General features: G+C 64.7%; 85 protein-coding genes, 1 tRNA gene and 3 pseudogenes. 36 read left to right on the forward strand and 53 right to left on the reverse strand.

Annotation, left to right across the window (positions count from 1 at the left end):
* Nucleotides 1-170: 170 nt before the first annotated feature.
* From ABS45_RS12260 to ABS45_RS12320, 13 genes are all read right to left on the reverse strand, one after another.
* The gene (locus ABS45_RS12260) at nucleotides 171-440 is read right to left on the reverse strand and encodes a hypothetical protein (RefSeq protein WP_291555816.1); all 270 of its coding nucleotides are present in this window, start codon (nucleotides 438-440) and stop codon (nucleotides 171-173) included.
* An 80-nt stretch (nucleotides 441-520) separates the two neighbouring features.
* Nucleotides 521-979, reverse strand: a complete 459-nt coding sequence (locus ABS45_RS12265; RefSeq protein WP_291555817.1) for a hypothetical protein — start codon at nucleotides 977-979, stop codon at nucleotides 521-523.
* Between the two features lie 85 nt (nucleotides 980-1,064).
* Nucleotides 1,065-1,655 carry a hypothetical protein gene (locus ABS45_RS12270; RefSeq protein ID WP_291555818.1) on the reverse strand — a complete coding sequence of 197 codons (591 nt, stop codon included), beginning with the start codon at nucleotides 1,653-1,655 and terminating at the stop codon, nucleotides 1,065-1,067.
* Nucleotides 1,656-2,120: 465 nt separating this feature from the next.
* Nucleotides 2,121-3,854 (reverse strand): thiosulfohydrolase SoxB, encoded by a 1,734-nt coding sequence (gene soxB / locus ABS45_RS12275; protein WP_291555819.1) that lies wholly within the window; start codon nucleotides 3,852-3,854, stop codon nucleotides 2,121-2,123.
* A gap of 108 nt (nucleotides 3,855-3,962) precedes the next feature.
* On the reverse strand, nucleotides 3,963-4,637 hold the full coding sequence (soxX, locus tag ABS45_RS12280) for a sulfur oxidation c-type cytochrome SoxX (RefSeq protein WP_291555820.1): 675 nt from the start codon (nucleotides 4,635-4,637) through the stop codon (nucleotides 3,963-3,965).
* 16 nt (nucleotides 4,638-4,653) lie between these two features.
* A complete protein-coding gene (soxA, locus tag ABS45_RS12285; RefSeq protein WP_291555908.1) occupies nucleotides 4,654-5,457 on the reverse strand; it encodes a sulfur oxidation c-type cytochrome SoxA in 804 nt (267 codons plus the stop codon).
* 89 nt (nucleotides 5,458-5,546) lie between these two features.
* Entirely contained in the window at nucleotides 5,547-5,858 is a 312-nt protein-coding gene (soxZ, locus tag ABS45_RS12290) for a thiosulfate oxidation carrier complex protein SoxZ (RefSeq protein WP_291555821.1), read from the reverse strand.
* Nucleotides 5,859-5,910: 52 nt separating this feature from the next.
* Nucleotides 5,911-6,372 carry a thiosulfate oxidation carrier protein SoxY gene (soxY, locus tag ABS45_RS12295; protein WP_291555822.1) on the reverse strand — a complete coding sequence of 154 codons (462 nt, stop codon included), beginning with the start codon at nucleotides 6,370-6,372 and terminating at the stop codon, nucleotides 5,911-5,913.
* Between the two features lie 83 nt (nucleotides 6,373-6,455).
* Nucleotides 6,456-7,529 (reverse strand): c-type cytochrome, encoded by a 1,074-nt coding sequence (locus ABS45_RS12300; protein ID WP_291555823.1) that lies wholly within the window; start codon nucleotides 7,527-7,529, stop codon nucleotides 6,456-6,458.
* Nucleotides 7,513-8,892 (reverse strand): sulfite dehydrogenase, encoded by a 1,380-nt coding sequence (gene soxC, locus ABS45_RS12305; RefSeq protein ID WP_291555824.1) that lies wholly within the window; start codon nucleotides 8,890-8,892, stop codon nucleotides 7,513-7,515. The genes ABS45_RS12300 and soxC overlap by 17 nt, the downstream gene beginning before the upstream one ends.
* Nucleotides 8,893-8,985: 93 nt before the next feature.
* Nucleotides 8,986-9,315: a hypothetical protein gene (locus tag ABS45_RS12310; protein WP_291555825.1), complete on the reverse strand. Its 330-nt coding sequence runs from the start codon at nucleotides 9,313-9,315 to the stop codon at nucleotides 8,986-8,988.
* Between the two features lie 65 nt (nucleotides 9,316-9,380).
* Nucleotides 9,381-9,869, reverse strand: a complete 489-nt coding sequence (locus ABS45_RS12315; protein WP_291555826.1) for a hypothetical protein — start codon at nucleotides 9,867-9,869, stop codon at nucleotides 9,381-9,383.
* Complete coding sequence (locus ABS45_RS12320; protein WP_291555827.1) at nucleotides 9,866-10,831, reverse strand: MBL fold metallo-hydrolase; 966 nt, start codon at nucleotides 10,829-10,831, stop codon at nucleotides 9,866-9,868. The genes ABS45_RS12315 and ABS45_RS12320 overlap by 4 nt, the downstream gene beginning before the upstream one ends.
* A 131-nt stretch (nucleotides 10,832-10,962) precedes the next feature.
* Between ABS45_RS12320 and ABS45_RS12325 the strand changes: the two genes are divergently transcribed.
* A complete protein-coding gene (locus ABS45_RS12325) occupies nucleotides 10,963-11,718 on the forward strand; it encodes a carbonic anhydrase family protein (RefSeq protein ID WP_291555828.1) in 756 nt (251 codons plus the stop codon).
* 58 nt (nucleotides 11,719-11,776) lie between these two features.
* Here the strand turns inward: ABS45_RS12325 and carB are convergent, their stop codons facing one another.
* The 3 genes from carB to carA are packed head-to-tail and all read right to left on the reverse strand — an operon-like array spanning nucleotide 11,777 to nucleotide 16,629.
* Nucleotides 11,777-15,055 carry a carbamoyl-phosphate synthase large subunit gene (carB, locus tag ABS45_RS12330; protein ID WP_291555829.1) on the reverse strand — a complete coding sequence of 1,093 codons (3,279 nt, stop codon included), beginning with the start codon at nucleotides 15,053-15,055 and terminating at the stop codon, nucleotides 11,777-11,779.
* 10 nt (nucleotides 15,056-15,065) lie between these two features.
* Complete coding sequence (locus tag ABS45_RS12335; RefSeq protein WP_291555830.1) at nucleotides 15,066-15,437, reverse strand: hypothetical protein; 372 nt, start codon at nucleotides 15,435-15,437, stop codon at nucleotides 15,066-15,068.
* A 19-nt stretch (nucleotides 15,438-15,456) separates the two neighbouring features.
* Nucleotides 15,457-16,629 (reverse strand): glutamine-hydrolyzing carbamoyl-phosphate synthase small subunit, encoded by a 1,173-nt coding sequence (gene carA, locus ABS45_RS12340; RefSeq protein WP_291555831.1) that lies wholly within the window; start codon nucleotides 16,627-16,629, stop codon nucleotides 15,457-15,459.
* Nucleotides 16,630-16,829: 200 nt separating this feature from the next.
* Between carA and ubiG the strand changes: the two genes are divergently transcribed.
* On the forward strand, nucleotides 16,830-17,543 hold the full coding sequence (gene ubiG, locus ABS45_RS12345; protein ID WP_291555832.1) for a bifunctional 2-polyprenyl-6-hydroxyphenol methylase/3-demethylubiquinol 3-O-methyltransferase UbiG: 714 nt from the start codon (nucleotides 16,830-16,832) through the stop codon (nucleotides 17,541-17,543).
* On the forward strand, nucleotides 17,540-18,211 hold the full coding sequence (locus ABS45_RS12350) for an HAD-IA family hydrolase (RefSeq protein WP_291555833.1): 672 nt from the start codon (nucleotides 17,540-17,542) through the stop codon (nucleotides 18,209-18,211). The genes ubiG and ABS45_RS12350 overlap by 4 nt, the downstream gene beginning before the upstream one ends.
* 52 nt (nucleotides 18,212-18,263) lie before the next feature.
* Here ABS45_RS12350 and ABS45_RS12355 read toward each other — a convergent pair whose 3' ends face one another.
* The 3 genes from ABS45_RS12355 to ABS45_RS12365 all read right to left on the reverse strand — a co-directional run bounded on the left by ABS45_RS12355 (nucleotide 18,264) and on the right by ABS45_RS12365 (nucleotide 21,954).
* Nucleotides 18,264-19,403 carry a transporter substrate-binding domain-containing protein gene (locus ABS45_RS12355; RefSeq protein WP_291555834.1) on the reverse strand — a complete coding sequence of 380 codons (1,140 nt, stop codon included), beginning with the start codon at nucleotides 19,401-19,403 and terminating at the stop codon, nucleotides 18,264-18,266.
* A gap of 18 nt (nucleotides 19,404-19,421) precedes the next feature.
* Complete coding sequence (locus ABS45_RS12360; protein ID WP_291555835.1) at nucleotides 19,422-21,104, reverse strand: PQQ-dependent dehydrogenase, methanol/ethanol family; 1,683 nt, start codon at nucleotides 21,102-21,104, stop codon at nucleotides 19,422-19,424.
* A gap of 256 nt (nucleotides 21,105-21,360) precedes the next feature.
* Entirely contained in the window at nucleotides 21,361-21,954 is a 594-nt protein-coding gene (locus ABS45_RS12365) for a uracil-DNA glycosylase family protein (protein ID WP_291555836.1), read from the reverse strand.
* 74 nt (nucleotides 21,955-22,028) lie between these two features.
* Here ABS45_RS12365 and ABS45_RS12370 point away from each other — a divergent pair.
* Nucleotides 22,029-23,269: pseudogene (locus ABS45_RS12370) on the forward strand (replication-associated recombination protein A).
* A 17-nt stretch (nucleotides 23,270-23,286) separates the two neighbouring features.
* Here ABS45_RS12370 and pyk read toward each other — a convergent pair.
* Genes pyk through gcl form a run of 5 tightly spaced genes read right to left on the reverse strand, consistent with a single transcriptional unit; the run spans nucleotide 23,287 to nucleotide 29,520 of the window.
* On the reverse strand, nucleotides 23,287-24,708 hold the full coding sequence (gene pyk / locus ABS45_RS12375) for a pyruvate kinase (protein WP_291555837.1): 1,422 nt from the start codon (nucleotides 24,706-24,708) through the stop codon (nucleotides 23,287-23,289).
* A gap of 27 nt (nucleotides 24,709-24,735) precedes the next feature.
* On the reverse strand, nucleotides 24,736-26,010 hold the full coding sequence (locus ABS45_RS12380; RefSeq protein ID WP_291555838.1) for a glycerate kinase: 1,275 nt from the start codon (nucleotides 26,008-26,010) through the stop codon (nucleotides 24,736-24,738).
* A complete protein-coding gene (locus ABS45_RS12385) occupies nucleotides 26,007-26,912 on the reverse strand; it encodes a 2-hydroxy-3-oxopropionate reductase (protein ID WP_366246630.1) in 906 nt (301 codons plus the stop codon). The genes ABS45_RS12380 and ABS45_RS12385 overlap by 4 nt, the downstream gene beginning before the upstream one ends.
* Before the next feature lie 33 nt (nucleotides 26,913-26,945).
* Entirely contained in the window at nucleotides 26,946-27,725 is a 780-nt protein-coding gene (gene hyi / locus ABS45_RS12390) for a hydroxypyruvate isomerase (RefSeq protein WP_291555839.1), read from the reverse strand.
* A gap of 13 nt (nucleotides 27,726-27,738) precedes the next feature.
* On the reverse strand, nucleotides 27,739-29,520 hold the full coding sequence (gcl, locus tag ABS45_RS12395; RefSeq protein ID WP_291555840.1) for a glyoxylate carboligase: 1,782 nt from the start codon (nucleotides 29,518-29,520) through the stop codon (nucleotides 27,739-27,741).
* Between the two features lie 113 nt (nucleotides 29,521-29,633).
* Between gcl and ABS45_RS12400 the strand changes: the two genes are divergently transcribed.
* On the forward strand, nucleotides 29,634-30,545 hold the full coding sequence (locus ABS45_RS12400; RefSeq protein ID WP_291555841.1) for a LysR family transcriptional regulator: 912 nt from the start codon (nucleotides 29,634-29,636) through the stop codon (nucleotides 30,543-30,545).
* 114 nt (nucleotides 30,546-30,659) lie between these two features.
* Here the strand turns inward: ABS45_RS12400 and ABS45_RS12405 are convergent, their stop codons facing one another.
* Both ABS45_RS12405 and purN read right to left on the reverse strand, forming a co-directional pair.
* Entirely contained in the window at nucleotides 30,660-31,931 is a 1,272-nt protein-coding gene (locus tag ABS45_RS12405; RefSeq protein ID WP_291555842.1) for an RsmB/NOP family class I SAM-dependent RNA methyltransferase, read from the reverse strand.
* 53 nt (nucleotides 31,932-31,984) lie between these two features.
* Nucleotides 31,985-32,551 carry a phosphoribosylglycinamide formyltransferase gene (gene purN / locus ABS45_RS12410; RefSeq protein WP_366246631.1) on the reverse strand — a complete coding sequence of 189 codons (567 nt, stop codon included), beginning with the start codon at nucleotides 32,549-32,551 and terminating at the stop codon, nucleotides 31,985-31,987.
* Nucleotides 32,552-32,584: 33 nt separating this feature from the next.
* Between purN and ABS45_RS12415 the strand changes: the two genes are divergently transcribed.
* From ABS45_RS12415 to ABS45_RS12440, 6 genes are all read left to right on the forward strand, one after another.
* Nucleotides 32,585-33,250, forward strand: a complete 666-nt coding sequence (locus ABS45_RS12415) for a YceH family protein (RefSeq protein ID WP_291555844.1) — start codon at nucleotides 32,585-32,587, stop codon at nucleotides 33,248-33,250.
* Between the two features lie 87 nt (nucleotides 33,251-33,337).
* Nucleotides 33,338-34,519, forward strand: coding sequence for an acyl-CoA dehydrogenase family protein (locus ABS45_RS12420; RefSeq protein WP_291555845.1), 1,182 nt, complete (start codon nucleotides 33,338-33,340; stop codon nucleotides 34,517-34,519).
* A gap of 12 nt (nucleotides 34,520-34,531) precedes the next feature.
* The gene (locus ABS45_RS12425; RefSeq protein ID WP_291555846.1) at nucleotides 34,532-35,647 is read left to right on the forward strand and encodes an acyl-CoA dehydrogenase family protein; all 1,116 of its coding nucleotides are present in this window, start codon (nucleotides 34,532-34,534) and stop codon (nucleotides 35,645-35,647) included.
* A gap of 99 nt (nucleotides 35,648-35,746) precedes the next feature.
* Nucleotides 35,747-36,283: a DUF4124 domain-containing protein gene (locus ABS45_RS12430; protein WP_291555847.1), complete on the forward strand. Its 537-nt coding sequence runs from the start codon at nucleotides 35,747-35,749 to the stop codon at nucleotides 36,281-36,283.
* A 127-nt stretch (nucleotides 36,284-36,410) separates the two neighbouring features.
* Entirely contained in the window at nucleotides 36,411-36,773 is a 363-nt protein-coding gene (locus ABS45_RS12435) for a type II toxin-antitoxin system Phd/YefM family antitoxin (protein ID WP_291555848.1), read from the forward strand.
* Nucleotides 36,774-36,842: 69 nt separating this feature from the next.
* Nucleotides 36,843-37,478, forward strand: a complete 636-nt coding sequence (locus ABS45_RS12440) for an AAA family ATPase (protein ID WP_291555849.1) — start codon at nucleotides 36,843-36,845, stop codon at nucleotides 37,476-37,478.
* 1 nt (nucleotide 37,479) lies between these two features.
* Here the strand turns inward: ABS45_RS12440 and mmsB are convergent, their stop codons facing one another.
* The 3 genes and pseudogenes from mmsB to ABS45_RS12455 all read right to left on the reverse strand — a co-directional run bounded on the left by mmsB (nucleotide 37,480) and on the right by ABS45_RS12455 (nucleotide 41,456).
* Nucleotides 37,480-38,376, reverse strand: coding sequence for a 3-hydroxyisobutyrate dehydrogenase (mmsB, locus tag ABS45_RS12445; protein WP_291555850.1), 897 nt, complete (start codon nucleotides 38,374-38,376; stop codon nucleotides 37,480-37,482).
* Between the two features lie 151 nt (nucleotides 38,377-38,527).
* Nucleotides 38,528-39,665 (reverse strand): annotated as a pseudogene (locus ABS45_RS12450) (acyl-CoA dehydrogenase family protein).
* Nucleotides 39,666-39,935: 270 nt separating this feature from the next.
* Nucleotides 39,936-41,456, reverse strand: a complete 1,521-nt coding sequence (locus ABS45_RS12455; protein ID WP_291555851.1) for a CoA-acylating methylmalonate-semialdehyde dehydrogenase — start codon at nucleotides 41,454-41,456, stop codon at nucleotides 39,936-39,938.
* Nucleotides 41,457-41,561: 105 nt separating this feature from the next.
* Here ABS45_RS12455 and ABS45_RS12460 point away from each other — a divergent pair, with 105 nt between their 5' ends.
* From ABS45_RS12460 to ABS45_RS12490, 7 genes are all read left to right on the forward strand, one after another.
* Nucleotides 41,562-42,485: a LysR family transcriptional regulator gene (locus ABS45_RS12460; RefSeq protein WP_291555852.1), complete on the forward strand. Its 924-nt coding sequence runs from the start codon at nucleotides 41,562-41,564 to the stop codon at nucleotides 42,483-42,485.
* A gap of 77 nt (nucleotides 42,486-42,562) precedes the next feature.
* Entirely contained in the window at nucleotides 42,563-45,730 is a 3,168-nt protein-coding gene (locus tag ABS45_RS12465) for an EAL domain-containing protein (RefSeq protein ID WP_291555853.1), read from the forward strand.
* 142 nt (nucleotides 45,731-45,872) lie between these two features.
* Nucleotides 45,873-49,382, forward strand: coding sequence for a chromosome segregation protein SMC (smc, locus tag ABS45_RS12470; RefSeq protein WP_291555854.1), 3,510 nt, complete (start codon nucleotides 45,873-45,875; stop codon nucleotides 49,380-49,382).
* A 21-nt stretch (nucleotides 49,383-49,403) separates the two neighbouring features.
* On the forward strand, nucleotides 49,404-50,507 hold the full coding sequence (locus ABS45_RS12475) for a cell division protein ZipA C-terminal FtsZ-binding domain-containing protein (protein WP_291555855.1): 1,104 nt from the start codon (nucleotides 49,404-49,406) through the stop codon (nucleotides 50,505-50,507).
* Nucleotides 50,507-52,585, forward strand: coding sequence for an NAD-dependent DNA ligase LigA (gene ligA / locus ABS45_RS12480; RefSeq protein WP_291555856.1), 2,079 nt, complete (start codon nucleotides 50,507-50,509; stop codon nucleotides 52,583-52,585). Before ABS45_RS12475 ends, ligA begins: the two co-directional genes overlap by 1 nt.
* Nucleotide 52,586: 1 nt before the next feature.
* Nucleotides 52,587-53,528, forward strand: a complete 942-nt coding sequence (gene rssA, locus ABS45_RS12485; protein ID WP_291555857.1) for a patatin-like phospholipase RssA — start codon at nucleotides 52,587-52,589, stop codon at nucleotides 53,526-53,528.
* Nucleotides 53,529-53,620: 92 nt separating this feature from the next.
* Complete coding sequence (locus ABS45_RS12490) at nucleotides 53,621-53,869, forward strand: DUF2249 domain-containing protein (protein WP_291555858.1); 249 nt, start codon at nucleotides 53,621-53,623, stop codon at nucleotides 53,867-53,869.
* A 255-nt stretch (nucleotides 53,870-54,124) separates the two neighbouring features.
* Here ABS45_RS12490 and ABS45_RS12495 read toward each other — a convergent pair whose 3' ends face one another.
* From ABS45_RS12495 to ABS45_RS12505, 3 genes are all read right to left on the reverse strand, one after another.
* Nucleotides 54,125-55,939, reverse strand: a complete 1,815-nt coding sequence (locus ABS45_RS12495; protein WP_291555859.1) for a hybrid sensor histidine kinase/response regulator — start codon at nucleotides 55,937-55,939, stop codon at nucleotides 54,125-54,127.
* A 23-nt stretch (nucleotides 55,940-55,962) separates the two neighbouring features.
* The gene (locus tag ABS45_RS12500) at nucleotides 55,963-56,697 is read right to left on the reverse strand and encodes a response regulator transcription factor (protein ID WP_291555860.1); all 735 of its coding nucleotides are present in this window, start codon (nucleotides 56,695-56,697) and stop codon (nucleotides 55,963-55,965) included.
* 78 nt (nucleotides 56,698-56,775) lie between these two features.
* Nucleotides 56,776-57,615: a pyruvate, water dikinase regulatory protein gene (locus ABS45_RS12505; protein WP_291555861.1), complete on the reverse strand. Its 840-nt coding sequence runs from the start codon at nucleotides 57,613-57,615 to the stop codon at nucleotides 56,776-56,778.
* A gap of 188 nt (nucleotides 57,616-57,803) precedes the next feature.
* Here ABS45_RS12505 and ppsA point away from each other — a divergent pair, with 188 nt between their 5' ends.
* Genes ppsA through ABS45_RS12520 form a run of 3 tightly spaced genes read left to right on the forward strand, consistent with a single transcriptional unit; the run spans nucleotide 57,804 to nucleotide 62,592 of the window.
* On the forward strand, nucleotides 57,804-60,194 hold the full coding sequence (gene ppsA / locus ABS45_RS12510; protein WP_291555862.1) for a phosphoenolpyruvate synthase: 2,391 nt from the start codon (nucleotides 57,804-57,806) through the stop codon (nucleotides 60,192-60,194).
* Between the two features lie 21 nt (nucleotides 60,195-60,215).
* Nucleotides 60,216-60,536 (forward strand): DUF4212 domain-containing protein, encoded by a 321-nt coding sequence (locus tag ABS45_RS12515; RefSeq protein WP_291555863.1) that lies wholly within the window; start codon nucleotides 60,216-60,218, stop codon nucleotides 60,534-60,536.
* The gene (locus ABS45_RS12520; protein ID WP_291555864.1) at nucleotides 60,529-62,592 is read left to right on the forward strand and encodes a VC_2705 family sodium/solute symporter; all 2,064 of its coding nucleotides are present in this window, start codon (nucleotides 60,529-60,531) and stop codon (nucleotides 62,590-62,592) included. The genes ABS45_RS12515 and ABS45_RS12520 overlap by 8 nt, the downstream gene beginning before the upstream one ends.
* Here the strand turns inward: ABS45_RS12520 and ABS45_RS12525 are convergent.
* The 3 genes from ABS45_RS12525 to ABS45_RS12535 form a co-directional block, all read right to left on the reverse strand.
* Nucleotides 62,582-62,938, reverse strand: coding sequence for an FKBP-type peptidyl-prolyl cis-trans isomerase (locus ABS45_RS12525; RefSeq protein ID WP_291555865.1), 357 nt, complete (start codon nucleotides 62,936-62,938; stop codon nucleotides 62,582-62,584). The genes ABS45_RS12520 and ABS45_RS12525 overlap by 11 nt on opposite strands.
* A gap of 31 nt (nucleotides 62,939-62,969) precedes the next feature.
* Nucleotides 62,970-63,275 (reverse strand): winged helix-turn-helix transcriptional regulator, encoded by a 306-nt coding sequence (locus ABS45_RS12530; protein ID WP_291555866.1) that lies wholly within the window; start codon nucleotides 63,273-63,275, stop codon nucleotides 62,970-62,972.
* Nucleotides 63,276-63,506: 231 nt separating this feature from the next.
* Nucleotides 63,507-64,496: a ketopantoate reductase family protein gene (locus ABS45_RS12535; RefSeq protein ID WP_366246632.1), complete on the reverse strand. Its 990-nt coding sequence runs from the start codon at nucleotides 64,494-64,496 to the stop codon at nucleotides 63,507-63,509.
* Nucleotides 64,497-64,775: 279 nt separating this feature from the next.
* On the opposite strand from ABS45_RS12535, the gene aceA reads away from it, so the two are divergent.
* Complete coding sequence (gene aceA / locus ABS45_RS12540; RefSeq protein ID WP_291555868.1) at nucleotides 64,776-66,107, forward strand: isocitrate lyase; 1,332 nt, start codon at nucleotides 64,776-64,778, stop codon at nucleotides 66,105-66,107.
* 127 nt (nucleotides 66,108-66,234) lie between these two features.
* The gene (locus ABS45_RS12545) at nucleotides 66,235-66,516 is read left to right on the forward strand and encodes a hypothetical protein (RefSeq protein WP_291555869.1); all 282 of its coding nucleotides are present in this window, start codon (nucleotides 66,235-66,237) and stop codon (nucleotides 66,514-66,516) included.
* On the opposite strand, the gene asd is transcribed toward ABS45_RS12545, so the two are convergent.
* Nucleotides 66,498-67,349, reverse strand: a complete 852-nt coding sequence (gene asd, locus ABS45_RS12550; RefSeq protein ID WP_291555870.1) for an archaetidylserine decarboxylase — start codon at nucleotides 67,347-67,349, stop codon at nucleotides 66,498-66,500. The two genes, ABS45_RS12545 and asd, sit on opposite strands and share 19 nt — an antisense overlap.
* 141 nt (nucleotides 67,350-67,490) lie before the next feature.
* Here asd and infA point away from each other — a divergent pair, with 141 nt between their 5' ends.
* Together infA and ABS45_RS12560 are read left to right on the forward strand one after the other, a co-directional pair.
* A complete protein-coding gene (infA, locus tag ABS45_RS12555) occupies nucleotides 67,491-67,736 on the forward strand; it encodes a translation initiation factor IF-1 (RefSeq protein ID WP_291555871.1) in 246 nt (81 codons plus the stop codon).
* 47 nt (nucleotides 67,737-67,783) lie between these two features.
* Nucleotides 67,784-67,860 (forward strand) — tRNA-Pro (locus ABS45_RS12560).
* 161 nt (nucleotides 67,861-68,021) lie between these two features.
* On the opposite strand, the gene hemH is transcribed toward ABS45_RS12560, so the two are convergent.
* Nucleotides 68,022-69,047, reverse strand: coding sequence for a ferrochelatase (gene hemH / locus ABS45_RS12565; RefSeq protein ID WP_291555872.1), 1,026 nt, complete (start codon nucleotides 69,045-69,047; stop codon nucleotides 68,022-68,024).
* A 32-nt stretch (nucleotides 69,048-69,079) separates the two neighbouring features.
* Here hemH and ABS45_RS12570 point away from each other — a divergent pair, with 32 nt between their 5' ends.
* A complete protein-coding gene (locus ABS45_RS12570) occupies nucleotides 69,080-69,781 on the forward strand; it encodes an HAD-IA family hydrolase (protein WP_291555873.1) in 702 nt (233 codons plus the stop codon).
* Here the strand turns inward: ABS45_RS12570 and maiA are convergent, their stop codons facing one another.
* The 3 genes and pseudogenes from maiA to ABS45_RS12585 form a co-directional block, all read right to left on the reverse strand.
* Nucleotides 69,782-70,435 carry a maleylacetoacetate isomerase gene (gene maiA, locus ABS45_RS12575; protein WP_291555874.1) on the reverse strand — a complete coding sequence of 218 codons (654 nt, stop codon included), beginning with the start codon at nucleotides 70,433-70,435 and terminating at the stop codon, nucleotides 69,782-69,784. It abuts the gene before it with no gap.
* A 14-nt stretch (nucleotides 70,436-70,449) separates the two neighbouring features.
* A pseudogene (gene fahA / locus ABS45_RS12580) lies at nucleotides 70,450-71,761 on the reverse strand (fumarylacetoacetase).
* Nucleotides 71,762-71,807: 46 nt separating this feature from the next.
* Nucleotides 71,808-72,071 carry a hypothetical protein gene (locus ABS45_RS12585; protein WP_291555875.1) on the reverse strand — a complete coding sequence of 88 codons (264 nt, stop codon included), beginning with the start codon at nucleotides 72,069-72,071 and terminating at the stop codon, nucleotides 71,808-71,810.
* Nucleotides 72,072-72,116: 45 nt separating this feature from the next.
* On the opposite strand from ABS45_RS12585, the gene ABS45_RS12590 reads away from it, so the two are divergent.
* Entirely contained in the window at nucleotides 72,117-73,460 is a 1,344-nt protein-coding gene (locus ABS45_RS12590) for an MFS transporter (protein ID WP_291555876.1), read from the forward strand.
* Between the two features lie 24 nt (nucleotides 73,461-73,484).
* Here ABS45_RS12590 and rpoD read toward each other — a convergent pair whose 3' ends face one another.
* The gene (gene rpoD / locus ABS45_RS12595; protein WP_291555877.1) at nucleotides 73,485-75,740 is read right to left on the reverse strand and encodes an RNA polymerase sigma factor RpoD; all 2,256 of its coding nucleotides are present in this window, start codon (nucleotides 75,738-75,740) and stop codon (nucleotides 73,485-73,487) included.
* Between the two features lie 277 nt (nucleotides 75,741-76,017).
* Complete coding sequence (gene dnaG / locus ABS45_RS12600; protein WP_291555878.1) at nucleotides 76,018-77,883, reverse strand: DNA primase; 1,866 nt, start codon at nucleotides 77,881-77,883, stop codon at nucleotides 76,018-76,020.
* Nucleotides 77,884-78,068: 185 nt separating this feature from the next.
* Between dnaG and ABS45_RS12605 the strand changes: the two genes are divergently transcribed.
* The 3 genes from ABS45_RS12605 (at nucleotide 78,069) to ABS45_RS12615 (ending at nucleotide 80,970) form a co-directional block, all read left to right on the forward strand.
* The gene (locus ABS45_RS12605; protein WP_291555879.1) at nucleotides 78,069-78,986 is read left to right on the forward strand and encodes a serine hydrolase domain-containing protein; all 918 of its coding nucleotides are present in this window, start codon (nucleotides 78,069-78,071) and stop codon (nucleotides 78,984-78,986) included.
* A gap of 15 nt (nucleotides 78,987-79,001) precedes the next feature.
* Nucleotides 79,002-79,202, forward strand: a complete 201-nt coding sequence (locus ABS45_RS12610; RefSeq protein ID WP_291555880.1) for a hypothetical protein — start codon at nucleotides 79,002-79,004, stop codon at nucleotides 79,200-79,202.
* Nucleotides 79,203-79,320: 118 nt separating this feature from the next.
* On the forward strand, nucleotides 79,321-80,970 hold the full coding sequence (locus tag ABS45_RS12615; RefSeq protein ID WP_291555881.1) for an acyl-CoA synthetase: 1,650 nt from the start codon (nucleotides 79,321-79,323) through the stop codon (nucleotides 80,968-80,970).
* Nucleotides 80,971-80,994: 24 nt separating this feature from the next.
* On the opposite strand, the gene ABS45_RS12620 is transcribed toward ABS45_RS12615, so the two are convergent.
* Nucleotides 80,995-81,831 carry a TlpA disulfide reductase family protein gene (locus ABS45_RS12620; protein WP_291555882.1) on the reverse strand — a complete coding sequence of 279 codons (837 nt, stop codon included), beginning with the start codon at nucleotides 81,829-81,831 and terminating at the stop codon, nucleotides 80,995-80,997.
* 84 nt (nucleotides 81,832-81,915) lie between these two features.
* On the opposite strand from ABS45_RS12620, the gene ABS45_RS12625 reads away from it, so the two are divergent.
* The gene (locus tag ABS45_RS12625; protein ID WP_291555883.1) at nucleotides 81,916-82,224 is read left to right on the forward strand and encodes a hypothetical protein; all 309 of its coding nucleotides are present in this window, start codon (nucleotides 81,916-81,918) and stop codon (nucleotides 82,222-82,224) included.
* 27 nt (nucleotides 82,225-82,251) lie between these two features.
* Nucleotides 82,252-83,688: a 23S rRNA (uracil(1939)-C(5))-methyltransferase RlmD gene (gene rlmD / locus ABS45_RS12630; RefSeq protein WP_291555884.1), complete on the forward strand. Its 1,437-nt coding sequence runs from the start codon at nucleotides 82,252-82,254 to the stop codon at nucleotides 83,686-83,688.
* Between the two features lie 6 nt (nucleotides 83,689-83,694).
* On the opposite strand, the gene ABS45_RS12635 is transcribed toward rlmD, so the two are convergent.
* Both ABS45_RS12635 and ABS45_RS12640 read right to left on the reverse strand, forming a co-directional pair.
* Nucleotides 83,695-84,018, reverse strand: coding sequence for a hypothetical protein (locus ABS45_RS12635; RefSeq protein WP_291555912.1), 324 nt, complete (start codon nucleotides 84,016-84,018; stop codon nucleotides 83,695-83,697).
* A 148-nt stretch (nucleotides 84,019-84,166) separates the two neighbouring features.
* Entirely contained in the window at nucleotides 84,167-84,862 is a 696-nt protein-coding gene (locus ABS45_RS12640; protein WP_291555885.1) for a Bax inhibitor-1/YccA family protein, read from the reverse strand.
* Between the two features lie 185 nt (nucleotides 84,863-85,047).
* On the opposite strand from ABS45_RS12640, the gene ABS45_RS12645 reads away from it, so the two are divergent.
* From ABS45_RS12645 to ABS45_RS12655, 3 genes are all read left to right on the forward strand, one after another.
* On the forward strand, nucleotides 85,048-85,455 hold the full coding sequence (locus ABS45_RS12645) for a heme-binding protein (RefSeq protein ID WP_291555887.1): 408 nt from the start codon (nucleotides 85,048-85,050) through the stop codon (nucleotides 85,453-85,455).
* 176 nt (nucleotides 85,456-85,631) lie between these two features.
* Nucleotides 85,632-86,210: an FABP family protein gene (locus ABS45_RS12650; RefSeq protein ID WP_291555889.1), complete on the forward strand. Its 579-nt coding sequence runs from the start codon at nucleotides 85,632-85,634 to the stop codon at nucleotides 86,208-86,210.
* Between the two features lie 196 nt (nucleotides 86,211-86,406).
* Nucleotides 86,407-87,471 (forward strand): hypothetical protein, encoded by a 1,065-nt coding sequence (locus ABS45_RS12655; protein WP_291555891.1) that lies wholly within the window; start codon nucleotides 86,407-86,409, stop codon nucleotides 87,469-87,471.
* Between the two features lie 24 nt (nucleotides 87,472-87,495).
* Here the strand turns inward: ABS45_RS12655 and ABS45_RS12660 are convergent, their stop codons facing one another.
* The 5 genes from ABS45_RS12660 to ABS45_RS12680 form a co-directional block, all read right to left on the reverse strand.
* Nucleotides 87,496-87,909 (reverse strand): biopolymer transporter ExbD, encoded by a 414-nt coding sequence (locus ABS45_RS12660; protein WP_291555893.1) that lies wholly within the window; start codon nucleotides 87,907-87,909, stop codon nucleotides 87,496-87,498.
* 4 nt (nucleotides 87,910-87,913) lie between these two features.
* Nucleotides 87,914-88,630, reverse strand: a complete 717-nt coding sequence (locus ABS45_RS12665) for a MotA/TolQ/ExbB proton channel family protein (RefSeq protein ID WP_291555895.1) — start codon at nucleotides 88,628-88,630, stop codon at nucleotides 87,914-87,916.
* Between the two features lie 9 nt (nucleotides 88,631-88,639).
* Nucleotides 88,640-89,392 carry an energy transducer TonB gene (locus ABS45_RS12670; RefSeq protein WP_291555897.1) on the reverse strand — a complete coding sequence of 251 codons (753 nt, stop codon included), beginning with the start codon at nucleotides 89,390-89,392 and terminating at the stop codon, nucleotides 88,640-88,642.
* Nucleotides 89,393-89,467: 75 nt separating this feature from the next.
* On the reverse strand, nucleotides 89,468-89,692 hold the full coding sequence (locus ABS45_RS12675; protein WP_291555898.1) for a (2Fe-2S)-binding protein: 225 nt from the start codon (nucleotides 89,690-89,692) through the stop codon (nucleotides 89,468-89,470).
* Between the two features lie 133 nt (nucleotides 89,693-89,825).
* Nucleotides 89,826-90,113, reverse strand: coding sequence for an SWIB/MDM2 domain-containing protein (locus tag ABS45_RS12680; protein ID WP_024537848.1), 288 nt, complete (start codon nucleotides 90,111-90,113; stop codon nucleotides 89,826-89,828).
* Nucleotides 90,114-90,314: 201 nt separating this feature from the next.
* On the opposite strand from ABS45_RS12680, the gene rraA reads away from it, so the two are divergent.
* Complete coding sequence (rraA, locus tag ABS45_RS12685; RefSeq protein ID WP_291555901.1) at nucleotides 90,315-90,821, forward strand: ribonuclease E activity regulator RraA; 507 nt, start codon at nucleotides 90,315-90,317, stop codon at nucleotides 90,819-90,821.
* On the opposite strand, the gene ABS45_RS12690 is transcribed toward rraA, so the two are convergent.
* From ABS45_RS12690 to ABS45_RS12700, 3 genes are read right to left on the reverse strand one after another with little or no spacing between them, the layout of a single operon-like run.
* The gene (locus ABS45_RS12690; protein WP_291555903.1) at nucleotides 90,796-91,743 is read right to left on the reverse strand and encodes a DMT family transporter; all 948 of its coding nucleotides are present in this window, start codon (nucleotides 91,741-91,743) and stop codon (nucleotides 90,796-90,798) included. The two genes, rraA and ABS45_RS12690, sit on opposite strands and share 26 nt — an antisense overlap.
* Nucleotides 91,740-93,680: an FAD-dependent 5-carboxymethylaminomethyl-2-thiouridine(34) oxidoreductase MnmC gene (mnmC, locus tag ABS45_RS12695; protein ID WP_291555905.1), complete on the reverse strand. Its 1,941-nt coding sequence runs from the start codon at nucleotides 93,678-93,680 to the stop codon at nucleotides 91,740-91,742. Before mnmC ends, ABS45_RS12690 begins: the two co-directional genes overlap by 4 nt.
* 6 nt (nucleotides 93,681-93,686) lie before the next feature.
* On the reverse strand, nucleotides 93,687-94,694 hold the full coding sequence (locus ABS45_RS12700) for a D-2-hydroxyacid dehydrogenase family protein (protein ID WP_291555907.1): 1,008 nt from the start codon (nucleotides 94,692-94,694) through the stop codon (nucleotides 93,687-93,689).
* Between the last annotated feature and the right edge of the window lie 91 nt (nucleotides 94,695-94,785).

Below are 94,785 nucleotides of genomic sequence, written 5' to 3' on the forward strand. Positions count from 1 at the left end.
GAAACTGATCTGAAATCGACGAAAACCATGCCTGGGTTGATCGCTGCGCGATCAATCCAGGGAGAGGTATTGCTTGCAAAGGTGGGGAAGCCCTTGTAGCCCTGAGTTCAGCCGCCGCTGTAGGCGGTCGGCTGCGACGAATAGTTAGACACAGTTTATGTTCTGTGTAGCTATTTCCCAGCAAGCTTATCCATGTTGCTTTGGAATTCCGTAATTGTGGTATTGAATGCTTCGACGCTAAGCGGTTCGAGATTTTCCCGATGAAATCCGGCTAGGCCGTCTGTATGTGTTTGAATTTGCTGTGCAAGCGGTGGGAGTGAGAGGCCAATGGATACAGTGATTGCATTGTTTATTGTCTCCAATGCGGCTATTTTTCCTGCTTGTGCCATGCAAAGCTGATAAATGGCGTTTACGGTATCGGTCAGCTCTTCAGTATTCATGATCGCCTCTATGCGGAGTGGTTTATGACTAACGCCTGAATTAAGCCGCGCCGCGAAGCGGCGTCGGCTTGAATGAATTGTTAGGTGCCATAGACGGCAGACACCCGGTTGGCCAGCCTGAACTGCTCAAACTCGTGCAAGTGTGCCAGACGATCTGAGCGGCGAGGGCGTGCAGATGTGTCCGTGTACATATAGATGTGCAGCCGACCTGCCGGTTGTTGCTGCGCGTGAATACGCAACTCGGCAGGCGACATGAACCAGATACCCTCGCTGGACAGGTCAACAAGTGCGACGTAATGGGCTGGCGAGTCAGCGGGAACCCACCAATCAAGCGCCAGCTTGCCTTTGCCGCCGCCTGGCTTGGACCGAAGGTTGGTCTTGACCTGGACGGTAATTGGGTGAGGCAGCTTTGGCGAGTAAGTGACAAGGTCAATGCCAGTGTCGGTGCTCATTGGCGCGGACTCGATGCCGCGAAGCAGCAGTTGGTACTGCACCAGCAACTCGCCGCACTTTCCGATCTGTGCTTTGGCTAGCGACATACTTTCCAATGGCACCTAACGTTTGACATGAGCGGCGGTTGGAAGCGGGCGCAGCCCGCTGGAAACCGTCCGCTCGATGAAAGGGTTAGGCCGCGCGCGCTGAGAGCAGACCTTGGAGTTCGGCATCAAACCCACCTTTGGCTTTGATCATCGCAATTGTTTCGCTCGGAGCTACGTCAAGGTCTGACGGTTCACGTGGGTGCATCAGGCGATCTCGAACTCGTATCGAATCTAGGAGAAGTTGCCACCATTCAGCCTTGGTGTCTAGTTTGTGCGGTATCCCATTTGCTTCAGCAAAGATCGAGAAGGCGAAGCGAATATTCTTTACCAGCGGAATCTTTGCTGGTTTCTGGGTGACTTCTCCCTTGTCATTGATCTCGAAGTCAGCTTCGAAGATGAAGTGTTGCTGTTGAGGTGTGAGTTCGACTCCGCGCTCCTCGCTGTTGAAGGAAGCTTCAACTTTGAGGATATAGGTTGCGCCTTCTATGTATGCGAATGCCGCACGAATCAGTTGGCGTGCTTCAAACTCTGTGTCTGCCGAGATCAAACCGTCTTCCGTTCTATCTGCGACATTGAGTTGACGGATCACATGCTGGTAGCACTTACGGTAGTCGGCGTCGAGCGTTTCCAGTAGTTCGCGCGTCGTTCGATGGTCGTCAATATCTTCGTCTTGCATTTCGCGAGGCCTAACGAAAAAAGTTGAGCAATGTAGTGCGAAGCGCTACGTTGCTCGAACGAGCGTTCGAACGGGAGTTGCAGCGGAACCCAACAAACGCACTTCGCTTTTCCAAAATGTTCAACACTGAATTGGCGCTTTTGAGGCTCGTTCCTGCTGCGCTGAAAACTACGTCTGCATAAGCTTGCTTATGCCGTGTAGCTTGTAAGCGCAGCACATTTTGCCAGAAATTTCGCATTTCATAAAGTGTGCCAAATATGCTAGGCGACAAACTACGGCGATTATTAATATGCAGCGGAAACGGACTCGAACTGGAATTAGACGACAACAGCGTCGCCTCGTTTTGTCGGATAACGCCGTAGCTCAGTCATCGCCCCCTCTGGCCACCCTGCCACCCACCGTTTATCCAAACCTGAATATTCACGGATGGCTCGGCTCCGCAGACAGCGCACTGGATGAAGCAGTCTACGCGGCATACCCCGGATTGGGCAAGCCGCCGGTCAGTTTGGGCGCGTTGAGCTTGCGCGGCGCCACTTTTCCCCCCCGCGCCTTCAGCCACTGCTCCACCTGATCCCAGACCATGGTGTTGCCCGCCTTGGCGGCGTCTTCGGCCACAGGGGCCCAGCCGGCCACCTTGTAGGTCTTGTTCGGGTCGATCAGTTCGCCCTTCAGGCGCATGTCGGTAATGCGCTTGCCCATTTCCGCCGTTGGGTCACAGGCGTAGGCCAGGCCGCCCACGCGCACCATGTCGCCGCCCTGCTGGTAGTACGGGTCGGGGTTGAAGAGGTTGTCGGCCACGTCTTCCAGCACGGTCTTGATCATCTCGCCCTTCATCTCGGTCAGGGTGGCGTAGCTGTAGGTGGTGGCGGTCATGTCCATCAGCCATTCGCGTGTGATGGCCTGGCCGGGCAGCAGGGTGGTGCCCCAGCGAAAACCGGGCGAGAAGGCGAGGTCCGCGCCTTGCACCTCCATCAGCGCGTCAACGATGAGCTGGTCGCCGGTGCCGTTGAAGTTGCCGCGGCGGTACAGCAGACCTTCGGTGACGGCGAGTTGCTCCGCGAGCTTGCTCTCGTAAGGGGCGCGGATTTTGGTGATCAGCGCATCCATCGCCTTGTCGGCCGGCAACATGTGGGCAAAGATGGGCAGCAGGTGGTATTTGAAACCACTGACCTTGCCGTTCTTCACGTCAAAGTCGATGACGCCGAGGAATTTGCCGTTGCTGCCGGCGTTGGTGACGATGGTCTGGCCCGATTTGTTTTTCACGATGGTGGGCACGGGCATGCCGTCGTGCGTGTGCCCGCCCAGGATGGCGTCCACGCCGGTCACGCGGCTGGCCATCTTCAGGTCCACGTCCATGCCGTTGTGGCTCAACACGACGACGACCTGCGCGCCCTTGCCGCGCGCTTCATCCACCATTTTCTGCAGATTTTCGTCCTGGATGCCGAATTCCCAGTCGGCGACCATGTAGCGCGGGTTGGCGATCGGCGTGTAGGGAAAGGCCTGGCCGATGATGGCGACGGCCACGCCATTGATCTGCTTGATGACGTAGGGCTTGAACACCGGATCGCCGAAGTCGGTGGTTTTGACGTTTTGCGCGACGAAATCCACCTTGCCGGCGAAGTCTTTGTCGATGATCTCCTTGACGCGCTCCATGCCGAGCGTGAATTCCCAGTGGCCGGTCATCACATCCACGCCGAGCAGTTTGCAGGCGTCCACCATGTCCTGACCCTTGGTCCAGAGCGCCGTGCCCGAGCCCTGCCAGGTGTCTCCGCCATCGAGCAGCAGCGAGCCCGGGCGGCTGGCGCGCATGCGCTGGACCAGCGTGGCCAGGTGGGCAAAGCCGCCGACCTTGCCGTAGCGTTGGGCCGCATGGTCGAAATCCAGGTAGGTGAGGGCATGCGCGGTGGGCGTGCCGCTCTTCACCCCCGTGGCCTTGAGCAGTTGTTCACCCACCAGATGGGGCAGGTGACCCTTCATGCTGCCAAATCCCAGGTTGACGCTGGGTTCGCGGAAGTAGATGGGTTTGAGCTGGGCGTGGCAATCCGTCATGTGCAGCAGCGAGACGTTGCCGAACTTCGGAATGTCGTACAAACCTTCGGCAGCGCTGGCGGCGCTCGCATTCGAATAGCTGCCAAGGCTCATGCCGGCTGCGCTGGCGGCCCCCAGGACTTGAAGAAATTCGCGTTTGGTGAGGTTCATGGTGGTTCTCCTGAAGCTGCAATGGGAACGGCCCGGGCGGCAATGGCGCTGGCGAGGGTGCCGCCGTGGCCATCGCGGCCCGGGCCGCAGGGTTTGGGGTTTGTGTGTTTACTGGTTGACGGGGGATTTGGGGTCCAGCAACAGCGCCATGATGTCGGCCACCTGCTTTTGCGTCAGGATGCCCTTGTAACCGGCGCGTGGCATGTTGGAGCAGGCGTTGTAGGCCTTGGCATTCCAGATCTTGCCCCAGGTGTACTTGACCACTTCCTGTGCCTGGGGGCTGCTCGGGTTGGTCACGCCGCGCAGTTTGCCGTAGTTGTACAGGCTCGGGCCTATGGTGCCGTAGGAGATCTCTTTCTTGTCGATCTGGTGACAGTTGTAGCAGTTGCCGCCGTTGGCCGCGTCGGCCTTGTCGGTCCAGGTGCGGCCGCGTCCGCTTTGGGCGATCTTCTCGCCGGATTTCCAGTCGCCCAGGTACTTGCCGTCGGCGGGCCACTGAATGGTCTTGAGGTTTTCCGCTTCCAGCTTCTTGGCGGTGGCGGCGTCCAGCGGATGGCCGGCGACGGCCGCGGCATCGCAGGCGCGCAGCGTGTCGTCCAGCACCAGGGCTTCCTTGACCTTGACGATGCCCTTGTCGTGGAAGCTCGATTGCTCCATCTTCACGGCCATGGCGTCGAGTTCGGCGTTGCTGGGCAGATTGGCACTGCTGTTGCCGGCGCAACCGGTGAGGGCGGCGACGGCCAACGCGCTCAGGCCAGCGGTGAGCAGGGTGGATGGGTTCATGGTGTTTGTCTCCTGCTCAGCGCTTGATGGTGGGTACGGCGGACTTGGCGCCTTGCGCGTTCACACCCATGTATACGCCCAGCGCGATGGTGATGGCGCTGCCGTACGTGGGCTCGGGAAAGCGCTGCTGGCGGTAGCAGTCGTTCAGACGATGCTGCATGGTCCACATCTGGCCGTTGGAGACGCGGTAGGCGGGCCAGGCGGCGAAGCCTATGCCGTCGCCCGGGTTCTTGGTGAGCTCGGGCAGATCCTGCAGGCGGATGCGTTTGCCCTCTGCGCCGTGGCAGGTGGCGCAGGAAAAATCATGCGAGCCGCCGCTTTGGAAGAAGGCGCGTTTGCCCATTTCGTAGGCAATGCGTTCCTGCGGCTGGGACTGTGGCAGATGGAACGCCATCCCCTTGGACTGCGCCGCCACCCAGGTGGCGAGTGCCGTGACGTTGGCACGCTCGCCCTTGCCCCACTGGCCGTTGATGACTTCCTTGGGGTCTATGCCTTGCAGCGTGCTCATGCAGGTGACGAGGCGCGATTCCAGGTCCTGCACTTGGTTGGTATCGGCAAAGTAACGCGGCAATTGCACGAAGACGCCCTTGGTGACGCCGGCGCCCAGGCCCAGATCGCATTTCTGGAGCGAGGCGTTCTTGGGGCCACGGGCCTTTTTCCAGAGCTCTTCGCCCTTCATTTCGTACAGATCGGCGGGATTGCCGTCCTGCAGCATCTCGCGGTATTCCTCGATGGCTTCGGTCGAGGTCTTCTGGGCCAGGGCTGTCGTGGTGGCAGCGATCAAACCCAGCGCTGCTGCTGCGATGGCAAGCGTGCGCATGGTCATGGGGAGTCTCCTTTTTTTATGCGAAAGAAAAAGGCAGGTTCGTCTGGTGGCGCCCCTGCCTGTGTCGGTGCGACGGCTGCGCCTCAGGACACGGTGGCTTCATCGGTGCGGGTGTCGCCCTTGCTGTCCTTCCAGCTCACGCTGACCTTGTCGCCGGCCTTGCCGCCCTTGACGGTGAACTCCAGGAAGGGGTTCTTGGAGACGGCAGGGCCCCATTCGCAGGAAAACACCGGCTTGTCGTTCAGTTTGGCCGTCACTTCCTGGATCCACCAGGCGGGAACGATCTTGCCGTTCGCATCCTTGCGCTGGCCGGACTCCATCTCGTGGCTCATCAGAATGCGCACCAGGACATTGCCGTCCTTGGCCTGCGCGCGAATTCGCATCGGATCACCCATGGTTCAACTCCTTGTTCAATTGGCGTGAATATTCGTGCTGGGGCTGAAAGCTTCAGCCGCCGCAGCCACCGAGGGTGACCTTGACTTCTTTCTTGCTGAAAAGCGCCTTGCCGTCCTTGGTCACCGCGATGGCGTAGACGTCCGAGGTCTCGCCCATCTTGCTGCGCGTGGCAAATTTGGCTTCGACTTCCGGCGTGACGTTGAATACCGCGACGAGCGCGTTCGGGTTCTTCTCGACCATCAAGACCAGCTCCTTGACATCGGGCAGCTTGGTCGACAGTGCGAACGGCACGACGGCGCCGTTCTCTGCGATGTCCGGCGCGGTCAGCGTCACGTCGCTGCTGGCAACCGGGTCACCATTGATGCCCAGGGCCTTGAGCGTGTCCTTGATGCCTTTGGCTTCGAACGCGGCGGTGTTGAATGCCGCCAGTACGCTGGTGGGCAACAGAGCGGTGCCTGCTGCCAGGGTGGCGACGGCGGCGCTCTGCTTGAGGGTTTGCCTGCGGGTTTGCATGGTCGTCTTCTCCTTCAAAGGGTGGATGGTAATGGGTTGTGTGTGGGGAGCATCACTGCTGGTCCGGGACGGACAGCCGTTGCTCATTTGCCGGCACCGGCAGCGAGCCACTCGGCGATGGTCTTCAGGTCGGCGTCCGGAATGTTCTGCGGCGGCATCGGGGTTTCGCCCCAGACGCCAGAGCCGCCCACCTTGATTTTGCCTTCGAGGTAGTCGACCTTGCCCGCGTACTTTTTGGCAACGTCAGAGAAACCAGGACCGACCAGCTTGCCATCCATATTGTGGCAGCCGGTGCACCCCAGCTCTTGCGTGAGTGCAAACGCCTTGGCGTTCGGGCTGTCGGCGCCGGCCGGGCCGACCACATGGACGGGTCCGGCGGCGTCGCCCAGCTTGCCCTCGGGCTTGGAGGTGTCTGCGCCACGCTGCGGGCCGACGGTGCGGTTTTGCTCACGCAGATTGCCCCAGACGTTGCGCGCATGCTCGGGCAGCTCGGAGGTGATGGTGGGCGCGGCGCCGCAGTCTTTCATGCAGGCAGTGGCCTGGGTGTCGGGCTTGACCTTGCCGCTGCCGAACTCGTTGCCGGGCCACATGGCGTGCTGCGTGGTCATGCCATTGCGGTTGGGCATTTTTTGCTGCACTTCGCCAATGTTCTTGTCCGACAGCGTGAAATCCGCCGGAACGATGTTGGCCAGGTTCAGCAGGTAGGCGGTGAGCGCGTAAACGTCATTGGGGGCCAGCGACTTGGGATTGTCCCAGGGCATGGCGCGGTGGATGTAATCCCAGATGGTGGAGATCGTCGGCACCTTCATGAAGGTGGTCCGTCCCGGGAAGTCCAGACGCTTGAGCGTGGCCACGTGGCCCGTCTTGATGTCGTCGGCCGAGGTACCGCCCACGAGCGGGTTGAAGACGGCGTTGGATTCGCCAAAGATGCCGTGGCAGGTGGCGCAGTGCGCTTCCCACAGATCCTGCCCCTGGTCCACGGAGCCGCTGCCCGCAGGCAGACCCTTGAAATCCGGGCGCACGTCGATATCCCAGGCGGCGACTTCCTTTGGAGTAGCGTCGCGCCCGATGCTGGGGAATTTGCCTTGTGACCAGGCGGGCAGGCCGAGGGTGGCGGCCAATGCGCCGATGGCGAGGGCCTCAAGCAACCTGGACATTCTTCACCTCGCCGTTTTCCTGTACCAGCCATGATTGGATGGCGTTGTCGTGGTAGATCGAGCGCGAGCCGCGCACGGCCCGCAGTTCCTTGAGGCTGGGTTGCACATAGCCGGTTTCGTCGATGGCGCGGCTTTGCACGATGGTGGGCTTGCCATCCCAGACCCAATCCAGGCTGAAGCGGGTGAGGCATTTGGAGAGGATGGGAGATTCCAGCCGCGCCGTTTTCCAGTTGCGCCCGCCGTCGACGGAAACATCCACGCGCTTGACCTTGCCCCGACCCGACCAGGCGAGACCGGTGATGCTGTAGAAGCCCTTGTCCAGCAGCACCTGCCCGCCAGAGGGGGTGGTGATGACGCTCTTGCATTCCTGGATGCTGGTGTACTGGCGGTGCTGGCCGTCGGGCATGAGATCGATGTAGTGCACCGCCTCATCCTTGGTGGCCCAGGCCATGTCGCCCAGCTCCACGCGGCGCAGGTACTTGACCCAGCTCACGCCTTGCACGCCAGGCACCACCAGGCGCAGCGGATAGCCGTTCTCCGGCCGCACCATCTCGCCGTTCTGGCCCCAGGCAACGAGCACCTCGCCACTGGTGACCAGTTCGATCGGAATGGTGCGGGTCATCGATGAGCCGTCGGCGCCTTCGGCAAGAATGAACTTGCCCTTTTTGAGATCGGCGCCGGCCATTTCCAGCAGCGTGATCAGCGGCACGCCGGTGTATTCGCAGCAGGCCAGCATGCCGTGGGTGTACTGCACCGTGGGCACGGCGACGTTGCCCCAGTTCATACCGGTGTTGGCGCCGCATTCGATGAAGTGAAAGCGCGAGACGGCGGGCAGGCGCATCAGATCGTCCATGGTGAAGACCTTGGGCGTCTTCACCAGGCCGTTGATCATGAAGCGGTGCTGCTGCGGGTCGATGTCCCACCAACCCTGGTGGTGGCGCTCGAAGTGCAAGCCGTTGGGCGTGACGATGCCGAACAGCGATTGCAGCGGCGTGAACGAGACCGAGGCCTGGTTGGTCTGCGTGAGGCCCGGGCTCTGGCGCCGCTGCACGTTGCCTTCGTACTTGGACGGCAGGCCGTAGGGGCGTGCCGCCACGGGTTGGCCCAGGCCGGTGCTGTGCTTGGGCAGTTTCAAAATGGCGGGGTCGCCGTCACCGACATCGGCCGGCTGCGCCGTTGCGTGCAAGGCCGCGCCACCGGCCATGGCTGCGGCAAATGCGCTGCGGATGAAGCCACGCCTTCCGTGGATGCCGTGCGAATGGACTTCGGCCACGTCCGCCCGGTCCAGGAAATTTTCAGGCGCCTTGCGCACCAGGCCACGGGATTGGCTGGCCGGCGCGGGCTGGGGTTGGAGGTCTGTCATGGGGTTGGAGTTGTCTGTGGAATATTCGATTTTGCTTATATTAAACGATGGTTCGCGCATTGCACATAGGGGTTCGCCCTCGGATGCGGAGCGTCAATTCTTGAAGTGGTAATAGGTCTGGTTGAGCCATGCGGCGATGTCCGTCACTTCTTCCGGAAACAGATTGGCGTTGGTGCCCGCATTGCATTGCTCCACCTTGCCCAGTAGTTGACCGGCGCTCTTGATGGCTTGCCCGGGGCGGTAGATATCCTTGCCGTCGCGCGCCCATTTCATCGCATGGCATGCATCGCATTGGTGCGAGGCCACGAGCTTGCCGCCGTCGGCGGGTTTCGCGTCCTTGAAGAGCGCGGGTACCTGCGCGTACACGGCGGTCGTCAGCAGCGCTCCGAACATGAAGGCCAGTGTGCGGCTTGTGGGGTGCATGGTGGGTGTCTCCGGAATGGGGGGTGTTCTGCGTTCACGACGAGGCGATCCTGAGCGCTGCAGTATCAGCCATTGAGCGCCTTGCGCGCGGTTTCCAGGCGCCGATCGAGCAGCCCGGAGTAAAAATCATTGTCGCCGCCCGCCAGTCGGGGCGCCACTTCCGCGCACCCTTTGCCGAAAAAGAGCACCGTGGGCGCCACCTTGACACCCCAGGCGCGCACCAGCGCACCGTGCGTCGTCGCCTGACCTGTCAGGTCAACGGTGGCGCGCTGCTCCAGCATGTCAATCTGCACCACCTGCAGGCCTTCGCGCTCGTGCATGGGGCCAAGGTAGTTGTTGCGCACCACTTCGCAAAACGGGCAGCCATGCAGACTCACCATCACCACCAGCGGCTTGCGCTTTGCCAGAGCCTGCTGCAACTCTTGCGGCAGGTTGGTGGATGCGGGCAACGTACGGGCCGCAGCGCGCGCGTTTGGCAACGGCGCGATGCTGGCCATGCCTGCCAGCAGCAGATGACGCCGGTTCACGATCGCCTGCATACCCAGGGGCTTCATCGGGCGTCGTGCTCCATCAGCAAATAGGTGTTGTAGGCATTCATGCGGTTGGCCGCGCCGAAGAGCGGCATGTGCTCATACTGGCTCCAGTCGGTGGCCTTGTAGGCATCATCAAACGGCGTCATGTCCTCGGCTGCCTTGCCCATGGTCTTGCGCAGATAGCGCAGGTAGTCGCGCGTGAATTGCATGTCCTTGGCGGCATCGGTGGAAATGTTGCCATGCCCCGGAATGACGACCTGAACGCCGAGTTTCAGCAGCTCGTCGAGCGACTGGATCCAGTGCCCGCTGTCGGCGTCGCCGACGTAGGGAATGCGGCCGCGGAAAACCAGGTCGCCGCAATACAGCGTCTTGCGCTGCGGCAGCCAGACGACGACATCGTCCACCGTATGCGCCGGACCGACCGGGATGATCTGCAGTTCGGTGTCGCCTACCGTCAATTTGGTGGGGCCATTGATCCATTCGTCCGCGGGTACGAGGTGCGTGTTTTCATCGATCCACGGTGCGAGCTCCGTGCGCGAGGCCTGCAAGCGTAGCCGCGCCGTGTCCGAATAGAGGTACTCACGCCCGAGCTGCTGGGCGATGATGCGCGCCCCCAGCGCCTTGAAAACCTGCAGACCATATATGTGGTCGGCGTGGTAATGCGTCAGGATGACATGCGAGATGGGTTTGGGTGTGACCTTGCGGATTTCCCCAATGAAACGCTCGGCCGCCGCCGGCGAACCCAACGCGTCGACCACTACCACGCTGTCACTGGTGATGATGAACCCGGCGTTGGAGATGAAATTCTGATTGGACGATGAGCCCATTGCGGACACGCCTTCCACATACCAGCACCCTGGAGATGCCTCGCGAGCCTTCATTTCCGGCAACGCTGCCAGGCTGTGGCGCGTGAAACCAGTGCCTGCCACTGCCAGCAGCGACCATTGCAACAACGTTCGCCGATTCAGACGCTCGACCATCATTCACCTCAGTTGTATAAGCAATTGCTGAATTATTGTCTGCATTGTGACCGCGTTTGACAAAGCCTGCTCCACGCAGCAATCCGTTGGGAGTTGTCCACATGTGCGCAACCCGTGATTGACCTTCTGGGTGGATGTTTGTACGGTCACGCCCTCATGTAACCCGGATACAGGAGTCAAGTGTGCAGAACAAATTTCATCGTCGACGTGTCCTGCAGGTTGCCGCTTGCGCAGCAGCCGGTGCCATCGCAGCCCCGGCGTTGGCACGCAGTGATTGCGCTGTATTCACCCGCGAGACGCAAGGGCAGGTGTCACCCGCGGCTGCGCTCAAGCGTTTGCAGGAGGGCAATGCGCGCTTTGTTGCGGGTGAAACGATTCACTGCGATCTGCGCCGACAGGTGGCGGAAACCGCCGGCGGCCAGGCGCCGTTTGCCGCCGTGGTCGGCTGCATCGACAGCCGCGTGCCACCTGAACTTGTGTTCGATCAGCGCATTGGTGATATTTTTGCTGCACGCGTGGCGGGCAACATCGTCAACGACGACATCCTGGGCAGTCTGGAGTTCGCCACGCAACTGGCCGGTGCCAGGCTTATCGTGGTGCTGGGCCACAGCGAGTGCGGCGCGGTCAAGGGCGCGGTGGACGATGCCAAGCTCGGCCACCTGACCGGACTGCTGGCGCAAATTCGCCCGGCGCTGGCGGGCGTGGAATACCGCGGCGTTCCCAGCTCCAAGGACAAGGCGCTGGTGCAGCGCGTGGCCGAGCGCAATGTGCAGGATGCCGTCAAGAAGCTGGCGCGTGCGCCGGTGCTGGCGGGGCAGGTGGGTGAAGGCCGGCTGTTGATCGTGGGCGCGATGCACGACGTGGCGACGGGGAAGATCGGTTGGTTGTGACGCCGCACCCATGAAAAAGGCCACCTGAGGGTGGCCTTGATGGTCAAGCTCTGGAGCATCAAGCCAGCTGCGCATGCATCTCCTGCACCGAGATCACGCCAAGCTGGTTCATGCTCTTCATGCCTTCCACCGCCGCCTCGGCGCCAAAAATCGTGGTGATGGTGGGCACGCGGTTGGCCAGCGCGCTGGTGCGGATCGCTCGGCTGTCGGCAATCGCGTTGCGCCGCTCTTCCACGGTGTTGATGACCAGAGCGATCTCGCCGTTCTTGATCATGTCGACCACGTGCGGGCGGCCTTCGGTGACCTTGTTCACCGTCTCGCAGGCGATGCCCGCTTGCGTGATGGCGGCTGCCGTGCCGCGTGTGGCGATCAGCGTGAAGCCCATGCCCGCTAGGCTGCGTGCAATTTCCACCGCCTGCGGCTTGTCGTGGTTCTTCACGGTGAGGAAGACCTTGCCCGTGCTTTCGCCTTCCTTGGGCGGGTGCGGCAGGCGTTCGCCCGCGCCGATCTCGGCCTTGATGTAGGCCTCGCCGAAGGTCTTGCCCACGCCCATCACCTCACCGGTGGATTTCATCTCGGGGCCCAGGATGGTGTCCACGCCGGGGAACTTGACGAAGGGGAAGACCGCCTCTTTCACGCAGAAGTAGGGCAGCTTGGGCTCTTCATGAATGCCTTGCGTGGCCAGCGTGTCGCCGACCATGCAGCGCGCCGCTACCTTGGCCAGTTGCACGCCGGTGGCCTTGGAAACGAAAGGCACGGTGCGGCTCGCGCGCGGGTTCACCTCCAGCACGTAGATCACGTCTTCCTTGCCACCGCCTTCAAGCGGCTTCTCTTGAATCGCGAACTGCACGTTCATCAGGCCCACCACATTCAGCCCCTCAGCCATCGCGGCGGTCTGGCGCTTGAGCTCGGCCACGGTGGCGGTCTTGAGGTAGTAGGGCGGCAGCGAACAGGCCGAGTCGCCCGAGTGCACGCCCGCCTGCTCGATGTGTTCCATCACGCCGCCGATGTAGACCTTGCCATCGCTGTCGCGCACCGCGTCCACGTCGCATTCGATCGCGTCCGAGAGGAAGCGGTCGAGCAGCACGGGCGAGTCGTTGGAGACCTTCACCGCCTCGCGCATGTAGCGCTCCAGGCTGGCTTGCTCGTGCACGATTTCCATCGCGCGCCCGCCCAGCACGTAGCTGGGGCGCACGACCAGCGGGTAGCCGAGATTCGCGGCCTTGCTCAGCGCTTCTTCTTCGGTGCGCGCGGTGGCGTTGGGCGGCTGGCGCAGGCCCAGCTGCTGCAGCAGGTGCTGAAAGCGCTCGCGGTCTTCGGCCGCGTCGATCATGTCGGGGCTGGTGCCTATGATGGGCACGCCCTCGGCAGCGAGCGCCAGTGCCAGTTTCAAGGGTGTCTGTCCGCCGTACTGCACGATGACGCCGGCGGGCTTTTCCTTGTCGACGATCTCCAGCACGTCTTCGAGCGTCAGCGGCTCGAAGTACAGGCGGTCCGACGTGTCGTAGTCGGTGGACACCGTCTCTGGGTTGCAGTTGACCATGATGGTCTCGTAGCCGTCCTCGCGCATCGCGAGCGCCGCATGCACGCAGCAGTAGTCGAACTCGATGCCCTGGCCGATGCGGTTCGGGCCACCGCCCAGCACCATGATTTTCTTCTTGTTGGTGGGCTCGGCCTCGCACTCTTCGTCGTAGCTCGAATACATGTAGGCGGTGCTGGTGGGAAATTCACCGGCGCAGGTATCGACCCGCTTGTACACCGGGCGCACGCCCTGCGCATGGCGCGCATCGCGCACCGCCTTCTCGCTGGTCTTCAGCAGCTTCGCAAGCCTTCTGTCGGAAAAGCCTTTTGATTTAAGCGCGAGAAGCTCTTCTTTCGATAGCTTGGCGACGGCTTGCTCGCCGTATTGCTCGGTGTGCTGATCGAGGTCGAGCTCGATCTTCACGATCTGCTCGATCTGCGCGAGGAACCACGGATCGATCTTGGTGAGCTGGTGCACCTCAGCCACTGACAAGCCCATCGCGAACGCGTCGCCCACATACCAGATGCGCTCGGGGCCGGGCGCACCGAGTTCCTTTTCCAGCAGCTCGCGGTCCTGCGTCTTCTCGTTCATGCCATCGACGCCGACTTCCAGACCGCGCAGCGCCTTCTGGAATGACTCCTGGAAGGTGCGCCCGATCGCCATCACCTCGCCCACGCTCTTCATCTGCGTGGTCAGGTGGCTGTCGGCGGCAGGGAATTTCTCGAAGGCAAAGCGCGGCACCTTGGTGACCACGTAGTCGATCGAGGGCTCGAACGAGGCGGGCGTGATGCCGCCGGTGATTTCGTTTCTCAGCTCATCAAGCGTATAGCCCACCGCGAGCTTGGCCGCGACCTTGGCGATCGGGAAGCCCGTGGCCTTGGAAGCCAGCGCCGAAGAACGCGAGACGCGCGGGTTCATCTCGATCACGATCATGCGGCCGTTGGCCGGGTTGACCGAGAACTGCACGTTCGAGCCGCCGGTATCGACCCCGATCTCACGCAGAATGGCGATGCTCGCATCGCGCATCACCTGGTATTCCTTGTCAGTCAGCGTCTGCGCGGGTGCGACGGTGATCGAGTCGCCGGTGTGCACGCCCATCGGGTCCAGGTTCTCGATCGAGCAGATGATGATGCAGTTGTCGGCGTGGTCGCGCACGACTTCCATTTCGAACTCTTTCCAGCCCAGGAGAGATTCCTCGATCAGGAGCTCGTGCGTGGGCGAGGCCTCCAGCCCACGCTTGCAGATGAGCTCGAATTCCTCGGGGTTGTAGGCGATGCCCCCGCCCGTGCCGCCGAGCGTGAAGCTGGGGCGGATCACCGTGGGGAAGCCCACCTTCTTCTGCACGGCCCAGGCATCGTCCATGCTGTGCGCGATCCCTGAGCGCGCCGATTCGAGGCCGATGCGCGTCATCGCGTCCTTGAACTTGAGGCGATCCTCGGCCTTGTCGATGGCCTCGGGGCGCGCGCCGATCAACTCGACGCGGTATTTGTTCAGCACGCCGTTGCGCCACAGGTCGAGCGCGCAGTTCAGCGCGGTCTGCCCGCCCATGGTCGGCAGGATGGCGTCGGGGCGCTCCTTGGCGATGATCTTCTCGACCGTTTGCCAGGTAATGGGCTCGATGTAGGTGACGTCGGCCGTGGCCGGGTCGGTCATGATCGTGGCGGGGTTGCTGTTGATCAGCACCACGCGGTAGCCTTCCTCGCGCAGCGCTTTGCAGGCTTGCACGCCGGAGTAGTCGAACTCGCACGCCTGGCCGATGATGATGGGGCCGGCGCCGATGATGAGAATGGTTTTGAGGTCTGTACGTTTGGGCATGGTGTGTTCTTTATTCGGTGGCGGGCGCGGGGCGCATGGCCAGGCGCGCCAGCAGCTTTTCGGCGCGCTCGGACGGCAGGTTTTTCTGCATCAGCTGGATCAGGCCGTCGCCCTGCACCAAGGGGCGCAGCACTTCGGCCTCGCTCTCGTGGAAGGTAGCGCTCCACTCGGTCAGCGTGGTGTCGAAGGTTTCGTCATCCCAGGTCTTGCCCTTGGCGATCAAGGTCACCAGCGGCATGGCCTTGTTGGTGATGAAGGCCTTGCGGTAGGGCTTTTGCTGCCAGCGCGTGGCAAACCAGCCGCGGTGCGGCTCGGCCAGCGTGAGCATGCGCTTGGCGATCGCCTTTTCCAGCATGGCCTGGGGGAAGCTGAAGAGTTTCATTGCGTTGGCTGGGTGGGGCTCAGTGCGCCTTTGCGGCCTGGATCAGCGTGATGAAGCGATCGAACAGGTAGTCCACGTCGTGCAGGCCGGGCGAGGCTTCGGGGTGGCCCTGGAAGCTGAACATCGGCTTGTCGCGGCAGCGCATGCCCTGCAGCGTGTTGTCGAACAGGCTCACGTGGGTGGCGCACAGGCTCTCGGGCAGGTCTTTCATGTCCACTGCGAAGCCGTGGTTCTGGCTGGTGATTGCCACGCGCCCGTTATCGAGGTCTTTCACCGGGTGGTTGGCGCCGTGGTGGCCGTGCGTCATCTTGAAGGTCCTGGCGCCGCTCGCCAGCGCCATGATCTGGTGGCCCAGGCAGATGCCGAAGGTGGGGATGTTGCTGGCCATGATCTCCTTGACGGCGGCGACCGCGTAGTCGCAGGCGGCGGGGTCGCCCGGGCCGTTGGAGAGAAAGATGCCGTCCGGCTTCATTGCAAAAACCTCGGCGGCGGGCGTTTGTGCAGGCACCACGGTGATGCTGCAACCGCGTTCGGCCAGCAGGCGCAGGATGTTGCGCTTGATGCCGAAGTCGTAGGCGACGACGTGAAAGCGCGGCTCGGCGAGCACGCCGTAGCCCGTGCCCAACCGCCACTTGGTCTGGGTCCAGGGGTAGGCAGTCTTGGTGCTGACCACCTTGGCCAGGTCCAGCCCGGTCATGTCGGGCACGGCGCGCGCAGCGGTCAGTGCCTGGTCGACGTGCTTTTGCGTGACGGTTTCACCCTCGGCCAGTGCCAGGATGGCGCCGTTTTGCGCGCCCTTTTCGCGCAGATGGCGGGTGAGCTTGCGCGTGTCGATGTTGGCGATCGCCACCGTGGCGTGGTTGGCGAGGTAGGCGGGCAGCGTCTCGGTCATGCGCCAGTTGCTGGCCAGCAGCGGCAGATCCTTGATGATCAGGCCGGCGGCGTGCACCTTGCCCGATTCGTTGTCTTCCTCGTTGGTGCCGTAGTTGCCGATGTGCGGATACGTGAGCGTCACGATCTGCTGGCAGTAGCTCGGGTCGGTGAGGATTTCCTGATAGCCGGTCATCGCGGTGTTGAACACCACTTCGCCGGTGGTCGTGCCGGGTGCGCCTATGGACAGGCCCGTGAAGACCGTTCCGTCGGCCAGCGCGAGCAGGGCTGGCGGGAAGGCTTCTTTGAGAGTGGAAAGCAAGGGGTTCTCCGAAAAGTTCGGGTCGCCCGGTCGCGCTCTGGAATGAAAAGCATCCTGGGCGCGATTTTGTGAAGCTTGCTTGGGATGCTGCCGGGCGACTGTTGTATGAGAAAGCCGCTTATTTTAATCGGTTCACTGAAAGCGCGCTTTCGTATCACGAAAAAATGCTGCGGTGCCTTGAAGGGGTGACAATCCCCGTCATGACGACGCCCGTGAATGCCGATCCGGCAGAGCTTGAAAAATTTTCCGACCTTGCCCACCGCTGGTGGGATGCAGAGGGCGAATTCCGTCCCCTGCACCAGATCAACCCGCTGCGCCTGGCGTGGATTGACGGCATTGCACCGCTGGCGGGCCGGCAGGTGCTGGATGTCGGTTGCGGCGGTGGCATTCTGGCCGAATCCATGGCTGGCAAGGCGGCGCAGGTGACGGGGATAGACCTTGCGACCAAGCCGCTGCGCGTGGCGCAACTGCACGCGCTGGAGGCTGGTATCGCCAATCTGGCCTACCGCGAGGTGAGCGCCGAGACGCTGGCCGAGGAAAGCCCGGCCGGTTTCGATATCGTGACCTGCATGGAGATGCTCGAGCATGTGCCCGACCCGGCCTCGGTCGTTGCCGCCTGCGCGCGCCTTGTCAAGCCGGGCGGCTGGGTGTTTTTTTCCACCATCAACCGCAATCCCAAGTCGTTTGCGTTTGCCATCGTGGGCGCGGAATACGTGCTGAAGCTGCTGCCGCGCGGCACGCATGACTGGGCCAAGTTCATCACACCGAGCGAACTGGCCGCCGCCTGCCGTGCCGCAGGTCTGGACCTGCTGCACACGCGCGGCATGCAATACAACCCGCTCACGCGCCGCTATTGGCTCGATGGCGATACCAGCGTGAACTACCTCGTCGCGACGCAGCGACCGGCGGCATGAGCGGCGCGCTGTTTCATGGCATCCGGGCAGTGCTGTTCGACCTGGACGGCACGCTGATCGACAGCGCGCCGGATCTGGGCGCCGCTGCCGAGCAGATGCGCCTGGCGCGGGGGCTGGAGCCACTCGGGCTGGCTGCCTACCGGGCCCATGCCGGCATGGGCGCGCGCGGCATGATGGGCGTGGCGTTTGGCGTGACGCCGGATCAACCCGAATTTGCCGCGCTGCGTGACGAGTTCTTTGACCGTTACGAGGCTTGCATTCACGACAGAACGCAGGTGTTCGATGGCGTTGCTCCACTGATCGCCGCGCTGCAGGCACGGGGCCTGCAATGGGGAGTGGTCACCAACAAACATGAGCGCTTCACGCGCTTGATTGCTGCGCGTTTGCCCCTTTTTGCCAGCAGCAGTGCCTTTGTCAGCGGCGACACCACACCGCACATGAAACCGCACCCGGCCTCGCTGCTGGAGGCCTGCAGACGGCTCGATCTGGCGTCGTCACACTGCATCTACGTGGGCGACGACGAACGTGACATGGCAGCAGGGCGCGCGGCCGGCATGGGAACGGTGGCGGCGCTCTATGGCTACCTCGGCAGCGATGCGAAGACGCAGGCCTGGGGCGCGGATGCGAGCGTGGGGCATCCGATGCAGTGTCTGGACCTGTTGCCGTGAGTGCCGGCCGGGTGCCGTAGCCCTGACCGGCATCGCCTTCCGGCGCGGATGGTCAGTGGTTCTGGATGGTCTTGAAGAACGCCAGAATGTTGCTGATCTGGTCTTCCTTCAGCGTACCGCCCCAGGTGGGCATGCCGGCATCGGGGCGACCTTCCTCAATGGTTTGTTTGGCGACTTTCAGCCAGTCGTCGCCGTACTTGCCCTTGAGCCGGCGCAGGTCACGTTGACGGATGGGGCTGGCGCCATTGGGCGAATGGCAGTGCGAACAGGTGCTGTTGAACAGCTCCCGCCCAGCGGCGGCCGGATCGGCGGCTGCTGCCACCAGCATCCGATACGGTGATGCTTGACCATAGGGGACTTCCCCATCAGCTGCCGGTATCAGTGCCACATCGGCAGGGCCGGCCTTGCCCTGCGCCATGCCGAGCGCCACGGGCTTGCTCTGCGGAAAGCCGTATTTTTCAGCCAGCGCCGTGATTTGGGGGTGCAGCTCGGTGAGCGCAGCGTCGATGCGCGCCAGGAGTGCGCCGTTGTTTGCCGGCACGGCGACCGCCACCTGGTGGTTCATGTGTTCGCCCGAGACCGGGGTCACGCGCCAGCGGTTGTGGTAGCGGGTCAGGTTGTCATAACCCGCGGTGGGCCCCCACATGAAGGCCGCGTCGATCTCGCCCTTGTCCAGCGCTGCGAGGATATCGGCGTCGCTGCGGTAGGTGACAGTGGTGTAGCCGCCCTGGGCTGCGAGGATGATTTGCGGTGTGGACGCAAACCCGACGCCGATGCGCTTGCCCTTGAGGTCGGCGAGTTGCGAGAAGCTGAAGAATGGCGGCGCCACCACGGCATAGGCGACATCCAGGAAGGCCCGGGTGCGTTTCATGCCGCGCGTGCCGTAGTCCTTGTCCGCTGGCAGGGCGAAGTAGGCGTCGCATTTGCCCGCAAGAATGGTATTGCGCAAGGCCTTGCGCTGGTTCATCGAAAGCCACCAGACGTACTGCGGTTGGGCATCCAGTTTGTGCGCGACCAGATTGGCCAGATCCACGTACAAGCCGTGTTCGGCCCCTTCGGCCTTGCTGTAGGGGAGATTGTCCGGGTCGCTGCAGATGCGCAAGGTTGTTGCGGATGCAGTCGGCGCCGCCAGGGCGCCCGCTGCCAGTACTGCAGAAACCAGGCCCCCAATCCATGCTGTCTTGAGGTTCATGGTTTCACACTTTCGCCATCAGTTCAGGGCAAAGACGAACAGGGTGCCGCCTTCGGAGCTCGCGTTCACCACGTCCGCGCCGATGTCTCCCATGAAGGCCGGGATGCTTTCGGTGCGGCCCGAGACCACCGCCACATACTGCTTGCCATCGATGGTGTAGGTCATCGGTGCGGCCGAGATGCCGGAGCCGGTGTTGAAGCCCCAGAGCTGCTTGCCGTTCTTGGCGTCATAGGCGTTGAACCAGCCTTGCACATTGCCCTCGAACACCACGCCGCCGGCGGTGGACATCGTCCCGCCGGTCCACGGCAGCGGGTTTTTGTCCAGCCAGACCTGCTTGTGCGTCACCGGGTTCCATGCGGTCAGGCCGCCCATGTAGTCGCCCTTCAGCGGCTTCTTGATCTGGAAATCGTTGCCCAGGTAGAACGCGCCACGTTTGTATTCCGGCTGCGTGTCGACCATGTCCATGCACAGGTTGTTGGTCGGGATGTAGACCAGACCGGTGGCGTGGTCGTAGCTCATGGGCATCCAGTTCTTGCCGCCCAGCAGGCTGGGGCAGATGCCCGTTGCCTTGCGCTCCATGCCGGGGCGCATCTTGTTGCCGGGGATTTCCACCGGCCGGCCTGTCGCCAGATCCACCTTGCTGGCCCAGTTCATGTCAACAAAAGGATCGGCCGAAATCAGCTTGCCGTTGGCGCGGTTGAGCACGTAAAAGAAGCCGTTGCGGTTGGCATGCATCAGCACCGGCGTCTTCTTGCCGCCGATGCTCAGATCGCTCAGCACCATTTCGTTCACGCCGTCGTAGTCCCAGGCGTCGTGCGGCGTGAACTGGTAGTGCCACTTGATCTGGCCCGTGCTTGCATCCAGAGCCACCACGGACGAGGTGTACAGATTGGTCTGCTCGCCAATGTCGGAGGTGTCGCTGCCGCGCACCACGGCCGCCCAGGGCGATGGATTGCTGGTGCCGTAATACACCAGATTGAGCTCAGGATCGTAGGAGCCGACAAACCACGCGGCACCGCCGCCGTTCTTGGCCGAGTCACCCTTCCAGGTGTTGCCGTTGGGCTCATTGGGCAGCGGTACGGTGTAGGTGCGCCAGACTTCCTTGCCGGTTGCCTGGTCGAGCGCGACGATGGAGCCGCGCGCACCATACTCGCCGCCGCCGTAGCCGGAAATCACGAGGTTCTTCACCGCCGTCGGCGGCGAGGTGATCACCGAGCCGTTCTTGTAATCGGTGATGGCCGTCTTCCAGAGTTCCTTGCCGGTCTTGGCGTCGAGCGCGACGACGTTCGCGTCCAGGCGCCCGACGAAAATCTTGCCATTGCTGTAGGTCACGCCACGGTTGCCGACGTCGCAGCAGGCGTATTGGTCTATGCCCTTGGGCACGTCCGGCTGGTAGCGCCATTTGAGCGCGCCGGTCTTGGCGTCGACGGCAAACACGGTGGCGGGGCCGAAGGAGGACGACACGTACATGGTGTCGCCGATCACGATGGGCGTTGATTCCTGCGAGCGCAGCGAACCGAGCTGCAGCGTCCATTTGACATGCAGGTTGCCGACGTTCTTGGTCGTGACCTGCGCGGCTTTGCTGAAACGCGTGTTGCCGGCGTCGCCGCCATAAATACCCCATTCCTGGGCGTTCGCCAGGCTGGCGGCAAAGAGAAGCGCGGATGCTACTGTCGTCAGAGCAAATACGCCTCGCTTCATCGTTCTGTTGAGCATGAATAGTCTCCCGGTGGTTGCAGGTGGGCTGAGCCCTCAACCCCCTGGCGGCACCTGGCTCAGGTTCGGCTGCGGCGCTGCATTTCCATTATCAAAACGCATGTGTGCGACAGCAACGCCACTTGTAACAGTGGCCTTGCTGGCGGGCTCTGCCGTTGATGATTCATGAAGAGGCCGGCGAGATCGCCTGCCGCCCCGTAGTCGTTGTTACGTGCGGATTACGGGTCAGCAACAAAAGTGATCAAAGCAACAGGCTGACACGTTCGCGCAGCTTGGGCAGCAACTCGGCTTCAAACCACGGGTTGTGCTTGAGCCAGCCGTTGTTGCGCGGGCTGGGGTGGGGCAGAACCAGGGTGTGCGGCCACCAGCGCTGCCACTCCTGCACCGCGCGCGTGACACCCATCGTGCGCGCTTCGGGCAGGTGCCAGGCCAGCGCGTACTGGCCGATCAGGACGGTCAGCTCGATGTTGGGCAACTGGGCCATCAGGCGTTTGCGCCACAGCGGCGCGCATTCGGGGCGCGGCGGCGCGTCGCCCGAGCCCTGCGCCGCACGGCCGGGGTAGCAAAAGCCCATGGGCACGATGGCCACTTTTTCGCGGTCATAAAAGATCTCCTCGCTCATGCCCAGCCATTGGCGCAAGCGCCGACCGCTGGCGTCGTCGAAAGGCACACCGCTCTGGTGCACCTTGATGCCCGGTGCCTGGCTGGCCAGCAGGATGTGCGCGCCGTGCCCGGCCTGCAGCACCGGGCGCGGGCCCAGCGGCAGGAAAGGTGCGCAGACGGTGCAGGCGCGGATCTCGCGCAGAAGTTTGTCAAGCGAACGGGCGGAGGTCATGCGGTGATTGTCTCGCTGGCAACGACGGCCGGCCGCTACTATCGCGTACACCACTACTCGCTTCAGCAGCAGTCATGACACTGGCAGCCCCGCACATCCCTCTGGCCGAGCGCCTGCGCCCGCACACGCTGGACGACGTGATAGGGCAGAAACAGGTGCTGGGGCCGGGCAAGCCGCTGCGTCTGGCGTTTGAGTCCGGTCAGCCGCATTCCTGCATCCTCTGGGGGCCGCCGGGTACCGGCAAGACAACGATTGCGCGGCTGATGGCACAGGCGTTTGATGCGCAGTTCATCGCGATCAGCGCGGTGCTGGGCGGCGTGAAGGACATTCGCGAGGCGGTGGAGCGCGCGGAGAACGCGCGCCACGGCCTGGCGCCGCAGCGCACCATCGTGTTCGTCGATGAGGTGCATCGCTTCAACAAGAGCCAGCAGGATGCCTTCTTGCCGCATGTCGAAAGCGGCTTGTTCACCTTTGTCGGCGCGACCACGGAGAACCCCTCGTTCGAGGTGAACGGCGCGCTGCTCTCGCGCGCCACGGTGTATGTGCTGCAACCGCTGACGCCCAGCAAGCGCTGCCAGCTATCGAAAATGATGCGACAGAGCGCTTGGTGGCCTATGCCGATGGCGATGCGCGGCGGCTCTTGAACACGCTGGAGCAGCTCGCGGTCACCGCGCAGCAGGCGAAAGTGGAGTGCATCACCGACGCCTGGCTGGTGCAGGTGCTGGGCCAGCAGATGCGCCGCTACGACAAGGGCGGTGAGCAGTTCTACGACACCATCAGCGCGCTGCACAAATCGGTGCGCGGCTCAGACCCCGACGCGGCGCTGCGTTATCTGGCGCGGCGCATCGTGCGCATGGCGTGGGAGGACATCGGCCTGGCGGACCCGCGTGCCATGCAGATCACCAACGAGGCGGCGCAAACCTACGAGCGCCTGGGCAGCCCCGAGGGCGAGCTGGCGCTGGCGCAGGCGGTGATTTATCTCGCCGTGGCGCCCAAGAGCAATGCCGGCTACACCGCTTACAAGAAGGCGCGTGCCCTGGTGGCGCAGGACGGCACGCGACCGGTGCCGCTGCACCTGCGCAATGCGCCGACCAAACTCATGAAGCAGCTCGATTACGGCAAGGGCTACCGCTACGCGCACGATGAGGAGGGCGGTTTTGCGGCCGGCGAGACCTATCTGCCCGACGGCATGGCGCCACCGAATTTCTATGAGCCGGTGCCGCGCGGTCTGGAGATCAGGATCGGCGAGAAGCTGCGCGAGCTGCGTGCGCGCAATGCGGATGCCGCAGGCACGACGCCGGGTGATGGCGGCTGATTGCGTTCAGCGTCGCCTTAGGCGATCGCCACGCGCATCATGTTGGTGGAGCCGCTCTCGCCAAACGGCAGACCTGCCAGGATCACGATGGGGTGGCCGGGCTGGGCAAAGCCCTGGCTGCGCGCGACGTCGGTGGCCATGGGCGCGAGCTGGTCCAGCGATGCCGGGTCCGCCACATGCACCGAGTGCACGCCCCAGGCCAGCGCCAGCTTGCGTGCGGTGCCCAGGTGTGGTGACAGGCTGAGGATGGCGGAGCCGGGCCGCTCGCGCGCGGCGCGCAGACTGGTGCGGCCGCTGCTGGTGTAGCTCACGATGGCGTCGGCCTGCAGCAGTTCTGCGGCGCGCCGCATGGCGCAGCAGACGGCCTGCGTCACGTCTCGGGCATTGGCCTCGGCGGCAGCCTGCGAGGCCTCGATGAGCTGGCGGTACTGGGTGTCGGCCTCGGTGCCCTCGATGATACGGTTCATCATGGTCACGGCCTCCACCGGGTATTTGCCTGCGGCCGATTCGGCCGAGAGCATGACGGCGTCGGCGCCGTCGTAGATGGCGGTGGCCACGTCGGAGGCTTCGGCGCGCGTGGGCACCGGGCTCTCTATCATGGATTCGAGCATCTGCGTGGCGACGATCACCGGCTTGCCGAGCTTGCGGCAGAGCTTGACGATGCGTTTCTGAATGGCCGGAACCTGTTCGGCCGGCATCTCGACGCCCAGATCGCCGCGCGCCACCATGACAGCATCGGTGGCGGCCACCACATCGTCCAGGCGTTCGATGGCCGAGGGTTTTTCGAGCTTGGCGAGCAGGCCCGCGCGGCCGTTGATCAGGGCGCGCGCCTCGGCCAGGTCTTCGGGGCGTTGCACGAAGGACAGCGCCACCCAGTCGGCGCCCAGCTCCAGCGCGGTTTCCAGATCGGCACGGTCCTTGGTGGTGAGCGCCGAGATCGGCAGCACCACGCCGGGCACGTTCACGCCCTTGCGCTCTGACAGCTTTCCACCCACGAGTACCGTGCAATCGGCCGATTGCGCATCGCAGCGCTCGACGCGCACGCGCAGCTTGCCGTCGTCGAGCAGCAGCTCGGCACCAGGTACCAGCGCGGCAAAAATCTCGGGGTGTGGCAGGTTGACCCGCGTTTGCGTGCCAGGCACCTTGTCCAGGTCAAAGCGGAATGTCTGCCCGGCTTGCAGCTGCACCGGGCCGTTCTCGAACACGCCCACGCGCAGCTTGGGGCCTTGCAGATCGGCCAGGATGCCGATGGGGCGACCGGTTTCGCGTTCCACCGCGCGCACGGCGGCAAAACGTGCGGCGTGGTCTTCCCTGCTGCCGTGGCTGAAGTTCATGCGGAACACATCGGCCCCGGCGAGGAAGAGCTGGCGGATCATGTCGGGGCTGGAACTCGCAGGCCCGAGGGTGGCGACGATCTTGGCGCGGCGTGTGCGGTGCATGGTGTGCGGAGGTAGAGGAGGTAGAAGTCAGGTGCCGATCAGGACGACGCGAAAATCATTGACGTTGGTGAGCGTGGGGCCGGTGATGACCGAATCGCCCAGCGCCTCGAAGAAGCCGTGGCCGTCGTTGGCGTCCAGGCTGTGCTGTGGCCGAATGCCGTGCGCAAAGGCGCGCGCAAGCGTGTCCGGGCTGACGCTGGCACCGGCGATTTCTTCCATGCCATCCACGCCATCGGTATCGCCCATCAGCGCGTGGATGCGTGTATGGCCGCGGGCAGCGATGGCGAACGACAGCAGGCATTCCACATTGCGCCCGCCGCGCCCCTGGCCGCGCAGCGTGACCGTGGTCTCGCCGCCAGACAGGAGAGCGCAGGGCGGGCGAAAGGGCTCGCCGCGCTCGGCCATCTGCAGCGCGATGGCCGCCAGCACCTTGCCGACATCGCGTGCTTCGCCTTCGATCGCATCGCTCAGGATGTAGGGGGTGTAGCCATGCTGGCGGGCGATGGCGGCGGCCGCCTGCAGCGCCTGCTGAGGTGCGGCAATGATGCGGGTGGTGAGGCCCGCCAGGCGCGGGTCTTGCGGTTTGATCGACTCACCGGCGCCACTCTCCAGCACCTGGCGCACCGGCGCCGGCAGCTCAATGCCATAGCGCTGAACGATGTCGAGCGCGTCCTGGCAGGTGCTGGCATCACCCACCGTGGGGCCGGAGGCAATGTCGCGCGGAGCATCGCCCGGCACGTCGGAGAGCAGCAGCGTGATGACGCGCGCGGGGTGGCAGGCCGCGGCAAGGCGCCCACCCTTGATGGAGGACAAATGGCGGCGTACGGTGTTCATCTCGCTGATGCTGGCGCCGCTGGCGAGCAGCGCGCGGTTCACCTGCTGCTTGTCTTGCAACGTCAGCCCCGGCAGCGGCAAGGGCAGCAGCGCGGAGCCGCCACCGGAGATCAGGCACAGCACCACATCATCGGCAGTGAGGCTCTCTGCCAGCGCCAGCATGCGCTGCGCGGCCGCCAGCCCGGCGGCATCGGGCACGGGGTGTGCGGCTTCCACGATTTCGATGCGCTCGCAGGCAACCTTGTAGCCGTAGCGCGTCACCACCAGGCCGGTGAGCGCGCCTTGCCAATGGTCTTCGACCGCGCGCGCCATCGCCGCCGACGCCTTGCCCGCGCCGATGACCACCAGCCGCCCCTTGACCTCCTCGGGCCGCGGCAGATGCGGCGCCACGCACAGCGCGGGCTGGGCCGATGCGATGGCCGCATCGAACATCGCACGCATCAGCTCGCGCTCGTTCATGGCGCTCATTCGGCCTGCTGGCCGATCTCGAAGTTGGAGAGTTGCTCCAGCGCGCGCACCATGCCGGAATGGTCCCAGCCTTCGCCGCCGTGGGCCACGCAGGCGGAAAAGAGCTGCTGCGCCGTGCCCGTGGCCGGCAGCGCCAGGCCGAGTTGGCGCGCCGCGGTGAGCGCCAGGTTCAGATCCTTCTGGTGCAGCTTGATGCGGAACCCCGGGTTGAAGGTGCGCTTGATCATGCGCTCGCCCAGAATTTCCAGGATGCGCGAAGTGGCCAGCCCCCCCAGCAGGGCCTCGCGCACCTTGGCTGGGTCGGCACCGGCGCGGGCGGCAAACAGCAGGCCTTCGGAGACGGCGTTGATGGTCAGCGCCACCACGATCTGGTTGGCCACCTTGCAGGTCTGGCCGTCGCCGGTGCCGCCGACGCGCGTGATGTTCTTGCCCATGCAGGCGAGCACCGGTTTGACGCGCTCGAACACCTCGTTTTTGCCGCCGCACATGATCGAAAGAGTGGCGTTCTTTGCGCCCACGTCGCCGCCAGAGACCGGGGCGTCGATGTAATCGCAGCCCAGGGCTTCGATCTTTGCCGCATATTCCTTGGTTTCCACCGGCGAGATCGACGACATGTCGATGACGACCTTGCCCCGAGTCAAACCTTCGGCGACGCCGTTCTCGGCGAACAGCACCTTGCCCACGTCGGGCGTGTCCGGCACCATGATGATGACGATGTCCGCCTTCTGCGCCACTTCCTTGCCGCTAGCGCAGGCGCTGCCGCCGGCCTCGGTCAGTTCGCCAGGCACTTTGCCGCGGCTGTGCAGAAAGACCTTGTGTCCGGCCTTGATCAAGTGCCCCGCCATGGGCGTGCCCATGATGCCCAGGCCGATGAAGCCGATATTCAGTGCGTGTGTACTCATGCTGCAGATTCCTTTCTTGTTGTGTGACGCGTGTTATGCGGTGAGCGCCTTGACCCAGCCCAGGCCGGCTTCGGTGGTGTCGGCCGGCTTGTACTCGCAGCCGATCCAGCCGTCGTAGCCGATGCGATCCAGATGCTGGAACAGGAAGCGGTAATTGAGCTCGCCCGTGCCCGGCTCGTTGCGCCCCGGGTTGTCGGCAAGCTGGATGTGCTTGATGGATTTGAGCTGCTTTTGCAGCGTGGCGGCGATCTCGCCTTCCATGCGCTGCATGTGATAGATGTCGTACTGGATGAAGAGGTTGTCCGATCCCACCTGCTCGATCACCTCGAGCGCCTGCGCCGTGCGGTTCAGGTAGAAGCCCGGGATGTCGAAGGTGTTGATCGGCTCCATCACCAGGCGCAGACCGGCGGCCTTGAGCTCGCCGGCGGCGAAGCGCAGGTTCTCGACAAAGGTCTGTTGTACCTGGCGCGCATCAGCACCCGCCGGCACCTTGCCGGCCAGGCAGTTGAGCTGCGGCGCGCCCAGCGCCTTGGCGTAGCGGATGGCAGTGGCCACGCCGTCGCGAAATTCGGCCGTGCGTGCCGGGTCGCAGGCGATGCCGCGATCGCCCGCCTCCCAGTCGCCCGCGGGCAGGTTGTGCAGCACCAGCTGCAGGCGGTATTCCTGAAGCAGCGCCTTGATTTCCTCGGGTTGGTAGGCATAGGGAAAGAGAAACTCGACCGCGTCAAAACCGGCGGCGCGCGCGGCGCCAAAACGCTCCAGAAACGGGCGCTCGGTGAAGAGCATGGTGAGGTTGGCGGCAAATTTCGGCATGGTGTGATTCCTTTCAATCGAGCAAGGCCAGCGAGGTGGGTGCGTCGGCTTTGCTGCCGGCGAGTTCTTCGAATTCGTTCACATTGTCGATCTCCGTGCCCATGGCGATGTTGGTCACGCGCTCGAGGATCACTTCTATCACTACCGGTACCTGGTACTCGGCCATCCAGGCTTCGGCCTGCTTGATCGCCGGGGCGATTTCCTTTTGCTCGTGCACGCGGATCGCCTTGCAACCCAGGCCTTCGGCTACCTTCACATGGTCCATGCCATAGCCCTTGACCTCGGGTGAGTTGATGTTTTCGTAGGCCAGCTGCACGCAGTAATCCATGTCAAAACCACGCTGGCTCTGGCGGATCAGCCCGAGGTAGCTGTTGTTGACCACGATGTGGATGTAGGGCAGCTTGAACTGCGCGCCGACGGCAAGTTCTTCCACCAGGAACTGGAAGTCGTAGTCGCCCGAGAGTGCAACGATCTTGCGCTTGGGGTCGGCCACGCGCACCCCCAGGGCCGCCGGCAGCGTCCAGCCCAAGGGGCCGGCCTGCCCGGCGTTGATCCAGTGGCGCGGCTTGAACACATGCAGGAACTGCCCGCCGGCGATCTGCGACAGACCAATGGTGGAGACATAGCAGGTGTCGCGGTCGAACGCGTTGTTCATGCACTGGTAGACGCGCTGGGGCTTGAGCGGCACGGTGTCGAAATTGGTCTTGCGCAGGTACTGGATGTCCTTCTTGCGGCCTTGGCACTCGGCAGCCCAGCCGCTGAAGTCGCGCAGCGTGCCGGCCTGCTTCCATTCCCGGGCCACTTGCACGAAAAGTTGCAGCGCGGCCTTGGCATCGGAGACGATGCCCAGCTCGGGCGCGAAGATGCGGCCGATCTGCGTCGGCTCGATGTCCACGTGCACGAAACGCCTGCCCTTGCAATAGACATCGGTCGAGCCGGTATGGCGATTGGCCCAGCGGTTGCCGATGCCCAGTACGCAGTCGCTCGCCAGCATGTTGGCGTTGCCGTAGCGGTGTGCGGTCTGCAGACCGACCATGCCAGCCATCAGCGGATGGTCGTCGGGCATTGCGCCCCAGCCCATCAGGGTCGGGATGATCGGCACGCCGGTGATCTCGGCAAACTGCACCAGCAGATCGGCGGCGTCGGCGTTGATGATGCCGCCGCCGGCGACGATCAAGGGGCGATCGCATTCGTTCAGGATGGACAGCGCCTTCTCCACCTGCTTGCGCGTGGCAGCCGGTTTGTACGCGGGAAGCGGCTCGTAGGTGTCGATGTCGAACTCGATCTCGGCCATCTGCACATCGAACGGCAGGTCGATCAGCACCGGCCCCGGGCGGCCCGAGCGCATCAGGTGAAAGGCCTGCTGGAACACGCGCGGCACCTGGGCGGGTTCGAGCACCGTGGTGGCCATCTTGGTCACGGGCTTGGCGATGCTGGCGATGTCCACCGCCTGGAAGTCTTCCTTGTGCATCCGGGCGCGCGGCGCCTGGCCGGTGATGCACAGAATCGGGATCGAATCGGCGCTGGCGGAATACAAGCCGGTCAGCATGTCGGTGCCGGCCGGGCCGGAGGTGCCCAGGCACACGCCGATGTTGCCCGCCACCGCGCGGGTGTAGCCCTCGGCCATGTGCGAGGCGCCTTCCACATGGCGCGCCAGCACGTGGGCAATGGTGCCGCGCTCCTTGAGCTGCGCATACAGCGGGTTGATGGCGGCACCCGGCACGCCAAAGGCCTGGGTGATGCCTTCTTTCTCCATCACCAGCACCGCGGCCATCGCGGCCTTCATTTTTGCCATTGCCATTACTCCTTGGAAACAGTGGACTGCATTGGCGGCAATGGTCGCCCCTGAGGCTTCACAAGGGAAGGTGGCTATTGCGCATGATGCTTATTCCGTGGTGGAATAGAGCAATGGACCGCATCCAGGACATCCGCCTGTTCATCCGCATCGTCGATCTCGGCTCGTTCAGCAAGGCCGCGCAGGAGCTGGGCATAGGCCAGCCGGCAGCGACCAAGCAGATCAACCGCATGGAGGCGCAGTTGGGCGCGCGCCTGCTGCACCGCACCACGCATGGCGTGAGCGCTACGGAAATCGGCCTGCTGTACTACGAAAAATGCAAGCTCATCTGCCTGCATGCGGATGAGGCAAGTTCCGTGGGCACGCTGCTGCAGACCCAGGCGGAAGGCAGCATGCGCATCAGCTCATCGGTGGCCTTCGGGCGGCGCGTGATGGCGCCGCTGGTGCTGGAGTTCATGCGCATGAACCCGCAGCTGCAGATCGAGCTGCTGTGCGACGACCGCTACGTGAACCTGGTGGAGCAGGGCGTGGATGTGGCGGTGCGCCTGGGCAAGCTGGCCGATTCAACACTGGGCGCGGCCTGGCTGGGCGTCAATCCCTGGGTGCTCGTGGCCTCCGGCAGCTACCTCAAGGAACATGGCACGCCGCGCAAGCCGGAGGACCTGGCGCGCCACGATGTGCTGATCTACAGCAGCGTGCAGGGCGATGAGCGCTGGCATTTCACCGGACGCGCCGGCGAGCAGCGCAGCGTGACGGTGCGCGGGCGGCTGCGCTCCAACAACCTTTCCATGCTGCTGCTGGCGGCGCGCAGCGGCCTGGGCATCGCCGCGCTGCCGCGCTATGTGGCGCAGCGCTCGCTGGTCGATGGCGCGGTGGTGAGCCTGCTGGATGCCTGGCAGTTGCCGCAGCAGGAGGTGCATGCGGTCTTCCCCTCGCCACGCCTGGTGCCGGCCAAGGTGCGCCAGTTCATCAGCTGGATGCAGGGGCAATTTGGACGTGAGTGGTGGGAGCGCGGCGATGCCTGATACGGCTTTGCCTTCAAACGTATAACTGCGTTGGTTCGCCTTGCCGTGCGACAGCACTGTCTGCGGCTTCCCGCCTTGTTCTACGCTTGAATGCAAAGCCTTGTGAGGGCAGGCTCAGCGCCGCTGCCACACTGCCGCGAAGAAGCCGTCGGTCTGGTGGCGGTGCGGCCACAGGCGCAGGTAGCGCTGGCCGTCCGGGCCGCCGCTGCACAGGCTGTGTGGCTCTGCCACCTTGAGCTGCGCCAGCAACTCACCCACCGGCAGCGGCGTGAAGTCCGGCTGCGCGGCGCCAAAGGCTTCGGCGATGGCTTCGTTTTCTTCGGCCAGCAGGCTGCAGGTGGCGTAGACCAGGCGCCCGCCGGATTTCAGCAGACGCGCGCTGCTCGCCAGGATGGCGGCCTGCTTGATGGCGAGCTCTTGCAGGGCCTGCGGCGACTGGCGCCATTTCAAATCAGGGTTGCGCCTGAGCGTTCCCAGACCGGAGCAGGGCGCGTCCACCAGCACCCGGTCGATCTTGCCGGCCAGGCGCTTGATGCGCTCGTCGCGCTCATGCGCAATCGCCGCCGGATGCACGTTGGACAGGCCCGAGCGCGCCAGGCGCGGTTTCAAGGCATCCAGCCGGTGCGCGGACACATCAAACGCGTACAGCCGCCCGGTGCTGCGCATGCTGGCGCCTATGGCCAGCGTCTTGCCGCCGGCGCCGGCGCAGAAATCGACCACCATTTCCCCGCGTTTGGCGTCCAGCAGCAGCGCCAGCAATTGCGAGCCCTCGTCCTGCACCTCGATGGCGCCGTCGGTGAAGAGCGCCAGCTTGTTCAGCGCCGGCTTGCCCTGCACGCGCAGGCCCCAGGGGGAATACGGTGCTTCTTCCGATTTGATAGCTGCTTGTGCAAGCTGGTCCTGCGCTGCAGGCCGTTTCAGCTTCAAGGTATTGACCCGCAGGTCGAGCGGCGCAGGCGCCAGCAGGCTGTCGCACAGAGGCCAGAAGTCTGCGCCGGTTTGCGCCTTGAGCCGCTCGGCCAGCCAGGGGGGCAGATTGTGGCGCTCGGGCTCGAACCATTCCTCGGGTTGCACGGCGTTGCAGCCATCCAGCCAATCCGATTCCTGCGCCGACAGCGCGCCCTGCAGAAAGCCGCGCACGCCGGCGAACCCGAGGATGGCCAGGCGCCGCTCACGCGGGCCCGAGCCGGAACGCGCCAGGCGTTCGAACTGCAGCTTGCGCCGCAGCACGGTGTAGGTGGTTTCGGCCAGCGTGCCGCGCTCGCGCGGGCCCAGGTGCCGGTGCTCGCGAAAAAAGCGCGAGACCACGGCGTCGGCCGGGTGTTCAAAGGTGAGGACTTGCCGCAGCAGATCGCTGCAGGCTTCGAGCAGGGCTTGGGGGTGCATGGCTTGTCAGTTCAATCAGGCGTTAGCGCAAGCGAGGTATGCGCCGACAGCTATCAATGTGAGAGAAATTGGGCGATGGCACGGGGATAGATCAGGTGCTCCTGCGTGAGCACGCGCGCGGCGAGCATATCGGCGCTGTCGCCCGCCAGGATGGGCACGACGGCCTGATCGACGATGGGTCCCACGTCCAGTTCCGCCGTCACCTGGTGCACCGTGCAGCCGGCAAACTTGCAGCCCGCATCGATGGCGCGCTGATGCGTGTGCAGGCCGGGGAAGGCCGGCAGCAGCGAGGGGTGGATGTTGAGCAGCCGCCCGGCGTAATGCGCCACGAAGCCGGGGGTGAGAATACGCATGAAGCCCGCGAGCACGACCAGGGCCGGTTGATGGACATCGATGCGCTGCATGAGCGCGGCGTCGAACGTCTCGCGGCTGGTGAACGCCTGGTGGTCCAGCACGCCAGTGGCGATGCCGTGATCCTGCGCGAACGCCAGGCCCTTGGCATCTGCCCGGTTGCTCAAGACCGCGGCGACGCGGGCATCCAGGCGCGCCGCCCAGTTCTGTTGCGCCGCGCTGCGCACGATGGCCGCCATGTTGGAGCCGGTGCCAGAGATGAGAATCACGATGTTTTTTGTCACTCCAGGATTATCCCAGCCATGCCCTTCGATCCGCGCCTGCAGCCCCTGTCCGCCACCGAGGCCCGCGTGCTTGCCACGCTGCTGGAGAAATCCCGCACCGTGCCCGACAGCTATCCGCTGACCCTGAACAGCCTGGTGCTGGGCTGCAACCAGAAGACCAGCCGCGAGCCTGTGATGCAGCTGACCGACGCCGAGGTGCAGCAGGCGCTGGATGCGCTGCGCCAACGGGCGCTGGTGGTGGAAATCGGCGGCGCGCGCGTGGCGCGCTGGGAGCACAACTTCAGCCGCGGCATCGGCGTGCCCGACCAGTCCGCGGCGCTGCTGGGCCTGCTGCTGCTGCGCGGCCCGCAGACTGCCGCCGAGCTGCGTCTGAACGCCGAGCGCTGGCACCGCTTTGCCGATACCTCGTCGGTCGAGGCCTTTCTGCAGGAGCTGGCCGAGCGCAGCGATGAAAAAGGCGGGCCGCTGGTGCTGCTGCTGCCGCGCGCCCCGGGCGCGCGCGAACCGCGCTGGGCGCAGTTGCTTTGCGGGCCGGTGGATGTGCAGGCGCTGGCAGCGGCGCAACCCGCGGCGCGCAGCGGTGATGGGCTGGAGCAGCGCGTGCAGGCGCTGGAGATGCAGGTGGCGCAGCTTGGCGAACAGGTGCGCCAGCTGTGCGCGCAGCTCGGGCTCACGCCTGAGTGAATGAGGGCAGGGCGAGCCGCCTGTCCTGCTGTTGACAGGCGCCTGCCCTGGCGCGTGCTACAACGCCCGCAGCAAAGGAGATTCCCCATGGATCTGGCATTCACGCCCGAAGAACAGGCCTTCCGCGAAGAGGTGCACCGCTGGGTGCGCGCCCACCTGCCGCCGGAGATTTCGCACAAGGTGCACAACGCCCTGCGCTTGACGCGCGACGACATGCAGGGCTGGGCAAAAATCCTCGGCAAAAAGGGCTGGCTTGGCTACGGCTGGCCCAAGGAATTTGGCGGCCCGGGCTGGAGCGCGGTGCAAAAACACCTGTTCGAAGAGGAATGCGCGCTGGCCGGCGCGCCGCGCATCGTGCCGTTTGGCCCGGTGATGGTGGCGCCGGTCATCATGGCGTTCGGTTCGCCCGAGCAGCAGCGTCGTTTTCTGCCCGGCATCGCCAGCGGCGAGGTCTGGTGGAGCCAGGGCTATTCCGAGCCGGGTTCGGGCTCGGACCTGGCCAGCCTCAAGACCCGCGCCGTGCGCCAGGGCGACAAGTACATCGTCAACGGCCAGAAGACCTGGACCACGCTGGGCCAGTACGGCGAGTGGATGTTCAACCTGGTGCGCACCTCTACCGAGGGCAAGCCGCAGACCGGCATCTCGTTCCTGCTGCTGGACATGAAGAGCCCGGGCGTGACAGTGCGCCCGATCCGGCTGCTGGACGGCGAGTGCGAAGTCAACGAGGTGTTTTTCGACAACGTCGAAGTGCCGGCGGAGAACCTCATCGGCGAGGAAAACAAGGGCTGGAACTACGCCAAGCACTTGCTCAGCCACGAGCGCACCAACATTGCCGATGTCAACCGCAGCAAGCGCGAGCTGGAGCGCCTCAAGCGCATCGCGCAGCGCGAAGGCTTGTGGGATGACCTGCGGTTTCGCGACCAGATAGCTCTGCTGGAGGTCGACATCGTCGCGCTGGAAATGATGGTGCTGCGCGTGCTGGCGGCGCAAAAAAGCGGCAAGAACCCGCTGGATATCGCCGGCCTGCTCAAGATCCGCGGCAGCGAGATTCAGCAGCGCTACAGCGAGCTGATGATGCTGGCCGCCGGGCCGTTTGCGCTGCCGCTCATCCACGAGGCGATGGAAGCCGGCTGGCAGGGCGACTTCCCGGGCGGCGATGTGGCGCTGGCGCCACTCGCTTCCACCTATTTCAATCTGCGCAAGACGACGATCTACGGTGGCAGCAACGAGGTGCAGCGCAATATCGTCGCCCAGACGGTGCTGGGTTGAGAGGAGGCAGAAATGGATTTCGATTTTTCCGAAGACCAGGAACAACTGCGCGACGCGGTGCGCCGCTGGGTGGAGAAGGCCTACGGCTTCGAGCGCCGCCGCGCCATCGTCGCCGCCGGCGGTTTTGACCGCAAGGCCTGGGGCGAACTGGCCGAACTGGGATTGACCGCACTCACCGTGCCGGAGGCGCACGGCGGCCTGGGCCAGGGCGCGGTCGACGCGATGGTGGTGATGGAAGAACTGGGCCGCGGCATCGTGCTCGAGCCGCTGGCGCAGAGCGTGATCGCAGCGCGTGTGCTGGCCGATTTCGCGCCGGCCGCGCTGCAGGCCCGATGGCTGCCGCGCATCGCCAGTGGCGAGACGCTGATGGTGCTGGCGCAGCAGGAGAAACGGGCACGCTACCGGCTCGATGTTTGCGAGGCAAAAGCCACTCAAGCGCAAGGTGGACATGCACTGGCAGCTCATAAAAGCATAGTCCCTGCCGCCGACCACGCCGATGCCTGGCTGGTGCCCGCGCAGCTCGATGGCGGCATCGCCCTGTTCCTCGTCGAAAAAGGCGCGAGCGGCGTGCAGACGCAGGGCTACGGCCTGCAGGACGGTGGCCGAGCCGCCGAGCTGCGGCTGGCCGACACACCGGCCACGCTGGTCACCAAAGACGGTCTTGAGGCGCTGGAGCTGGCGCAGGACATTGGCATAGCCGCCACCTGCGCCTACGCCGTCGGCGTGATGGATCAGACCTTGGCGGTGACGGTGGACTACATGAACCAGCGCAAGCAGTTCGGTGTTGCCATCGCCAGCTTTCAGGCGCTGCGCCACCGCATGGCCGACATGAAGATGCAACTGGAACTGGCGCGCTCGATGAGCTACTACGCCAGCCTGAAGCTGGGTGCACCGACGGGCGAGCGCCGCCAGGCGCTGTCACGCGCCAAGGTGCAGCTGGGTCAGGCCATGCGCTTCGTCGGCCAGCAGGCCGTGCAATTGCATGGCGGCATAGGCGTGACCGACGAATACATAGCCAGCCACTACTTCAAGTCGCTCACGCAACTCGAACTGAGCTGGGGCGACACACTGCACCACCTGGGCGAGGTCTCGAGCCGGATGCAGGAGACGGCCGGCGTGTTTGCCTGAAACCGTAGGGCACTAGTGATCCGGCCTTTACCGGAATGGCGCGAAGCCGCTGCTTTGCAGTCGGTCGCACAGTGGCTGGGCTGCAATGGAGGTGATGCGATGGATCAGGCTGTGCGTGGCGTGTTGGTGCTGCTGTTGATGTTTGGCAGCGCCGGAGGGGCGCTGGCGATCAACAAGTGCGTTGGCGCTGGTGGCAAAGTCTCGTACCAAGAGGCCGCATGCGCGGGCGCTGGAGGCGCGATAGAGATCAAGCCCGCCCGTGGCGTGGACGCACCGACACCAGTGCCAGCACAGACGCCGGCACAGGCTGATGCAGCCACGCCGACCGCTGCCAAGCCGAAGGAAGGCCCGTTTGGCGCCAGCTACCAGCGGCGATTTTTCCTGGAAAACCGTGGCGTGCCTGATGCGCGCGCGGCGACGCAATACAACAAGCTGGAGTGCGAGCGCAAACTCAAGAAGCTGGAAGCCGACAAAGCCGGTGCCAGAAACAACTTGGCAGGCGCCACCTACCTGCAATCATTGGCGGCAACCATGCAAGCCGAAGCCACCATGTGCGACATGCGCGCGCGTGAGCTGCAGACGCGCCAGCAGGAGCTGGAAAGAGAGTTGCGCGAACTGCAGGCGCAGCAACCGTAGCGGTTAAAGACCCAACGGCGGACGCCACGCCATCCAAAGCGCATCCACCGCGCAAAACGATATCAAAGGGTAAAATAGGTTTATTGGGAGTATTTACCCTTTTTTGGCTTTTTCTTGGAGGTGTTCGATGTCCGCAGCGACTGCTTTGGCCCCGATGGCCTTCCCCGCGCTGGCGCGCACGCCCGCATCCGATGTCAAAAAGCTGGGCTGGCGTGGCGTGATGCGCGTGGTGGGGCAGGATGGCGCGGTGGTGGTGACCAACCACGATCGTCCCGAGGCGGTGATTCTCTCCACGCAGGAGTATCAGCGTTTGCTGCAAGCCGCCGAGTCCGCCCGCGCACGGCAGGACGATGCGCTGCAGGCATTGCGCCAGCGGTTCGACGAGCGGCTTGCGGGCCTGCGTGCCACCGATGCCGGAGAGCGTCTGCGGGACGTTCTGGCGCAGCCGGCGATACTTGCGGGCCAGGTCAGAGTTGGTCAGACGCACTGATTTCGAAATCTCTTTTTTTGATAGCTTCCAGCGCTTGTCAGTAAAGCGCTGCAGCTGTTTTTGATCCGAATGTCCCGGCCCGTCATCTATGTGCTCGCTGGCGTCAATGGCGCCGGCAAGAGCTCGATCGGCGGGCATTTGCTCACGCGTGCGGGGCTGGCCTGGTTCAACCCCGACGCGTTTGCGCGCGAGTGGTTGGCGACGGGCATGACCGATCAGACCGAGGCCAACGCGGTGGCCTGGAACGAGGGCATGCGCCGGCTCGACGAGGCCATTGCCGAGGGGCGCAGCCATGCGCTGGAAACCACGCTGGGCGGCGCGAGCATGACCGCACGGCTGCGCGAGGCCAGCCGTACGCACGATGTGTTGATCTGGTTTTGCGGCCTGGCGACGCCCGAGCTGCACCTGAGGCGCGTGCGCAAGCGCGTGGCAGCCGGGGGCCACGATATCCCGGAAGTCAAGATCCGCGAGCGCTGGACGGCGTCGATCGCCCATCTGATCGCCCTGCTGCCCCATCTGGCCGAGGTCCGCCTGTTTGACAACAGCGCCAGCGCCGCGCCGGGCGAGGTGGTGCCCGACCCGCTGCCGGTGGCGGTGTTCCGCGAGGGGAAGCTCATCTGGCCGTTGTCCGACGACCTGGAGCAACTGGCCCGCACGCCCGATTGGGCCAAGCCGGTGCTGGAGGCGGGGCTGCCCGCCCGGTGATTCAGCTCTTCTTCTGCACCATCTTGATGATGCTGGAAAAATCTTCCCCGCCGTGTCCCGCCAGGCTGTGCGCGGCGTACAGCGCGCGCGCCAGACCGCCGAGCGGCGTCGAGGCGCGCGTGGCGGTGGCGTTCTCTTGCGACAGCCCCAGGTCCTTGAGCATCAGGTCGGTGCCAAACCCGCCTGCGTAGCCCTTGCTCGCCGGGGCGTTCTCGTGCACGCCGGGGTAGGGGTTGTATTTTTCCAGCGCCCAGTTGCCGCCCGAGCTGCGGCGCATGATTTCGGCCAGCACCTTGGGGTCCAGCCCGTTGGCCACGCCCAGGCTCATCGCCTCGCTGGTGCCGATCATCAAAATGCCGAGCAGCATGTTGTTGCAGATCTTGGCGGTCTGGCCCGCGCCGATGGCACCGGCGTGGAAGATGTTGGCGCCCATTTTTTCGAGCACTGGGCGGGCGCGCTCCAGGTCGGCGTTCGAGCCGCCGACCATGAAGGTGAGCGTGCCGGCCACCGCGCCGCCGACGCCGCCGGAGACTGGTGCGTCGATGAAGGCCAGGCCCGCAGCCTGCGCGGCCTTGGCGACTTTCTGGCTGGTGGCGGCGGCGATGGTTGAGCTGTCGATCACCAGCGTGCCTTGGGCGATGTGCGCCAGCAGTCCGCCGCTGCCGCCATGGCCCAGGTACAGGCCTTCGACGTGGTGGCTGGCGGGCAGCATGCTGATGACGACTTCCGCGCCCTTGACTGCCGCCTCGCTGCTAGCGGCAATCTGGACGCCTGCGGCCTTGGCGGTTTCGCAGGCGGCAGGGACGAGGTCAAAGGCCTGCACGTTGTGGCCGGCCTTGTGCAGGTTGATGGCCATCGGGCCGCCCATGTGACCCAGGCCGATGAAGGCGATTTGCATGTGTTGTCTCCTTGAGTGAAGTGGTGGTGGTTAGGCTTTTGTCTTGCTCCTTCCCCCTCTGGGGGAAGGCGGGGATGGGGGCGGGCTTGTGCTGGCGCCGCTGGCCCCCACCCCGACCCTCCCCCAGAGGGGGAGGGAGTTCTCTGTTACCTCATCGGATCGCATCGGGCGCATCGCCATCGAGCATCCTGCGCCCGATGATCACGCGCATGATTTCGTTCGTGCCTTCCAGGATCTGGTGCACGCGTGCGTCGCGCAGCAGGCGCTCCAGCGGAAAGTCGCGCAGATAGCCGTAGCCGCCGTGCAGTTGCAGCGCGTCGTTGATCACATCGAAGCAAGTGTCGGTGGCGAAGCGCTTGGCCATGGCGCAATAGGTGGTGGCGTCGGGCGCTGCGGCGTCGAGTTTGCTGGCGGCCAGGCGCACCATCTGGCGCGCGGCGACGAGTTGCGTAGCCATGTCCGCCAGCTTGAATTGCAGCGCCTGGAAGCTCGCCAAGGTTTTGCCGAACTGCTTGCGCTCCTGCAGGTAGCGCTGCGCGTGCGCGAGCGCCCCTTGCGCCGCGCCGACCGAGCAGGTGGCGATGTTGATGCGCCCGCCGTCGAGCCCCTTCATCGCGATCTTGAAGCCTTCGCCCTCGCGCCCGAGCAGGTGGCTGGCGGGGATGCGTACGTTGTCAAAGCTGATGGTGCGCGTGGGCTGGCTGTTCCAGCCCATCTTGTGTTCCTTCTTGCCGTAGCTGATGCCCGGCAAATCGGCCGGAACCGCAAAGGCGCTGATGCCGCCCGCGCCCGCGTCGCCGCTGCGCGCCATCAAGACCAGCATGTCGGTGCTGCCGGCGCCGCTGATGAAGGCCTTGCCGCCGTTGATGAGGTATTCGCCGCCTTGCAACCGGGCGCTGGTCTTGATGGAGGCGGCGTCCGATCCGCTGCCGGGCTCGGTCAGGCAGTAGCTGGCGAGTTTTTGGCCGCTGGTCAAGGCCTCGCCCCATTCGCCGCGCACTGCGTCCGTGGCCCAGGTGCCCAGCATCCAGGTCGCCATGTTGTGGATGGTGATGAAGGCGGTGGTGCTGGGATCGACAGCCGCAAGTTCTTCGAACACCAGCGTGGCGTCGAGCCGGGGCGGGCGCGTACAGGCCGCAAAAGCCGAGCTCGCCGGCCTTGGCGATGGCCTCGCGCGGGAAGATGGCCTCTTCATCCCATTTCGCGGCGTGCGGCGCGAGTTCGCTCTGCGCGAACTGGCGCGCGGTCTCGGCAAAGGCGCGCCGGTCTTCGGAGAGTTCGAAATCCATGCGTCAGGTCTCCTGCTTGTCGTTTTATAGCTGCCAGCGCTTGATGGGCAAGGGCTGGAGCCTGATTTTGCTTGTATTCATCCTCCCCCTGTGGGGAAGGGCAGGGTGGGGGCCTGGGCGCTCGAACGAGCGCTGCGCTCAAGCAAGCCCCCACCCCAACCTCGGTGCTGGCGACGAAACGCCGCCGCTCTTCAGGCTGTCCAGTTCCGCGCATGCGGAACTGGAGCCGCAGCCTTCAGCCCCAGCGGGGGAAGGAGCCAAAGCCCGCGCTTACTTCAGGCTGATGGTGGTATTCATCGCGTGGTGCTCTTCATCGTCAAACCAGCGCTCGGTGATCGTCTTGGTCTGGGTGTAGAACAGCACCACCTGCTTGCCGTAGGGGCCGAGGTCGCCGAGCTTGGAGCCGCGGCTGCCGGTGAAGGAGAATAGCGAAACCGGCACCGGCACCGGCAGGTTGATGCCGACCTGGCCGACGTCGATGTCTTCCTTGAACTTGCGCGCCGCGGCGCCCGAGCGCGTGAAGATCGCGGTGCCGTTGCCGTTGGGGTTGGCGTTGATGAACTCGATCGCCTGCTCCAGGTTGTCGGCGGGCACGATGCACAGCACCGGACCGAAGACTTCCTGGTCGTAGATGCTCATGCCGGGCTTCACATTGCTGAAGATGGTCGGGCCGACGAAGTTGCCCTTCTCGTAGCCGGGCACGCTGGGGTTGCGGCCGTCAAGCTCCAGCGTGGCGCCTTCCTTGATGCCTTGTGCGATCAGGCCTTCGACGCGGTCGCGCGCGGCGCAGGTGATCAAGGGGCCGACGTCGGTGCCGGCGGCCGTGCCGACGTTGACCTTGAGCGTCTTGGCCTTGGCGACGACGTCAGGAATCCACTTCTGCGCCTCGCCGACGAGCACCATCACCGAGATCGCCATGCAGCGCTGGCCGGCGGCGCCGAACGATGCGCCCAGCAGCGCGTTGAGCGCCTGTTCCTTGTTGGCGTCGGGCATCACGATGGCGTGGTTCTTCGCGCCCATCATGCACTGCACGCGCTTGCCGGCGAGGCTGGCGCGGTGGTAGACATGGGTGCCGACCTTGGTCGAACCGACGAAGCTGATGGCCTTGATGTCCGGGTGGTCGCAGATCGCGTTCACGGTATCGGCCATGCCATGCACGACGTTGAGCACGCCGGGCGGCACGCCCGCTTCCAGGGCCAGTTCACACAGGCGCATGGTGACCATCGGGTCCTGCTCGCTGGGCTTGAGCACGAAGGTGTTGCCGCAGGCGATCGCCATCGGGAACATCCACAGCGGAATCATGGCCGGGAAGTTGAACGGCGTGATGCCGGCGCACACGCCCAGCGGCTGCATCAGCGTGAAGGTGTCGACGCCGGTGGCGATGTTGTTGCCTACCTCGCCGAGCTGCAGCGTGCCGATGCTGGCCGCGTGCTCGACGATCTCCAGGCCGCGGAACACGTCGCCCTCGGCGTCCGGCAGCGTCTTGCCCTGCTCGGCGGTGAGGATGGCGGCGAGCTCCTTCATGTGCAGGCGGATCAGCTCCTGCAGCTTGAGGAACACGCGCCCGCGCGCCATCAGCGAAGTCTTGCGCCAGGTCTTGAAGGCTTCCTTCGCGCTTGCCACGGCAGCGTTGATTTCCTCGGGCGTGGCTTCGGGCACGCGCGCCAGCACCTGCTGCGTGGCGGGATTGATCACGTCGCGCCACTTGGTGGTCTTGGATTCGACGAGCTTGCCGCCGATGAGCAGCTTGACGGTGGGGGCGAGCACGCCCTGCGAGGTGGATGCATCCATTGCGCTGGTCTCCTGATGAAAACGGGTGGAAAACCAACGCATGTTAGTTGTGCAAAATTGAATATGCAATAGACAATACTGCACTTTGGCTTTGCAAATTTGCACATGACAAAACCCGCAGGCAACGATTGGGACAATCTGCGCTACTTTCTGGAGCTGGCGCGCACCGGCACCCTGGCCGCGGCGGCGCGACGCACCGGCGTGGAGCACACCACGGTGGCGCGGCGCATTCTGCAGCTGGAAAAAAGCATGGCGGTGCCGCTGTTTGCGCGCGAGGCAGCGGGCCATCGCCTGACCGAGGCCGGCCGCCAGCTGCTGCCTGCGGTGGAAGCGATGGAGGCGGCGGTGCTGGGCGCGCAGCAGCTGGTGGCGCCCGATGCGGCGGGCAGCGGGCCGGCCGGGTTGGTGCGCGTGGGCGCCACCGAGGGTTTTGGCACGCTGATCCTGGCGCCGCACCTGGCGCGTCTGACGCAGAAATACCCGCATCTGTCCGTCGATCTGCTGGCGGTGCCGCGCATGCTGCATCTGTCGCGGCGCGAGGCGGACATCGTGATCTCGCTTGAGCGCCCCAAGCGCGGCTCGGTCGTGGTCACGCGGCTGACGGACTACACGCTACTGCTTTACGGCCAGCGGGAATACCTGGCGCGCCATGCGCTCATTACCCGCCGTGAGGACTTGAGCGGGCATGCCTTCGTCAACTATGTGGATGACCTGCTTTTCACCAAGGAGCTGCAATTTCTGGAAGATGTTTTTCCGCCCCGGCGCTTCTCGCTGCGCTCCACCAGCATCATGGCGCAGTACCAGGCGGTGCGCGCAGGCGCGGGCCTTGCGGTGCTGCCGGCGTTTCTGGCCGATGGCGACACCTCGCTGGCCCGGGTGCTGCCCAATGAAGCATGTTTCACGCGCACCTTCTGGATGAGCATGCCAGCCGAGGGCAAACACCAGGCGCGCATCCAGACGGTGTGGGCGTTCCTCAAAGGCGTGGGGCAAATGGAGGCGGCGCGGCTCAGGCCGCGGCTCACCGCCTGATGCCGTGAATGCGTGTGGTATCGCCCGCACATTGGTACACCCGCCACGGGAGTTCTCCTATATTCTTCAAGGGGTCGATGACTTCACGATGGATTGGCTTGCCGCATTCACCCCTCCCCCGCACCGGATGGTGGCACTGGCTGCCAGCGCTGCTGGTATTCGTCGCCGGTGTGGCGGGATCGGTCATCACATGGATGTACAGCAGCCACCAGGCCCATGATCTGGCGCAGGAGCGCTTCATGCTCCGCACGGACGCGGTGAGAGACGATCTGCTGCAGCGCGTGGACAAGCAGGATGGCCTCTTGATGAGTCTGCGCAATCTGGTGGAGCAAAGCCCCGACATCACGCGGCGCAATTTCGAGCTGGCGATGGACCGCATGGATATCGGGCGGGTGCTGCCCGCGATCAGCAATATCCAGCTCATTCGCAACGTGGAGGCGGCCCGGCTTTCCTTGTTCGAGTCGCAGGCCGCGGCGGATCCGCATCTGAGTGGTGCACTGCCACGGGGTTTTGCGGTGCATCCGCGCGCCAGTCTGCCGCGCTACCTGGTCACGGATTTCGTCTGGCCGCCGGCCGGTCATGAGGCTTTGCTCGGCCAGGAGCTGCATGCGCTGCCCGAGGTGCTGCAGGGCGCAGAGCGTGCCATGGCCGACGGGCAGGCGACGGCCACCGCTCTCCTGCCGGGCAAGGGGGGCGCGCAGATCATGGTGTTCATGCCGCTGGATCATCAGATGGGTGGACGTGAGGACGAGAGCAGAAACGCCGGGCTGGTCGCGCTGACCCTGGACCTGCCCACGCTGGTGGCCGGGCTGGCGAGGCAGGAGAATTTCTCTGGGCTGTCGTTCAGCATGAGCGATCTGGGGCTGGCGGCAGCCCCCGATGCCAATGCAGTGCGCGTGCTGGCGTCCCATGGCGACACCGCATGGAATGAGGTGCTGGGCCGCGAAATCCTGCTCCCCCTGGAGGGCCGGTTGTGGCAATTGCGCTTCATGCCGGAGGCCGGGCTGCTCAGTCCCGCGGAAGCAGCGCGCCCATTGGTCAATACCGGCGTCATGGGGCTGATCACCATCGTGATGGCCGCCTGGATGGCCTACCTCGGACTGCGGCGCCAGCGCGCGCAGGAGCAGACCGCCACGGCGCGCCGGGCGCTGCAGGAAAACGAAGCCAAGCTGCAGGCGGTGTTCGAACATGCGCCGGTCGGCATTAGCCAGAGCGAATCGGCGAGCGGTCGGCGCATGTATGTCAACCCGGCCCTGTGCGCCATCCTGGGCTACAGCGCCGAGGAGATGATGCAGACGCACTTCCAGAGCTATACGCATCCGGACGACATGCCCAAGAGCATCGAAATGCGCGACCGCATGCTGCGCGGCGAGATCGACAGCTACCAGCTGGAAAAGCGCTATCTGCGCAAGGATGGCAAGACCATCTGGGCCAGACTGCGGATGGTGAAGATTCCTGGCACGCCCTGCCATGTCTCGGTGATCGAGGACATCACCGAAAGCAGGCATGTCCAGAGCGAGCTTGCACGCAGCGAACAGCGCTACCGCGAGATATTCAACCACTTGCCTGTCGGTGTCGCTGTGGTGGACCAGGGAAAACTTGTTTTCGTCAATCACCGGCATGCGCAGATCTGCGGCTATGCGGTCGACGAAGTGACCAACGTGGATGTCTGGTGGCGCACTCTCATGCCCGACGCGCAGGAGCGCGAGCGCGCACGCGGACAATGGAACGCGGCACGTGCAGCGGCCGATCTGGATGTGGAAGGCGCCATTCGGCCCATCGAATTGGTGCTGACGGCCAAGGGCGGCATCCGGCGCCAGGTGGAGCTCTCCGGCATGGCGTTGGGCAACGGCCATATCGTGGTGTTGGTGGACCAGACCCAGCGCCGCCAGGCCGAGCAGCAGATTGCCTACCTGGCGCAGACCGATGTGCTGACCGGTCTGGCCAATCGCAGCGCCCTGCAGGAAGGTCTGCGCAAGGCGCTGGCGCAGGCGGCTGCAGGCCGTGGTTCGGGGGCGTTGCTGATGCTCGGCATAGACGGCTTCAAAGCGATCAATGAAACCAGCGGGCACGAGGTGGGGGATCGCCTGCTCGCGCTCATCGCCCGCAGGCTGCTTGCAGGCGTTTCTGCCGATGCGCTGGTGGCGCGCCATGGTGGCGATGTCTACGCCGTGGTGCTGCCCAGGGTGGCGGCTGGCGCAGGCGAAGTGATGGCTGCCCTGCAGGTGCTGGCGCAGAAGCTGATGCAGGCGGCAAGCCAGCCCTGCGATCTGGGGGCAGGGCAGGTGCTGCGCGCCACGCTCAGCACGGGGGTGGCGGTATTTGATGGCAGTGAATCCTCGGCCGACGAACTGCTCAAGCGCAGCGACATGGCGCTTTATGCCGCCAAGGCCCAGGGGCGTGGCGAATTGCGCTTCTTCACGCAGCAGATGCAGGCCCAGGTGGCCGAGCGTGTGCAGCTCGAAGCCGATCTGCGCAAGGGCCTGGACGCGGGCCAGTTCGAATTGTTTTTCCAGCCCAAGGTCGAGGGCGAGCGCATCATCGGCGCCGAGGCGCTGGTGCGCTGGCGCCACCCGCAGCGCGGCATGGTCCCGCCGGTGCAGTTCATTGCCTTGGCAGAGGAAACCGGGCTGATCCTGCCGCTGGGCGAGGCGGTGATGCGCATGGCCTGCGAGCAGCTGGCGCTCTGGGCCGGCCACCCGGTGTTGGGGCGACTGACGCTGTCGGTCAACGTGAGCGCGCTGCAGTTTCGCCAGGAGCAGTTCGCGCCGCGGTTGCTGGCGCTGCTGGCACAAACTGGCGCGCCCACGCGGGCCATCAAGCTGGAGCTGACCGAGAGCATGCTGCTGGACGATACCGAAGGCACGATCACCAAGATGCGCCAGCTCAAGGACTACGGCGTCAGCTTCTCGCTCGATGATTTCGGCACCGGCTATTCGTCGCTCTCCTACCTCAAGCGGCTGCCGCTCGATGAGCTCAAGATCGACCAGAGCTTTGTGCGCCACGTGCTCACCGACCCGAACGAGGCGGCGATTGCGCGCACCATCATTGCGCTGGGCGCCAGCCTGGGGCTGGATGTGGTGGCCGAGGGCGTGGAGACCGAGGAGCAGCGCGCCTTTTTGCAAAGCAATGGCTGCGACCTCTGGCAGGGCTACCTGCTCAGCCCGCCGGTGGCGGCAGACGACTATGAGGCGCTGGTGCTGGAGCGCTCCGACCCGCCATCGCAGTGGGGCGCGATGCTGTAGCTGGCCTTGCTTTGCAATTGGTAGCTGCCAGCGCTTGCCTGCATTGCGCTAGGGCCTGTTTTCATATGTAAAAATTCAGCCAGCGACGGAACAGTATGATTGCCGCTCCCGCCGTTTTCGCGCTTTCCCTGCACCGCCCGCCGTGCGCCTGACCTCCATCAAACTCTCCGGCTTCAAGTCGTTTGCCGAGCCCACGCATTTTCAGTTGCCGGGCCAGCTCGTCGGCGTCGTTGGGCCCAATGGCTGCGGCAAGTCCAACATCATGGACGCGGTGCGCTGGGTGCTGGGCGAGTCGCGCGCCAGCGAATTGCGCGGCGAGAGCATGCAGGACGTGATCTTCAACGGCACCACGCACCGCAAACCGGCGAGCCGCGCCAGCGTCGAACTCGCCTTCGACAACCAGAGCCACCGCGCCGGCGGTCAGTGGAACCAGTTCAACGAAATCGCGGTCAAGCGCGTGCTGACGCGCGATGGCAACTCCAGCTACTACATCAACAACCAGCCGGTGCGCCGGCGCGACGTGCACGATGTGTTCCTGGGCACGGGCCTGGGCCCGCGCGCCTACGCCATCATCGGCCAGGGCACGATCAGCCGCATCATCGAAAGCCGGCCCGAGGAGCTGCGCCTGTTCCTGGAAGAAGCCGCAGGCGTTTCCAAATACAAGGAGCGCCGGCGCGAGACCGAAAATCGCCTGGCCGATACGCGCGAGAACCTGACGCGGGTGGAAGACATCCTGCGCGAACTCAACGCCAATCTCTCCAGGCTGGAAAAGCAGGCCGAGGTCGCCGCGCGCTACCGCAGCCTGCAGCAGCAGGTGCAGCTGGCGCACCAGCAGCTGTGGTTCTTCAAGCGCCGCGACGCGGCGACCGAACTGGAGCGCGTGCGCACGGATGGCCTGCAGGCGGTGAATGATCTGGAAGCCCGCATGGCCGAGATGCGCCATGTGGAGGCAGAGCTCGAAACCCTGCGCCAGGCGCACTACGCCGCCGGTGACGCGGTCAACCAGGCGCAGGGCACGGTCTATCAAGCCACCGCCGAGGTCGGCAAGCTGGAGGCCGAGATCCGCTACGTCGTCGAGGGCCGTGCACGTGTGGAGCTGCGGCTGGCCCAGCTGGCGACGCAGATCGCCGAATGGGCGGCGCGCAGCAGCGAGGCCGATGCAGAACGTGCGAGCCTCACCGGTGCCGGTGACGATGCCGAGGAACAGGCCGAGCTGCTGGCCGCGCAGGCCGAAGAGCAGGCCGCGCAACTGCCTGCGCTGGAAGACGCCTTGCACCAGGCACGCGGCAAGAGCGAGGCGCAGCGGGCGCTGGTGGCACAGGTGCAGCAGCAGATCCAGGTGCTCGCCGCCGAGCAGCGCAGCATGGCCGAGCAGGCGCGCCAGCATGAGCTGCGCCATGAGCGCCTGCGCGGCGACCGCGGCGCGCTCGCCCTGCCGGATGAACAGCGCCTGGCGCAGCTGCGCGAGAGCCACGAGTTTGCGAGCATGGCGGCGCAGGAGGCCGAGGCCCGCCTGGCGCAGTTGCAGGACAGCGTGCCTGAGCTCGATGAAGAGCGCCGCACGCGCCAACACGCAGTGGCGGCCGAGGGCGCGCGCCTGGCCGACCTGACCGCACGCCTGGCGGCACTCAAGGATCTGCAGGAAAAGCTCAAAAGCAACGACAAGCTCGCCCCGTGGCTGGCAGAACAGGGCCTGGATGGCTTGCAAGGTCTGTGGACGCAGCTGCACATCGAACCCGGCTGGGAGAACGCGCTCGAATCAGCGCTGCGTGAGCGCCTGGCCGCCTTGCCCGTGGGGCGCCTGGAGATGCTGCGCGGCTTTGCCGGCGCCAGCGCGCCGCCAGCCCGGTTGAGTTTTTACAGCGCGCCCGCCGCTGCGCCGACGGCGCCAGGCCAGGGGCGGTTGGTGGATTTGCTGCGCATGACCGACATGGGCCTGCACGCGGTGATGCAGGACTGGCTGCACGGCTGCCTGACCGCCCCCACGCTGGACGACGCGCTGGCACGCCGCGCCAGTCTGCACAGTGGCGAAACCCTCTACACCCCGCAAGGCCATGCGGTGACGGCGCATGGCGTGGACTTTCATGCGCCGGATTCGGCGCAATCGGGTCTGCTTGCGCGCGCGCAGGAGATCGAGCACCTCGAGAAGGAAGTGCGGGCGCAGCACCTCATTGCTGAAGAGTCTTGCAGCGCCTTGCTCCGCGCCGAAAGCAGCTATCAGGATGCGAGCGCCCGGCTGCAGCAGGCGCGCCGCGAAGCCGCCGAGGCGCAAAAGCGTGCGCACGACGAAGAGGTGGAACTGCTGCGCCTGAGCCAGCTTGCCGAGCAGGCGCGCGAGCGCAGCCGCCAGCTCGAGAGCGACCTGACCGAGCTGCAGGCCTTGCTGCAGGAGCTTGCCGAGCGCCGCGCCGTCGCCGAAGGCCGCTTCGAAGAGCTGGACATGCAGCTGGCCGACAGCCAGGAGCGCCATGCCCAGCTGCAAGACAAGGTGATTGAAAGTGAGCAGCAGCTCACGCAATGGCGCGAGCAGCAGCGCCAGCTGGAACGCCGCGCGCAGGAGGCCCAGTTTGCTCGCCGCAGCTTGCAGGCGCGCCGTGAGGAATTGGCGCGTGCCGTGGCGATGGCGCAGCAGCAATCGGCCAGCCTGCAGGCGGAGACCGAGCGTGCGCGCGAAGAGCTCTCACGCCTGTCGGACGCCGCGGCGCAGGGCGGCCTGCAGCAGGCGCTGGAGAAAAAGATCGCCAGCGAGCAGCTGCTGGGCGAGCGCCGCAGCGCCTACGACGGCCTTACCGCCCGTCTGCGCGCCAGCGATGAGCTGCGCATGCAGGCCGAGCGCCAGCTTGAACCCCAGCGCGCGCGCATCACCGAGTTGCAGCTCAAGGAGCAGGCGGCGCGCCTGGCGCTGCAACAGTACGAAACCCTGCTGGTGGAAGCCGAGGCCGACCTGGCCCGGGTGGAGCAGTCGATTGCCGAAGGGCAGGTGCGCGGCGAAGACCTGCAGGCGCGCATCGAGCAGCTGCAGCGCGCCATCGAGGCCCTGGGCGCCGTCAATCTGGCGGCCCTCGAAGAGCTCACGCTCGCGCGCGAGCGCCAGGGTTTTCTCACGGCGCAGAACGAAGATCTGCAGCTGGCCATGGGCACGCTGGAGGACGCGATCCGGCGCATCGACGCCGAGACGCGCACGCTGCTTTCGGGCACCTTCGAGACGGTGAATCGGCACTTCGGCACCATGTTCCCCGAGCTCTTTGGCGGCGGGCGCGCGCAGCTGTTGATGACCGGCGATGAGATCCTGGACGCGGGCGTGCAGGTGATGGCGCAGCCGCCGGGCAAGAAGAATCAGACCATCCACCTGCTCTCGGGCGGCGAGAAGGCGCTCACCGCGATTGCGCTGGTGTTTGCCATCTTCCAGCTCAATCCGGCGCCGTTCTGTCTGCTCGACGAAGTCGATGCGCCGCTGGACGATGCCAACACCGAGCGCTACGCCAGGCTGGTCGCCAGCATGTCGCGCGGGACCCAGTTTCTCTTCATCAGCCACAACAAGATCGCGATGGAAATGGCCGAGCAGCTGATTGGCGTGACCATGCAGGAGCAGGGCGTTTCGCGTATCGTTGCGGTGGACATGGCCAGTGCGATGGCGATGGCCGAAGTCTGATTACGCTGAGCACGATTACCCATGAGTTCCTTTCAAACCGCTCTTGCCATCGTTGGCGCCGTCGTGCTGATCGTCGTCGTCGCCTACAACGCCTGGAACAACCACCGCAATGCGCCGCGCCGCGCGCGCCAGGTGGCCCAGGCCGCGCCCGGTGAAGGGCAGGAGCCGGTGCGCCGCGATCCGCTGCTCGATGCCGCGGCGCCGGCGCTTGGCGCGCACGACGATACGCACCCGCCGCCCGCCTGGCAGGACTTGCAGATCGACCCCGTGGCCGCTGCGGCGCATGAAGTTGCGCCGCAGCAGCGTGGCGCGCTCGATGCACTGATCGATGCCATCGTGCCGCTGGCCGCGGAACAACTGGTCTCGGGCGATGCGGCGCTGGCGGCATTGCCGACGACCCGCCGTGTCGGCAGCAAGCCGTTTGCCGTCGAAGGACTGAACGAGGCCACGCAGCAGTGGGAGGCGCCGCAGCCCGGTGCGCGCTACCGCCAGTTCCAGGCCGGGGTGCAGCTGGCGAATCGGCTGGGGGCGCTCAACAACATCGAATTTTCCGAATTCGTCGCCAAGGCGCAGGCCTTTGCCGATGCGATCAATGCGGCGCCGGAATTTCCCGACATGGTGCACGAGGTGGCGCGTGCGCGTGAGCTCGACCAGTTCGCGAGCGCACACGATGCGCAGCTGTCCTTCGCGCTGCGTGCGCGCCAGGCGGCGTGGAGCCCCGGCTACATCCAGCAAAGCGCAGCACCGCTGGGTTTCGTCGTCGGCAGCATGCCGGGGCGTTTGGTGCTGCCCGCCGCCGATGCCGGCCTGCCGCCGCTGCTCACGCTCGCGTACGACGCGCAGGCAGCGATGTCCGACGAGCCCGAGCGCTCGGCGCTGCGCGAGGTGAGCCTGGCGCTGGACGTGCCGCAGGTGGCGCGCGGCGAGCAGCCGTTTGCCCGCCTGCGCGAAGTGGCGCGGCAGCTGGGCCAGACAATGGATGGCGTGCTCTGCGATCCCGACGGGCAGATGATTCCCGCGATGGCCATGGAACCGATCGCGAGCGATCTGGAGCAGCTCTATGACCAGCTCGACGAGCGTGAGCTTTCCGCCGGATCGGTGCTGGCACGCCGACTGTTCAGTTGATGCAATCCGATCTTTTTTCGGCTCAAACGCCTGCTGACAAAGCGCCGGAGGCTATAAAAATTGAGAATCTCCGGGCTCAGCTCAACCGTTGGGCGCATGAATACTACGTGCTCGACGCGCCCAGCGTGCCCGATGGCGAGTACGATCGCGTCTACCAGCAGCTCGAAGCGCTCGAAGCCGCGCACCCCGAACTTGTCACGCCGGATTCACCTACCCAGCGCGTGCTGGGCAGCGTGCTGCCCGGCCTCGCCCCCGTGCGCCATGCCGTGCCGATGCTCAGCATTCGCACCGAGACCGATACCGAAGCCACGGGGGCGCAAGCCTTCGATGCCCGCATTCGCCGTGAACTCGGTTTGGCGCAGGCCGATCCACCCGTTGAATACATCGCCGAGCCCAAGTTCGACGGCCTGGCGATGAGCCTGCGCTACGAGGGCGGCCAGCTGGTGCAGGCCGCCACGCGCGGCGATGGCGAGGTGGGCGAGGACGTCACGCACGCCATCCGCACCATCCGCCAGATACCTCTGCGTCTGCCGGCCGATGCGCCGCCGCTGCTGGAGGTGCGTGGTGAGGTCTATATGCGTGGGGCGGATTTCGAGCGCCTGAACCAGCGCCAGCAGGCGGCCGGCGAGAAGCTTTTCGTGAATCCGCGCAACGCAGCGGCCGGTGCCGTGCGTCAGCTCGATGCGCGCATCGCCGCGCAGCGCCCGCTGTCCTTCTTCGCCTACGGGCTCGGTGAAGTCACGCCGCAGCAGCAGGGCGGCCCGCGCTTTGAAACCCATCACGCACTGCTGCAGCAGCTCAGGCAATGGGGTTTTCCGGTTGCGGCCGAGGCGCGCATCGCGCATGGCGCCGCCGAGCTGGTGGCGTTTCACCGCGAGATGGGCGAGCGGCGTGCGGCGCTGCCCTATGGCATCGACGGCGTGGTTTACAAGGTCAACAGCCTGGCCTTGCAACGCCAGCTGGGCTTTGTCACGCGTGAGCCGCGCTGGGCCGTGGCGCACAAATACCCGCCGCAGGAGATGGTCACCACCGTGCAGGCCATTGATGTGCAGGTGGGACGCACCGGCAAACTCACGCCGGTGGCGCGCCTGGCGCCGGTGTTCGTTGGCGGCGCGACGGTGACCAATGCCACGCTGCACAACCTGTTCGAGCTGCGGCGCAAGCGCGTGCGCGTGGGCGATGCGGTCATCGTGCGCCGTGCGGGCGACGTGATTCCCGAAGTGGTGGGGCGGGTGCCGGGCGAACGGGCGCACTACGTGCCCAACTTCCACATGCCAGAGGCCTGCCCGGTGTGCGCGTCCGCCGTGGTGCGCGAGCCCGGTGAGATCGAGCACCGCTGCAGCGGCGGGCTGTTCTGCGCCGCGCAGCGCAAGCAGGCGCTGCTGCACTTTGCCAGCCGCAAGGCCATGGACATTGAAGGGCTGGGTGAAAAGCTCGTGGACCAGCTGGTGGACGGCGCGCTGCTGCACAGCCTGCCCGAGGTCTATGCGCTCGACGTGGAGCAGCTCGCCCGGCTGGATCGGATGGGCGAAAAATCGGCGCAGAACCTGCGCGCAGCGCTTGAAAAATCCAAGCACACCAGTCTTGCACGGTTTGTCTATGCGCTCGGCATCCGCAATGTCGGCGAAGCGACCGCCAAGGATCTGGCGCGCCACTTCGGCAGGCTCGGCGCGGTAATGGATGCTGACACGGATGCGCTGATGCAGGTGCCCGATATCGGCCCGATCGTTGCCGAATCCATCCACACTTTTTTTGCTCAGCCGCACAACCGCGAGGTAGTGCAGGCGCTGCTGGATGCCGGCGTGCAGCCGCTGGAAACCGATCCTTTGCCTGCCTCTGCTCTGCCGCTGGCGGGGAAGACCGTGGTGCTTACCGGTACGCTTCCCACGCTGTCGCGTGATGAGGCACAGGCGCTGCTGGAATCCGCAGGTGCCAAGGTGAGCGGCTCGGTCAGCAAGAAGACGCATTACGTCGTTGCCGGCGCCGAGGCCGGCAGCAAGCTGACGAAAGCGCAGGCGCTGGGGGTGGCGGTGCTCGACGAGGCCGGTCTGCGGGCGCTGCTGGCGGGTCAAGGCTGACATGGCACTCGCCCGGCGTGTCCCCAAGCTCGGTCTGGTGCTGGGCAGCGGCTCGGCGCGCGGCTGGGCGCATATCGGCGTGCTGCAGGTGCTGGAGGAAGAAGGCCTGCGGCCCGATGTGGTCTGTGGTGCGTCCATCGGCGCACTCGTCGGCGCGGCCTATGCGGCGGGTGAGCTGCCGCGTTTTGCCGAGTGGGTGCAGAGCCTGGGCATGCGCGAGGTGTTCGGCTTCATGGATTTCAACCTCGCCGGCGGCATGTTGAAGGGGGAAAAGCTGATCGACTTCTGGCGCCGCCACTTTGCCGATTTCGACATCAAAGCCTCGCCGCTGCCCTTTGCCGCGGTGGCCACCGATCTGCATTCCGGCGCCGAGGTCTGGCTGCGCGATGGATCTATCGCCGACGCGGTGCGTGCATCGATCGCCTTGCCAGGCCTGTTCACTCCGGTGCAGCGTGAGGATGGTCGCATGCTGGTCGATGGCGGCATCGTGAACCCGGTGCCCACCTCGCTGGCGCGCGCGATGGGGGCGGACATCGTCATCGCGGTGGACCTGAATGCAGACATCCTGCAGCGTCACATGCAACCCCTGGCGGTGGAAGATCACACCACCGAGCTCCAGGCCGCGGCACCCGAGAGCGGCGCAGAGCCCGTGCCGGCGACGGGCTGGAAAACGCGCCTGCGCCAGTGGCTGCCGTCCCATGAGGTCGAGCACAAGCCCAAGCCGCCTTCGGTGCTGGACGTGGTCATGACCAGCGTGGCCATCATGCAGATGCGCATCACACGCAGCCGCATGGCGGGCGATCCGCCGGAGTTGGTCATCAGCCCCAGCCTGGCGCACCTGGGCCTGCTTGATTTCCATCGTTCGGCCGAAGCCATCGAGGAGGGTCGGCGCGCCGCGCAGGCTGCGCTGCCGCGCTTGCGCCGCTTCATGGCCGGGGCTTGAGGTTTGCCCGCGTTCGCGGCAGGGCCGGGGCTGGCTTGCGCAAGGCCGGCGCCGTACACTGAAGTGTCATTTGCAATGCACTTTTGAATCCCATGCACGACCACACCACCGCCGAAGCGATCTACCCGTTTGATGCCCGCGGCATTGCCCGGCGCTTTCGCCATTCGGCCATCTTCGGCGCGCTGGATGCGCTGCATCCCGGCGAGACCATGCGTTTCATGAACGACCACGACCCGCTGCCGCTGCTCAGCCAGATCGAGATGCGCTACGGCGATGGGGTGGCCATCGAGTATCGCCAGCGTGAGCAGGGCGCCATCATCATCGACTTTTTGCGGCAGTAACACGAGACGCGCCTGGCGCCGGTGCAGGCAAAAAAAACGGGCCAGACATTGCTGGCCCGTAGTCGCTGCATGCCCGAGAACCGTGGGCTGCGACGCAAAAGCCATCTTGCCCACCAGGAGGATGGCCCGGCGATTGCCTTGATGGCTCGCCGCTTGTGGTTGTGCAGCGCGTGGATATCGGCCTCTGTCTCACCCCCGTGATTTGTGTTTGCCTGCAGCATCGCAGACCATGTGCGTGGGCGACAGTGCCGAAAGTCACGCCAACGCGCCAGAAATGTTTCTGTTTGTGTCGTCGATGGGCGTGGAGGGTGCACTGATGGCCGTCAGCAGCAACTGCGTGTTCACCGGCTTGAACAGTACCGGAACCCCTGCGGCACGCACGTAGCGCAGTCTTTCGGGCGCGGTTTCGCCAGTGACGAGCAACAGTGTCAGGGGCGCAAAGCGCCGTGCCAGCGCCAGACCGACGCGCAGTCCATCCACGCCATGGGCCAGCCGCAGGTCACAAATCAATTGCTCAAACGGCTCACCCTTGGCTTGCGCTGCCTGCAGCAGGGCGGCCGCTTCGGCTTCGGTGCTGGCGGCCCGGGCCTGCACCCCATGGCTGAGGAGCAACTCGCACATGGCAATGCGCACATCGGCTTCGTCGTCCAGGATCAGAATCGGCTGTGCGGGCGCAGCGAGGGGTGGCGTGCAGTGCTTGGTGGTTGCTGCCGAGGCGAGGTCGGAGCCAGCCGACGCCTGTGCCAGTGGCAAGTAGAGCCGGAACCGGCTACCGCGCCCGGGGGTGGAATCAAGCTGCAGCCGATGGGCGAGCAATTTCGACAGCCGGGCAACGATGGACAGCCCTATCCCCAGGCCCAGCGCACGATCGCGCCCCGGATTGTTGACCTGGTAGAACTCCTGATAGATGAGCTTTTGCTGTTCTGGCGCTATGCCTATGCCGGTGTCGTGCACTTCGATGCAGGCCTGGCCTTGGCGCCGACGCGCCAGCACCAGCACTCCGCCCCGTGTGGTGTATTTGATGGCGTTGTCTAGCAGGTTGGAGAGCAGGCGCTGCAGCAGTTGCGGGTCACTGTCAACCCAAAGCTCGGTAGCGCGGACACGCAGTGCCAGTTCTTTCTCGCTGGCGGCGTCGACGAAGCGCTGGTTGAGCGACTGAAACAGCTCCTGCAGTGCCAGCGGTTGGCGTTCGGCAGCGATCACGCCGGCGTCCAGGCGGGAGATGTCCAGCATCGAATCGAGCGAATGGCCCAGCGTGCCCACCGCTTGCATCAGGCGATCGGCATTGATGCTGGCAGGCTGTCCGCGCAATTGGTGTTGCAGTGCCGCTCCCAGCAGACTGATGGCGTGCAGGGGCTGGCGCAGATCATGGCTGGCCGAGGCAAGGAAACGTGTTTTCTGTCGGCTGGCCTCCTCAGTGGCCTTGACCTGTGCCGCGAGCTGTTCCGCCAGTGCCTGCTTCTCGAAGCGCGAACGGAGTGATTGCGCCATCAAGTCCGACTGGGCCTTGGCAAAGCGCAGTATCGAGCCCAGAAAAATCAGGCAGCAAACCGCCAGAATGGCGTTCATCACGCTGGGACGCAGCAGCAGCCCCAGCGTGAGGCACAGCAGCATCGGCAGCAGGTAGTTCCAGGCGGCGCGCTTGAGCGGCGAGACCGCCGAAACTCCGGCTGCGCACAAGCCCATCATGATCAGCATCATCAAGGCCGTCAGTGGCAGGGTGTCCGGCAGGAACAGCAGGGGTGCAAGTCCCCAGGTGATGCTGTTGAGGCGCAGTTCGCGGCAATAAGTGTCGGCCCAATGCGTCAGGTGTTCGTCCGCCATCGGGTCCTTGAAATAGGCCGTCAGTACCGGCAGGCGTGAAGTGTTGTACAGGTGCGCCAGCATCCAGACCAGTACCAGCCAGTGCGGTGCCTGCCAATACATGGCGGCGCCGAAGGTCAGCGCCAGCAGCGCGTCGCCCAGGGTGGCGGAGCGGATCGTGGAATACAGCATTGCCACTTGCTCGCACAGAACGAGCCGGTCGAGCCGGTCTTCGGCGGCAGCGGGTGTTTGCGCAGTGATCGCCATGGGAGCAGGTTGGTCGGCAAGCATCAACCGCGCAATTTGGCGATGAGCTGCGCCCGCGAACGCACGGCGAACGACAGCAGCAGCATGGAGACGTGGTTCTTCACGGTGCCCTCGGACAGGCAGGTGATTTCGCCGATTTCCCGGTTGGATTTGCCTTCCAGCACCCATTGCAGGGTTTGCAGCTGGCGTGCGGTGAGCTGACTGCCTGCATCCGTCATCGGGTCCGCAGCACTGGTCAGGCGGGTCAGCCCGTCAGGCGGGTGCCGCGGCGCATGTTGCATCTGCTGCGCGACCTGCGCGCCCTGCAGCGCGCAGGTGCGCACGAATTCCAGCATGCGGCTGAGATCACCCGTCTTGGGAAAGTATGCGGCCGCGCCAAGTGCCAGGACATCGCGGGCCACGGCAGGGCCTGCGGTTCCCGACAGCACCACCACCGTGGCGTCCGGGCAGGCCTGGCGCATGGCGATCAGCGTATCGAGTCCGTGGCTGTCGCGCAGCGTGAGATCCAGCACCACGACGGCGATGTCGGCCGCATGCGCCTGGTACAGCGTGAGTGCATGGGCGAGTGTGTCCGCTTCGTGAATGGTCAGCAGCGGTTGGCCCGCCGCGCGCGGTTGCTCTGTCAGCAAGGTCCGAAATCCCAGGCGCACCAGCTCGTGGTCATCCACCAGAAGAATGGCGCATGGGCCGTGCGCGCTACTTTGCAGTGCCGGGGGCTTGTCGACAGGGGCGAAGGTATCTGGATGGGTGGAACTCATGAGGGGCATCGTCCTGCGGGGACCCTTATGGGATGTCAATTGCCTCTCCTTGCCAAGTGCCAAAAGTCACTGCGCCGGTCAATAGCTCAATCGTTCAGGCCGGATCTCCTGCAGGATGGTAGTGGCGATCTCCTCGATCGACTTGGTGGTGGACGACAGCCAGCGTATGCCCGAGCGGCGCATCATGGCCTCGGCCTCGTGCACTTCGGCACGGCAGTTTTCGAGGCTCGCGTAGCGGGAACCGGGGCGGCGCTCGCTGCGGATTTCCGACAGCCGTTCGGGGCTGATCGTCAGGCCGAAGATCTTCTTGCGAAACGGCACGAGTGCAGGGGGCAGTTGCTTGCGCTCGAAGTCTTCCGGGATCAGTGGATAGTTGGCCGCCTTCAGGCCGTGCTGCATTGCGAGATACAGGCTGGTGGGCGTCTTGCCGCTGCGCGAGACGCCTACCAAAATGACGTCCGCGCCTGCCAGGTCGTCGTGCGTCTGGCCGTCGTCGTGCGCCAGGCTGAAGTTGATTGCCTCGATGCGGTCGTGGTACTCCTTGTTCTGGCTGATGTCCGAAAAGCGTCCCACGCGGTGGTGGCTTTTGATGCCAAGCTCGTCTTCCAGCGGTTGCACGAAGGTGCCGAACATGTCCAGCATCATGCCCTTGCAGCCGTCGCGGATCACCTTGAGCACCTGCATGTCCACCAGCGTGGTGAACACCAGTGGCTTGCGCGCTTCCAGCTCGGCGGTGTGGTTGATCTGGCGCACTACCTGATGCGCCTTGTCTTCCGAATCAATGAAGGGCAGACGCACGCGCTTGGGTTCGATGTCGAACTGCGCGAGGATCGCGTTGCCGAAGGTTTCGGCGGTGATGCCGGTGCCGTCGGAGACAAAGAAAACGGTGCGGGGATTGAGCGACGTGGTCTTGGGCATGGAGGTATGAAACAGGTTGCAAGGGGTGGGCGGCTAAAGCCTACAATCACACGATTATTCCCATTCCTCACCATGCAGCGCGCTGGCCTACACCTCCAACGACAAAGCTTCACACGCTGCATGGGCGCGCGCGCGCCGGATTTTGACGGCGCTGCGGCAGACCCGGTTTCAACTTCTGGAGCTTTCCCATGTCTGCACGCTTTGAGGCGACCGCCCTGGTCGTACCGTTTGAAAACCTGAGGATGACCGATGTCGAGGTGGTCGGCGGCAAGAACGCCAGCCTCGGCGAGATGATTTCGCAACTGCCGCAGGGGGTGCGCGTGCCCACCGGCTTTGCGACGACAGCGCACGCGTTTCGCGAATTTCTCAAGTACGAAGGCCTGCACGATCGCATCAGCGCGCGCTTGGCGGCACTTGACGTGGACGACGTGCGCGCGCTGGCTGCCGCTGGCGCTGAAATCCGCGGCTGGGTTGAGAGCCAGCCCTTTCCAAGAGACCTTGAAAAAGCGGTGCGTGACGCCTTTGCCACGTTGAGCAGCGGCAATGCACAGGCAAGTTTTGCGGTGCGCAGCTCGGCCACGGCCGAAGATCTGCCGGATGCTTCGTTTGCCGGCCAGCAGGAAACTTTTCTGAACGTGGTCGGCATAGCCGACGTGCTGCACAAGATGAAGGAAGTGTTCGCCAGCCTCTACAACGACCGCGCGATCAGCTATCGCGTACACAAGGGCTTTGCGCACGACGTGGTGGCGCTATCGGCCGGCGTGCAGCGCATGGTGCGTTCGGACAAGGGCGCGGCCGGCGTGATGTTCACCATCGATACCGAAAGCGGTTTCGACCAGGTGGTGTTCATCACCAGCAGCTACGGCTTGGGCGAGACCGTGGTGCAGGGCGCCGTCAACCCCGATGAGTTTTACGTGCACAAGCCGATGCTGAAGGCGGGCAGGCGCGCGGTGATCCGGCGCAACCTGGGCTCCAAGCTGATCCAGATGGTGTTTGCCTCGCCCGAGGAAAAGGCCGCATCGGGCAAGCTCGTGAAGACGACGGAAGTTGCCACCGAGCAGCGCAACCGATACAGCTTGAGCGACGTCGAGGTTGAGCAGCTCGCGCACTATGCGCTCACCATCGAGCAGCATTACGGTCGCCCCATGGACATCGAGTGGGGCAAGGACGGCACCGACGGACAGCTCTACATCCTGCAGGCGCGCCCCGAGACGGTGAAAAGCCAGGCCAAGGGCCAGGCCGAGCAGCGCTTCAAGCTCAAGAGCACGGGGCCCGTATTGGCCGAAGGCCGCGCCATCGGACAAAAAATCGGCACCGGCCCGGTGCGCCTCGTGCACGACATTCGCGAGATGGACAAGGTGCAGGCGGGTGACGTGCTGGTGACCGACATGACCGACCCGAATTGGGAGCCGGTGATGAAGAAAGCGAGCGCCATCGTCACCAACCGCGGCGGGCGCACCTGCCACGCGGCCATCATCGCGCGCGAGCTGGGCATTCCGGCCGTGGTCGGCTGTGGTGACGCGACCGAGCTGCTCAAGGACGGCACGCTGGTCACGGTGAGCTGCGCCGAGGGCGATACCGGCCACATTTACGACGGCCTGCTGGAAACCGAAGTCACCGAGGTGCAGCGCGGCGAGATGCCCAAGATCGCCACCAAGATCATGATGAACGTCGGCAATCCGCAGCTGGCGTTTGACTTCGCGCAACTGCCCAACGAGGGTGTGGGCCTGGCGCGGCTGGAGTTCATCATCAACAACAACATCGGCGTACACCCCAAGGCCATCCTGGACTATCCGGCGGTCGATGCCGATCTGAAGAAGGCAGTGGAGAGCGTGGCCCGCGGCCACGCCAGCCCGCGCGCCTTCTACGTTGACAAGGTGGCCGAGGGCGTGGCGACGATTGCTGCCGCCTTCTGGCCCAAGCCCGTCATCGTGCGCCTGTCGGATTTCAAGAGCAACGAATACCGCAAGCTCATCGGCGGCAGCCGTTATGAGCCCGATGAAGAAAACCCCATGCTGGGCTTTCGCGGCGCGGCGCGCTACATCAGCAAGGATTTTGCCGAAGCCTTTGCGATGGAGTGTGAGGCGCTCAAGCGCGTGCGCGGCGAGATGGGTTTGACCAATGTGCAGGTGATGGTGCCCTTCGTGCGCACGCTCGGCCAGGCCAAACGGGTAACCGAACTGCTGGCCGAGCATGGCCTGAAGCGCGGCGAGAACGCTCTCAAGCTCATCATGATGTGCGAGGTACCGAGCAACGCGGTGCTGGCCAACGAGTTCCTGGAATACTTCGACGGCTTTTCTGTCGGCTCCAATGACCTGACCCAGCTCACGCTCGGGCTCGATCGCGATTCCGGGCTGGAATTGCTCGCGCACGATTTTGACGAGCGCGATCCGGCGGTGAAGGCGCTGCTCAAGCAGGCGATTGCCGCCTGCAAGGCCCAGGGCAAGTACGTCGGCATCTGCGGCCAGGGGCCCAGCGACCACCCGGATTTTGCCCAGTGGCTGGCGGACGAGGGGATTGCCTCGATTTCGCTCAATCCTGACTCCGTGGTGGCTACCTGGCAGCAGCTCGCTCGCTGACGCTACCGACCTGCGCCGCGCATGCCCACGGCCACCACGCCTGAATCAGACGCCGAGCGGGTAGGCGTGCCGCTTGATCCGGCGCTGGCGGATTTGCACCACCTGGGGTTCAAGCTGGCCTTGCTGGCGGTTTGGGCTGCGGTCTCTTTTGGCGTGGGTTATTTCGCCGCGGATCTGCAGTTTTCGATCGGTCCCTGGCCTTTCAGCTATTGGGTTGCGGCGCAGGGCGGGATGCTGGTATTCATCGCCCTGGCCTGGGGCTACTGCTGGGCGATGCAGCGTTTTGAGCGTCGACAGCGGATGGAAGAGGGTGCGCGCCCCGAAGGCAAGGCGCATGGCTGATCCGGGCAGCGCCGAGCGCTCTTACAGCAGCCGCATCCGCCACATCCTGGGTCTGTATGTCATCGGCCTGATCGGCTTCATTGCCACGATGGCCTGGGCCGAGCAACAGGGCCTGTCGCGCCACTGGATTGGGCCGATTTTCCTGTTCCTCACGGTGATGGCGTATGCCGTCATTGGCGTGCATGGCCGTACCTCTGATCCGGCCGAGTACTACGTCGCGGGACGACGCGTTCCACCGATCTACAACGGCATGGCGACGGCTGCCGACTGGATGAGCGCGGCGTCGTTCATCAGCTTGTCCGGTGCGCTTTATCTGCAGGGGTTTTCAGGCACGCCCGGAGCGCCTGGCGGGCTGGCCTACATCCTGGGCTGGACTGGTGGTTTCGTGCTCGTGGCCATGCTGATTGCGCCGCCACTCAGGGCGATGCAGCTCTATACCATTCCGGACTTCTTCCAGGTGCGCTTCGGCGGCCGCTGGCCTCGCATCCTTGCCGCACTGGGGGCGGTGCTGTGCTCGTTCACCTATGTGGTGGCGCAGATCTACGGCGTCGGGCTGATTGCCTCACGGCTCACAGGTGTGCAGTTCGAGATCGGCATCATGCTGGGCTTGGGCGGCGTGCTGCTGTGCTCGTTTTTGGGCGGCATGCGAGCCATCACCTGGACTCAGGTGGCGCAGTACGTGGTGTTGCTGCTGGCGTTTCTCATCCCGGTATCGTGGCTTGCGTACAAGCAGTTGGGCAATCCAATGGCGCCGTTGGCCTACGGGCAGCAGCTGGGCAAAATCGCGGAACGCGAAAGTGCGCTGCTGGCGTCGGCTGCCGAACGCCAAGTCATCGCTGCCTATGAGGAGCGCGTGCGTGAAGACGTGGAGCGCCTGGCGGACGTGCCTGCGGCCCTTGAGCGCGAGCGGCGCGAAGCGCGCGAGCGCATCCAGCAGCTGCGTTCGCGCAACGCCGATGTGGATTTGATCGTTGCCGCGAGTCGTGAGCTGCTGGCTATGCCGCGCGATGAGGCCGAGGCGCGTGCGCGCTGGACACGTGATCTGCGCGAAAACCAGCAACGTGCACAGCCGCTGGGAGGGCTGCCGCGGCACATCCAGCCGTTTGCAGGAGACCCGGCGGGTGACGAGACGCAGCAGGTGCAATACGACCTGTCGCGGCGCAACTTCATCGCCTTGCTGTTCTGCCTGATGCTGGGAACAGCCGGCATGCCACACCTCTTGATGCGCTACTACACCGTGCCGACGGTCGCCGCTGCACGTGCGTCCGTGGCGTGGTCGCTGGTCTTCATTGCATTGCTGTACCTGAGCATTCCGGCATTGGCAGCGCTGGTGAAGTTTGAGGTCATGAACCATCTGGTGGGCAGCCGATTTGACGCGCTGCCCAGCTGGATTGCGCAATGGGCAAGCGTGGATTCCTCGCTGCTGTCGGTACAGGACGTGAATGGCGATGGCATCGTGCAGTTCGGTGAGATCCGGCTGGGTGCGGATCTGCTGGTCCTTGCCGCGCCCGAGATTGGCGGCCTGCCTTATGTGGTCTCCGGCCTGGTGGCGGCCGGCGGCCTTGCGGCGGCCCTTTCGACGGCCGATGGCCTGCTGCTCACGATCAGCAATGCGCTGGTGCGCGATCTCTATTTCCAGCCGGGCAGGCGCAAGGCTTCTCCGGAGCAGCGGGTGATTTTGACGAAATTCACCCTGCTCACAGTGGCACTGGCGGCGGCTTTCGTCGCTGCGCTCAGATCTTCGGAAATTCTGCCGCTGGTGGCGGCATCGTTCTCGATCGCCGCGGCAACCTTTGTGCCTGCCATGGTGCTTGGAATCTACTGGCGCGGCATGACCCGCCATGGAGCCGTCGCAGCCATGGCGGTGGGCCTGGGGGTAACGCTGTATTACCTGGTGATCCACAACCCGGCAGCGCGCGCATGGCTGCCCGCTGGATTGCTGGTGCCGGGCCTGTGGTGGGGCATAGAGCCCATCTCGGCCGGGGCCTTTGGCGCGCCGGTGGGAGGGCTGGCCGGATGGCTGGTCAGCCTGATGTCGCGGCGCTTCAGTCGATAGCGAGCAGCTCGACGTCGAACAGCAGCGTTGCATTGGGCGGGATCACGCCGCCGGCACCGCGTGGACCGTAGCCCAATTCCGAAGGAATGAGGAGCGTGCGCTGCCCGCCCACCTGCATTCCCTGCACGCCTTCGTCCCAGCCGCGGATCACCATGCCGGCTCCGAGCGGAAACTCGAACGGCACGCCGCGATCGTGGCTGGAGTCAAAACGCTGGCCCTTGCCGCCGTCCTGGTGCAGCCAGCCGGTGTAGTGCACGCGCACGGTCTGGCCTTTGCGGGCAGGCTCGCCTGCGCCGGTGCAGAGGTCTTCAAATTGAAGGCCGGAGGCGGTGGTTGTCAATGCCACTGTGAAGGTTCCTTTGGTGAATGGAGAGTGCTTATTTTCTGGCGCGCGCTGCCGACCAGCGGGTGGCGAACGCCTGGATGTCCGAAAGCCGCTTGAGCAGGTCCTGGCCGGAGGCGGTAACGATGTAGCCATCACTACCGTGGTCCAGAAACCCGGCTTCGCGCAATTCCTTGATGCGGGTATTGAGCGTGTTGGGCGTGATGCCGCCGACACTGTCTTGCAGCAGGCGAAAGGTTTGCGGATGGCCATCACGCAATGCCCAGAGTACGCGCAGTGCGTAACGGCGTTCCAGCCGTTCAAGAAGCAGGTTGACGGCGATGTTTTCTTTGGAACCCATGGATTGTCTCCCGGTGCGAAACGGTGTTCAGTTGCCCATGCCTTGGCAAAGACAGCTAAAAAGGATAGCGCTATGGTAACGTGGAAACGCGTGCCATGCCAGTTTTTCTGCCAGCAATCCAATCAGTCAGCCCGGAGCTTTCGTGCTGCGACTGGCAGTTTTGTTGTTTTTCGGCATTTTCAAGGCGCTGGCGGCGTGGACAAAGCGCCAACAGCTATCAATGCTGCAGATTCAGGCCTGCTGCTGCGACGCGTTGCGGCTTTCCATCATGCGCACCAGCACCAGCAGCGTGCGGTTGACTGGCGTGGCAATGCCCAGCTGCGTGCCGCGTTGGACGACGTAGCCATTCAGGTGCTCGATTTCCGTCGGCTTGCCGCGGGCAATATCCTGCGCCGTTGACGAGAGTTGCCCAGGCATGGTTGCGACGATCGTGCGCAGGGCCGCATGGATGTCGCCCGGAATCCGGACCCCATCCGCCCGGGCCACCGCCAGGCATTCCGTGACGATGTCCTGCACGACTTCTTCGGCGCCGATTTGCTGCATCAGCCAACCGTAGGGTTGCTGCAGCAGTGCCGACAGGGCGTTGACTGCGCTGTTGATGATGAGCTTGGCCCAAAGTGCGCCACGGACGTTGTCTGATATCTGTGTCGGTATGCCGGCGGTCTGCAACTGGGTTGCAACGGTGGTACTGAGCGGCGAAGGCGCCAGCACCAGGTCTCCGCGGCCATAGTGGCGCACGTGACCAGGGCCAGCCATTGCCGTGGCCACGTAGACCACGGCGGCTGCCACGATGCAGGCGTTGCCCAGCACGGCGCGTGCACGCGCGTCGTTGTTCACGCCGTTTTGCAGCGTGAGCAGCAGGGTGTCCGGATGGACGTAGGGCTTGATCTCCCGCGCCGCCGCCTCGGTGTCGCCTGACTTCACGCACAGGAAAACGACGTCTGCGCCCCGGACTGCCTCGGGCTGTGTGCTCGCGTGCAGCGGGACAAAGCTGTCTTCGGTGGCGGTTTGCAGGTGCAGGCCGTGTTCTTCAATCGCCCGTACGTGGGCGGGGCGGCCGATCAGCGTGACGGCATGGCCTGCGCGCGCAAGCATGGCACCGAAATAACAGCCCACGGCTCCGGCGCCGACGATGGCGAAGGACAGGGGTGTCGTCGCTGCAAGAGCTTGGGTCATGGATGGCGCCTCTGGGATGCTGGAAATCTGAGATTGGTGAACCATCGTAGCGCGACTGTTTTGCGGCAACGGCGGCATGTTTCCTGCATTGTGAAAAACATTTGTATAAATTGAAATGCAAACATGTTGCGCCGCAACAAAATTTCCCGAATGCAAAAATTCAATGCCGCAATGCAATATTTCGCATGCAAGCCATTGTTTTGTATTGATTAAATTTATGTCTTATATAAGACACAAGACATTGTCCAAGTCTTCTATAAGACTTAGACTGGAGCCACTGTACCGAGACGGGTACCGTTCTTTTTTCAACCTTCGGAGAAGACCATGCCGCAATCGCTGAACGCCCAACTCAGCCGTGACCAACAAATCGCCGCCCTCGAGAAGGACTGGGCGAACAACCCCCGCTGGAAGACCGTCAAGCGCGGCTACAGCGCCGCCGACGTGGTGCGTCTGCGCGGCAGCCTGCAGGTCGAGCACACGCTGGCCAAGCGCGGCGCCGAGAAGCTCTGGGAATTGATCAACGGCGAGTCCAAAAAGGGCTACGTCAATGCCTTCGGTGCCATCACCGCCGGTCAGGCCATGCAACAGGCCAAGGCAGGCCTTGAGGCCGTGTACCTGTCTGGCTGGCAAGTCGCCGCCGACGGCAACACCAGCGAGACCATGTACCCCGACCAGTCGCTGTACGCCTACGACTCGGTGCCGACCATGGTGCGCCGCATCAACAACACCTTCCAGCGCGCCGACGAGATCCAGTGGGGCCGTGGCGTGAATGCTGGTGACAAGGAGTTCATCGACTACTTCCTGCCCATCGTGGCCGACGCCGAAGCCGGCTTTGGTGGCGTGCTCAACGCCTTTGAGCTGATGAAGAACATGATCGCCGCCGGTGCGTCCGGGGTGCACTTCGAAGACCAGCTGGCGGCTGTCAAGAAGTGCGGCCACATGGGTGGCAAGGTCCTCGTGCCGACGCGCGAAGCGGTTGAAAAGCTGATTGCCGCGCGCTTCGCTGCCGACGTGATGGGCGTGCCCACGATTGTGCTGGCGCGCACCGACGCTGAAGCCGCCAACCTCCTGACCAGCGATGTGGACGCCAACGACAAGGCTTTCCTGACTGGCGAGCGCACGCAGGAAGGTTTCTACCGCGTGAAGAACGGCTTGGAGCAGGCCATCAGCCGTGGTGTCGCCTACGCACCCTATGCCGATCTGGTGTGGTGCGAAACCGGCGTGCCCGACATCGGTTTTGCACGCGAGTTCGCCCAGGCCGTGCTGGCAGCCAATCCCGGCAAGCTGCTGGCCTACAACTGCTCGCCGTCGTTCAACTGGAAGAAAAATCTCAACGACAAGCAGATTGCAACGTTCCAGGAAGACCTTTCGGCACTGGGTTACAAGTTCCAGTTCATCACGCTGGCTGGCATCCACAGCAACTGGTACAACACCTTCAAGTTCGCCCACGCCTATGCGCGCGGCGAGGGCATGAAGCATTACGTCGAGATGGTGCAGGAGCCCGAATTCGCCGCGCGCGAGCAGGGCTACACCTTCGTGTCACACCAGCAGGAAGTGGGCGCAGGCTACTTCGACGACGTGACGACCGTGATCCAGGGCGGTTCGTCCAGCGTCAAGGCCTTGACCGGCTCGACCGAAGAAGCGCAGTTCCATTGAAGAGGCCCCATACCGTGCAGGCACCCGGCGTGCCTTGTACGGGTGACTGACGCGAAAAGGCTACCGCAAGGTAGCCTTTTGCATTGAAGGTTCAAGTTTCGCCGCGTTATGCCGATGAGTCAGGCATATGGAAATCCAGGCCAATACTGCTGAGCAACTCCCGGACGCCACCCCGCAGGGTTGGAGCAAGCGCTTCATCATGCCGCTGTTTCAGCGTGGCACGCAGGTGCGTCACGCGGGCCGCTGGGAGACCGTTGACTACGTGCACTTGCGCCGTCTGGAAATGGCGGTGTTTCTGGTCGGCCATGCCGAGCCGTTCTCGACCCGGCAGCTGGAACTGGCGCCCACGCTGTTCACCACGCAGCGCGTTCCTGCGGCGGAAAACATCGGCTATACCTCGGGCCTGTAGGCCATGGCTTCCCCAAGGCGAATGGGGCGCCCGGCCGCCCAGTCGTCGGTCCAGCGCAGGTCGGCGCGGGGCAGCAACACGATCACCGTCGAGCCGAGCTGAAAGCGGCCCATTTCCTCCCCTTGGCGCAGGTGAATGGATGAGGCTGCGTAATCCCAATGGCGCAGTTGTCCGGTACGCGGCGGGTTGACCTGCCCGTGCCAGACGGTCGCCATGCTGCCGACTATGGTTGCACCCACCAGTATCAGCAGCATCGGACCGAATGCCGTCTCGAACAGGCAGACCACGCGTTCATTGCGGGCAAACAGCCCTGGCACGTTGCGTGCCGTCGTCGGATTGACCGAAAACAGGCTGCCCGGTACGTGCACCATGCGCAGCAAGCGGCCATCGCACGGCATGTGGATGCGGTGGTAATCGCGCGGGCTCAGGTACAGCGTTGTAAAACTGCCGTCGGTGAACCTTGCCGCCAGCGCTGCATCACCACCGAGCAAGGCAGTTGCCGTGTAGCTGTGACCCTTGGCCTGGAAGATGCTGCCATCCTTGATGGCGCCGAGCTGGCTGATGGTGCCGTCCACGGGGCAGGTCAGGGCGGCGGGCGTCAGTGGTCGTGCGCCGGGACGCAGCGCGCGCGTGAAGAAGGCATTGAAAGTAGGGTAGGCCGCCGGGTCCGGTTCGGCCGCTTCACTCATGTCCACGCGGTAGCGCTGGATGAACCATCGGATGGTTGCGGTGGTCCAGCGACCGGCATGGGCGTTGGCCCAGCGTCCAGCCAGCCGCGTCATCAGCAGCTTGGGAGCCAAATATTGGAGAGCGGTGGCTAGTTGATCGGACACGGCGGCAAGGGCAAAAGCGCGCAGTGTAATCGTGTATCCACAAAAGGAAGTCACCCTGTACAATACGCAGTTCGCTTTTTGCTTGTGCAGCCGATTCGGCTTGGGCGCAGCGGCGACCTATCTTGAGAAGAACAGACCTCTATGGCAAAGGAAGAACTCATCGAAATGCAGGGCAGCGTCACTGAAGTGCTGCCCGATTCGCGTTTTCGTGTGACGCTGGACAACGGGCATCAGTTGATCGCCTACACCGGCGGGAAGATGCGCAAGCACCACATCCGCATTCTCGCGGGTGACAAGGTTTCGCTTGAAATGTCACCCTATGATTTGAGCAAGGGTCGGATCACCTTCCGCCACCTGCCCGGACGCGGGCCGGCGCCAAGCGCGTGAGCGTCGTCAGCGGTTTGGCTGATTGATGCGGGCAGCAAGTTGAATATCGGAGCGTAGCGCAGTCTGGTAGCGCATCTGGTTTGGGACCAGAGGGTCGTAGGTTCGAATCCTATCGCTCCGACCAATCGTCAATCCGGATGCATGCGCATGCATCCGGATTTTCTTTTTCCACCAATGAAATCAAGCACTTGGCGTCCGCTACTGTCTGCATGCGTCCGTGTGCAACCAAAGCCAAGGCGGGGAACGAAAACCCGAAAAACGGGGGGCGAGGGCTTGTCGAGGAGGTCAGTCCCCGACGTGGCCACCATTCGCCTGCGCCGGCCAACCGCTCAGGTGCTGCTGCGCAATGTGCGATAGCGCGGTGATCCACGCGTTGTCGTCGTTCAGGCAGGGGATGTAGCGAAACTGTTCCCCGCCGGCGTGGAGGAAGGCTTCACGCACTTCCTGATTGATCTCCTGCAGTGTCTCCAGGCAATCGGCAGTGAAGCCGGGGCAGATCACGTCGACGCTGCGGGTACCGCTCTTGGCCAGAGCGATCAGCGTGGGCTCGGTGTAAGGCTGCAGCCATGCCGCGCGGCCAAAGCGCGACTGGAAGGTGAGTTGGTATTGGCCGGGCGCAAGCTGCAGTGCAGCGGCCAGCAATTCGGTGGTTTCCTCGCATTGCGTGCGATAGGGGTCGCCCAGGCGCACGTTGCGCTCGGGGATGCCATGAAAGCTCATGATGAGTTTTTCGGCCTTGGAGCCCTCGCGCTGCCAGTGCCGGCGCACGCTTTGTGCCAGGGCGGCGATGTAGCCGGGGTGATCGTGGTAGCTGTTGACGAAGCGCAGCTCCGGCAGCGTGCGCTGTCGGCCTGCCCAGGCGGTGACGTCATCAAAAACGCTGGCCACGGTGGTGGAGGAATACTGCGGGTACAGCGCAAGGACCAGGATGTGCTGGATCCCTTGATGTGCCAGCGTTTGCAGCTGCTGCTGGATGGCCGGTTGGCCATAGCGCATTGCGGGCAGGACGGGCACCAGATGCCCCGCTTGGCCGAGCCAGCCGCGCAGCATGCTGGCCTGCTTGGTGGTCCAGAGCAGCAGCGGCGAGCCTTCCTTGGTCCAGATCGTTTGGTATTTGGCGGCAGACTTGGCCGGGCGGGTGCGCAGGATGATGCCGTGCAGGAGGGGCCACCACGCGATGCGCGGGATTTCAACGACCCGGCGGTCGCTGAGAAACTCAGCCAGGTAGCGGCGCAGTGCGGGGGCTGTAGGAGCGTCTGGCGTGCCGAGATTGCACAGCAGGATGGCGGTGGTGGGGGTGGGGGCCGTCATGCGGGCGATTGTGGCAGCTATGCTTGGCGCCCATGACACTTGATGTGCAGCGCATTCGCGCAATCAGTCTCGATCTGGATGACACGCTGTGGCCTGTGTGGCCGGTGATCGAACGAGCGGAAGGGGAGCTGCGTCTCTGGCTGGCCCGGCATGCGCCAGCCACGGCGCGACGCTTTCCCGATGGTGCCGCCTTGCGCGCGCTGGTCAAGCAGCTTTGGAGCGAGCGGCCCGAGCTGCGCGTGGATCTGGGCGCGCTGCGCCGTGAATCGATCCGCCTGGCGCTGCAACAGACGGGAGACGATCCGGCATTGGCAGAGCCGGCTTATGCCTGTTTTTATGCGGCACGCCAGAAAGTGCAGCTGTTTGAGGATGCGCTCGCTGCGCTCGAATTCCTGGCAAGCCGTTACCCCATCGTCGCGTTGACCAATGGCAATGCCGATGTGCATGCCGCAGGCGTGGGGCGTTTCTTTCATGCGCATCTGGGTGCGGCGCAACTGGGTTTTGCCAAGCCCGATGCGCGCATCTTCCGCGCAGCTGCTGCAGTGGCCGGCGTAGCCGCCGACGCGGTGCTGCATGTGGGCGACGATGCGGTGCTGGACATGCGCGGCGCGCTCGATGCGGGCATGCAGGCGGCCTGGGTCAACCGCGCTGGCGGCGCCTGGCCCGCCGATCAGGCGCTGCGACCGCAGGCCACAGTCACCGACCTGACCGCGCTGTGCACCCTGCTGCGTTGACTACGCCTTGGGAGGGACCGCATCCGGTTGGTTCACGGGTGCGGCGCGCTGAAACGCGGGCAGCGTGCCGCAGGCCGCATCCACCGCGCTGATCAACGGCCAGCGCGCCATGTCCACGTGAAAGCGCCGGGCGCTGGCGATTTGCGGGATCAGATAGCAGTCGGCCACGGTGGGGCGGCCGCCCCAGCTGAAATCCCCGCGCGTGGTGTCGGTGGACAGAAGTTTTTCGTAGGCATCAAAACCCTTGGTGATCCATTCGCCGCACCAGCGTTCCACGGCGGCCTTGTCTGCGCCCAGCTGGTGTTGCAGGTACTGCAGAATCCGGCGGTTGTTGATCGGGTGAATGTCGCAGCCGACGATGGCCGCCAGTGCCCGCACCTGGGCGCGGGCCTTGGCGTCTTTAGGCAGCAGCGGCGGTTCGGGATGGGTTTCTTCCAGCCATTCGATGATCGCGGGCGATTGCGTCAGCACCGTGCCATCGTCGAGCACCAGCGCGGGTACCAGTACCTGCGGGTTGACTTCGTGGAAATTGCCTTTCAGGTGCTCCTCGTGCAGCAGGTCGACGGCGATGTATTCGGCTTGCACGCCCTTGAGTTCCAGCGCGATGCGCGTGCGGTGCGAGGTGCCGCTGCGAAAGTAGTTGTAGAGCTTCATGGTGCTTGGTCCACTCAGAGGCTGCGCGCGGGCAGCACCTGGCCGCGGCATTCGCCAAAGCCGATGCGCGCATGGCCCGGTTTCTCGCACCAGCCGCGCAAGACCACCGCGTCGCCATCCTGCAGAAAGGTGCGCTCTTCGCCATTGGGCAGCTTGAGCGGGTTCTTGCCGCCGGTGGTCAGCTCCAGCAGCGCACCGGCCTGGTTCAGCGTGGGGCCGGAGAGCGTGCCAGTGCCCAGCAGGTCGCCGGGCTGCAGGTTGCAGCCGTTGATGCTGTGGTGCGCCACCATCTGCGCCAGCGTCCAATAGGCATGGCGGTAGCTGGTCTGGCAGATCGTGGCTTCAATGGCGCCGTCTTGCGCGCGCATGGCCGGCGTCTGCAGGCCGACGGAGAGCTGGATATCTAGAGCGCCCGCCTCGCGGTTGTGCTCGCTGTCCAGGTAGGGCAGCGCCCGCCGGGCGCGCAAAGGCCGTGCGGTAAGGGGTCAGGGCTTCCATCGTCACCACCCAGGGCGAAATGGTGGTGGCAAAGTTCTTGGACAGGAAGGGCCCCAGCGGCTGGTACTCCCAGGCCTGGATGTCGCGTGCCGACCAGTCGTTGAGCAGGCACAGGCCAAACACGTGCTCTTCGGCCTGCGCCATCGGCACCGCCTCGCCCAGCGCGTTGTATTGGCCGAGGAACACGCCCAGCTCCAGCTCGATGTCCAGCCGCTTGCTGGCGCCCAGCACCGGTGCCTCGCTGTCCGGCGCTTTCAGTTGCCCGCACGGGCGGGCGAAGTTCTGGCCCGAGACCACGACGCTGGACGCGCGCCCGTGGTAGCCGATGGGCACCCATTTGTAGTTGGGCATCAAGGGGTTGTCGGGGCGAAACAATCGCCCGACGTTGGTCGCGTGGTAGATCGAGGTGTAGAAATCGGTGTAGTCGCCGATGCGCGCGGGCAAGGCGTATTCCACCTGAGCCTGCGGCACCAGGAAAATTTGCAGCACCGCCTGCTCATGCGCGCCTTCGCGCAGCGCGCGAGACAGCGCCAGGCGCAGTGCGCTCCAATGGGCCGGGGTGAGGCCCATCAGCGCGTTCAGCGTGCTTTGGCTGGCGGCGGCCAGCGCCTCGGCGGCGCGGCCGCTGAAGGGTTTGGCCGAGTGCAATTCGGCCAGGTCGATGACCTGGTCGCCGATCGCCACGCCGCCGCGCAGCGGCTCGGTGCTGCCCTTGCGGCGAAACACCGCGAATGGCAGGTTCTGGATCGGAAAATCGCCGCCTTCGGCGTGCGCGGAGCTGAGCCAACTGCGCAGATGGGGGTCATGGGTTTCGTTCAGTGCGGTCATGCGATAGCCCTCGTGAGACTTCGGGGAAGGATGGGCGGCAAGCTTATCAGTGCGGCGCAGCACGTGCCGCGCGGCCAGGCAAGGCCGTCAGGCGGGTGCGGTTGCTGGCGGGATGGATGGTGTGGCCGGTGCGTGCGTCAGGCGCAGCCAGGCGGCTGATGCCGGAGTGTTCATGGGGGCTGAACTTGAGAAGCTCTCCATTCATTCGCATCAGCACGGACAATCGTGGCATGTGCTGCATGCGCCGCGCCGTTGCCGCGCGGCGGTGGCTGGTGTTGGTCTGCAGCTGACTCGTTTTTGTGTCATTCATAAGCAAAATATGCCTCCAGCGCCCATGGGACGTGCGCAAAGCGCTATGGTATTCATTGTCATTGCCTGTGCGTTGATGATGATGTCGATCGATGCCACCATCGTTGCCACCGCCTTGCACGCCCTTGCCAGTGACCTGGGTGCGCCGATCAACTGGACCGGCTGGACCATTACCGCCTACTGGTTCGGTTACGTGGTGATGCTGCCCGTGGCGGGGCGCCTGGCCGAGCGCTTTGGCAATCGGCGCGTGTTCTTGCTCTCCGCCCTGGCGTTTGCGCTGGCGTCGCTGGCTTGTGGCCTGGCAAGCAATATCTATGCGCTGGTGCTGTTTCGCGCGCTGCAGGCCATGGGTGGCTCCGGATTGACACCGGCAGCCACGGGCATCGTGGTGGTGTGGTTTGGCGGCGGGCGCGATCGCATCCTGGGCCTGTTCGGTGCGGTGTTCTCGGTCGGCAGCCTGATCGGTCCGGTGCTGGGCGGGCTGTTTGTTACCTACGCGCATTGGCGTGATGTGTTTTTCGTGAATGTGCCCGTCGGTTGCGCCATGGCTTTGCTCGGCTGGTGGCTGATCCCGCCGGACCGGCTGCAGGACCGGTCGTCTCGCAGCATGGACTTGCCCGGCGTGCTGCTGCTCGGTACGGCAGTGATCGCCGGCATGCTCGCGGCGAGCTTGCTGGGCAATCCGGACGTGCGTGTGGCTTCCTGGCCGTTTCTCGTGCCCTTGGCGCTGGCCATCGCCAGCGGCTGGACGTTCTTTCGGCACATCGCCAGGGTGGCTGAGCCGTTCCTTCCACCACGCCTGATCTATGGCAAGGGTTTTGCCGCGACCAATTTGCTCAACGCCACCTACGGCGGGGCGGTGACAGGCGCACTCACACTGGTGCCGCTGTATGCAGCGCTGCGCTACGGCCTGGATGCGCTGGATGCCGGCACGCTGCTCACGGCGCAGGCGGTGGTGGGGTTGGTGGTCGGACCGCTGGCGGCCTGGGCGCTGCGCTGGAGCGGCTACCGCTTGCCGTTTTACGTCGGCGGCGTGCTGGTGGCCTTCGGCATGCTGATGCTGGCGCTGGCACCGCGTCTGGGTCTTTCGCCGTGGCTGTGGCTGGCGCTGGCCACGGTGTTCACCGGGGCGGCCAGCGGCCTGATGGGGCCGGCGAGCCGCAATGCCGCACTGCAACTGGTACCCGAGCGCGCGGCCACCATGTCGGCGTTGCGCGCGACGGCGCAGCAGGTGGGGGTGATCGTGGCGTTGGCGGTCATTACCCTGGCGATGGCTGTGTCGCCTGCGCAGGGCGACGTGCTGGCCACAGCCTATGGGGCGCTGGCGCTGATGTCGCTGGCGCTGCTGCCAGTGGTCGCGCGGGTGCCGGAGCACCGCGGCGCCTGGTAGGGCGCCGCGGCGTGCATCGGCCGATTACAGCGAGTCGATGAAGCTTCGCAGCTTGTCGCTGCGGCTGGGGTGCTTGAGCTTCCTCAGCGCCTTGGCCTCGATCTGACGGATGCGCTCGCGCGTCACGTCGAACTGCTTGCCGACTTCTTCGAGCGTGTGGTCGGTGCTCATCTCGATGCCAAAGCGCATGCGCAGCACCTTGGCCTCGCGCGGGGTCAGGCCGTCCAGGATGTCCTTGACCACGTCGCGCAGGCCGGCCTGCATGGCGGCGTCGACCGGCGCGGTATTGGCGCTGTCCTCGATGAAGTCGCCCAGGTGCGAATCGTCGTCGTCGCCGATGGGCGTTTCCATCGAGATCGGCTCCTTGGCGATTTTCATGATCTTGCGGATCTTGTCCTCGGGGATCTCCATCTTCTCGGCCAGCAGGCTGGCGTCGGGCTCGAAGCCGAACTCCTGCAGGTGCTGGCGCGAGATGCGGTTCATCTTGTTGATGGTCTCGATCATGTGCACCGGGATGCGGATGGTGCGCGCCTGGTCGGCGATCGAGCGCGTGATGGCCTGGCGGATCCACCAGGTGGCATAGGTCGAAAACTTGTAGCCGCGACGGTATTCGAACTTGTCCACCGCCTTCATCAGGCCGATGTTGCCCTCTTGAATGAGATCAAGGAATTGCAGACCGCGGTTGGTGTATTTCTTGGCAATCGAGATCACCAGGCGCAGGTTGGCCTCGATCATCTCCTTCTTGGCGTGGCGGCTGGCGCGCTCGCCGTCGTTCATGCGCTTGTGGATGGCCTTGAGCTCGGCCAGCGGCACGACGACGCGCGTCTGCAGGTCGATCAGGTTTTGCTGCAACTCCTGCACCGGCGGGATGTTGCGCGCCATGATGGTGCTCCACGGTTTGCCTGCGGCGGCTTGCCTTTCCACCCAGTGCAGGTTCAGCAGGTTGGGCGGGAACTCCTTGATGAAGGTTTCTTGCGGCATGCCGCATTTGTCGACGATGATGCGACGCAGTTCGCGCTCCTTCTTGCGCACGTCGTCCACCTGCGCGCGCACCATGTCGCAGAGCTTTTCAATCGTCTTGGCCGTGAAGCGTATGGACATCAGTTTGGACGAAATCTCACGCTGCACCTTCATGTACCCAGGCGTGCCGTAGCCCTCCTTGTCGTAAATCTTGTGCATCTTCTCGAACAGGCTGCGCAGCTCGTCGAAGCGCTCCATCGCGTCGCCCTTGAGTTTTTCCAGCAGGCGCGTCATGGCCTTGGAGCCGCCCTTGCCATCGTCGTCGTCCTCTTCGTCGTATTCGTCGAAGTCTTCCTCGGCGACGTAGTCGTCGGCTTCCTCCGGATCGGCAAAGCCGTCCACCACCGTGTTGATGATGACCTTGCCGGCGCGGATTTCCTCGCCCATGTTGAGGATTTCGGCGATCGTGGCCGGTGATGCGCTGATGGCCTCCATCATGTCCATCAGGCCGCCCTCGATGCGCTTGGCGATCTCGATCTCGCCCTCGCGCGTGAGCAGTTCCACCGTGCCCATCTCGCGCATGTACATGCGCACCGGGTCGGTGGTGCGGCCGAACTCGCTGTCCACGGTGGACAGGGCGGCCTCCGCCTCTTCCTCGGCCTCTTCCACGGTGGTGGCGGTGGGGGTGACGTTGTTCTGGAACAGCGTCTCGGCGTCGGGCGTCTGCTCGTAGATCGCCACACCCATGTCGCTGAGCAGCGAGGTCACGGCCTCCATGGTTTCGGCGTCGACCAGCTTGTCGGGCAGGTGGTCGGAGATTTCGCCCTGCGTGAGGTAGCCGCGCGTCTTGCCCAGCGTGATCAGCTTCTTGAGCTGGGCGCGGCGCTTGGCCATGTCTTCTTCGGAGAGAACGGTTTCGTCCAGGCCGAATTCCTTCATCAAGGCGCGTTCCTTCGCCTTGCTGATCTTCATGCGCAGCGGCTTGACCTTCTCGGCGGGTGCTTCGGCAGCGGCTTCCGCGACTTCGGGCTCGCCCTCCAGGTCCGCTTCAATGTCCGACAGATCGGTGTCGTCTTCTTCCGCGCCTTTCTTGCCCTTGCCCTTCACGGCACCTTTGGCGCCGGCCTTGGCTGCCTTGGCAGGTTTGGCCACTGCGGCGTCAGCCTTTTTGCTGGCACGCTTCTTGGCAACAGGCTCTGCTGCGGCTTCCTTGGCGGCGGCGGGTTTCTTCTTTTTTTCTTCGGCGGGCGCCTTGCCGGCCTTGGCGGGCTTGGTGCCGTCGTCGGTAGCGGCAGGCGTGGCGGATTTTCGAGCGGGCATGAAATTCCTCGAGGTCAGGGCAGGGTCACAAACATCGTCGGTGCAATATCGGCCTGATGACGCACAGAGTGCGCACCAGCGGAACACGCTTTTTCGCGTGGTTCCGAAAGGCAAGATGTCTGGGCGAACATTTGGTGTGCAGCCCTTGCGGGAGGTGTTGGGCAAAGCGCTTTGCTGCGCTGTATCGTGCTGCCCGGACCGGAGGTACTGCTGTCGCTCTTGCCTGTCAAGCCGTACATTATAACGATTTTGCCAATTTCAAGAGGCAAAAATCGCTCTATGGCGCGTTGCTTGCCGCCTTCAGCGCGCGTCGGCGCTCTTCGAGCTCGCGGTAGCGCTGCAGCGCCAGCGGATCCTGACTGCTTGCGGCAATCAGCGCGCTTTGTTCCTGCTCAATGGCTTCGATGTGCAGGCGCCGCAGCACATCGTGCAGTTCGGCCTGCAGTTCGGTATCGTTGCCCTCGGTCTGTGCGTGCGAGCCGGTCATGATGCGCTCGGCCAGCGGCTCGCAGGCATGGTTGCGCAAGGCTTCGCGCAATTGCGCCCAGGAGAGCACGCCATGCTCGTGCCATTGGCCTTCGAGCCAGACAAACAGCGGGCCGTGGGGCTCTGCCAGGTTGCCCAGTGCCATGCGGTCTTCCTGATCCAGCGATTCCAGAAACGCCATGTGCGAGAGCAGCAGGCGCAGCGCGTGGTCGCTGCGTCGCGTCGGTTTGCCGCGCTGCAGCGGCGCCTGCGTCGCCACGCGCCCGCCCGTGTGGCGCGAGCCGCGCCAGTCATTGCCCTTGCGCCAGGAACGATATCCGGTCGAATCGGCTTCTGGCGCTTTCTGGTATTGCGCAGATTGCTTCTGTTTCCATAGCTCAAGCAGGGGCTGCGCCTGCATGTGCCCGAGCGCTGCCAGCTCCGTCAGGAGCTGCTGTTTGAGCGCGCCTTCGGGCATCAGATTCCAGAGCGGCTCGGCGTTGCTCAGCATATGCGCTCGCCCCTCGGCCGTGCCCTGATCGCAGCCTTCGCGCGCGGCCTCCAGCAGAAAGCGCGACAGCGGCATCGCGTCGCCCAGCTGGCGTGCAAACGCGTCCTGGCCGAAGGTGCGGATGAAGCTGTCCGGGTCATGCTCGGGTGGCAGAAAGAGAAATTTGATGGCCCGCGTGTCGGTGGCATAGGGCAGGGCGGCATCCAGCGCCTTGCGCGCCGCGCGCCGCCCGGCGGCGTCGCCGTCGAAGCTGAACACCACTTGCTCGGTGAAGCGAAACAGCTTGTGCACATGCTCCGCCGTACAGGCCGTGCCCAGCGTTGCCACCGCGTTGCCAAAGCCCAGCTGCGCCAGCGCCACCACGTCCATGTAGCCCTCGGTCACCAAGACGCTTCCGGCCTCGCGGATGGCCTGGCGCGCCTCGTACAGTCCGTAGAGCTCGCGCCCCTTGTGAAACACCGGGGTTTCGGGCGAATTCAGGTATTTGGGTTTCTCATCGCCGAAGACCCGCCCGCCAAAGCCTATGCATTCGCCCTTGACGTTGCGAATGGGAAACATCACGCGGTCGCGGAAGCGGTCGTAGCGTTTGCCGTCTTCTTCGCTCTGGATCACCAGCCCCGCCTCCACCAGCAGCGGGCTGTCGTACTCGGCGAACACGCTGGCCAGGCCATGCCAGCCAGCGGGCGCATAGCCCAGTCCGTAGCGCTTCGCAATCTGGCCGCTCACGCCTCGGCCCTTGAGGTAGGCAATTGCGTGCGCTGCCTCGCGCAGGTGCTGGCGGTAGGCCTGGCCGGCCCTGGCCAGCACGTCGGTAAGTGTGGCCTGCTGCTCCTTCTGCTGGGCGGCGCGCTCGCGTTCTTGTGGCGAGCGCTCCTCCTCGGGTACCTGCAGGCCCGCCTGCTGGGCCAGTTCCTGCACCGCCTCGCGAAAGCCCATGGCCTGGTGCTCCATCAGAAAGCCTATGGCGTTGCCGCTCTTGCCGCAGCCAAAGCAGTGAAAGAACTGCTTGGACGGGCTGACGCTGAACGAGGGTGATTTTTCGCCGTGAAACGGGCACAGCCCCATGAAATTCGCGCCGCTCTTCTTGAGTTGCACGTAGCGGCCGATGACCTCGACCACGTCGGTGCGGTCGAGCAGTTCCTGCAGGAAAGAGGGTGGGATGGGCACGCCGCGATTGTCGGTCTTTGGGTCGGGGGCCGATGGAGTGTGTTCTACACTGGTTTCGGCCCCATGGATGGAGCCACATCCGAGACGCAGATCGGGGCGGGCCATCCCGCATGGTTCTGCGCTGACCCCAACCGACGATTTTTCACGGGAGACAACTGACCATAACCCAGCCAGTCGATGATGTTTTGAAAAACGCCGTGCGCAACGGCGCTGCGCCGAATGTGGTGGCCGTGGTGGGCGATGCCGATGGCCTGCGCTACACCGGTGCGGCCGGCGCGCAAGGACCGGGTATGCCGCAAGCGGTCGATGGCGATACGGTGTACCGGATCATGTCCATGACCAAAATGGTGGTCACGGTGGCCGCGCTGCAGTTGATGGAGCAGGGCAAGCTGAATCTGAATGCGCCGGTGGCCGATTACTACCCGGACTTTGCCCAGCGCAAGGTGTTGACCGGCTTCGATGGCGATCGGCCGCTGCTGCGGGCACCCACGCGGCAGGTGACGGTGCAGCAATTGATTACCCATACGGCCGGGCTGAGCTACAGCTTTTTCAATCAGGATTTGCTCAAGTGGGAACAGGTCACCAACTACGTCGGCATTTTGTCGGGTGAGACGGAGTTGCTGCAGTCACCCTTGATGTTCGATCCGGGCGATCGCTTTGAGTACGGTCTGAACATCGATGTGCTGGCGGTGGTGATTTCGAACATCACCGGCAAAAAGCTCGATGTGCATCTGGCAGACGCGATCCTGAAACCGCTGGGAATGCGCAGCACAAGCTATCACAAGCGTGATGTGGACGAGAGCAAGATCACGCCGATCCAGGCGCGAGGACCCGATGGAAAGTGGGTCGATACCGGCGTGGACTATGCGCAGAACCCGGCGTTGATACCGGGCGGCCACGGGTTGTATTCAACGCCCAATGACTACCTGCGCTTTCTGCGCGTCTTGTTGCGTGGCGGCGAACTGGATGGCGCACGTATCCTGCAGCAGAAAACCGTGGATGCGGCGTTTTCCAACCAGATTGGCGCCTTGGAGTTTCCGCCGACCATCTCGACCGCCAACCCGACTCTGACTTGCGATTTCAGCGCTGGGCCTGGCTTGTAATGGGGCCATAGTCTGTTGCTGGTGCCGGGCGATGTGCCGGGGGCGCGGCGTGCATGGTCTGGTGCCTGGGCCGGCTTGTGCAACGCGCAGTTCTGGATCGATCGCACGACAGGCATTTGCGGCGCGCTGTTTTCGCAAACCCTGCCGTTCGTCGAACCGGCCATCTGGAAGATGTATGTGGATTTCGAGCAGGCGGTGTATGCGAATCTGACGTAATCAGACCCGCAATGCCGAAGTGGCCCCCTCTTTCCGCGTGCGTTGACATCGGCGCGCCGGGCAGAGGGGGTTTGTTTATGCTTGTCGTTTTTTTCAGCCACAGTCAAGGATTCATTCCATGCCAGAAAGCATCTACAGCCAGCATCTGGATCGCAACAACGCCAATTTCGCGCCGCTGACGCCCTTGTCCTTTATCGAACGCAGCGCCGAGCTTTATCCCGAGCGCCTGGCCATCGTGCATGGCGCGCTGCGCCAGACCTGGGCGCAGACCTATGCGCGCTGCCGCCAGCTGGCCAGCAGCCTGCGCCGCGCGGGCATAGGCAAGAACGACACCGTGGCGGTGATGCTGCCCAATACGCCGCCCATGGTGGAGGCGCACTTCGGCATTCCCATGGCGGGCGCGGTGCTCAACGCGCTCAATACGCGCCTGGACCCGGAAACCGTCGCCTTCATGCTCGACCACGGCGAGGCCAAGGCGGTGATCGTCGATCCCGAGTTCACGCCGGTGATGGCCAAGGCCATTGCGCTGCGCAAGAGCAGCGCGCCCCTGCTGGTGATCGAAACAGAGGATGCACTTTACGGCCCTGCGGCCCAGCCACTGGGCGGTACGCGCTATGAAGATTTTCTTGTGGCGGGCGATGCGACGTTCGCCTGGGAACTGCCGGAGGACGAGTGGGACGCGATAGCGCTCAATTACACCAGCGGCACGACGGGCAACCCCAAGGGCGTGGTCTATCACCACCGCGGCGCGGCGGTGAACGCGATCAGCAACATCCTCGAGTGGGACATGCCCAAGCACAGCGTCTACCTGTGGACGCTGCCGATGTTTCACTGCAACGGCTGGTGCTTCCCCTGGACGGTGGCGGCGCGCGCAGGGGTCAATGTCTGCCTGCGCCGGGTCGAGGCACAGGCGATCTTTGACGCCATCCGCAACCACGGCGTGACGCACTACTGCGGCGCGCCCATCGTGCAGTCGCTGCTGGTCAACGCCCCGGCCGCGATGAAAGAGGGTGTGCCGGCGGGCGTCAAGGCGATGGTGGCGGGTGCCGCGCCGCCGGCTTCGCTGATCGAGGGCATGGAGCAGATGGGCTTTGATCTGACGCATGTCTACGGGCTGACCGAGGTCTATGGCCCGGCCACCGTCTGCGTCCAGCAGGACGACTGGGCGCAGCTGGATATCGGCGAGCGTGCCCGGCTCAACGCGCGCCAGGGCGTGCGCTACCACCTGCAGCGTGCGGCGCGCGTGATCGATCCGCAGACCATGCAGCCGGTGCGTATGGACGGCGAGACCATGGGCGAAATCATGTTCCAGGGCAACATCGTGATGAAGGGCTACCTGAAGAACGCCAAGGCCAGCGATGAGGCGTTTGCCGGCGGCTGGTTTCATACCGGCGATCTGGCGGTGCAGTACCCGGATGGCTACATCAAGATCAAGGATCGCAGCAAGGACATCATCATCTCCGGCGGCGAGAACATCTCGTCGATCGAAGTGGAGGATGTGCTGTATCGCCACCCGGCGGTGCTGGCGGCGGCCGTCGTTGCGCGCCCGGATCCAAAGTGGGGCGAGACGCCCTGCGCCTTCCTGGAGCTCAAGGCGGGCGCGCAGGTGAGCGAGGCGGACATCGTCGCGCATTGCAAGAAGTACCTGGCCGGCTTCAAGGTGCCGCGTGCCGTGGTGTTCGGCGAACTGCCCAAGACCAGCACCGGCAAGATCCAGAAATTCGAGCTGCGCCAGCGCGCCGGGTCGGCGACCGCGATCGATGTGTGATCGGCGCCGCGCTGGCGGTGCGGGCTACTTTTTCGCCAGCGCCAGGCGTTCGGCCAGCGTGGCGGCGGAAAGCTCGCCGGTGCGCCGCGCGACCAGCGTGCCCTCGGCGTTGTAGAAGAGCGTGGTGGGCAGGCCGTTGATGCTCAGCAGGCGGCTCAGTTCAGAGCCGGTATCCAGCAATACCTTGTCGGCGGGCAAACCCTGCTGCGCCGCATAGCGGGCGGTTTTGCCCTGGTCCTCGCCCTGGTTGACCCATAAAAAGCGCACCTGCGGGTGCTGCTGGCTGGCCTGCTGCAGCACCGGCATCTCGCGTCGACAGGGTGGGCACCAGGTGGCCCAGAGATTGACCACGACCACCTCGCCCTTGAGTGCCGGCAGCGACACCACCGAGCCATCCAGCGCGCTGGCTTGCCAATCGGGCAAGTCGTTGCGCTGTGCGGTGGATGTGCTCTCGGCACCCATTGGAATGGCCTGCAGCACCAGCATGCCGCCCAGCCATAGCGCCAGAGCTGCGGCGGCGCCTGTGCTGACCGTCGTGCGCCAGGGGCTGCGCGCGGACCACAGGAACAGCAAATAGGCGACGAGCGCAGAGACGCCCCACCAGGGCGCCCAGCCGCCATCGCGAATGTCGAGCATGGACCAGGGCGCGGCGCCGTATTCGCTCTGGAAGTTGAGTACATAGCCCAGCCGCGCGGCCACCAGCACCAGCGCCAGCATGAGCCAGCTGTGCCGCGCTCCCGCCGGCTGGCCGGCGCGCCGTGCCAGGCGCTCGTGCAGCATGCTGCCGACGATCCAGGCCAAGACCAGCAGCAGCGGGGCCAGCGGCAGGACGAGCGGGCCGAGCCGCAGGGTGGATTCCATGGGCAGTCTCCTTTCGCTGCAGTATGCACAAGGCGCGAAGCACGCAATAATTGTCGGCGTACTCCCCAACCATCAGGGCTTGCCATGATTCGCCTACCCGCCACCCTTGTCGCTGCCGTGCTGGCAGCTTTGTCCACCAGTGGCGCCTGGGCCAGCTGCTATGTGGTCTATGGCCCGAATCAGCAGGTGGTCTATCGCAACCAGACGCCGCCGGTGGACATGTCGCGCCAGGTGCACGAAACCCTGCCGCTGGTGGCGCCGGGCGGGACCCTGGTGTTTTCGCTCGACAACTTTGGTTGCGAGCTGCCGGTGAACAAGCTGCCGCTGAAGGTGACGGCGACGGCCAGGAAGGCCAGGCAACCGGCGCGCGAGCGGCTGATTTCGGGCTCCTGACGCTGCCGCGCTGCGACAATCGGGCCCATGAACCACGGCCCGAACAGCAACGACGCGCAGCTCCCTCCCGGCTGGCTTGAAATCACCTCCATGGACATGGAGGCGCAGGGCGTGGCGCACCGCGACGATGGCAAGGTGGTGTTCGTCGACGGCGCCCTGCCGGGCGAATGGGTCAGCGCTGTTTCGCGCCGCAGCAAGAAGCAATGGGAGCAGGCGGACCTGACCGAGATCCACCGCGAATCCAGCCAGCGCGTGCAGCCGCATTGCCCGCACTTTGGCCTGCATGCGGGCGCCTGCGGCGGCTGCAAGATGCAGCATCTGGAAGCCTCGGCGCAGGTGGCGGCCAAGCAGCGTGTGCTGGAGGACAACCTCTGGCACCTGGGAAAGGTGCGGCCTGAAACCCTCTTGCCGGCGATCCACGGCCCCACCTGGGGCTACCGCTACCGCGCGCGCCTGGCGGTGCGCAACGTGATCAAGAAGGGCACGGTGCTGGTGGGTTTTCACGAGCGCAAAAGCCGCTACATCGCCGATATGCGCATCTGCAAGATTCTGCCGCCGCACGTGGATGCGCTGCTGCTGCCGCTGCGCGCGCTGATCGGCTCCATGGCCGCGCGTGACACCTGCCCGCAGATCGAACTCGCCTGCGGTGACGCCGTGACGGTGCTGGTGCTGCGCCACCTGGAGCCGCTGGCCGAGGCGGACTTGCAGCTGCTGCGCGCCTTTTCGCAGCAGCACGGCGTGCAATGGTGGCTGCAGCCCAAGGGCCCGGACAGCGCGCATCCGCTGCAGGCGGACGGGGCGCCACTGAGCTACAGCCTGCCGGAATTCGGCATCACGATCGCGTTTCGCCCTACCGATTTCACCCAGGTCAATCCGCACATCAACCGCGTGCTGGTGGGGCGAGCGTTGCGCCTGCTGGCGCCGCGGACAAGCGATCGCGTGATCGACTGGTTCTGCGGCCTGGGCAATTTCACCTTGCCGATTGCCACGCGCGCGGGCAGGGTGCTGGGCGTGGAGGGCAGCAGCGCATTGATTGCCAGAGCCAGGGAGAATTTTGATGAAAACAAGGCCCTTGCGCATACTGGTCAAGCGCTGGCAGCTACTGAATTTGAAGTATCCAATCTGTTCGAAATGACGGCTCAGGCGCTGATGGCGCACGGCAGCGCCCAGCGTTGGTTGGTCGATCCGCCGCGCGAGGGCGCGTTCGCCTTGGTCAAGGCGCTGGCCGATATTCATCAGGCCCGCATCGCTGTGGAAGGCGCTGCCGCATTGCCAGCTGAAGTGCAGACCTGGCAGCCCCCGCAGCGCATCGTCTATGTGAGCTGCAACCCGGCCACGCTGGCGCGCGATGCCGGTTTGCTGGTGCACCAAGCGGGCTATCGTTGCACGGCAGCCGGCGTGATCAACATGTTCCCGCACACCGCGCATGTGGAGAGCATGGCGGTGTTTGAGCTGGATGCCTGAGGGCGCTCAGCCGCGATTGCGTGACGAGGATTTGGCCGGAGCCTCCTCGTCGTCCTCCGGCGCTGCCTTGGGTGCAGCCTTGGGTGCTTGCGTGAGCACCGAAGGCACGCCTTCGACCTTGTTCTCGCGCATGTAGGCGTCCATTTCCTTCCAGCCGGCGTAGATGTTGGCCTTGGGCGCCTTGGGGTTGAGCGTGTAGCAGTCTTCCAGGCCGCGCATCGCATAGCGGCAGGCACCGCCTATGGCCTGCGCTTCCGCTTCACGTGCCTGTACGCGTGGATCGGGTCCCAGACCGGGGATGTCGCAGCCGGCCAGCAGCACCAGTGCCATCGCACTCAGGGCTGCGCGTGCGGTGATGGCTGCGCGATGGCGGCGGGTGGTGTGAGACATGCCCTCATTATCGGCAGCTGCGGCTGTCAATTGAGTGCGGGCAAAAAAAATGCCCCGCCAGGCGGGGCATTCGTGCGGGGCGTTGGCGTCAGTCGCTGTTGCCGCCAAAAATGCCCAGCAGTGCCAGCAGACTCTGGAATACGTTGAAGATGTCCAGGTAAAGGGCCAGCGTGGCGCTGATGTAGTTGGTTTCGCCGCCGTCGAGCACGCGCTTGATGTCGTACAGCATGAAGGCGCTGAAGATGCCGATTGCGGCGACCGAGATCGCCAGCATGCCGGCGGTGGAGCCGACGAAGACGTTGATGACCGCGCCGATCACCAGCACGATGGCGCCGACGAACAGCCATTTGCCCAGACCCGAGAGGTCGCGCTTGATCACGCTGGACAGGCTTGCCATCACGAAGAACACGCCGGCGGTACCGGCGAAGGCCGTCATGATCAGGCTGGCGCCGTTGCTCTTGCCCAGCACCATGCCGATCAGGTTGGACAGCATCAGGCCCATGAAGAAGGTGAAGGCCAGCAGTACGGCCACGCCCTTGCCGGAGTTCTTGGTCTTCTCGATCGCGAACATGAAGGCGAAGGCGCCGCCCAGAAAGACGATCAGGCCCACGCCGCCGCGCATGGCTTGCATGATGCCGGTGGCAACGCCGACCCAGGCACCGAGCACCGTGGGCACCAGGCTGAGTGCCAGCAGCCAATAGGTATTGCGCAGAACGCGGTGGCGCTCCTCGCTGGAAACGCCGTAGCCGGCAGCGGAACCCATGCGGGTAATGTCGGTGTTCATGGTCTTGGTTTCCTCCATGCGGCACATGCCGCTGACCTGTTGATTCTATGTGGTGCAAAAAGTGCCCGATGCAATACCGCCGTATTGCCTTGTTTCGAGTCAGAAGTGTTTTGCATGCAGATATTGTGTGCCGATATCCGTATCGGGCTATGCTGGTGGTTTTTCAAACCATACGGAGCCCATGCATGAAAACCCAATCCACCCTTGAATTGTCCGATGTGAAGCAGATTGCCGCGGCTGCCGAAGCCGAGGCGCTGAAGAATGGCTGGGCCGTGGCGATTGCCATCGTCGACGCGGGCGGCCACCCGTTGTGGCTGCAGCGCCTGGACGGCTGCGCGCAGATGTCGGCTTATGTGGCGCCGGCCAAGGCGCGCTCGGCGGCTCTGGGCCGGCGCGAGACCAGGAACTTCGAGGAAATGATCAACAACGGGCGCACGGCGTTTCTGTCGGTGCCCGAACTCGATGGCCTGATGGAAGGCGGCGTGCCCATCATGAAGGATGGTCAGTGCATCGGCGCCGTCGGCGTGAGCGGCGTGAAATCGGTGCAGGACGCGCAGGTGGCGCAGGCCGGCATTGCGGCGCTGGGGCTGTAGGACGACGGTAGCCGATAGCCTTGAGGCTATCGGAGCCATTGAATTTTCGAATGCAGGCCATGAGTCAAGTGCCTATACTGGGCTGGTGGTCGCACTTGCGACACACCGATGGGCGGCGAGCCCTTGTGACATGCCGCTTTTCTTAAAGTGCATAGCAACGAAAAGGAGTACGAGGCATGGCTGAAATTCATGGACCGCAGCGCTTGGGGCCGTTGACGCCGTTTGTCGGTCACTGGGAGGGCAATGTCGGCGTTGACCTGTCCTACCACAACGAGGATGACGAGACCGGCAAGACCAGCTATTTCGAGAAGGCGTGGTTCAAGCCGATTCCCCAGACCAAGAATGGCAAGCAGGTGCTTGAGGGCCTGAACTACGGGATGACCGCCTGGCGTCACGGCGAGGAAGCGATGGATCCATTCCACGACGAGGTCGGCTTCCTGCTCTGGGACAAGGCGACCGGTCAGATCCTGCGTACCGTGGTATTTGGCCGTGGCATCGCGATTCAGGCGGGCAGCATCGCCAAGCCGCGCGATACGGTGTTGCACTTCAATGCCAAACCGGGCGACCCCTGCCTGGGCATTCTGCAAAACCCTTATCTGAAGGAGCGTGCGGAGCTGATGGATTTCAAGAGCAGCTTCACCTTCAACAAGGATGGAACCTTGAGCTATGACTCCACGCTGGTGCTCAGGCTGGTGGCCGATGGCAACAAGGAGATGAAGCACACCGACACCAATACGCTGCACAAGGTGGGTTGAAGGACTAACGCATCAAAAAAGCGGCCTCTTCGGAGGCTGTTTTTGCCTGCTGCGCTCGGGGACTTATGCGTGGCGGCGTTTCGTTTGCTTTCAAATCGATGTGCAGCCTTCACGCGGCGAAGGCAGGCGATCACGTCGGGCGCTTACGGTGCGTGCGTGGCCCGATGCAGGTCACGTCCGAACAAGGAGACTGGCCATGACCCACCTTCACGACCCCGTGTTGCGTTTGTTTCGGTGGCCCGCCATCGCGCTGGCTTGCGCTGGGGCGCTGGGGCTGGGGGGTTGTGGTGGCGGTGCGGATGAGGGCCCCGCTGGCGGTGGCACCCTGCCGCCCCAGGGGGTAGGCCTGGCGGCACGCGTGGCGGCCGCGACGCAGACCGCGCAAAGCGAGGGCAACGACTGCGCACCGCTGCGCCCCTTCTACTGGGAGGTGGGCGACGCGCAGGGCCGTTTGGGCGGCGCTTCGGTGACCGGGCCGGAACAGACTGCAGTTTCGGATGACACTGTGATGGCGATTGCGTCGGCGTCGAAGTGGTTGTACGGGGCCTACGTGGTGCAGTGGCGCCACGGCCAGCCGAGCGACGACGACGTGAAATTCCTCACGTTTCGCAGCGGCTACACCCATTTTTCACGGTGTCTTCCCGGGCAAACGGTCGACGCGTGCGAGGCCTATGCCAACAATGGCGTGTATTCGCCGGCTGCCGATGGTCTGTTCTCCTATGGCGGTGGCCACATGGAAAAACATGCCAGTCTGATCGGGCTAGGCGCAGCTGACAATGCCGCGCTGGCGGTGGCCGTGCAGGGCCAGCTTGGCAGCGACGTGGCGCTGTGGTACGCCCAGCCGCAGCTTGCCGGTGGCGTGGTGACCAGTGCCGCCAGTTACGCCGTGTTCCTGCGCAAAGTCCTCTCAGGCCAATTGCTGATGAAGGCGGCGCTTGGCACGCATGCGGTGTGTACCAACCCGGCCACCTGTGCCCAGGCGCTCAATGCGCCGGTGCCCCGCACCGAGAGTTTCCATTACTCGATCGGGCACTGGGTGGAAGATGACCCTGTCGATGGCGACGGCGCGTTCAGCAGCGCCGGGGCATTTGGTTTTTATCCCTGGATCGATGCGAGCGAGCACTGGTACGGCATCCTTGCCCGCCACGACGTGAGCGGCATCACCAATCCGGATGCCCCCGATTCGGGTGGCCAGGGCTACGCATCGCTGCGTTGCGGTCGCCTGATCCGCGCGGCCTGGATCGACGGCGTGGCACGTTGAGCGCCACGCGGGCCAAAGAAAGGCTCAGTCCTTTTCCGGATCGGTCACGAAACCGATCTTGCGTATGCCTGCGCGCTGCGCCGCCGACATGGCCTTGGCCACATATTCGTAGCGCACGTCCTTGTCGCCGCGGATGTGCAGGTCGGGTTGTGGGTCCTTGGAGGCTTCCTGGTACAGGCGCGCCTCCAGTTCTTCGGGCGTGATGTCGGTCTCGTTCCAGTGGTAGCGGCCATCGGCGGTGATCGTCAGGCGGATGGTTTCGGGCTGGACGATCTCTTTCTGGCTCACGGCGCGTGGCAGCTGCACCGGCACGGCGTGGTTCATCACCGGGATGGTGATGATGAAAATGATGAGCAGCACCAGCGTGACGTCGACCAGTGGCGTCACGTTGATCTCGTTCATCACGTCATCGGTGTCGTCCTGCGTTCCGAAGGACATGGCCTCAGCCCTTCTTCATCGGCAGCACGTTGCCGGCTTCGCCGGGCGGGTTCACGCGCGCGCCGGTGACGAAATAGGCGTGCAGGTCGTGCGCGAAGCTGCCGAGCTGGTTCAGGATCCACTTGTTGCCGCGCACCAGCGCGTTGTAGCCCAGCACCGCGGGGATCGCGACCGCCAGACCGAAGGCGGTCATGATGAGCGCCTCGCCGATCGGGCCGGCGACCTTGTCTATGGTAGAGGCGCCCGCGCTGCTGATCGCCATCAGCGCGTGGTAGATGCCCCAGACTGTGCCAAACAGGCCGACGAAGGGTGCGGTCGAGCCTATGGACGCTAGCACGGCCAGGCCGGACTGGATGCTGGCGGTGAACTCGTCGATGCAGTTGCGCAGGCAGCGCGTGATCCAGTCGCTCACGTCCAGCGTGTCGTGCAAATGGGTCTGGGTGTTGCGGTGGTGTGCGTTGGCCTCGCGTGCCTCCAGCGCCAGGTAGATGAACGGATTGCCCGGGCGGTTGCCCAGCTTGGTCAGGCCGGCGGCGAAGTCTTCGCTGTGCCAGAAGTCGCGCGCGTTGCGTGCATCGCGCTTGAAACGCACGATGTTCAATGCCTTCACGATGATCACTATCCAGGTCAGCAGCGACATGCCCAGCAGCAATGCTGCCGTGGCCCGGGTGACGAAGTCTCCCTGTTCCCAGAGGTGCCAGAGGCCGAGTTGTGATTCCATGGTGTGTCTTCAGTGGGTCAGAACGAAATTGATGGGCTGCAGGTGCCACATGGCTTCGGGCACGCCGTTCTTGGTGCCGGGCACGAAACGCCAGCGCGAGACGGTCTTGACCGCCGCCTGGTCCAGTCGCTCAAAGCCGCTGGATTCTTTCACCTGCACCTGCTGCGGCAGACCGTCGGTGCCGATCAGCACGCGCAGCACGACGAGGCCTTGCTCGCCCAGACGCCGGCTGACGGCGGGGTAGGTGGGCGGCGGGTTGTTCAGGTAGCTGGCGTTGCTGGAGGGCGCGACCACGGCCGGTGCCGCTGGCGGGGCCGGCGGTGCGGGTGGCGGCGGCGCCACGGGTGCCAGGATGGGCGGCGCTGGCGGTTGCGGTTCGACCACGCCTACGGGGGCGTCAGGCGCTGGCGCCGTGTCTGCAAGGGCCACCGGCATCGGCGCCGGCTGCGGTGCCACTGCCTTGCGTGGCGATGGCGCGTGGCGCACCGTGGGCGGCGGCGGTGGTGCCTTGGGTTTGGGTGGCGCGGGCGGTGGCGGCGGGAGAGGAACGGGCGGTGCCGGCGCTGGCGTGGGTGGTGGTGGGGGTGCGGGGGTGATGAGATCGCTGATCACCTGCACTGGCACGATCACTTCCACGGCCTGGCGCAGCAGACCGTTTTGCGCCGCCCACAGTGCAAGCACATGGAGCGCCACGACCGAGCCGACGATGGCGGTGGTGCGGCTGAGGCCGGTGGTACGGGCGTATGGCTCGAAGTGACTCATGAAAAGATAGCTGGCAGCGCCCGCCCGGACAGCGCTGCAGGTGTATTCAAGAAGAATGAGGCAGTAGCAGCCGGTTCAGCCAGCAAAGGTGTGCCGGGCTGCCTGATCAGCTTCGTTGTGCAATGCGGCAACGGTTGCTGACGCACTGCACTGCGCAGCCACCTCGCGTGCCGTCTGCTCGCAGCAGCCGCACTGGGTGGCGACGCCGAGCTCCATCTGGATTTCGTCAAAGCTCAGGCCGGCGCGCGCGTGGCGTGCGATCTCGCGGTCGGAAATGCGGTGGCAGACACAGACGATCATGACAACAGTTCAGAAGCTCATGTGCTTGCGATTATAAATGAGAATCTGTCGCATTCAAATAGTCTTGTCTCTTTTTCTGCACGCATGAAAAAACCGGCCTTGGCCGGTTCGTTCATGGTGCACGCACGGCGCTTCAGCTGACGTGCTTGCCGATCAGGCCGGCGAGCTCGAACATCGAGACCTGCGACTTGCCGAACAGCTCCTTGAGCTTGGCGTCGGCGTTGATCATGCGCTTGTTGGTGGCGTCTTGCAGCTTGTGCTTCTTGATGTAGACCCAGAGCTGCTTGACGATTTCGGTGCGTGCCAGCGGCTTGGCACCAACGACGGCAGCCAGCGCGGCGTCCGGTGTCAGGGGCTTCATGAAGGCGGCGTTCGGGGTGCGCTTTTTGGCGGCGGGTGCCTTCTTTGCTGCAGTGGCCATGTTCGGTGTTCCTTGTGTTGTCAAATAGGTGGCGCCAGCGTCAAGCGACGGCTCCACTGGCCCACGGATACTAGCGGGAATTCAGCGCTTGCCAAGGGGCGGCGCGGTTTTTTGCCACGGTGCTGCGCCGGTTGCGGCATGGCGGCAACAGTGGCGGCGCAAAATCGGCGTTTCGCTGTTCCATTTTCAACAGTTTCTCCCATGTCCAACCTCCACAACATCAGTACCTGCGACCTGTGCGATGCGCACAAAAACGATACGAGTGGCGCGTTTCGCGTGTTGCCGCCCGTATTCCTCTCCTTTGGCGGGCGGGCATCGTTCCATGGCTCGGTCAGCACCCTCAAGTGCTTTGAAGACAACGCGCTGGTGAAAGAGGCTGTCCATCAGCCCGGGGCGGGGCGCGTGCTGGTGGTCGATGGTGGTGGCTCGCTGCGCCGTGCGCTGGTGGGCGGCAACCTGGCGGCGGCGGCGGCGCGCAACGGCTGGGCCGGCATCGTCGTCAACGGCTGTGTGCGCGACGTGGCCGAGCTCAACGCCGAGGCCGTGGGCCTGCGCGCGCTGGCGCTGATTCCGATGGCGACCGAAAAGCGCGGCAGCGGCCAGGCCGATGTGCCGGTGCAGGTGCAGGGCGTCTGGGTGCGTCCGGGCGATTGGCTTTATGCCGACGCCGACGGCATCGTCGTCAGCGATCGCGCCATACACGGCTGATCAGGCTCGCGGGCAGCGTGGCCAGCACCACGCTGGCCAGTGCCAGTGCAAACGCCAGCAGCTGCACACCCTGCATGCGCTCACCCAGCGCCAGCACGCCGACCAGCGCGGCGCTGACCGGCAGCAGCACCGTGAACACGCCGGCCTGCGAGGCCGGCACCACGCTGAGCCCGGTCATCCACAGCCAGACCGACCACATGCAGGCGGCGAGCGCATAGAACAGCAGCAGCAGCCAGACCGGCCCGCTGACCGCGGCAAAATCGAAGCGCAGGGCCAGCAGCGCGCCGGCAGGGGTGGCCAGGGCAAAGCCCCAGAGATTGATCAAGGCCGAAATGCGCCGCGGGCCCAGCGTGCCGGTGAGGTGTTTGCCGATCACCGAATACGCCGCCTCACACAATGAAGCGGCCAGCAGCAGCGCCATCCCCAGCCATTGAAAATTTGGATCGTTTTTGGCCTCCAGCGCTTGTCCATCCAGCGCTGACAGCTCCTGTTTATGGAGTGAAAACAGCGCGATCCCTGCCACCGCGCAGGCAATCGCCACCCAGGTGCGTGCGCTGATGCGTTCGTGCAGAAAGAGCCAGCTCAGCAGCGCCACGCAGGCGGGAATCGACGCCATGATCAGGCCGGCCGTGGTCGCGCTGGTCAGGCTCACGCCGTAGATCATGAACACCGTGAAAAGGAAATTGCCCAGCAGCGCATGCAAGAACAACAGCCCTTTGGCGCGGCGCGTGAGCAGCGGCTCGCCGGGCGGCTTGCGCAGCCAGCCCAGCATCGCCACCGCGCCTATGCCAAAGCGCAGCCAGGCCAGCAGCAGCACCGGGAAGGCGAGGGCCAGCGGTTTGGACAGCGCCACGTAGCTGCCCACGAGCACCATGCTCAGCGCCAGGCAGGCAAAGGCAAGGGGGCGTGAAGGCGGGGTCAAGAGCGTGAAGAGGCGGCGGCGGTGGGCGATTGTGCCGCGCGCGCCAGCCGCTCGGTGGCCATGGCGCGCGCCAGCGCCGAATCCAGCGGCAGGGGTTCATCGTGCAGGCGGGCCGCGAGCAGTTCGGCGCACAGCAGTGCCAGCGTGGCGCCGCGCGCGCCCAAGCCGGTGCAGACCCACAGGCCCGGCAGCTCCGCGCCGCCCGCGAGGTCGGTCAGTGGGCCGACCAGCGGCAGGTGATCGGGCGTGGTGCAGCGCACGCCGGACCATGCCTGTAGCGGCGGCGCGGCGGGCGTGGCAAACACCGGTTGCAGCGCAGCGGCCAAGGCGGGTAGCAGTATCTGCAGCTTGGCGAAATTGGCGTGGTGCGCGGCGGCGGTTTCGCGCTCGGTCAACGGCAAAGTGGATGCATCGCGCTCAAAGGTCGAACCGCAGACCCAGGCCTCCCCGCCTGCGAGCGGCACATGCGCGATCAGGTTGCCGTGCCCGTTCACCGGCATCGCAGGCCAAGGCGCTGCGGCGGACTGCGGCGTGTGCCAGCCCCAGCTCGCCATGCCGCGCACCGATTGCAGCGGCAGCGGCTGGCCGGTCAGCAACGCACTGGCCGGGCCTGCGCAGACCGCGACCGCATCCGCTTCGGTGATGGGCCCGCCCCGTGCATCGGTCAGCCGCCAGCGTGCATCGGCTGCTTCGATGGCCGCGACCGATTGCCCCGTTCGCACGCTGATGCCCGGCTGCGCCAGCAAGCGTGCTATCAGCGCCGCCGGCTGCAGCCAGCCGGCGCTGGCGTGCCAAAGCGCGGGCGCATCGGCGTCCAGCCCGGCCCGAGCGCATTGCGTGGCGCTGACCGGGCGGGTCCAGTGCTGCCATGCGTCGCTGTCGCCCGCCGGGCGACTGGCGTGGTCGACGGCATGCTCCAGCACGCCGTGCATGGCCCAGGCGCTGCCCTCCAGATCACCGGCCAGGGTCGTCAACGCCCGCAGCGTGGCGCGCACGCCGGCGCGCGAGAGGCGCGAGATCACGCTGTCGTCGGGCGAGCTGTGCGGCGCAAAAATGGCGGCGGGCACGCCCGAAGCGCCGGCGGCGGGGTGTCGGCCGACATCGAGCACCGTCACCTGCCAGCCGCGCTGCGCCAGTTGCCAGGCCACGGCCGCGCCCGCCAGCCCCGCGCCCACCACGGCGCAGCGCCGGCCGGCGGGCAGGGGGATGGCAGGCAGTGCCGGGCGCGTGGCATGCGGCTGCCAGGGCGGGGCGTACACCGCATGCAGGTTCTCGCGCTTGGGTGGCACGCCGGCCACTTTCTGTAACGCAAAGCCGCACTGCGTCAGCGCGTCACGCACGCTGCGCGCGGCGCTCCAGGTGGCCAGGCGCGTGCCGCGGCGGCAGCAGCGCGCCACTGCCTTGAGCGTGTGCAGGCTCCACAGATCGGGGTTGACGCGCGGCGCAAAGCCGTCCAAAAACACGCTGTCCGCCTGCGGGCGCTGCGCCCGCAGCATGGCCTGCGCATCGCCGATCAAGAGCGTCAGCAGCACCCGCCCGCCTTCAAACGCCAGCCGGTGCACGCCCGGCACCAGGCCGCGTGCCTGCTGCGCCAGCCTTGCCGCCAGCGCTTGCAGTTCGGCATCCGGCGGTGCGGCGCGCAGCAGGTCCTGGGCGCTTACGGGCCAGGCCTCGCACGAGATGAAGTGCAGCCGCTGCGGGCGGCTGGCATCGGCGCGCCATGCGGCCCAGGTGACGAGGAAATTCAGCCCGAGCCCGAAGCCGGTCTCCAGAATGCGCCACTGCGCCTGATCGGCCCAGGCCGCGGGCAGACCGCAACCCCGCAGAAACACGCCGTGCGCCTGGTCCAGCCCGTGGCCCGCGCTGGCGCGGTAGCGGTCGCCAAAGCGCGGGTTGGCCGGGGTGCCGTCGGCCAGCCAATCGACGGGTTCCGCCATCGCGCGTCAGCGGCGCATCTGCAGCGCGCCGGGGTTGACGATGTTGGTCGGCGTGCCCTTCATGTAGTTGATGACGTTGTCGAACGCGGCGCCGAAGTAGAGCTCGTAGTTGTCCTGCTCGACATAGCCGATGTGCGGCGTGCAGATGCAGTTCTCCAGCCGCAAGAGCGCGTGGCCTTGCAGGATGGGTTCGCTCTCGAACACGTCGATCGCGGCCATGCCGGGGCGGCCGCGGTTGAGCGCCGCCACCAGCGCATCGGGCTGCAGCAGCTCGGCGCGCGAGGTGTTCACCAGCAGCGCCGTCGGCTTCATCAGCGACAGGTCTTCCAGCGTGATCAGGTGCTGCGTTGCCTCATTGAGCCGCAGGTGCAGCGAGATCACGTCGCACTGCTCGAAAAATTCGGCGCGCGTGGCAGCCGCCTGGTAGCCATCGGCCAGCGCCTTGGTGCGCGAGGCATCGCTGCCCCAGATGCGCACGTTCATGCCAAAGGCGCGGCCATAGCCGGCAACGATCTGGCCGATGCGCCCATAGCCCCAGATGCCCAGCGTGCGCCCGCGCAGCACCTGCCCCAGGCCGAAGTTGGGCGGCATCGAGCCCGCGCGCAGCCCGGCCTGCTGCCACGCGCCGTGCTTGAGGCTGGCGATGTAGTGCGGCAGGCGGCGCATGGCGGTCATCATCAGCGCCCAGGTCAGCTCGGCCGGCGCTACGGGTGAGCTGGTGCCCTCGGCCACGGCAATGCCGCGCTCGGTGCAAGCCGCCAGGTCGATATGCGGTCCCATGCGCCCGGTCTGGGCAATGAACTTCAGGCGCGGGAGTTTTTCCACGAGCTGGCGCGTGATGTGGGTGCGCTCGCGGATCAGCACCAGGATGTCCGCGTCGCGCAGTCGCACCGACAGCTGCCCCAGCCCCTTGACGGTGTTGGTATAGACCTTGGCGGAATAGCTTGCGAGGCGTTCCGCGCAGCGCAACTTGCGCACGGTGTCCTGGTAGTCGTCCAGGATGACGATATTCATTGCAGGCAATGGCTCAGCGCCGGCTGGTTTCCCGCCAGGGCGTCAATGGGGTTCAGTGGTTGCGGCAGCGCCGCTCGCTTATTGTCGTTGA

This window comes from Comamonas sp. SCN 65-56 (genome assembly GCF_001724135.1).
Classification (GTDB): Bacteria; Pseudomonadota; Gammaproteobacteria; order Burkholderiales; family Burkholderiaceae_C; genus Comamonas_C.

Coding starts and splice junctions, on each gene's coding strand:
- ABS45_RS12260 (WP_291555816.1), bottom strand. CDS start 440: ATGAATACTGAAGAGCTGACCGATACCGTAAACGCCATTTATCAGCTT.
- ABS45_RS12265 (WP_291555817.1), bottom strand. CDS start 979: ATGTCGCTAGCCAAAGCACAGATCGGAAAGTGCGGCGAGTTGCTGGTG.
- ABS45_RS12270 (WP_291555818.1), bottom strand. CDS start 1,655: ATGCAAGACGAAGATATTGACGACCATCGAACGACGCGCGAACTACTG.
- soxB (WP_291555819.1), bottom strand. CDS start 3,854: ATGAACCTCACCAAACGCGAATTTCTTCAAGTCCTGGGGGCCGCCAGC.
- soxX (WP_291555820.1), bottom strand. CDS start 4,637: ATGAACCCATCCACCCTGCTCACCGCTGGCCTGAGCGCGTTGGCCGTC.
- soxA (WP_291555908.1), bottom strand. CDS start 5,457: ATGCGCACGCTTGCCATCGCAGCAGCAGCGCTGGGTTTGATCGCTGCC.
- soxZ (WP_291555821.1), bottom strand. CDS start 5,858: ATGGGTGATCCGATGCGAATTCGCGCGCAGGCCAAGGACGGCAATGTC.
- soxY (WP_291555822.1), bottom strand. CDS start 6,372: ATGCAAACCCGCAGGCAAACCCTCAAGCAGAGCGCCGCCGTCGCCACC.
- ABS45_RS12300 (WP_291555823.1), bottom strand. CDS start 7,529: ATGTCCAGGTTGCTTGAGGCCCTCGCCATCGGCGCATTGGCCGCCACC.
- soxC (WP_291555824.1), bottom strand. CDS start 8,892: ATGACAGACCTCCAACCCCAGCCCGCGCCGGCCAGCCAATCCCGTGGC.
- ABS45_RS12310 (WP_291555825.1), bottom strand. CDS start 9,315: ATGCACCCCACAAGCCGCACACTGGCCTTCATGTTCGGAGCGCTGCTG.
- ABS45_RS12315 (WP_291555826.1), bottom strand. CDS start 9,869: ATGAAGCCCCTGGGTATGCAGGCGATCGTGAACCGGCGTCATCTGCTG.
- ABS45_RS12320 (WP_291555827.1), bottom strand. CDS start 10,831: ATGATGGTCGAGCGTCTGAATCGGCGAACGTTGTTGCAATGGTCGCTG.
- ABS45_RS12325 (WP_291555828.1), top strand. CDS start 10,963: ATGTTTGTACGGTCACGCCCTCATGTAACCCGGATACAGGAGTCAAGT.
- carB (WP_291555829.1), bottom strand. CDS start 15,055: ATGCCCAAACGTACAGACCTCAAAACCATTCTCATCATCGGCGCCGGC.
- ABS45_RS12335 (WP_291555830.1), bottom strand. CDS start 15,437: ATGAAACTCTTCAGCTTCCCCCAGGCCATGCTGGAAAAGGCGATCGCC.
- ubiG (WP_291555832.1), top strand. CDS start 16,830: ATGACGACGCCCGTGAATGCCGATCCGGCAGAGCTTGAAAAATTTTCC.
- ABS45_RS12350 (WP_291555833.1), top strand. CDS start 17,540: ATGAGCGGCGCGCTGTTTCATGGCATCCGGGCAGTGCTGTTCGACCTG.
- ABS45_RS12355 (WP_291555834.1), bottom strand. CDS start 19,403: ATGAACCTCAAGACAGCATGGATTGGGGGCCTGGTTTCTGCAGTACTG.
- ABS45_RS12360 (WP_291555835.1), bottom strand. CDS start 21,104: ATGAAGCGAGGCGTATTTGCTCTGACGACAGTAGCATCCGCGCTTCTC.
- ABS45_RS12365 (WP_291555836.1), bottom strand. CDS start 21,954: ATGACCTCCGCCCGTTCGCTTGACAAACTTCTGCGCGAGATCCGCGCC.
- pyk (WP_291555837.1), bottom strand. CDS start 24,708: ATGCACCGCACACGCCGCGCCAAGATCGTCGCCACCCTCGGGCCTGCG.
- ABS45_RS12380 (WP_291555838.1), bottom strand. CDS start 26,010: ATGAGCGCCATGAACGAGCGCGAGCTGATGCGTGCGATGTTCGATGCG.
- ABS45_RS12385 (WP_366246630.1), bottom strand. CDS start 26,912: ATGAGTACACACGCACTGAATATCGGCTTCATCGGCCTGGGCATCATG.
- hyi (WP_291555839.1), bottom strand. CDS start 27,725: ATGCCGAAATTTGCCGCCAACCTCACCATGCTCTTCACCGAGCGCCCG.
- gcl (WP_291555840.1), bottom strand. CDS start 29,520: ATGGCAAAAATGAAGGCCGCGATGGCCGCGGTGCTGGTGATGGAGAAA.
- ABS45_RS12400 (WP_291555841.1), top strand. CDS start 29,634: ATGGACCGCATCCAGGACATCCGCCTGTTCATCCGCATCGTCGATCTC.
- ABS45_RS12405 (WP_291555842.1), bottom strand. CDS start 31,931: ATGCACCCCCAAGCCCTGCTCGAAGCCTGCAGCGATCTGCTGCGGCAA.
- ABS45_RS12415 (WP_291555844.1), top strand. CDS start 32,585: ATGCCCTTCGATCCGCGCCTGCAGCCCCTGTCCGCCACCGAGGCCCGC.
- ABS45_RS12420 (WP_291555845.1), top strand. CDS start 33,338: ATGGATCTGGCATTCACGCCCGAAGAACAGGCCTTCCGCGAAGAGGTG.
- ABS45_RS12425 (WP_291555846.1), top strand. CDS start 34,532: ATGGATTTCGATTTTTCCGAAGACCAGGAACAACTGCGCGACGCGGTG.
- ABS45_RS12430 (WP_291555847.1), top strand. CDS start 35,747: ATGGATCAGGCTGTGCGTGGCGTGTTGGTGCTGCTGTTGATGTTTGGC.
- ABS45_RS12435 (WP_291555848.1), top strand. CDS start 36,411: ATGTCCGCAGCGACTGCTTTGGCCCCGATGGCCTTCCCCGCGCTGGCG.
- ABS45_RS12440 (WP_291555849.1), top strand. CDS start 36,843: ATGTCCCGGCCCGTCATCTATGTGCTCGCTGGCGTCAATGGCGCCGGC.
- mmsB (WP_291555850.1), bottom strand. CDS start 38,376: ATGCAAATCGCCTTCATCGGCCTGGGTCACATGGGCGGCCCGATGGCC.
- ABS45_RS12455 (WP_291555851.1), bottom strand. CDS start 41,456: ATGGATGCATCCACCTCGCAGGGCGTGCTCGCCCCCACCGTCAAGCTG.
- ABS45_RS12460 (WP_291555852.1), top strand. CDS start 41,562: ATGACAAAACCCGCAGGCAACGATTGGGACAATCTGCGCTACTTTCTG.
- ABS45_RS12465 (WP_291555853.1), top strand. CDS start 42,563: ATGACTTCACGATGGATTGGCTTGCCGCATTCACCCCTCCCCCGCACC.
- ABS45_RS12475 (WP_291555855.1), top strand. CDS start 49,404: ATGAGTTCCTTTCAAACCGCTCTTGCCATCGTTGGCGCCGTCGTGCTG.
- ligA (WP_291555856.1), top strand. CDS start 50,507: ATGCAATCCGATCTTTTTTCGGCTCAAACGCCTGCTGACAAAGCGCCG.
- rssA (WP_291555857.1), top strand. CDS start 52,587: ATGGCACTCGCCCGGCGTGTCCCCAAGCTCGGTCTGGTGCTGGGCAGC.
- ABS45_RS12490 (WP_291555858.1), top strand. CDS start 53,621: ATGCACGACCACACCACCGCCGAAGCGATCTACCCGTTTGATGCCCGC.
- ABS45_RS12495 (WP_291555859.1), bottom strand. CDS start 55,939: ATGGCGATCACTGCGCAAACACCCGCTGCCGCCGAAGACCGGCTCGAC.
- ABS45_RS12500 (WP_291555860.1), bottom strand. CDS start 56,697: ATGAGTTCCACCCATCCAGATACCTTCGCCCCTGTCGACAAGCCCCCG.
- ABS45_RS12505 (WP_291555861.1), bottom strand. CDS start 57,615: ATGCCCAAGACCACGTCGCTCAATCCCCGCACCGTTTTCTTTGTCTCC.
- ppsA (WP_291555862.1), top strand. CDS start 57,804: ATGTCTGCACGCTTTGAGGCGACCGCCCTGGTCGTACCGTTTGAAAAC.
- ABS45_RS12515 (WP_291555863.1), top strand. CDS start 60,216: ATGCCCACGGCCACCACGCCTGAATCAGACGCCGAGCGGGTAGGCGTG.
- ABS45_RS12520 (WP_291555864.1), top strand. CDS start 60,529: ATGGCTGATCCGGGCAGCGCCGAGCGCTCTTACAGCAGCCGCATCCGC.
- ABS45_RS12530 (WP_291555866.1), bottom strand. CDS start 63,275: ATGGGTTCCAAAGAAAACATCGCCGTCAACCTGCTTCTTGAACGGCTG.
- ABS45_RS12535 (WP_366246632.1), bottom strand. CDS start 64,496: ATGGTTCACCAATCTCAGATTTCCAGCATCCCAGAGGCGCCATCCATG.
- aceA (WP_291555868.1), top strand. CDS start 64,776: ATGCCGCAATCGCTGAACGCCCAACTCAGCCGTGACCAACAAATCGCC.
- ABS45_RS12545 (WP_291555869.1), top strand. CDS start 66,235: ATGGAAATCCAGGCCAATACTGCTGAGCAACTCCCGGACGCCACCCCG.
- infA (WP_291555871.1), top strand. CDS start 67,491: ATGGCAAAGGAAGAACTCATCGAAATGCAGGGCAGCGTCACTGAAGTG.
- hemH (WP_291555872.1), bottom strand. CDS start 69,047: ATGACGGCCCCCACCCCCACCACCGCCATCCTGCTGTGCAATCTCGGC.
- ABS45_RS12570 (WP_291555873.1), top strand. CDS start 69,080: ATGACACTTGATGTGCAGCGCATTCGCGCAATCAGTCTCGATCTGGAT.
- maiA (WP_291555874.1), bottom strand. CDS start 70,435: ATGAAGCTCTACAACTACTTTCGCAGCGGCACCTCGCACCGCACGCGC.
- ABS45_RS12585 (WP_291555875.1), bottom strand. CDS start 72,071: ATGAATGACACAAAAACGAGTCAGCTGCAGACCAACACCAGCCACCGC.
- ABS45_RS12590 (WP_291555876.1), top strand. CDS start 72,117: ATGGTATTCATTGTCATTGCCTGTGCGTTGATGATGATGTCGATCGAT.
- rpoD (WP_291555877.1), bottom strand. CDS start 75,740: ATGCCCGCTCGAAAATCCGCCACGCCTGCCGCTACCGACGACGGCACC.
- ABS45_RS12615 (WP_291555881.1), top strand. CDS start 79,321: ATGCCAGAAAGCATCTACAGCCAGCATCTGGATCGCAACAACGCCAAT.
- ABS45_RS12620 (WP_291555882.1), bottom strand. CDS start 81,831: ATGGAATCCACCCTGCGGCTCGGCCCGCTCGTCCTGCCGCTGGCCCCG.
- ABS45_RS12625 (WP_291555883.1), top strand. CDS start 81,916: ATGATTCGCCTACCCGCCACCCTTGTCGCTGCCGTGCTGGCAGCTTTG.
- rlmD (WP_291555884.1), top strand. CDS start 82,252: ATGAACCACGGCCCGAACAGCAACGACGCGCAGCTCCCTCCCGGCTGG.
- ABS45_RS12635 (WP_291555912.1), bottom strand. CDS start 84,018: ATGGCACTGGTGCTGCTGGCCGGCTGCGACATCCCCGGTCTGGGACCC.
- ABS45_RS12640 (WP_291555885.1), bottom strand. CDS start 84,862: ATGAACACCGACATTACCCGCATGGGTTCCGCTGCCGGCTACGGCGTT.
- ABS45_RS12645 (WP_291555887.1), top strand. CDS start 85,048: ATGAAAACCCAATCCACCCTTGAATTGTCCGATGTGAAGCAGATTGCC.
- ABS45_RS12650 (WP_291555889.1), top strand. CDS start 85,632: ATGGCTGAAATTCATGGACCGCAGCGCTTGGGGCCGTTGACGCCGTTT.
- ABS45_RS12655 (WP_291555891.1), top strand. CDS start 86,407: ATGACCCACCTTCACGACCCCGTGTTGCGTTTGTTTCGGTGGCCCGCC.
- ABS45_RS12660 (WP_291555893.1), bottom strand. CDS start 87,909: ATGTCCTTCGGAACGCAGGACGACACCGATGACGTGATGAACGAGATC.
- ABS45_RS12665 (WP_291555895.1), bottom strand. CDS start 88,630: ATGGAATCACAACTCGGCCTCTGGCACCTCTGGGAACAGGGAGACTTC.
- ABS45_RS12670 (WP_291555897.1), bottom strand. CDS start 89,392: ATGAGTCACTTCGAGCCATACGCCCGTACCACCGGCCTCAGCCGCACC.
- ABS45_RS12675 (WP_291555898.1), bottom strand. CDS start 89,692: ATGATCGTCTGTGTCTGCCACCGCATTTCCGACCGCGAGATCGCACGC.
- ABS45_RS12680 (WP_024537848.1), bottom strand. CDS start 90,113: ATGGCCACTGCAGCAAAGAAGGCACCCGCCGCCAAAAAGCGCACCCCG.
- rraA (WP_291555901.1), top strand. CDS start 90,315: ATGTCCAACCTCCACAACATCAGTACCTGCGACCTGTGCGATGCGCAC.
- mnmC (WP_291555905.1), bottom strand. CDS start 93,680: ATGGCGGAACCCGTCGATTGGCTGGCCGACGGCACCCCGGCCAACCCG.
- ABS45_RS12700 (WP_291555907.1), bottom strand. CDS start 94,694: ATGAATATCGTCATCCTGGACGACTACCAGGACACCGTGCGCAAGTTG.